The organism is Streptomyces sp. NPDC004031 (assembly GCF_053604375.1).
Window position 1 is genome coordinate 115,203 of the sequence record NZ_JBSGHL010000001.1, and the last position, 112,416, is coordinate 227,618.

The 112,416-nt window shown below is 75.0% G+C and carries 104 protein-coding genes (2 of these 104 running past the window's edge); 57 read left to right on the top strand and 47 right to left on the bottom strand.

What is annotated here, in order from left to right:
• Positions 1-562, top strand: the 3' portion of a protein-coding gene (locus ACWERV_RS00460) for a beta-galactosidase (RefSeq protein ID WP_452926847.1). 1,469 nt of this gene lie to the left of the window's left edge; 562 of the gene's 2,031 nt are visible here — the last part of the coding sequence; the start codon falls outside the window, past its left edge; it ends in the stop codon at positions 560-562.
• 77 nt (positions 563-639) lie between these two features.
• Here the strand turns inward: ACWERV_RS00460 and ACWERV_RS00465 are convergent, their stop codons facing one another.
• The gene (locus ACWERV_RS00465; RefSeq protein WP_452926850.1) at positions 640-2,649 is read right to left on the bottom strand and encodes an alpha-glucuronidase; all 2,010 of its coding nucleotides are present in this window, start codon (positions 2,647-2,649) and stop codon (positions 640-642) included.
• A gap of 304 nt (positions 2,650-2,953) precedes the next feature.
• Here ACWERV_RS00465 and ACWERV_RS00470 point away from each other — a divergent pair, with 304 nt between their 5' ends.
• Positions 2,954-3,484 carry a hypothetical protein gene (locus ACWERV_RS00470; protein WP_452926852.1) on the top strand — a complete coding sequence of 177 codons (531 nt, stop codon included), beginning with the start codon at positions 2,954-2,956 and terminating at the stop codon, positions 3,482-3,484.
• A 37-nt stretch (positions 3,485-3,521) separates the two neighbouring features.
• Here the strand turns inward: ACWERV_RS00470 and ACWERV_RS00475 are convergent, their stop codons facing one another.
• Positions 3,522-4,109 carry a histidine phosphatase family protein gene (locus ACWERV_RS00475; protein WP_452926854.1) on the bottom strand — a complete coding sequence of 196 codons (588 nt, stop codon included), beginning with the start codon at positions 4,107-4,109 and terminating at the stop codon, positions 3,522-3,524.
• A 158-nt stretch (positions 4,110-4,267) separates the two neighbouring features.
• Here ACWERV_RS00475 and ACWERV_RS00480 point away from each other — a divergent pair, with 158 nt between their 5' ends.
• The 5 genes from ACWERV_RS00480 to ACWERV_RS00500 all read left to right on the top strand — a co-directional run bounded on the left by ACWERV_RS00480 (position 4,268) and on the right by ACWERV_RS00500 (position 6,261).
• The gene (locus ACWERV_RS00480; RefSeq protein ID WP_452926856.1) at positions 4,268-4,690 is read left to right on the top strand and encodes a hypothetical protein; all 423 of its coding nucleotides are present in this window, start codon (positions 4,268-4,270) and stop codon (positions 4,688-4,690) included.
• A gap of 76 nt (positions 4,691-4,766) precedes the next feature.
• Positions 4,767-5,195, top strand: a complete 429-nt coding sequence (locus tag ACWERV_RS00485; protein WP_452926858.1) for a MerR family transcriptional regulator — start codon at positions 4,767-4,769, stop codon at positions 5,193-5,195.
• A 19-nt stretch (positions 5,196-5,214) separates the two neighbouring features.
• Entirely contained in the window at positions 5,215-5,724 is a 510-nt protein-coding gene (locus ACWERV_RS00490) for a hypothetical protein (protein ID WP_452926861.1), read from the top strand.
• An 82-nt stretch (positions 5,725-5,806) separates the two neighbouring features.
• A complete protein-coding gene (locus ACWERV_RS00495; RefSeq protein WP_452926863.1) occupies positions 5,807-6,043 on the top strand; it encodes a Scr1 family TA system antitoxin-like transcriptional regulator in 237 nt (78 codons plus the stop codon).
• Complete coding sequence (locus tag ACWERV_RS00500) at positions 6,040-6,261, top strand: DUF397 domain-containing protein (RefSeq protein WP_452926865.1); 222 nt, start codon at positions 6,040-6,042, stop codon at positions 6,259-6,261. Before ACWERV_RS00495 ends, ACWERV_RS00500 begins: the two co-directional genes overlap by 4 nt.
• A 75-nt stretch (positions 6,262-6,336) precedes the next feature.
• Here the strand turns inward: ACWERV_RS00500 and ACWERV_RS00505 are convergent, their stop codons facing one another.
• The 5 genes from ACWERV_RS00505 to ACWERV_RS00525 form a co-directional block, all read right to left on the bottom strand.
• The gene (locus tag ACWERV_RS00505) at positions 6,337-6,747 is read right to left on the bottom strand and encodes a hypothetical protein (RefSeq protein WP_452926868.1); all 411 of its coding nucleotides are present in this window, start codon (positions 6,745-6,747) and stop codon (positions 6,337-6,339) included.
• 46 nt (positions 6,748-6,793) lie between these two features.
• Positions 6,794-8,077 (bottom strand): vWA domain-containing protein, encoded by a 1,284-nt coding sequence (locus ACWERV_RS00510; protein WP_452926870.1) that lies wholly within the window; start codon positions 8,075-8,077, stop codon positions 6,794-6,796.
• A gap of 50 nt (positions 8,078-8,127) precedes the next feature.
• Complete coding sequence (locus ACWERV_RS00515; RefSeq protein ID WP_452926872.1) at positions 8,128-9,366, bottom strand: AAA family ATPase; 1,239 nt, start codon at positions 9,364-9,366, stop codon at positions 8,128-8,130.
• Positions 9,367-9,964: 598 nt separating this feature from the next.
• Complete coding sequence (locus tag ACWERV_RS00520; protein ID WP_452926874.1) at positions 9,965-11,491, bottom strand: hypothetical protein; 1,527 nt, start codon at positions 11,489-11,491, stop codon at positions 9,965-9,967.
• A gap of 114 nt (positions 11,492-11,605) precedes the next feature.
• Complete coding sequence (locus ACWERV_RS00525; protein WP_452926877.1) at positions 11,606-11,929, bottom strand: hypothetical protein; 324 nt, start codon at positions 11,927-11,929, stop codon at positions 11,606-11,608.
• Between the two features lie 331 nt (positions 11,930-12,260).
• Between ACWERV_RS00525 and ACWERV_RS00530 the strand changes: the two genes are divergently transcribed.
• The 3 genes from ACWERV_RS00530 (at position 12,261) to ACWERV_RS00540 (ending at position 14,243) form a co-directional block, all read left to right on the top strand.
• Entirely contained in the window at positions 12,261-13,082 is an 822-nt protein-coding gene (locus ACWERV_RS00530) for a helix-turn-helix domain-containing protein (RefSeq protein WP_452927183.1), read from the top strand.
• A 74-nt stretch (positions 13,083-13,156) separates the two neighbouring features.
• The gene (locus ACWERV_RS00535) at positions 13,157-13,372 is read left to right on the top strand and encodes a DUF397 domain-containing protein (protein ID WP_031515947.1); all 216 of its coding nucleotides are present in this window, start codon (positions 13,157-13,159) and stop codon (positions 13,370-13,372) included.
• A gap of 49 nt (positions 13,373-13,421) precedes the next feature.
• On the top strand, positions 13,422-14,243 hold the full coding sequence (locus tag ACWERV_RS00540) for an SAM-dependent methyltransferase (protein WP_452926880.1): 822 nt from the start codon (positions 13,422-13,424) through the stop codon (positions 14,241-14,243).
• A 30-nt stretch (positions 14,244-14,273) separates the two neighbouring features.
• Here ACWERV_RS00540 and ACWERV_RS00545 read toward each other — a convergent pair whose 3' ends face one another.
• From ACWERV_RS00545 to ACWERV_RS00560, 4 genes are all read right to left on the bottom strand, one after another.
• Positions 14,274-14,831, bottom strand: coding sequence for a CGNR zinc finger domain-containing protein (locus tag ACWERV_RS00545; RefSeq protein WP_398176394.1), 558 nt, complete (start codon positions 14,829-14,831; stop codon positions 14,274-14,276).
• 64 nt (positions 14,832-14,895) lie between these two features.
• Positions 14,896-15,645, bottom strand: a complete 750-nt coding sequence (locus ACWERV_RS00550; protein ID WP_452926883.1) for a class I SAM-dependent methyltransferase — start codon at positions 15,643-15,645, stop codon at positions 14,896-14,898.
• Between the two features lie 104 nt (positions 15,646-15,749).
• Entirely contained in the window at positions 15,750-15,998 is a 249-nt protein-coding gene (locus tag ACWERV_RS00555; protein WP_452926885.1) for a hypothetical protein, read from the bottom strand.
• A 95-nt stretch (positions 15,999-16,093) separates the two neighbouring features.
• On the bottom strand, positions 16,094-16,795 hold the full coding sequence (locus ACWERV_RS00560; protein ID WP_452926887.1) for a TetR-like C-terminal domain-containing protein: 702 nt from the start codon (positions 16,793-16,795) through the stop codon (positions 16,094-16,096).
• 119 nt (positions 16,796-16,914) lie between these two features.
• Between ACWERV_RS00560 and ACWERV_RS00565 the strand changes: the two genes are divergently transcribed.
• The gene (locus ACWERV_RS00565) at positions 16,915-17,691 is read left to right on the top strand and encodes an SDR family oxidoreductase (RefSeq protein WP_452926890.1); all 777 of its coding nucleotides are present in this window, start codon (positions 16,915-16,917) and stop codon (positions 17,689-17,691) included.
• A gap of 412 nt (positions 17,692-18,103) precedes the next feature.
• Positions 18,104-19,330, top strand: a complete 1,227-nt coding sequence (locus tag ACWERV_RS00570; RefSeq protein ID WP_452926892.1) for an arylsulfotransferase family protein — start codon at positions 18,104-18,106, stop codon at positions 19,328-19,330.
• A 66-nt stretch (positions 19,331-19,396) separates the two neighbouring features.
• Here ACWERV_RS00570 and ACWERV_RS00575 read toward each other — a convergent pair whose 3' ends face one another.
• From ACWERV_RS00575 to ACWERV_RS00605, 7 genes are all read right to left on the bottom strand, one after another.
• On the bottom strand, positions 19,397-20,491 hold the full coding sequence (locus tag ACWERV_RS00575) for an LLM class flavin-dependent oxidoreductase (protein WP_398176406.1): 1,095 nt from the start codon (positions 20,489-20,491) through the stop codon (positions 19,397-19,399).
• Between the two features lie 235 nt (positions 20,492-20,726).
• Positions 20,727-20,792: a putative leader peptide gene (locus ACWERV_RS00580; protein WP_324607789.1), complete on the bottom strand. Its 66-nt coding sequence runs from the start codon at positions 20,790-20,792 to the stop codon at positions 20,727-20,729.
• Positions 20,793-20,911: 119 nt separating this feature from the next.
• Positions 20,912-22,549, bottom strand: a complete 1,638-nt coding sequence (locus ACWERV_RS00585) for a mucoidy inhibitor MuiA family protein (RefSeq protein ID WP_452926895.1) — start codon at positions 22,547-22,549, stop codon at positions 20,912-20,914.
• Positions 22,550-22,551: 2 nt separating this feature from the next.
• Positions 22,552-24,756 (bottom strand): DUF4139 domain-containing protein, encoded by a 2,205-nt coding sequence (locus ACWERV_RS00590; RefSeq protein ID WP_452926897.1) that lies wholly within the window; start codon positions 24,754-24,756, stop codon positions 22,552-22,554.
• Positions 24,757-24,893: 137 nt separating this feature from the next.
• Positions 24,894-26,471, bottom strand: coding sequence for an ABC transporter substrate-binding protein (locus ACWERV_RS00595; protein ID WP_452926900.1), 1,578 nt, complete (start codon positions 26,469-26,471; stop codon positions 24,894-24,896).
• A gap of 5 nt (positions 26,472-26,476) precedes the next feature.
• On the bottom strand, positions 26,477-28,483 hold the full coding sequence (locus tag ACWERV_RS00600) for an ATP-binding protein (protein WP_452926903.1): 2,007 nt from the start codon (positions 28,481-28,483) through the stop codon (positions 26,477-26,479).
• Between the two features lie 234 nt (positions 28,484-28,717).
• Complete coding sequence (locus tag ACWERV_RS00605; RefSeq protein WP_452926906.1) at positions 28,718-30,022, bottom strand: extracellular solute-binding protein; 1,305 nt, start codon at positions 30,020-30,022, stop codon at positions 28,718-28,720.
• Between the two features lie 571 nt (positions 30,023-30,593).
• Here ACWERV_RS00605 and ACWERV_RS00610 point away from each other — a divergent pair.
• The gene (locus ACWERV_RS00610) at positions 30,594-31,727 is read left to right on the top strand and encodes a hypothetical protein (RefSeq protein ID WP_452926909.1); all 1,134 of its coding nucleotides are present in this window, start codon (positions 30,594-30,596) and stop codon (positions 31,725-31,727) included.
• Here the strand turns inward: ACWERV_RS00610 and ACWERV_RS00615 are convergent.
• Positions 31,696-33,165, bottom strand: coding sequence for a sensor histidine kinase (locus ACWERV_RS00615; RefSeq protein ID WP_452926911.1), 1,470 nt, complete (start codon positions 33,163-33,165; stop codon positions 31,696-31,698). The genes ACWERV_RS00610 and ACWERV_RS00615 overlap by 32 nt on opposite strands.
• Positions 33,162-33,905 carry a response regulator transcription factor gene (locus ACWERV_RS00620; protein WP_398176424.1) on the bottom strand — a complete coding sequence of 248 codons (744 nt, stop codon included), beginning with the start codon at positions 33,903-33,905 and terminating at the stop codon, positions 33,162-33,164. The genes ACWERV_RS00615 and ACWERV_RS00620 overlap by 4 nt, the downstream gene beginning before the upstream one ends.
• 197 nt (positions 33,906-34,102) lie before the next feature.
• Between ACWERV_RS00620 and ACWERV_RS00625 the strand changes: the two genes are divergently transcribed.
• The 5 genes from ACWERV_RS00625 to ACWERV_RS00645 all read left to right on the top strand — a co-directional run bounded on the left by ACWERV_RS00625 (position 34,103) and on the right by ACWERV_RS00645 (position 40,681).
• On the top strand, positions 34,103-35,482 hold the full coding sequence (locus ACWERV_RS00625; protein WP_452926914.1) for a ferredoxin reductase family protein: 1,380 nt from the start codon (positions 34,103-34,105) through the stop codon (positions 35,480-35,482).
• 64 nt (positions 35,483-35,546) lie between these two features.
• Positions 35,547-36,029: an FMN-binding protein gene (locus ACWERV_RS00630; protein ID WP_452926917.1), complete on the top strand. Its 483-nt coding sequence runs from the start codon at positions 35,547-35,549 to the stop codon at positions 36,027-36,029.
• Positions 36,019-36,786, top strand: a complete 768-nt coding sequence (locus ACWERV_RS00635; RefSeq protein WP_452926920.1) for an FAD:protein FMN transferase — start codon at positions 36,019-36,021, stop codon at positions 36,784-36,786. Before ACWERV_RS00630 ends, ACWERV_RS00635 begins: the two co-directional genes overlap by 11 nt.
• 119 nt (positions 36,787-36,905) lie before the next feature.
• On the top strand, positions 36,906-37,391 hold the full coding sequence (locus tag ACWERV_RS00640) for a hypothetical protein (RefSeq protein ID WP_398176432.1): 486 nt from the start codon (positions 36,906-36,908) through the stop codon (positions 37,389-37,391).
• A gap of 158 nt (positions 37,392-37,549) precedes the next feature.
• Complete coding sequence (locus ACWERV_RS00645; protein WP_452926924.1) at positions 37,550-40,681, top strand: tetratricopeptide repeat protein; 3,132 nt, start codon at positions 37,550-37,552, stop codon at positions 40,679-40,681.
• Between the two features lie 10 nt (positions 40,682-40,691).
• Here the strand turns inward: ACWERV_RS00645 and ACWERV_RS00650 are convergent, their stop codons facing one another.
• Positions 40,692-41,618 carry an SDR family oxidoreductase gene (locus tag ACWERV_RS00650; protein WP_452926927.1) on the bottom strand — a complete coding sequence of 309 codons (927 nt, stop codon included), beginning with the start codon at positions 41,616-41,618 and terminating at the stop codon, positions 40,692-40,694.
• The gene (locus ACWERV_RS00655; RefSeq protein WP_452926929.1) at positions 41,615-42,220 is read right to left on the bottom strand and encodes a TetR/AcrR family transcriptional regulator; all 606 of its coding nucleotides are present in this window, start codon (positions 42,218-42,220) and stop codon (positions 41,615-41,617) included. The genes ACWERV_RS00650 and ACWERV_RS00655 overlap by 4 nt, the downstream gene beginning before the upstream one ends.
• Positions 42,221-42,512: 292 nt before the next feature.
• Here ACWERV_RS00655 and ACWERV_RS00660 point away from each other — a divergent pair, with 292 nt between their 5' ends.
• Both ACWERV_RS00660 and ACWERV_RS00665 read left to right on the top strand, forming a co-directional pair.
• On the top strand, positions 42,513-43,775 hold the full coding sequence (locus tag ACWERV_RS00660; protein WP_452926932.1) for a chitinase: 1,263 nt from the start codon (positions 42,513-42,515) through the stop codon (positions 43,773-43,775).
• Positions 43,776-43,911: 136 nt separating this feature from the next.
• Complete coding sequence (locus ACWERV_RS00665) at positions 43,912-44,343, top strand: hypothetical protein (RefSeq protein ID WP_452926935.1); 432 nt, start codon at positions 43,912-43,914, stop codon at positions 44,341-44,343.
• A 50-nt stretch (positions 44,344-44,393) separates the two neighbouring features.
• On the opposite strand, the gene ACWERV_RS00670 is transcribed toward ACWERV_RS00665, so the two are convergent.
• Positions 44,394-44,972 carry a TetR family transcriptional regulator gene (locus ACWERV_RS00670; protein WP_398176450.1) on the bottom strand — a complete coding sequence of 193 codons (579 nt, stop codon included), beginning with the start codon at positions 44,970-44,972 and terminating at the stop codon, positions 44,394-44,396.
• A 437-nt stretch (positions 44,973-45,409) separates the two neighbouring features.
• On the opposite strand from ACWERV_RS00670, the gene ACWERV_RS00675 reads away from it, so the two are divergent.
• The 5 genes from ACWERV_RS00675 to ACWERV_RS00695 all read left to right on the top strand — a co-directional run bounded on the left by ACWERV_RS00675 (position 45,410) and on the right by ACWERV_RS00695 (position 50,334).
• Positions 45,410-46,729, top strand: a complete 1,320-nt coding sequence (locus ACWERV_RS00675) for a carboxylesterase family protein (protein ID WP_452926938.1) — start codon at positions 45,410-45,412, stop codon at positions 46,727-46,729.
• Positions 46,730-46,814: 85 nt separating this feature from the next.
• The gene (locus ACWERV_RS00680; protein ID WP_452926940.1) at positions 46,815-47,174 is read left to right on the top strand and encodes a hypothetical protein; all 360 of its coding nucleotides are present in this window, start codon (positions 46,815-46,817) and stop codon (positions 47,172-47,174) included.
• Between the two features lie 195 nt (positions 47,175-47,369).
• Positions 47,370-48,269 (top strand): SDR family NAD(P)-dependent oxidoreductase, encoded by a 900-nt coding sequence (locus ACWERV_RS00685; RefSeq protein ID WP_452926942.1) that lies wholly within the window; start codon positions 47,370-47,372, stop codon positions 48,267-48,269.
• A 200-nt stretch (positions 48,270-48,469) separates the two neighbouring features.
• Positions 48,470-49,351, top strand: a complete 882-nt coding sequence (locus ACWERV_RS00690) for an ATP-grasp domain-containing protein (RefSeq protein WP_452926945.1) — start codon at positions 48,470-48,472, stop codon at positions 49,349-49,351.
• 155 nt (positions 49,352-49,506) lie between these two features.
• Positions 49,507-50,334 carry an ATP-grasp domain-containing protein gene (locus ACWERV_RS00695; protein ID WP_452926948.1) on the top strand — a complete coding sequence of 276 codons (828 nt, stop codon included), beginning with the start codon at positions 49,507-49,509 and terminating at the stop codon, positions 50,332-50,334.
• A 36-nt stretch (positions 50,335-50,370) separates the two neighbouring features.
• Here the strand turns inward: ACWERV_RS00695 and ACWERV_RS00700 are convergent, their stop codons facing one another.
• Entirely contained in the window at positions 50,371-50,820 is a 450-nt protein-coding gene (locus tag ACWERV_RS00700; RefSeq protein WP_452926950.1) for a winged helix-turn-helix transcriptional regulator, read from the bottom strand.
• A gap of 228 nt (positions 50,821-51,048) precedes the next feature.
• On the opposite strand from ACWERV_RS00700, the gene ACWERV_RS00705 reads away from it, so the two are divergent.
• Complete coding sequence (locus ACWERV_RS00705) at positions 51,049-51,747, top strand: NADPH-dependent F420 reductase (RefSeq protein ID WP_452926951.1); 699 nt, start codon at positions 51,049-51,051, stop codon at positions 51,745-51,747.
• Positions 51,748-51,806: 59 nt separating this feature from the next.
• Here ACWERV_RS00705 and ACWERV_RS00710 read toward each other — a convergent pair whose 3' ends face one another.
• The 5 genes from ACWERV_RS00710 to ACWERV_RS00730 all read right to left on the bottom strand — a co-directional run bounded on the left by ACWERV_RS00710 (position 51,807) and on the right by ACWERV_RS00730 (position 58,683).
• Positions 51,807-52,970 carry a hypothetical protein gene (locus tag ACWERV_RS00710; protein ID WP_452927185.1) on the bottom strand — a complete coding sequence of 388 codons (1,164 nt, stop codon included), beginning with the start codon at positions 52,968-52,970 and terminating at the stop codon, positions 51,807-51,809.
• 500 nt (positions 52,971-53,470) lie between these two features.
• Positions 53,471-55,822: an SCO7613 C-terminal domain-containing membrane protein gene (locus ACWERV_RS00715; RefSeq protein ID WP_452926954.1), complete on the bottom strand. Its 2,352-nt coding sequence runs from the start codon at positions 55,820-55,822 to the stop codon at positions 53,471-53,473.
• 577 nt (positions 55,823-56,399) lie between these two features.
• Complete coding sequence (locus ACWERV_RS00720) at positions 56,400-57,209, bottom strand: SAM-dependent methyltransferase (protein WP_452926956.1); 810 nt, start codon at positions 57,207-57,209, stop codon at positions 56,400-56,402.
• A gap of 37 nt (positions 57,210-57,246) precedes the next feature.
• Positions 57,247-57,723, bottom strand: coding sequence for a nuclear transport factor 2 family protein (locus ACWERV_RS00725; protein ID WP_452926958.1), 477 nt, complete (start codon positions 57,721-57,723; stop codon positions 57,247-57,249).
• A gap of 39 nt (positions 57,724-57,762) precedes the next feature.
• Positions 57,763-58,683 (bottom strand): zinc-binding dehydrogenase, encoded by a 921-nt coding sequence (locus tag ACWERV_RS00730; protein WP_452926960.1) that lies wholly within the window; start codon positions 58,681-58,683, stop codon positions 57,763-57,765.
• A 134-nt stretch (positions 58,684-58,817) separates the two neighbouring features.
• Here ACWERV_RS00730 and ACWERV_RS00735 point away from each other — a divergent pair, with 134 nt between their 5' ends.
• From ACWERV_RS00735 to ACWERV_RS00755, 5 genes are all read left to right on the top strand, one after another.
• Positions 58,818-59,927 (top strand): LysR family transcriptional regulator, encoded by a 1,110-nt coding sequence (locus ACWERV_RS00735; protein ID WP_452926963.1) that lies wholly within the window; start codon positions 58,818-58,820, stop codon positions 59,925-59,927.
• A 40-nt stretch (positions 59,928-59,967) separates the two neighbouring features.
• Complete coding sequence (locus ACWERV_RS00740) at positions 59,968-60,378, top strand: YciI family protein (protein ID WP_452926966.1); 411 nt, start codon at positions 59,968-59,970, stop codon at positions 60,376-60,378.
• 98 nt (positions 60,379-60,476) lie between these two features.
• Positions 60,477-61,616 (top strand): RNA polymerase sigma factor, encoded by a 1,140-nt coding sequence (locus ACWERV_RS00745; protein ID WP_452927187.1) that lies wholly within the window; start codon positions 60,477-60,479, stop codon positions 61,614-61,616.
• Between the two features lie 19 nt (positions 61,617-61,635).
• Positions 61,636-62,277, top strand: a complete 642-nt coding sequence (locus ACWERV_RS00750) for a TetR/AcrR family transcriptional regulator (protein ID WP_452926968.1) — start codon at positions 61,636-61,638, stop codon at positions 62,275-62,277.
• A 190-nt stretch (positions 62,278-62,467) separates the two neighbouring features.
• Complete coding sequence (locus ACWERV_RS00755) at positions 62,468-62,968, top strand: SPW repeat protein (protein WP_452926970.1); 501 nt, start codon at positions 62,468-62,470, stop codon at positions 62,966-62,968.
• Positions 62,969-63,069: 101 nt separating this feature from the next.
• Here ACWERV_RS00755 and ACWERV_RS00760 read toward each other — a convergent pair whose 3' ends face one another.
• Both ACWERV_RS00760 and ACWERV_RS00765 read right to left on the bottom strand, forming a co-directional pair.
• Entirely contained in the window at positions 63,070-63,339 is a 270-nt protein-coding gene (locus ACWERV_RS00760) for a DUF6295 family protein (RefSeq protein WP_398176482.1), read from the bottom strand.
• A gap of 5 nt (positions 63,340-63,344) precedes the next feature.
• Positions 63,345-64,160, bottom strand: a complete 816-nt coding sequence (locus ACWERV_RS00765) for a dienelactone hydrolase family protein (protein ID WP_452926973.1) — start codon at positions 64,158-64,160, stop codon at positions 63,345-63,347.
• 49 nt (positions 64,161-64,209) lie between these two features.
• Here ACWERV_RS00765 and ACWERV_RS00770 point away from each other — a divergent pair, with 49 nt between their 5' ends.
• From ACWERV_RS00770 to ACWERV_RS00795, 6 genes are all read left to right on the top strand, one after another.
• Positions 64,210-64,695, top strand: a complete 486-nt coding sequence (locus ACWERV_RS00770; protein WP_452926976.1) for a MarR family winged helix-turn-helix transcriptional regulator — start codon at positions 64,210-64,212, stop codon at positions 64,693-64,695.
• A gap of 115 nt (positions 64,696-64,810) precedes the next feature.
• Positions 64,811-66,415 carry an MFS transporter gene (locus ACWERV_RS00775; protein ID WP_452927189.1) on the top strand — a complete coding sequence of 535 codons (1,605 nt, stop codon included), beginning with the start codon at positions 64,811-64,813 and terminating at the stop codon, positions 66,413-66,415.
• A gap of 85 nt (positions 66,416-66,500) precedes the next feature.
• On the top strand, positions 66,501-67,019 hold the full coding sequence (locus ACWERV_RS00780; RefSeq protein ID WP_452926979.1) for a SigE family RNA polymerase sigma factor: 519 nt from the start codon (positions 66,501-66,503) through the stop codon (positions 67,017-67,019).
• A gap of 39 nt (positions 67,020-67,058) precedes the next feature.
• Complete coding sequence (locus tag ACWERV_RS00785) at positions 67,059-67,877, top strand: hypothetical protein (protein WP_452926981.1); 819 nt, start codon at positions 67,059-67,061, stop codon at positions 67,875-67,877.
• Between the two features lie 164 nt (positions 67,878-68,041).
• Positions 68,042-68,332 (top strand): Sec-independent protein translocase subunit TatA, encoded by a 291-nt coding sequence (tatA, locus tag ACWERV_RS00790; RefSeq protein WP_398176492.1) that lies wholly within the window; start codon positions 68,042-68,044, stop codon positions 68,330-68,332.
• Between the two features lie 183 nt (positions 68,333-68,515).
• On the top strand, positions 68,516-69,652 hold the full coding sequence (locus ACWERV_RS00795; protein ID WP_452926985.1) for a PucR family transcriptional regulator: 1,137 nt from the start codon (positions 68,516-68,518) through the stop codon (positions 69,650-69,652).
• 45 nt (positions 69,653-69,697) lie between these two features.
• Here the strand turns inward: ACWERV_RS00795 and ACWERV_RS00800 are convergent, their stop codons facing one another.
• Positions 69,698-70,210, bottom strand: a complete 513-nt coding sequence (locus ACWERV_RS00800; RefSeq protein ID WP_398176496.1) for a MarR family winged helix-turn-helix transcriptional regulator — start codon at positions 70,208-70,210, stop codon at positions 69,698-69,700.
• A gap of 101 nt (positions 70,211-70,311) precedes the next feature.
• Between ACWERV_RS00800 and ACWERV_RS00805 the strand changes: the two genes are divergently transcribed.
• The 5 genes from ACWERV_RS00805 (at position 70,312) to ACWERV_RS00825 (ending at position 80,448) form a co-directional block, all read left to right on the top strand.
• Positions 70,312-70,866: a YceI family protein gene (locus ACWERV_RS00805; protein WP_398176498.1), complete on the top strand. Its 555-nt coding sequence runs from the start codon at positions 70,312-70,314 to the stop codon at positions 70,864-70,866.
• Positions 70,867-71,074: 208 nt separating this feature from the next.
• Entirely contained in the window at positions 71,075-71,863 is a 789-nt protein-coding gene (locus tag ACWERV_RS00810; RefSeq protein WP_452926988.1) for a hypothetical protein, read from the top strand.
• A 19-nt stretch (positions 71,864-71,882) separates the two neighbouring features.
• Entirely contained in the window at positions 71,883-73,928 is a 2,046-nt protein-coding gene (locus tag ACWERV_RS00815) for a flotillin family protein (protein ID WP_452926991.1), read from the top strand.
• Between the two features lie 15 nt (positions 73,929-73,943).
• Entirely contained in the window at positions 73,944-79,112 is a 5,169-nt protein-coding gene (locus tag ACWERV_RS00820) for a DNA repair ATPase (protein WP_452926993.1), read from the top strand.
• A gap of 472 nt (positions 79,113-79,584) precedes the next feature.
• Entirely contained in the window at positions 79,585-80,448 is an 864-nt protein-coding gene (locus ACWERV_RS00825; protein ID WP_452926996.1) for a hypothetical protein, read from the top strand.
• A gap of 86 nt (positions 80,449-80,534) precedes the next feature.
• Here ACWERV_RS00825 and ACWERV_RS00830 read toward each other — a convergent pair whose 3' ends face one another.
• A complete protein-coding gene (locus ACWERV_RS00830; protein WP_398176508.1) occupies positions 80,535-81,128 on the bottom strand; it encodes a phosphatase PAP2 family protein in 594 nt (197 codons plus the stop codon).
• Positions 81,125-81,865 carry a DedA family protein gene (locus ACWERV_RS00835; RefSeq protein WP_452926999.1) on the bottom strand — a complete coding sequence of 247 codons (741 nt, stop codon included), beginning with the start codon at positions 81,863-81,865 and terminating at the stop codon, positions 81,125-81,127. Before ACWERV_RS00835 ends, ACWERV_RS00830 begins: the two co-directional genes overlap by 4 nt.
• A gap of 114 nt (positions 81,866-81,979) precedes the next feature.
• Here ACWERV_RS00835 and ACWERV_RS00840 point away from each other — a divergent pair, with 114 nt between their 5' ends.
• On the top strand, positions 81,980-82,429 hold the full coding sequence (locus tag ACWERV_RS00840; protein WP_398176512.1) for a BlaI/MecI/CopY family transcriptional regulator: 450 nt from the start codon (positions 81,980-81,982) through the stop codon (positions 82,427-82,429).
• 37 nt (positions 82,430-82,466) lie between these two features.
• Positions 82,467-83,387 carry a M56 family metallopeptidase gene (locus ACWERV_RS00845; protein WP_452927003.1) on the top strand — a complete coding sequence of 307 codons (921 nt, stop codon included), beginning with the start codon at positions 82,467-82,469 and terminating at the stop codon, positions 83,385-83,387.
• Positions 83,388-83,488: 101 nt separating this feature from the next.
• On the opposite strand, the gene ACWERV_RS00850 is transcribed toward ACWERV_RS00845, so the two are convergent.
• Positions 83,489-83,860: a hypothetical protein gene (locus ACWERV_RS00850; RefSeq protein ID WP_452927006.1), complete on the bottom strand. Its 372-nt coding sequence runs from the start codon at positions 83,858-83,860 to the stop codon at positions 83,489-83,491.
• Between the two features lie 293 nt (positions 83,861-84,153).
• Between ACWERV_RS00850 and ACWERV_RS00855 the strand changes: the two genes are divergently transcribed.
• Positions 84,154-85,203, top strand: a complete 1,050-nt coding sequence (locus ACWERV_RS00855) for a DUF2786 domain-containing protein (protein ID WP_398176516.1) — start codon at positions 84,154-84,156, stop codon at positions 85,201-85,203.
• Positions 85,204-85,226: 23 nt separating this feature from the next.
• Here ACWERV_RS00855 and ACWERV_RS00860 read toward each other — a convergent pair whose 3' ends face one another.
• Both ACWERV_RS00860 and ACWERV_RS00865 read right to left on the bottom strand, forming a co-directional pair.
• Positions 85,227-85,664 (bottom strand): YdeI/OmpD-associated family protein, encoded by a 438-nt coding sequence (locus ACWERV_RS00860; protein WP_398176518.1) that lies wholly within the window; start codon positions 85,662-85,664, stop codon positions 85,227-85,229.
• A gap of 127 nt (positions 85,665-85,791) precedes the next feature.
• The gene (locus tag ACWERV_RS00865; protein ID WP_398176520.1) at positions 85,792-86,184 is read right to left on the bottom strand and encodes a VOC family protein; all 393 of its coding nucleotides are present in this window, start codon (positions 86,182-86,184) and stop codon (positions 85,792-85,794) included.
• A 116-nt stretch (positions 86,185-86,300) separates the two neighbouring features.
• On the opposite strand from ACWERV_RS00865, the gene ACWERV_RS00870 reads away from it, so the two are divergent.
• Both ACWERV_RS00870 and ACWERV_RS00875 read left to right on the top strand, forming a co-directional pair.
• Positions 86,301-87,173 carry a sigma-70 family RNA polymerase sigma factor gene (locus ACWERV_RS00870; RefSeq protein ID WP_452927011.1) on the top strand — a complete coding sequence of 291 codons (873 nt, stop codon included), beginning with the start codon at positions 86,301-86,303 and terminating at the stop codon, positions 87,171-87,173.
• Positions 87,170-87,583, top strand: a complete 414-nt coding sequence (locus tag ACWERV_RS00875; RefSeq protein ID WP_452927014.1) for a VOC family protein — start codon at positions 87,170-87,172, stop codon at positions 87,581-87,583. Before ACWERV_RS00870 ends, ACWERV_RS00875 begins: the two co-directional genes overlap by 4 nt.
• A 113-nt stretch (positions 87,584-87,696) precedes the next feature.
• Here the strand turns inward: ACWERV_RS00875 and ACWERV_RS00880 are convergent, their stop codons facing one another.
• Positions 87,697-88,152 carry a pyridoxamine 5'-phosphate oxidase family protein gene (locus tag ACWERV_RS00880; protein ID WP_452927017.1) on the bottom strand — a complete coding sequence of 152 codons (456 nt, stop codon included), beginning with the start codon at positions 88,150-88,152 and terminating at the stop codon, positions 87,697-87,699.
• A gap of 319 nt (positions 88,153-88,471) precedes the next feature.
• Between ACWERV_RS00880 and ACWERV_RS00885 the strand changes: the two genes are divergently transcribed.
• Positions 88,472-89,242 carry a GNAT family N-acetyltransferase gene (locus tag ACWERV_RS00885; protein WP_452927020.1) on the top strand — a complete coding sequence of 257 codons (771 nt, stop codon included), beginning with the start codon at positions 88,472-88,474 and terminating at the stop codon, positions 89,240-89,242.
• 10 nt (positions 89,243-89,252) lie between these two features.
• Positions 89,253-89,918, top strand: a complete 666-nt coding sequence (locus tag ACWERV_RS00890; RefSeq protein ID WP_452927023.1) for a DUF4253 domain-containing protein — start codon at positions 89,253-89,255, stop codon at positions 89,916-89,918.
• A gap of 7 nt (positions 89,919-89,925) precedes the next feature.
• On the opposite strand, the gene ACWERV_RS00895 is transcribed toward ACWERV_RS00890, so the two are convergent.
• The 3 genes from ACWERV_RS00895 to ACWERV_RS00905 all read right to left on the bottom strand — a co-directional run bounded on the left by ACWERV_RS00895 (position 89,926) and on the right by ACWERV_RS00905 (position 91,880).
• The gene (locus tag ACWERV_RS00895; RefSeq protein WP_452927027.1) at positions 89,926-90,378 is read right to left on the bottom strand and encodes an N-acetyltransferase family protein; all 453 of its coding nucleotides are present in this window, start codon (positions 90,376-90,378) and stop codon (positions 89,926-89,928) included.
• 9 nt (positions 90,379-90,387) lie between these two features.
• Positions 90,388-91,326, bottom strand: a complete 939-nt coding sequence (locus ACWERV_RS00900; RefSeq protein ID WP_452927030.1) for a class I SAM-dependent methyltransferase — start codon at positions 91,324-91,326, stop codon at positions 90,388-90,390.
• Between the two features lie 74 nt (positions 91,327-91,400).
• Positions 91,401-91,880 (bottom strand): DinB family protein, encoded by a 480-nt coding sequence (locus tag ACWERV_RS00905; protein WP_452927033.1) that lies wholly within the window; start codon positions 91,878-91,880, stop codon positions 91,401-91,403.
• A 172-nt stretch (positions 91,881-92,052) separates the two neighbouring features.
• On the opposite strand from ACWERV_RS00905, the gene ACWERV_RS00910 reads away from it, so the two are divergent.
• The gene (locus tag ACWERV_RS00910) at positions 92,053-92,616 is read left to right on the top strand and encodes a hypothetical protein (protein ID WP_452927036.1); all 564 of its coding nucleotides are present in this window, start codon (positions 92,053-92,055) and stop codon (positions 92,614-92,616) included.
• 82 nt (positions 92,617-92,698) lie between these two features.
• Here the strand turns inward: ACWERV_RS00910 and ACWERV_RS00915 are convergent, their stop codons facing one another.
• On the bottom strand, positions 92,699-93,412 hold the full coding sequence (locus ACWERV_RS00915) for an N-acyl homoserine lactonase family protein (RefSeq protein ID WP_452927039.1): 714 nt from the start codon (positions 93,410-93,412) through the stop codon (positions 92,699-92,701).
• A 208-nt stretch (positions 93,413-93,620) separates the two neighbouring features.
• Here ACWERV_RS00915 and ACWERV_RS00920 point away from each other — a divergent pair, with 208 nt between their 5' ends.
• Positions 93,621-94,403 carry a hypothetical protein gene (locus tag ACWERV_RS00920; RefSeq protein ID WP_452927042.1) on the top strand — a complete coding sequence of 261 codons (783 nt, stop codon included), beginning with the start codon at positions 93,621-93,623 and terminating at the stop codon, positions 94,401-94,403.
• A 46-nt stretch (positions 94,404-94,449) separates the two neighbouring features.
• Here the strand turns inward: ACWERV_RS00920 and ACWERV_RS00925 are convergent, their stop codons facing one another.
• The gene (locus ACWERV_RS00925) at positions 94,450-94,872 is read right to left on the bottom strand and encodes an ATP-binding protein (protein WP_452927045.1); all 423 of its coding nucleotides are present in this window, start codon (positions 94,870-94,872) and stop codon (positions 94,450-94,452) included.
• A gap of 225 nt (positions 94,873-95,097) precedes the next feature.
• Between ACWERV_RS00925 and ACWERV_RS00930 the strand changes: the two genes are divergently transcribed.
• A complete protein-coding gene (locus ACWERV_RS00930; protein WP_452927048.1) occupies positions 95,098-95,913 on the top strand; it encodes a DUF5753 domain-containing protein in 816 nt (271 codons plus the stop codon).
• Positions 95,913-96,131, top strand: a complete 219-nt coding sequence (locus ACWERV_RS00935) for a DUF397 domain-containing protein (protein WP_452927051.1) — start codon at positions 95,913-95,915, stop codon at positions 96,129-96,131. Before ACWERV_RS00930 ends, ACWERV_RS00935 begins: the two co-directional genes overlap by 1 nt.
• An 18-nt stretch (positions 96,132-96,149) precedes the next feature.
• Here ACWERV_RS00935 and ACWERV_RS00940 read toward each other — a convergent pair whose 3' ends face one another.
• Entirely contained in the window at positions 96,150-96,737 is a 588-nt protein-coding gene (locus ACWERV_RS00940; protein WP_452927054.1) for a hypothetical protein, read from the bottom strand.
• 215 nt (positions 96,738-96,952) lie between these two features.
• Here ACWERV_RS00940 and ACWERV_RS00945 point away from each other — a divergent pair, with 215 nt between their 5' ends.
• On the top strand, positions 96,953-98,155 hold the full coding sequence (locus ACWERV_RS00945) for an enoyl-[acyl-carrier-protein] reductase FabV (protein ID WP_452927056.1): 1,203 nt from the start codon (positions 96,953-96,955) through the stop codon (positions 98,153-98,155).
• A 5-nt stretch (positions 98,156-98,160) separates the two neighbouring features.
• Here the strand turns inward: ACWERV_RS00945 and ACWERV_RS00950 are convergent, their stop codons facing one another.
• Positions 98,161-98,778 (bottom strand): TOPRIM nucleotidyl transferase/hydrolase domain-containing protein, encoded by a 618-nt coding sequence (locus ACWERV_RS00950; RefSeq protein ID WP_398176560.1) that lies wholly within the window; start codon positions 98,776-98,778, stop codon positions 98,161-98,163.
• A 367-nt stretch (positions 98,779-99,145) separates the two neighbouring features.
• Positions 99,146-99,535 carry a winged helix-turn-helix transcriptional regulator gene (locus tag ACWERV_RS00955; protein ID WP_398176562.1) on the bottom strand — a complete coding sequence of 130 codons (390 nt, stop codon included), beginning with the start codon at positions 99,533-99,535 and terminating at the stop codon, positions 99,146-99,148.
• Positions 99,536-99,636: 101 nt separating this feature from the next.
• On the opposite strand from ACWERV_RS00955, the gene ACWERV_RS00960 reads away from it, so the two are divergent.
• Entirely contained in the window at positions 99,637-100,479 is an 843-nt protein-coding gene (locus tag ACWERV_RS00960; RefSeq protein ID WP_452927060.1) for an alpha/beta fold hydrolase, read from the top strand.
• Between the two features lie 98 nt (positions 100,480-100,577).
• On the opposite strand, the gene ACWERV_RS00965 is transcribed toward ACWERV_RS00960, so the two are convergent.
• A complete protein-coding gene (locus ACWERV_RS00965; protein WP_452927065.1) occupies positions 100,578-101,876 on the bottom strand; it encodes an APC family permease in 1,299 nt (432 codons plus the stop codon).
• Between the two features lie 1,039 nt (positions 101,877-102,915).
• Here ACWERV_RS00965 and ACWERV_RS00970 point away from each other — a divergent pair.
• Together ACWERV_RS00970 and ACWERV_RS00975 are read left to right on the top strand one after the other, a co-directional pair.
• Positions 102,916-104,607, top strand: a complete 1,692-nt coding sequence (locus tag ACWERV_RS00970) for an acyltransferase domain-containing protein (RefSeq protein WP_452927067.1) — start codon at positions 102,916-102,918, stop codon at positions 104,605-104,607.
• 14 nt (positions 104,608-104,621) lie between these two features.
• Positions 104,622-112,416: the 5' portion of a cytochrome P450 gene (locus ACWERV_RS00975; protein ID WP_452927069.1), read on the top strand. It continues 173 nt past the right edge of the window; only the first 7,795 of its 7,968 coding nucleotides appear in the window; its start codon is at positions 104,622-104,624; the stop codon falls past the right edge of the window.

The window sequence follows — 112,416 nt, forward strand, 5'->3', positions numbered from 1 at the left end:
CCGGGTCGACGAGAGCGACAACGCCTTCCTCGCCGACGTGCCCGGCCCGCTCGCCCCGCTCATGGGCATCCGCATCGACGAATGGGACGCCCGCGAGCCGGAGTTCAGCAACCCGGTGCTGCTCGGCTCGGGCCCGGACGCCGTGGAGTCCGCGGCCCGGCTGGTCTTCGAACTGGTCATCCCGCAGGGCGCCGAGCCGGTCGGCAGCTACCGGGCCGACTTCTACGCGGGCACCCCCGCCGTGACCCGCAACTCCCACGGCACCGGCTGGGGTTGGTACGTCGCCGCCGGGCTCGACCAGACCGGTGTCGACTGGGTCGTCCGCCAGGTGCTGGACACCGCCGGGGTCGCCACCCGCCACCCCGGGCTGCCGCACCTGGAGACCGCCGTCCGCGTCGCCCCCGACGGCACCCGGCTGCTCTTCCTGCTCAACCACAGCGACCAGCCGGTCACCGCACCGGCCACGACCGGCGGCACCGACCTGCTCACCGGCGACACCTTCGCCACCGGCGAGCAGATCCCCCTCGACGGCCACGGAGTGCGGGTGCTGCGCGAGCACTGACTCCCCGCGCTCCACGGCCCGTTGACGCCGCCGCCCCTTCCTGCCGGGGACGGCGGCGTCGTGCTCCGTCCTCCCGGCTACGGGATGAGCCGGCCGTGCGCGTCGGGCACCCCCGACTTGCGCAGGAAGTACGCGTTCACCTGGTCGCGCCACTCCCCGGCGCACCGCACCTGCTCGTGCAGCCGCTCCAGCACTCGGGCGTACAGGGCGGCGTCCACAAGTCCCGTACCCGCCAGCTCCGTCCACCGCTCGCGCATCGCCGCCGCCTCGTCGGCGCCCGCGAAGTGCGTGTCGTAGATGTGCTGGACGACGGTCACCCCGCTGTGCAGCACATGCCCGTACGGCACGTGGTGGAAGAACAGCAGCAGCTCGTCCGGGCAGGTCGCCAGGTCCTCGTAGACGTCCGACCAGGGCCGCGGGTACTGCCCGGTGTAGCCGGTGCCGGTCGCGCGGGTGCGGTCCACGCCGATGCCGTCGCGGTCGGCGAAGTGGTAGGTGCCCCACGGCTGGTACTCGTAGCCGTCGACGTCCGGCCCGTAGTGGTTGCCCGGCCGGACCATGAAACCGACGCCGAGCGGCGCGGTGTAGCGCTCGTACGTCCGCCACGAACCGTCCATCAGCGAGTGGAGGGTGCGGCGCAGCGGCTCCGGGTCACGCTCGCGCGACAGCAGGGAGACGAACGTCAGACCGATCCACTCGTCCAGCAGCGCCAGCGGGTCCGCCGCCGGATCCCACGCGAGGCGGCCGAACGCGTAGAGGTTGGCCTGCGCGAGCGGGTGCCCCGTCCAGTACGGGTCGTCGCCCACGTTGGAGACGGCCACCAGGCCGCCGCCGGTCACCGGGTCCGCGGCCAGGTCCGCCACCGACCGGCCCGCCTCGCCCCACGGCCGGAAGCCCAGCACCTCGCTCCACATCGGGCCGAGATAGCACACGTGCCGCTGCTGCCCGGTGTACTCCTGCGTGACCTGCAGCTCCACCGCGAGCTTCGTGCGCGGCATCGCCGCGACGACCGGCGAGACCGGCTCGCGGGTCTGGAAGTCGATCGGCCCGTACTTGACCTGGAGCACCACGTTGTCCGCGAACTCCCCGTCCTGCGGGGCGAAATGGTCGTACGCGGCGCGCGCCCGGTCCGTCGAACGGTCCCGCCAGTCCTGCTGGTGGTTGTAGACGAACGCCCGCCAGTGCACCTCGCCGCCGTGCGGTGCGAGGGCCGCGCCCAGCATGTTCGCGCCGTCCGCGTGCGTGCGGCCGTACGCGAACGGGCCCGGCTGGCCCTCGGAATCGGCCTTCACGACGAAGCCGCCGAAGTCCGGGACGGCGTCGTAGACGCGCGCGGCCGCGGCGGCCCACCAGTCCCTGACCGTCCCGTCCAGCGGATCGGCGGTGCTGAGATCGCCGAGGACGACGGGCGCGGCGAAGTTCACCGACAGGTGCAGCCGGATCCCGTACGGCCGGAAGACGTCTGCCAACTCGGCGACGTCACCGAGCCGTTCGGTGAGCAGCCGGGTCTCGGCGGCGTGCACGTTGACGTTGTTGACGGCGACCGCGTTGATCCCGCTCGCCGCCAGCAGCCGCGCGTACGCCCGCACCCGCGGGAAGTCCCGCAGCGGCTCGCCGTCCCGCCAGAAGATCGACCCCCCGGAATACCCGCGCTCCACCGCGCCCATGACCGGGTGGACGGTCAGGTTGTCCCAGTGGTCCAGCATGCGGGTACGCAGCGCGGGCCGGTGCGTCGTCGCCCCGAAGTCGTCACCGAACGCGTCCTCCCCGAGCCGGACGACATGGAAGAACCCGTACAGCAGCCCCGCCGCATCCTCGGCCACGACCCGGGTGACCCTGTCCCGCCGCTCCAGCACATAGCCCTCCGCCCCGGCGTCACCGCCGAGCGCCAGCACCAGGTCGCACCCGTCACCGCCGTCGGCGCTCCCCCCGTACTCCCCGCACGCCCGCTCCACCTCCGCCCGCACGGTGTCCGCCACCCCACCGGCCACCCCACCGGCCGCGTCCACCCGCACCCGCCGTGTCCCGACCGCCCGAAAAGCCTCCGGCGGAAGCCAGGCCGCATGCACATCGGTCGTCGTGTCCATCGTCACGGAATTTCCCGTCTCGTCGCGTACGCGCGTGCCGCGCCGTGCTCTCCCGACGAATCTACTCACTGCGATTTACCGGGTAAATGCCCTGGTGGGAGTGTGTGCGAGATATTCGGTGGACCGAAATGTTTCGAAGCGGAGAGTAAGCGGGCGGGCGTCTTGCGAATACCCCCGCTCATATGACGGCGGGCGTATTCGGATGATCTCCGCCGCGGAATTCGACCGCGTCTCCGGGCGAAGCGCCCTATCCTGCTCCTCCGGCGCCGCCGCGACCGTCGGCGGCGGAGAAGGGGGAGGCGCTGTGCCGGATCTCGCGGCAGCCCGTGCGGCGCTGCGCACGCTGGAGGGGCGCCCTCTGACCGCCGTAGGCCGCGCCGCGACCCTCGTGTGGTTCACCTTCGGTGACGAAGTGCCGTGGGCCGACCCGCGGGGCGGCCCGTCGGTGCGCGAACTGGCCCTCCACCTGCAATGCCGGTGGCGGCTCACCCGCGGTGCCGCGGTGATGGCCGAGGAGGGCGACCTCTTCCGTCCGGGAACCCGCGCGGGGGCTCGGACGGGGGCCCGCGCCGGGTTCACCGCCGGAGGTGAGATCGGCACGTCCCGGTTCGACGACCGCGCCGAGGCCGTCACGCGGCTCGTCGCCCGGGAGGGGCCGGTGGTCGACGCGGTGAGCATCGGCGAGGAGTTCGACCTCCGGCTGACGCTGTCCACGGGCATGGCCCTGGAGGTCTTCCCTGCCGCACGCGCGGGACGGGAGGACTGGCGCTTCCTCGGCTCGGCGGAGGGCGGGCGGCACTACGTGGTGGAGAACGGCGCCGTGTACACGGTCTGACCGTCCGGCGCCCCGGGCAGGAGGGCGGCGGCTCCGGCTACGGGACGTTCCAGGCGGACAGGACCGGCTGCCCGTCCTCCGTGGCGAGGAAGCTCAGGGTGCCCGGGTGCGGGTGGGCGAGCAGGCGGCTCGCGGACGGGTCCAGGCCGAGCCAGCGGACGGTGAGGACGCGGGCGAGGTGGCCGTGCGCGACGACGGCGACGTCCCCCTCGTCCAGCAGCGGACGGACCCGGTCCAGCACCGCGTCCGTGCGCGCGGCCACCTCCGCGAGGCGCTCCCCGGGGTGCTCGGCGTCGCCCGGCACCACACCGTCGCGCCACAGGTCCCAGCCGGGGCGGGCCGCGCGGATCTGCTCGGCGGTCAGGCCCTCGTAGCCGCCGTAGTCCCACTCCAGCAGGTCGGGATCGGGCTCGGCGCCGGTCAGCCCGGCCAGCTCGGCCGTGCGCACCGCGCGGCTCAGCGGGCTGGTGAACACCGCGACCAGGCTGCGGCTGGCCAGCCGCGGCGCGAGCGCACCGGCCGCGGCCTCACCCGCCGCGGTCAGCGCGACATCGGTCCGTCCGGCGTGCCGGCCCGACAGGCTCCACTCGGTCTGGCCGTGCCGGATCACCATCAGCTCACCCATGGCCGCGCACGCTACCCGATCGCGCGGCCCCCCGGCATGCGCCCGCCGCCGCCCCGGCGCATGCTGGGAAGCGGTGGCGGACGCCCCGCCCGCGGTGCCGTGCGGCCCAGGACCGGCGGATCGCGGAAACCGGGGCCTCCCGCGGAAGGGAGCAGGCCGTGCCCGCTCTGCATCTCCAGCTGACATCGTCCATGAGCCCCTCCGAGGTGATGGGGGTACTGACCGACTTCAGCCCCGCCCGGGTCGACGAGTGGCCCTCGATCGACGCGGACCACTTCGAGGTCCACGAACGCGGCGACACCTGGGCCGAGGTGACCGAGGGCAACGAGAAGTCGTTCGAACGCGCCCGCTACGAATGGGACCCGGCCGCGCACAAGGTCACCGTCACCACCCGCGAGTCCAAGCCCTTCGGGCCGGGCGGCTGGGTCTTCGACCTCACCCCGGACGGCGACGGCACCCGCATCGACATCGAACTCCAGCGCCACCCGACGACGCTGACGGCGAAGGTGCTGTCCACGATCATCCCCTTCGCGGGCCCGGTCTTCCGCAAGTCGTTCCGGGAGCCCCTGAAGACGACTTAGGCGTTTCCGGCCACGAGGCGGGTGACGCCCACGTCGATGTTGACCTTCGAGTTGGTCGAAGCTCGATGATGGCGAGGTGCCGCATTCCGAGTTGATGCCTATCGGGGTCTTCGCCCAGCACACCGGTCTGACCGCCAGCGCGTTGCGGTTCTACGCCGACTCCGGGCTGCTACCCCCTGCCGAAGTGGACCCGGTCTCCGGTTACCGCTACTACGGCGCTGAACAGGGAGCACGGGCGACCGCGCTGCGTCAGCTCCGCGAGATCGCCATGCCCCTGGCTGCGGTGGAGGAGGACCCCGGCGTTCGGCTCCCCGCCACCGTGACGGGCCCGGCCCTGGAGATCCGGTTCGAGATGACCACGCTCTATCCCGCCGTGAGCACGGCCATCGGCCCCGACGTGATGCTCGACCTGAGGGGACACGACCGACCCGTCACGGTCCGCTCCGCCGACCGCGGCGATCTCATCACCCTGGCCATGCCCGTCCCGTCCGACCACCCGGCCTGAGAACGACGAGGAACACGTCATGCCTACCGCCCCCGCCGGCCCTGACCCGACCATGGAGGCCATCGGCCGGGCCGTCGCCGAAGGCCGAACGGGCAGCACTCTCACCGCCCGCCGCAAGCTCCTGGACCTGTGGTCGACGATCGGCGTCACCGGCGACCCGCTGCACCGTTGCTCACTCGCCCACTACCTGGCAGATCTCTACGAAGATCCCGCGCAGGCCCTCGCCTGGGACGTGCGGGCCCTGGACGCCGCCGACGCCGTGACCGAACAGCGTCTCCAGGACCACCACGCCGGCCTCCACATCGCCGGGTTCTACCCCTCCCTCCACCTCAACCTGGCCGACAACTACCGGCGACTGGGGTCCTTCGACGCAGCCACGGAACACATCGACGCGGCCAACCAGCGCGCCCCCCACCTCCCCCAGCAGGCATACGGTGCCCTCGTGCGCACCGCCCTCGACGAGGTGGCGGAGGCCATCTCCCGGCGGGACACCACCAAACGCCCCTCCGCACCCGGCCCCACCGCATGACGCGCGGGAACGCTCCCGATGCGGGCGCAGTTGCGGCCACCTGCTGGACATGGCCGACCTCCCCAATGTCACGATCCAGGTGATGGACCTGCGTGCGACCCCGCACCCCGGGCTGCTCGGTCTGTTCGAGGTCGTTCGCTTCCCTGGCCCGTGGCCGACCGTGGTCAGCCAGGAGAATCTGCGGGGCGGGTACTTCGCGGAGGGAGCGGACGACGTGAAGGTCTTCGAGAACGCCTTCGAGCGGGTGGTCGCCACGGCACTCTCCGTGGACGACTCACTGGTGAAGATCAAGAAAATAATGGAAGGAAGCGGGACGTGACTCCCAACAAGGAAGAGCTGTACGCCGTCGATCTGTCCGCCGCAGCCTGGCGGAAGTCGTCCTTCAGCAACGGCGGTGAGCACTGCGTCGAGATCACCGACCTCCCCGGCGGAGGCGTCGCCCTGCGGGACTCGAAGAACCCGTCCTTCCCGGCGCTGCGGTACACCGCCGAGGAGTGGGACGCCTTCCGGAAGGGCGTGGCCGCCGGGGAGCTGTGAAGGTCGGCCCCCACGGCGTGGCATCGCAGAACGGCCCTCCCCGGATCCGGGGAGGGCCGTGTGGGTGCGGGGGGCCTACCCGGCGCGCGGTGGGGTGGTTGCGGGGACCTCGGGGAGGGACAGGAGGCCCGCGAGGAGGGTGAACAGGGTGAGGAGGAGGACGGTGGCCGCGGGGCCGGGGGAGTTCCCGACGGCGCGCGCGCCGATCAGCCACCAGAGGGGGGTGCCGGCCAGGATCAGGAGGTGGTTGCCTCTTTCGCCGAGCAGGCGCATGCCCGCCCACAGCAGGACGGGCATCGACGTCAGGCCGACGGCCAGGGCGAGCAGGGCCTCGGACCAGCCCGCGCCCATCGCGCCCGAGGCGGCCGCGGACACGTCGTCCGACCACTCCACCAGGCGGTGCCACACCGTGTAGTCGGCCGTCGCCGCCGCCGCGGACACGAGCGTTCCCTTGGTCCCGCGGACGACCACCGTACGTCTCGTCATCCGCCCATCCTCGCGCCCGCGCGCGGCGCCGTGGGACGGACCGGCGTCAGCCGATCGTCACCACGCGGGCCCAGTCCGGTGGGGGAGTGGGGTGGTAGTGGTCGGGGGTGTCCTCGGTGATGCGGGGTGGGCGGGGGAAGAGGCCGATCACCGTGCGGCAGGGCGGGGCGTGGGCGGGCCAGGGGGTCTGGCCGTCGGTGAGGGCCACGATCACGTCGGGGGAGGGGTGGGCGCGCAGGGCGCGGGTGAAGCCCTCGCGCAGGTCCGTGCCGCCGCCGCCGATCAGCGGGATGGCGTGGGTGGTGGTGAGGGGGCGGACGGCGGCGGCCGCCGCGTCGCACGCGAGGACGCCGACGAGGTCGCGGCGGCCGCCCACCGCCGCGGAGATCGCCGCGATCTCCAGCAGGGCGCTGCCCAGTTCGGCGTCGCTCACCGACCCCGAGGTGTCCACGATCACGCGCACCCGCGGCGGCGTACGGCGCAGGCTCGGCAGCACCGCGCCCGGCACGCTCGCCGAGCGCCGGCCGGGGCGGCCGTACGTGTAGTCCCCGCCCGTGCCGCCGCTCGCCGCCGCGGCCCGCACCGCCGCGCCGAGCAACTGCCGCCAGGGCTGCGGTGGATGGAAGGCCTCCTCCGCCCACCGCTGCCAGCCCTCCGGTACGTCACCGGGGCGGCCCTTGATGCCCTCGGCGACGCGGAAGCGCACCGCGTCCCGCTCGTGCGGCTGCAACTTCCAGGAGCCGCCCGGCCCGAGGTCCCACGCCCGGCCGTGGCCGTCCACGCCGCTGCCGCAGTCCAGCCACTTCAGGCCGCCGGTACGCGGGCCGAGACGGATCTTCTCCAGGTACTCCTCCATCAGCAGACCGGGCTGGAGCCCGAACCACCCCGGGGTGACCGCCCCTTCGGGGAAGGGGAGGCCGTCGCCGAACGCGTCGTCGTTGATCTCGCAGTCCGCGGCGATGTTGCGGCGCAGCCGCTCGGCCGGGCCGTGCTCGTCGTGCTCGCGCGCGTACCGGTCACCGCGGCCCTGGTGGTCGCGCAGCAGGTGCGACACCTCGTGCACCCACACCGACGCCAGCTCCTCGACGGGCGTCGCGGCGACGAAGGCGGGGGCCGCGTAGCAGCGCCAGTACGGGTCCACCGCCATCGTCGGCACCCGCCGGGACGGCACGATGTGCAGCGCGAAGAGCGCGCTCGCGAGGTACGGGCGGGCGCGGGCGGCCAGCAGACGGGCCGCGTAGAGCTTGTCGAGGTCGAGTGCGGGCGGCGGCTCGTCCGCGGGGGCGGGCGGCGCGGGCAGCTCGGTCCGCCCCGGCGTACGGTGCGGCATGAGACGGGGCGTGGGGCGCGGCTCCCCCGCAGACGGGCGCGGGTCCGTGCTCATCGGGCGGCACCCGCCCTCGCCGCCGTACGGGCCGCGGCCGCCGAGGCCTGGCGGGAGATCGTGAACGCCCCGCTCAGCCGGTCGATCGCAGCGGGGACGTCCCAGTCCTCGCGGCGCAGCGCCGCCAGCGTCTTCGCGGGCACCACCACCAGGTCGGGCGCGCCCGTTTCCAGGGCCCGCACCAGCAGTGCCCACGCCGCGTCCCAGCGCGCCCGGGTCGGACGGGAGTGCACGGCGGTCACCACCGCCTCCAGCGCCGCCTGCCGCAGGTCACCCCGCTCCGGCAGCTCCGCGGTGGCCGGGTCGGCGAGCAGCGTCTCGGGGTCGGGCAGCTCCATCCGGTCGATGGCGGCGAGGAGTTCCAGCCCGGGACCGTCGCCGACCGCGCCGCGCGCCAGCAGCGCGAGCACCTCGCGCGGCGAGTCCGCGGCCGTCGCGAACGCCACCAGCCGCAGTGTCATCTCCCAACTCCGGGGCGAGGGCCACGCACCGCCCCTGCGCGTCTCCGACGCCGGGAGCTGGTGAACGAGTTTGGGCCGCGCCCGCAGGAAGCCCGTCACCGCCCGGCGGGCGAACTCGACCGCCTCCGCGAGGCGTTGCGGATCCAGCTCCGGCAGGGCGGCGCGCGGCCACACCCCGCCCAGGCCGCGCACGACGACCTCGTGCTCGTGCGTCCACTGCAGATGCACGAAACGGTTCGCCAGCGGCGGGCTCAGCTCCCAGCCGTCCGCCGCCGACGAACGCGGGTTGGCCGCCGCCACGATCCGTACGCCGGGCGGGAGTTGGAGCGCGCCGATGCGGCGCTCCAGCACCAGCCGCAGCAGAGCCGCCTGCACGGCGGGCGGCGCGGTGGACAGCTCGTCCAGGAAGAGCAGGCCGCGTCCCGCGCGGACCAGCCGCACCGCCCAGTCGGGCGGGGCCATCGGCACACCCTGCACGGCCGGGTCGTCCCCGACGACGGGCAGCCCGGCGAAGTCCGACGGCTCGTGGACGCTCGCGATCACCGTCGTGAGCGGCAGATCCAGCGCGGCGGCGAGCTGCGTCAGCGCGGCGGTCTTCCCGATGCCGGGGGCTCCCCACAGCAGGACGGGGAGGTCGGCGGCGACGGCGAGGGTCAGGGCGGACAACTGGTCGTTGGGACGGTGCTCGGTGCGGGTCGCGCTGAGCAGCGCGAGGAGTTCCCCGGCGACGCCGAGCTGGTCCCTGGCGGGGGCGGTGGGGCTTTCAACGGTCATAGGTCACCTTTGCGTTCGAGGTCGAGGTGTTCGGCCTGGTCGGCCGGACACGAGGGAGCTTGCGGTCGCCCTGCCGGGCGGGCTTCCCGGTGCGGCGGGGGGAACCCGTTTTTCCGGCCGCGCGGAGGGTGCGCATGCCGCGCCGGGCACCCGTTTTCCGGCCGCGCGGGGAGTGCGCATGCCGCGCCGGGCACCCCCAGGGGCTGCGTGGGGGTACCTCCCAGGCGAAGCTCTGGGGGAGAACTGCGCGCTCAGCCCACCACCGGCCGGTGGTCCGGAGCGGACCGAACTGCCCCTTCGGGTCGGTTGCCTACCCGCGCCCCGGTGGGGGCTTGTCGCGCAGTTCCCCGCGCCCCTAAAAACGGGTGCCCCGCGCAGCCCGAAAACGGGTGCCCCGCGCGGCACGCGCAGCCTGAAAACGGGTGCCCCGCGCGGCAGCGCGAGCCCGCCCACCCGCGCGGCGGCGGAAACGGTCACCCCCCCCGCGAGGCCGCGGAAACCGCCACCTGCGCGCCGGCGGGAAAACGGTCACCCCTCGTGGCAGCGAAGAGCTTGCGGGCCCCGCGGGGCAGAGGTGCGGGTCCAGCCGGGGGGCGGGTCAGTGGGTGGCGGCGTGGCGGGGGTGGGAGGTGAAGTCGGTGCGGCGGCGCCGCTCCTCGCGGGTGAAGGGGGCGAACGCCCGCCGTCCGGGCGCGGGCCCGGGTGTGGCGAGGCCCGAGCGGTAGAGCCCGTGGTCGATCCGACCACGGGCCGCCGCTTCGAGCGCGTCCCGCAACCCCCCTTCGCCGAGCCGCGCCGAAGGCCCGAGCAGCGCTTCGACCTCGGCGAGCGCGCCGCGGACGTCGCCGTGCGCGAGGCGGGCGCGGACGTCCGGGAGGCTCTCCGGATGGCGGTGGGCGAGCGCGATGGCCTGGAAGCACGGCAGCGGGGGGCCGTTGAGTTCGGCGAGCAGCGTCTCCCTGCGGACCTCCTCGCCGTCGTGGTCCAGCGCGGTGAGGACACCGCCGACGAGGCCGATGCGGTGCCGCGCCCCCCGGCAGTCGACGTACCGGGGTCCGGCCGCGCCCGGCGGGCCGCCCGGAGGTCCCGCCGCCCGCGCGCGGCCGGGCGCGAGGGCGGCGGCGACCAGCGGGTGCAGCTCTTCCGGTGCGATCAGGCCTGCGGCGAGGAGCGCGAGGTCGGGCGGGATCCAGGTCGCCGCGTCGGGCAGCACGGGCAGTGCGCGCGGCTCACCGTGTGCGGCGGCGGGGCCGAGGCAGCCCCCGCATCCGGCGCGGCAACCCCCCTCCCCGGCAGGGGTGTCGCATCGGTACGCCCCCTCCGCGTACCGTGCGGCGATCCGGGGCGGTGCGCCCGGCGGGGTGTGGATCTCCAGGACGAGCCGTCGCCCGCGCCCGAGCCGTACGGCGACGGTCCCGCCGTGCGGGGAGCCTTCGGCGTGCAGCAGCCGGGCGGCCTCGTCGGCCCACCGCGGTACGGCGGCCCAGGTGTCGGGGCTGTCCGGGGCGGGGTGGGCGCGGGGGTCCCACCCGCGGGTCACGCCGGAGCGTTCGCGCAGCTCGTGTGCCCTTTCCGCGTCCCATACGTGGCGGTGCAGGTCGAGCCGGAAGCGGCGGTCGGGGCGGGCGTGCGGGTGGGTGCCGCAGGAGGGGGCGGGGGTGCGGGTCAGGTCGCGGGTGCCGTCGTGGAGCGCGAGCTGGACGCGCTGGCGGCCGGCCGCCGGTGCGGGCGGTGTGCGGGCGACGAGGTGGAGTGCTCCCTCCGCGGTGGGGTAGCGCGCGAGGGCGAGGGTCACGCCGGGGCGGAGCAGCCCGTCCGGGGCGGTCCTGGGCATGTGCCAGCGCAGCAGGTCGGGCGCCAGCCGCCGCAGGTCCAGGCGGACGCGGGCGGCGAGTTCGCTGCCGTGCGTACGGGCGAGGGAGCGGGGGGTGAAGTCGACGTCGAAGCCCGCGGCGGCGCAGGCTCCCGCCCAGTCGCCGGCGTGGCGGCGGGCGGTCGCGGTGTCGATCATCGGGAGCGGCACGGCGTAACGCCGCACGTGCAGCCACACGGAAAGCCGGGTCTCCGGATTCGCGGATCGAGCCGTGCCCTCGAAGGCGGCGGGCTCGAAGGTCTGAGTGCCCATCAGCACTCACCTTGCGCGAATCGGGCCCCCGTTCTGAAAACAGAAGGAGTAGTCATCGCGCTCACCATAAGCGACCGTGCCGCGCGATGTCACCCCCTCACGGGGGTGCGCGGGTCAGGCGATGCGGGCCCGTACCGCCCGCCGGATGCTCCAGCTGACCCGCCCCTGGTCCAGCTCGAAGGCGAGGTCGGCGGCGCCGGTGAGGAGTAACTGCCGTTCGGTGGCGCGGTGCAGGGTGTCGATCCAGCCCCAGATGGGGTGGTCCTCGGGTGCGCTCGCGCCGTACGTGCGGGCCTGGATGCGTATCCAGGACACCGCGCGGTCCGCGCACTCCACGGGCAGCTGGACGCGGCGGTGCTGGTGGTCCGCGCCGCTGAAGACGTGGTCGATGACGTAGGCCGGCGGTGGTACCGGGTACGCGAACATGCCGTCTTCCACCGTCACCACTCCTGTCCCGGCCAGGGCGCGGCGGTCGGCCCGAGGGTCGCCGCCGTGCCCGCGGCGCCCCCGTGCGCCCGGCGTTGCGTGAGTCACATACGTCACTATCGTGCCGCGGAGCGCATCGCGCAATGCGCTTCCTGATAATTTCATCCTGCGTCCGATCGACCTGGTGTTCTCATCAACTGTGTGTGACACTCGGCTTGTTGACGGATGGTCAGCAAGCTGTGAGCAACCAGGACAACCAGCCCTCGGGGCCCGGTCAGGGGGACGTGTGAGCGAGGAGCGGCCGGCCGCCGCGGGTGGGCCCAGTGCCCCCACCGTGCTGCGCATGATCCTCAGCCGCCGGTTGCAGGAGCGCCGCCAGGAGGCGGGCCTGTCGCTGGAGCAGGCCGCCCGGTCGCTGCGCGTGACCCCGCTCACCATCCGCCGCCTGGAGAAGGCGGAGGTCGCCCTCAAGCCGCTCTACGTCGAGAAGCTGCTCCAGACGTACGGGGCCGGGCCGCGCGAGATCGAGGAGTTCTGCGCGCTCGCCGAGCAGGCCAACGAGCCCGGCTGGTGGTATCCGTACCGCGATGTGCTGCCCGGCTGGTTCAAGGCGTACGTGAGCCTGGAGACCGGCGCGCGGGCGCTGCGCACGTACGAGCCGCACTACGTCACCGGACTGCTCCAGACGCCCGACTACGTGCAGGCGTGCCTGCGCGGCGGATTCCCCCACGAGTCCGAGGAGGCGCTCGCCCAGCGCGTCGAACTCCGGCTGCGCCGGCAGAGTCTGCTGGAGCGGGAGGACGCGCCCACGCTGTGGGTCGTCATGGAGGAGGCGGTGCTGCACCGCCAGGTCGGCGGCGCCGCGATCATGCGCGCGCAGATCGAACGGCTGCTGGAGGCCAACGAACTCCCGCACGTCAGCGTCGACATCGTGCCCTTCAGCGCGGGCGCGCACGTCGGCGCCTGCGCGCCCTTCACGTACTTCCGGTTCGCCGAGCCCGAACTCCCCGACATCGTCTACAGCGAGATCCTGTCGGCCGCCGTCTACCTCGACCAGCGCGCCGACGTCTCGACGCATCTCGAAGCGCACAACCGGCTCTCCCTGCTCACCTCCACCCGGGAGAGCACCGCGCTGCTCAACCGCATGCGGAAGGAGTACTCATGACCCCCACCGACTCCCGCGGCCCCGCCTCGGAGGACCGCCCGGAGATCACCGACCTCGCCGTCATCCGGAGCGGCATGCCCGCCCGGGAACTCGGCGACCACGGCTGGGAGTGCCCGTGGAGCGGCCCGAACGGCGGGCAGTGCGTGGAGCTCAAGCAACTCCCCGACGGGCGTGTCGCGTTGCGCCAGTCCACCGACCCGGCGGGCCCCGCGCTCGTCTACACCCCGGACGAGATCCGCGCGTTCGTGCGCGGCGTCAAGGACGGGCTCGCCGACCACTTCGCCGCGTGACGGCTCCCTCCGGCAGGAGGACCGCGGACGCCTGACCGAAAGGACCACCATGAGCACGCCCGGGGCCGAACCGGTGATCGACACCAGCCGCCCGCACTCCGCCCGCATGTACGACCACTACCTGGGCGGCAAGGACCACTTCGAGGCCGACCGGCAGGCCGCCGAGGCCATCGCCGGGGTCTTCCCCGGCATCGGCACCTGCGCGCGCGAGCTGCGGTTCTTCATGCACCGGGCCACCCGGGTGCTCGCCCGTGAGCACGGCATCCGCCAGTGGCTCGACGTCGGCACGGGCATACCCACCGAGCCCAACCTGCACCAGATCGCGCAGTCCGTCGCCCCCGAGGCCCGCGTCGTCTACGCCGACAACGACCCGCTCGTCCTGAAGTACGCCGAGCGGCTGATGCGTACGGCGCCGGGCGGCCGCACCGCGTACGTCCACGCGGATCTGCGCGACCCGAGCGCGCTGCTCAAGTCCCCCGAGGTGACCGACGTCCTGGACCTCGGCCAGCCGGTGGCGCTGTCGCTCAACGCGATCCTGCACTTCGTGCCCGACGACCAGGACCCGTACGGCCTCGTCTCCCGCTTCGTCGACGCGCTCCCCTCCGGCAGCGCGCTCGCCCTCAGCCACAGCACGCCGGAGTTCGCCCCCGAGGCATGGGCGCGCATCGAGGAGATCTACCTCCAGGGCGGCACCCCCGGCCAGGTCCGCACCCTGGAGGAGGGGCAGCGCTTCTTCGAGGGCCTGGACCTCATCGAGCCGGGCATCGCCATGGTCCACACCTGGCGCCCCGACCCCGAGGACGGTCCGCGCGTCGCCGCGCTCACGAACACCGAGGTCTCCGCGTGGGGCGGCGTCGCGATCAAGCCGTGAGCGTACGGGGGCGGTCGGCGCCCCCGCAGCTCAACCCGCCTGCGCTGCGGACTTCTTACGGGCCCGGTACGCGGCGGCCTTCACGCGGTTGCCGCACGACTCCATGCCGCACCAGTGCCGCCGCATGCCGTGCGAGCGGTCCACGTAGATCCGTGTGCACTCCGGGTTGCCGCACTCCTTCAGCAGCGGCACGTCCGGTCCGCTGAGCAGCTCGACCGCCTGCCGGGCCACGGTCGACAGCGCCTCGGCGGGCGCCGCCGCCGTCCACCGGCCCGCGGGCGTCAGCTGCGGCGCGGCGGCGGCTTCGCGGGCCGCCGCGTTCAGCGTCGCGAGGGCGTCCGCGCCGTACGGCTCGTCCCGGCGCCGGGCGCCCACCAGCGCGTAGATCGCCTCGCGGACCTCGCGGGCGCGGACCAGGTCCGCGGGCCCGCTCGGTGTGACGGCGTCCACGACACCCGACTCCACGTACCAGGCGTCGAGGCGGTCGGGCGAGACCAGCGCCTCGAACCGCAGGGTGCGGCGGGCGCGGAGGGTGGCGGCGAAGTCCAGGGCGGGGCTGCCGCAGACGAAGACATGGGTGAGGTCCACGTCACCAGTCTGGGGGGTGAGCCGCCGCGCCGCAACCATGCACGCGCCTGGGGGCGGCCCGGGGTCAGTCGCCGGCCACCACCAGGCGGTAGCCGTAGTCCATGGCGGGGCGGTCCAGGAGATCGGCGTGGCGGCGGTGCCACGCGCCGGAGTCGAGGTCGTCCTGGAGGCGGGACATCGCCGGCTCCACGACCGCGGGCGACATCGTCGCGAACGTCGAGTTCGCGCGGCGCACCGCGGGGTCGAGGTAGCGCTCGGGGCGGCGCCAGTACGCCGCCTGGAAGCCGTCCGTGAAGTCGTGGGGGACGGGGAAGGGCAGGACGGTGTGCGCGCCGAGCGCGGCGGCGACCTCCGCGACGGGCGTGAAGCGGGCGAACTCCATCGCGCGGATCTCGGGGACGTACTCGTCGATGAGCCACAGCCGCGGCTCGTGCGCGGGGTCCCACGTGAAGACGACCTGGCGGCGGGAGACGCGCCGCAGTTCGGCGAGTCCGCGGGCGAGGTCGGGCCAGTGGTGGACCGTCATGACGGCCATCGCCGCGTCGAACGCGCCGTCCGCGAAAGGCAGTTCGGTCGCGCCCGCCCTGACCTTGCGGCGGCCGGGGTGCTGGTCGAGCATCACCTGCGAGGGCTCGACGGCGGTCACCGCCGCGTGCTGCGGCTCGTAGGAGCCCGCGCCCGCACCGACGTTGACGACCGTCTCCGCGCCCTTGAGGGCCGTGCTGATCAGGGCGTGCAGCCGGGGGTCGGGGCGGCGGACGTCGCGGTAGCCGACGCCGATGCTGTCGTAGACCGGGGGAGTCGCAGGTGTCATCCCCCGAGTCCATCAGGACCCGGGGGCCGCGGCCAGAGTTTCACGGTGGGCCGAATGTTGCCCGCCGTGCCGCCCTGCCGCCGTGTCGTCGTGTGCGGCGGGGGTCAGAGGCCCAGGTCGAGGGCGAGGCAGTTGTAGGAGATGAGGGAGCCCGCCGCGTTGTACGCGTCGCGCGCCGGATCCCGCGGCTCGACCTGCTCCTGGACCATGTCCGCGAACCGTACGCGCTCGGGCAGGTGGCCGAACCGCGCCTGCCGGGCCGCCGCCGCGGCCTGCTCCCCCTGTGCTCCCTCCCCGTCGTGGGCCTGCCGTACGACCTTCACGCTCACCGCAGTGCTCGTCACCGTGCTCATCACGGGCCTCCGCTCAGTGGTCCTGGCTGTGCCGTACCTCACGTTCCCATCGTCTGCGTCACCTGTCAAGCCGGTGACGCGAATCGGCGGGTGGATCAGGACGGGTTCGCGACGCCGCCGAGCAGATTGCGGACGAGCGTGTCGGCGAAGGCGCGGTCCAGCGGGCGGGCGGGCAGCAGCAGACGGTGGTAGCAGGCGCCCCACAGCTGGTCGACGAGGCTCTCCAGATCGGTGCCGGGCCGCAGCTGCCCGGCCCGCAGCGCGCCGCCCAGCCGCTCGACGGCGAGGGCGCGGCGCGGCCGCGTGTAGTGCTCGTCGAGGGCGGCGGCGAGGTCCGGGTCGGTCTGCGCGGCGCCGACGAGCTGGGCGATGACGGGGCCGCTGCCCTCCCGGGTGAGCAGGTCGACGAAGGCGTGCAGCTGGGCGGTGAGGTCGGCGGCGAGGTCGCCGGTGTCGGCGAAGGCCAGGGTCTCCTCGGTCGCGGCGAAATAGGCGTCGAGGGCGAGCGCGCCGGGGGAGGGCCACCACTTGTACAGCGTCATCTTGCTGGCCCCGGCGCGCGCGGCCACCTTCTCGAAGGTGATGTCGCGCAGGCCGCTCTCGCGCAGCATCGCGGCCGTCGCGGTGAGCACGGCGGCGCGGACCTCGGCGGCGGGCCGGCGCCCGCGTCCGGGTCGCGCGGCACGCCCGGCGGCGTGCGGGGCGGCGGCGCTGTCGGACGGGCCGCCGGACGGTCGGTCGGGGTGGCCGCCGGACGGGCCGTCGTCGGGGTGGTCGTCGTGCGGACGGTCGGGCATGGCGGGCCTCCCGGTGACTGCTCCTGGTTGCATTATATGGACGACCAGTCTACATTTCTTGATGTGGACGGACAGTCCACAAAAGCAGTGGACCACCGTGCGAGCCAGAGGAGACCGCCATGACCACCACACCCGAGGGCAACGCCACCGGCAGCCGGGTCGCGCTCGTCACCGGAGGCTCGGGCGGTATCGGCCGGGCCGTCGCCGAGCGGCTGGCCGCCGAGGGGCAGTCCGTCGTCCTGCTCTACGGCGGCGGCACGCGGCGCGCCGCCGAGGCGCTCGCCGCCGTCGAGAAGGCCGCGGCCGCCGCGGGCCGCGGCGGGAAGGCGCTCGCGCTGGCCGCCGACATCGCCGACGAGACGGAGATGGCCGCCGTCTTCGACCGCGTCGAGCAGGAGCTGGGCGGGATCGACGTCGTCGTGAACACCGCGGGCGTCATGCTCCTCGCGCCCGTCGCGGAGCTGGACCTCGCCGACCTGGACCGTATGCACCGGGTCAACATCCGCGGCACCTTCGTCGTCTCCCAGCTCGCGGCGCGGCGGCTGCGGGCGGGCGGCGCGCTCGTCAACTTCTCGACCTCCGTGACGCGGCTCCAGCAGCCCGGATACGCCGCCTACGCCGCGTCCAAGGGTGCGGTCGAGGCGATGACGCTGATCCTTGCGCGCGAACTGCGCGGGCGGGACGTCACCGTCAACACCGTCGCCCCCGGCCCCACCGCGACCCCGCTCTTCCTGGAGGGCAAGCCGCAGGAGCTGGTCGACCACATCGCGGGCCTCAACCCGATGCAGCGGCTGGGCAGCCCCGAGGACATCGCCGACTCCGTGTCCTTCCTCGCCGGCCCGCACGGACGCTGGACCAACGGGCAGACGCTGTACGTCAACGGCGGCGCCGCGTAGAGGCGTTCGCGGTCCGCCGAACGGGCGGGGCACCCCACGGACGGGTGCCCCGCCCGACCCCGTGCGCCCGGCCGCCACGATGCGGACGGGCGTTGACGGTGTACAGGACAAGCAGTTAGCTTGCTCGGCATGCAGCGGCCCTACCTGCGCACCCTCACGACCCGCGGTCACGTCGACCTCATGCGGGTCTGCTCTGCTGCCTGTCGTCCCTGCTGAGCGCTTCCGCTCGCGTCGAGGACGCCTGAACCACGCCGCTCCTTCCCTGCGATGACGCACGGCCGCCCGCGGGGCGCCGTGCGGTGACGGCGCGCGTCCCGACGCATTCGTCGACCGCGTAAGTCCCCCCTTCCGTCCGGGTGTTCGCCGCCCAGCGCGCGCCGCCCGGCGGATCCGCCATGCCCGGAGGAGTCCCATGTCCGTGAAGTCCTGGTCCCGTCACGCCGTTTCCGCCGCCGCCCTGGCCGCGCTCGCCGCCGTGCTGCCGGTGAACGGCGCCGCCGCCGCGTCCGGTACGACGGCGGGCGCGCTGCCGCTGCCACCGCTCGACGTCCTGACCGCGAAGCCCGGCACCGCGAGCGGCGACCTGTTCGTGGCCCCCTACGGAGGCGACGGCACGTACGCGAGCGGCGTGGAGATCCTCAGCCACGACGGGCGGCACACCGTGTGGTCGCACGCGGTGCCCGCGGGGCAGACCGCCGCCGACTTCCGCAAGCAAACCTACCACGGCAAGCCCGTCCTGACCTGGTGGCAGGGCACCGGCCTCGGCGGTGTCGCGCAGGGCGTCGACTACGTCTACGACGACCACTACCGCAAGATCGCCGAGGTCCGCGCGGGCAACGGCTACTCCGCCGACGGGCACGAATTCCTCATCACGCGGCGCAACACCGCGCTGATCCTCGCCTACGGCGTCGCGACCGCCGACCTCACCTCGCTCGGCGGCTCCGACCACCAGAAGGTCATCGACGGCGTCGTGCAGGAGGTCGACATCCGCACCGGCAAGGTGCTCTTCGAGTGGAACAGCGCCGACCACGTGCCGTACTCCGAGAGCCGCCAGCCGCTGCCCGCCTCCCCCGACACCCCGTGGGACTGGTTCCACATCAACGCCGTCAAGCCCGACACGGGCGGCAACCTGATCGTCGACTCCCGCAACACCTGGGCCGCGTACGAGATCTCCGGCCGCACCGGCGCGGTGCAGTGGCAACTGGGCGGCAAGAGCAGCGACTTCGCCCTCAAGGCCGCCCCCGGTCAGGTGCTGAACACCAAGGGCGCGATCGTCGCCTGGCAGCACGACCCGGAGCCGCTGGGCGGCGGCCGCTACAGCTTCTTCGACAACGAGTCCGCGGGCATCGCCAACACCGGCACGGGCGCGGTCGACGAACTGCCCTACAGCCGCGCGGTCACCGTCCAGCTCGACTTCCGCAGGCACACCGCCACCCTCGTCGCCTCCGACGACCAGCCCTCCGGCCTCATCGCCTCCTCGCAGGGCAACGCCCAGCCCCTGCCGACCGGCGGCCGCCTCGTCGGCTGGGGCGCCCAGCCGTACGTCTCGGAGTTCGGCCGCACCGGCGACTTGCGCTTCAACGCCCAGTGGCCGAACGGCGTGATCAGCTACCGGGCGTACCGCTTCGACTGGAAGTGACCCGCGCGGCACACACCGGCGCCCGCCCCCGACCGCACGTCCGGGGGCGGGCGCCTCGCCGCCTTCCTAGACCGCGGGCGCGGGTTCGCGCAGCCGGTCCCGGAGCAGGGGCAGCAGGGCGTCGCCCACGCGGGCGATCTCGGAGCGGTAGGGGGTGTCGGACAGGACGAAGTGCGTGACGCCCAGGTCCGCGTAGGCGCGCAGGGCCGAGGCGACCTCGTCGGCGGAGCCGACGAGCCAGGTGGTGCCCGCGCCGCCGCCGCCGAAGCGGCCCGGGGCGGTGTACAGGCAGGTGTCCAGCACCTCGCCGCGCTCGGCCAGGTCGTGCAGGCGCTGCTGGCCGACCGCGCGGCGGCGCTGGGCGGTGAACGTCGCGTCGTCGCCCTGCTTCTCGGCCATCGCCGCGACCTTCGCCTCCGCCTCGCGCCAGGCCTCCTCGGAGGTGTCACGCACGAGCGTGGTGATGCGCAGCCCGAACTCCAGCGGGGCGTGCCGCCGTTCCACCTCGGACGTCAACTCGCGCAGCCGGGCGATGCGTTCGGCGACGCCGTCCAGCGGCTCGCCCCAGAAGAGCTGGACGTCCGCCTCGGCGGCCGACACCCGTTCGGCGGCGGCGGAGGCTCCGCCGAAGTAGAGCCGGGGGGTGCGGCCCCGGTCGGCGCCGTGCGGGCGCGGGCGGACGGTGGAGCCCTCGACGCGGAAGAAGTCGCCGGTGAAGGTGACGTCCTCCTCCGTCCACAACCGCCGGACGAGCTGGAGGAATTCGCGGGTGCGGTCGTAGCGGCGGGCCTGGTCGGTCTGGCCGTCGCCGTACGCCGCCGCGTTGTCGAGGCCGCTGACGATGTTGACCAGCAGCCGTCCGCCGCTGAGCCGGTCCAGGGTCGCGGCGGCGCTCGCGAAGTGCGCGGGCTGCCAGTAGCCGGGCCGGATCGCCACGAGGGGCTGGAAGGTGGTGGTGCGGGCGGCGAGCGCGGTCGCGACGGTGAAGGTGTCCGGCCGCCCCCACCCCGTGCCGAGCAGCGCGCCGCCCCACCCGTGCGCCTCGGCGGCGAGCGCCAGCTCGGTGGAGTAGTCCAGGGTGCCCCACCCGGTCGTCGTGTCGTCGCCGCGGTGGCCCGGCTCGACGGTGTTGGGGATGTACCAGAGGAATTCGTGAGCCATTTCCGGGACTCCGATACGTAAAAGGGCGGCGGGCATTCGCGTACGCCGCCGGGATTCGTCCGTGCGGGAATTGCGCCCAGTGCGGGACCGGCCGTCGATCCGGCGGCACGCCGAAGCCGCGTCCTCGGTGAAGACGCAGGTGGGGCCCGGTGGGCGGGGGAGAGGACGCGACGCGCTCGGCGGGTGGCGGGGAATCAGCGCGTGGCGGGGAAAAGAAGAAGGGGCGCTGTGCGCGTCAGCGCGGACACAGCGCGCTCGCCGACCGCAGAAGGTCGACGTGGCGGCGGGAAACCAGCCTCATGCCTGTGTGCACACCGGAAATGTAATCGACGGGCCGGATGTCTGGCAATGCTCCCCGCGCCTTTCCGGATTCCGCCGCTCCGCCCGGCCCGGGACGGAACCCCCGTTCACCGCCCCCGTTCACAGCCCGGTGACCGAACTCGCCGCCGTGATGTCGTAGGCGAGGGCGATCTCCTCCCGGGCGCCCGGCGGGAGGGTCAGGGTCCAGCGGGCGACGCCCTCGGCGTCCAGGGTGTCGGGGGCGGGGGTGGTGTCGGCGGAGCGCAGCGCGACCTCGACCGCGGAGACCTCGGAGACCGGGACGCGCTCGCGCAGGGTGATGGTGCGGTCGGGGGTGCCGGGGGCCGCGTCGAGACGGGAGACGAAGAGGCGGACGCGCCGGGTCACCACGGTGCGCTGGTTGATCGCGGCCAGGCCCGTGGTGTCGCGGCTCTCCTCGGTGTGCCGGACCACCCGGAAGGTGTCCTCGCTGCCGAAGGCGATCGTGAACTCCTCCCCCGCGGCGGTGAATTCGAGCGTGCCGCGGCCCGTGAAGCCGCTGCCGCGCACCAGGTCGACGGGACCGGCGAGCAGCACGTGTCCGGCCTGGTTGACGAGCCGGGCGACCGTCACGACGAGCGGGGACAGCTCCGGCGCGCAGGTGTGCTCGACCTCGCAGGGGGCCGTGAAGGACGTCAGGTGCACGCGGTGTGGGCGGCCGTCGGACGGGACGGTCACCGGGTGCGGGGCGTGCAGCACCCGCACGTCGCCGCCGTCGTTCAGGCCGGGCAGGGCGGCGGGCCCGGCGGGGGCGCCGACCCGGCGGATCTCCTCCTCGCGCAGATCCACCTCGACCGTGCGCCGTTCCTCGGCCGAGCGGTCCCGCAACGTCAGGACGTCGTCGGCGAGTTCGGGCGGGCTCGCGGCGAGGGTGGGGCGCGCGGTGGACAGTGTGAGCCGTACGCCGGACCAGTCCTCGCCGGTGTCCTGCCACACGAAGGCGTCGGTCTCCAGCCGTACGGTGTGCGGCTGCGGCCCCGGCTGCGAGGTGAGCGTCGCCCGGTAGCCGGGCCGCCACAGCGCGCACGGCACCAGCGCGGACACCCGCAGCTCCGCGGCGCCGGGCGCGTCCGCCTCGACGACCAGCTCCAGGTGCGCCGCGAGGGTGTCCTGCGTGCTCTCGTACACGCTCAACGCAAGGCGTGCCTCGCGCAGTTCGGACTCGATGTCGTGCCGGCGGCGGCGCAGCTTGTGCAGTTCGGCGAGCCGCGGCTCGGCCTCGCTCTCGACGCGGTCCAGCCGGTCCGCCCAGCGCTCGGGGTCGGCGTCGCCGCCGCCCGCGCCCTGCGTGATGTCCCGGTAGAGGTCCGTCCTGGCCTGGGCGACGACCGCGAGGGCGCTCTCCAGCCGCTGCCCCAGCAGCTTGGCGTCGGCCAGTTCCTCCTCCAGGGCGTGCACCTCGCGGCGCAGCGCGGAGGCGTCCGGGCCGGGCTCACCGGGCGGGAGGGGCGCGTAGCGGCGTACGACCCGGGCGTCCACGACGCGCGCGCCGACGCCTTCGTCCGTCGCGGTGACGTCGGCGCGCAGCGAGCGGTCGACGGTCAGCGGGGTGACCGGGCCGATCCGCAACCGGCTGACGCCCGCGGGCAGTTCGACGCGTCCGGTGCGCTGGACCTGCGCGCGGTCCTCCATGCACGTGACGGCCGTGATGGGCAGCGCGGTCAGGCCGGGACCGGATGCGGCGGGCGTGGTCCCGGGCCGGGACGGGTCCTCGTGCACGGTCAGTTCCTCCTGTTGCCGCCGACGACGGCCTTGCCCGCGGGCAGGCGTATCGCGTAACCGCCGCTGAGAGTCGTGGTGCCGCCCGGCTCCAGCTCGACGCGCCAGGTGCGCACACCGGCCGCCCAGCTCTCCTCCTGGCCCTCCACCGGGGCGGTGGCCGCCTGCCACGGCGGGACGGCCTTGTGCTCGTCGATCCGCACGTCCTTGTCGGCGGACACCGGCACGCGCTCGCGCACCCGGACGGCGACCGGGTACGGCAGCCGGTTGGCGACGTCGATCTCCACGGTGTGGTCCAGCACCGTCGTGCCGCCGCGCAGCCCCGCCGTCGACTCGCGCATGTGCGTGCGGCGCGCGACCTTCACGCTCTCCGCGACGCCCAGCCCCACCGACTGCCGCTGCCCCGGCGCGAGCGTCGGCAGCGGCGCGGTCAGCACGAAGTCGCCGTCCACCAGGACGTCCACCGGCCCGGCGAGCAGCGCGTGCGCCGAGGTGTTCGTCAGCCACACCGTGCTGAAGACCGCGGGGTCCTCGGACGGCACCGACACGTACACGAACTCGGCGGTCACCGGGATCTCGTTGACCGGCACGGTGTGCCAGCGGCCGTCCGCGGCGACGTCGGCGGGCGCGGCGGTGTCGAAGCGGTAGTCGAACGAGCCCGCCGACGTGCGCACGTCCACCGCGTGGGCCGGGCGGGCGAGCCCGGCGACCCGGTCCGCGCGGCCGCGGTACTCGCTGCCGACCGCGCCGAGCGCGGGGGACGGCGGCTGGAGCGTGCCGCGCTGCTCCTCGGCAGACTCCGGGCCCGCGAGGGTCAGCCGGGCGTAGTCGAGCAGGTCCGCACCGGGCGCGGCCGGGCCGGTCGGCGGCGCTACGGGCTCCGCCTGCGGGGCCCCGTAGCCGTCCGCGGCGCCGGCCCCGGCGGGCGCGAAGCCGCGGCTCACCCGGGAGCGGGCCATGGGCGCCGCCGCCGGGGCCATCGGGCGCGGGGGTCCGCCGGGCGCGGGCGGGGGCGGCGGGGGCAGGGGCGCCGCGGACACGGCGATCGGCGCGCCGAAGGCGAGGTCGTCGTCGGTCTCCTCCTCCGCGTAGCCGTACCCGCCCACCTCGGCGGCCGCGGCCCCGATCGTCGCGGGCGGCGCACCAGCGGTACGGGGGCGGCGGGCCGCGTCGTAGCCCGCGAACAACTCGCCGAGCCCGGGGGGCGGTTCGCGCCAGCTCAGCCCGGCGGGGGCCGCCTGCCGCCGGCCGATCCGCAGCGAGCGCAGCTCGGGCAGGTCGGTGCGGCGCAGCAGGTCCGCGGTGGACAGCGCGAGCCGCACGCCGGTCCAGTCCTCGCCGGTCCGCTGCGCGACCATCGCCCGCAGCACGAGTCCGCCCGCACCGCTGCGCCCGTCCAGCCGCAGCTGGTAGACGGGCACCCAGCAGGCGCCGGGCACCTGGTACTCGACGTCCAGCTCGACCTCCAGCCCGTCGCCGGGGCCGCCCGCGTCCGGTTCGGCGCCGTCGCCGGGAGCGGAGACCGCGGCGTCGTCGCCGGGGGAGCCGTCGTCCGACGACGGGCCCGCCTCGCCGCCGCCCCGGGTCAGCGTCACGTACGCCGTCGCCGTGGGGGTGGTACGGGACTGGTCCTCGGCGGTGGAGGTCTCCGCGAGGCGGTGCAGGAGGACGTCCACCGCGTGGTCGGCGTCCCGTTCCTCCTGCTCGGCGGCGCGCAGCCGCCGGTGGAGGGTGGTGAGGCGGGCGTCGACGAAGCTCGCGAGGGCGAGGATGGACTCGACGGGGGCCCAGCGGGGCGGGTCGCCGCGGCGCGGGGCCGGGGGCTCGGCGCGCAGCGCGGCGGTCTCGGCGATCTCGGTGCGCAGGCGCGCGGTGCGCTCCCGCAGCCTGCTCTGCCGGTCCTCCGCGTCCTCCAGGTCCAGCCGCAGCCGGGGGAGTTCGTCGCCGCGGCGCAGCGTCGCGCCGTGGCCGACGCGGATGTCGGCGACGCGTATCTCCTCGTCCGCACTGACGCGGCACCGCAGGGACTGCTCCAGCAGGGCGGGGGAGAAGCCGGTGACGCGTACGGTCACGGGCCCGTCGCCGGGCGGCAGCGTGAGACGGGCGCGGCGCGTGCAGACGGCGCCCGCCGCGTACACCACGACCGATGTGAGGGCGGACGGGACCGCGGGTCCGTCCGCCTGCCGCTCGCGCGTGCCGGCGCCCACCGTGCCTCCCCTTCCGGCCGGTGCGCCGCCCGGTGCCACCGGGTCGGGTCCGGGCCGACTCCCGCTCTCGGGTGTGCCCCCGGCCGTACCCTAGCCGACGCCGCCGCGCCGCAGCAGCGGAACGGCGGCCGCACGGCTCAGCCCACCGGCGGTGCCTGCCCCGGCCACTTGACGGTCAGCACCCGCGGGGTGCCCTGCGCGGTGAGCCGGATGATCGGGATGGGCTTGCCCACCGGGTTCGAACCGGTATGGCTCGTCTGGTAATTGGCGGTGAACTGGATCGGCCCGCTGGCCCCTTCGACGGCGTACTCGCCCTGGAGCGCGCCCAGTTCGTTGAGCACCGCGTCGGGCAGCGGCTGCGTCTGCTGGGTGAGGCGGATCGCGGCGGTCGCGGTCAGGGTCGCGTCGTGGGCCATCATCGCATTGCCGTCGCCGAGGTAGCCCTTGGGGAAGAGCTGCTGGTAGGTGCGCTGGAAGCGCGCGTAGCCGCGTGCGCCGGTGGCCTGCTCCCGCTCGTGGCCGGGGTCGTGCCCGGCGTCGGCGGCCCACTCGCCCGGGTGCGCGACCCCGGCGTAGTCGACGGTGACGTGGCCGGAGGCGAGGTCGGCCCGCAGTTGCGTGCTGTCGGGCAGGTTGGTGGTGTCGTCGCCGCTGACGATCCTGATCTTCTTGTCCAGGCAGGTGTCGGAGAAGGCGTGCACGAGCACGCCGAGGTCCTGCCCGCGCCCGGCGAAGAGCACCACCGCGGGCTGCGCCGCGCAGATGTTGGTGGTCATCTGGCTGATACGGGTGGCCACTTCGCCCTGGTGGCGGCGCCGCTCCTCCGCGGACTGCCCGTCGCGGTCGCGCTCGGTGGTGTCGTACGGCTCGACCCCGACGATGCGGTGGCCCTTGATGGCCGAGAACTTCTTGAAGCCGGTGACGAGCGTGACGTCGTAGCTGTCGTCGGCGTTGCCGTCCTCGACGAGCACCGCCCGGGTGAAGTCCTTCTGCACGTACGACAGCGCGGCCGCCATGTTGTCGACGTTGCTCGGCGAGACCCGCACGAAGCCCTTGATGTTCGAGTACGCGTCCGAGGTGAGCGTCGCGCCGAAGGACGCGATGTCGTGCGCGGTCAGGTCGCGGATCGCGCTCTCCGTCCCGGCCAGGCTCAGGCCGAAGCCGGTGACGGCGGCGATGTGCCGGCCGCGGTCCTTCTCGATCTCCGCGACCGCGGGCTGCCAGGCGTTGGCCTGGTAGCCGTCGCTGCCGATGAGCAGCTGGACGTAGGGGCTGTTGCCCTCCACGTTGTTGCGGTTGGCGTAGAACTGCGCGGTGTAGGCGCCCTGGAGCTGCTCCACGGCGTTGGGCATCGACAGGATGCTGCCCTTGTCGGCGGATATCGGCAGCAGCAGCACCACGCTCACGTAACTTGTCGGATACGCCTTCCGCACCCGCTCGTTCTCCTTGCGGATGGCGTCCTCGGCGGCCTTCAGCGACGGGTCGAAGACGTAGGCGCCGTCGGTGACGCCGACGCACTCGCCGCCCGAGCCGTGGTGCGTCACGGCGGTGGCGCCCTTGCGCATGCAGGGCTTGTTGAGCAGGTGGTCGACGGGCACGTACACGCCGTACGCGACGGCCGCGAGCGCGAGGACGCTCAGCACAGCGAGGAAGCGCCGTGCGGCGACCGGCAGATGCGCGAGGTAACGGCGGACGAACGCGATCGGGCGAGGCACGTCCTTCAGTCCTTCCAGGAGTTCTCGATCCGGCGGAACTTGCCTGCCTGCCGGTACAGCTCCTCGTTGTCGTCGGTGATGTCGGCCAGGTGCTCGTACTCGCCCGCGACGGTGTGGGCGAGCTGGTGGGCCGGGTCGAAGGCGCGGTCGGCGTGCAGCCAGCGGGCCACCGCGAGACGGGTGACCGCGCGGCGCCGGTTGCGGGCCTCGGCGGGACCGGCGAGCGAGGTGACGAAGGTGCGCGGATCCAGCGGTGTGGCAAGGCGGTTGGGGGCGGACGTGACGCGCTCCAGCACGTCGAGCCAGTCGGCGGCGCTCGCGGCCCGGTCGAACTCCTCGTCCAGGTAGGCGGCGACGGCGCCGAGCGGTTCGCGGCGCGCGGGTTCGACCTGGGCCAGGGTGTGGTGGTGGCGCAGCGGCGCGTCGGCCCGCCCGGAGTAGTGGGCGGCGTAACCCGTGTGCGTACCGCGCCAGACGGCCGGGTCGCGGGCGAGCCAGCGGCGCAGCAGCAGCGCGGCCAGCGGGTGCAGCCGCAGCGCCTCGCCGTCGGCGGTCTCCTCCAGCCACATCCCGGCGGTCAGGGCGAGCTGGGCGGTGTCGGCGTCGGTGTCGGTCCAGTCCAGGTAGTGCAGCGTGGCGTTGCAGGCGCCGCGGCGCAGCCCGGGGGTCGCGGCGAGCACCGCCATGACGTTGAGGAGCGTGTTGTCGGCCGGGCGCAGGGTGCCGTCGGCGGCGACGGTGAGGTGGTCGGCCAGCGCCCGGCGCAGCAGGTAGTCCTCGACGGTGGTGTCCGGGCGCGGCGGCGCGGGCCAGGACGCGGGCAGCGGTCGGGTGTCGTCGGTGAGCCGCGCGCCGAGCAGCCGCCGCGGGTCGAAGGGCTCGGGCAGTTCGGCGGGGGTCCGGCGTGGGTCGGCGGGGGGTGTGCGGCCGAAACGGGCGAGCAGGTGGGCGAGCCGGTCGGTGGCCTCGGGGTGGCCGCCGGCGAGGGCGTGCAGGAAGTCGGCGTCGCGGTTGTGGCGGCCCAGCACGCTGCTGGTGCACAGCGCGAGCACCTGCTCGCCGGTGAGGTCGGCGAGGGCGACGGGGTACCACCACACCGGGTGCCCGGCGGCGCCGGGGGCGTACGGGTGGCGGGTGCCGAAGGCGAGGGCGGGGTCGGTCGGGTCGAGCAGCCGGGCGGCCTCGGGGCGGACCCGGCCGCGCTGCACGGCCACCACCACGGCGGGGTCGGGGCGTTCGTCGCGGGCGGCGTCCTCGCGGCGGCACTCGGCGAGGAGTTCGAGGAAGAGGTCGGCGGTGCGGCCGCCCGCGTTGTCCAGCAACAGCAGGCAGTTGCGGGGGCGTTGCAGCCGCGGCCAGGAGTCGTTGAAGTCGTGCCGCAGGTCCGCGAGGAAGGCCGCGCACAGGGTGCGGGCGACGATCCGCGGGGTGCCGGTCGGGTCGTCCTGCGCCTGGTGGCGCCGGTAGAGCTCCCACAGCGAGTCGTACTCGCGCCCGCCGCCGCCGCGTTCGGCGAGCCAGCGCAGCGCCCGGGTGTCCTTGTGCCGGCCGACGGCGGAGTGCAGGGCGCCCAGCAGGCCGGTCAGCACGTCCAGCAGGCCGCGGTGCTCGGGGCTGAGCAGCGGGGCGGCCCGGTTGCTCCAGTCGGTGAGCGCGGACTGCACGGCGGCGTCCTGCGCGCGGGCCCGTAAGTAGGCCTCGAAGGCGGTGCGGCCGCCGCCGGTGTCGACGAAGCTGAGCGCCTTGAGCAGCATCGCGGTGCGCGGGAAGTCGACCGGCCGGATGCCGGGGATGCGGCGGCCCAGCCCGCGGACGGCCGCCAGCGCGATGTCCTCGACGCCCTGTGCGGAGCGCAGGTCGAGCCGCACGCTCAGGCAGTCGTCGGCGAACTCCTGCCACATCGCGTCCAGCAGCACGGTGCCGCCCGAGCCGCGCGGCCCGGCGAGCAGCACGACCGGGCTCGGCTCGGCGGGCACACCGCGGCGTACGAGCGCGCCGCGGACGTAACCCACGACTCTTTCCCGCCCGTGCAGCCTCAGCCCGCCGCCTTCTGCCACCTGTCCACGACCCCCGTCGTCCTCCCCGCGGACCCGTCCGCCGGGGCACCGCTCGGAAGGGGGATCGTAGACCGGCCCGCGGGGGCCGGTCCCGGAAACGGCGAACCTCGCGGGCGCGTCCGGCGGAAACCGGACGCGAAGGAGGCGGAAAGGGGGCGGGGAGCGGGCGGGGAGCGGGCGCGGGGGAACTCAGCGGGCGGAGTCCATCGACTGCACGAATTCCTTGGGCGTCATCTGCTTGTTGAAGACCTTCTGCAGATTGGCCAGCATCAGCACCGAGGTGTCCGGATCGAGCGCCTGGTCCCAGGACTGGGTGAAGGTCGGGGCGTCGGCGACCATGTCGTAGATGAATCCGGTGTATTCGGGGTTGAGCGCGCCCATCAGCTGGCCCTTGATACCGGCGATGGCCGGGACGTGGCCGATGGAGAGCAGGTCGGCGATGTAGGACGGCTGGTCGAGGGTCTTGGTCATGAAATCGACCGCACCCGACTTGTTCTTCGAGCTGTCCGTCACCGAGAAGTAGTTGGACGGGTTGCCGACGACGTTCTTCGGGTCGCCGACACCGCCCGCGACGGTCGGGAAGGGCGCGAACCCGAGCTTGCCCGCGTTCACGAACTTCGGGGCGGCGGCGAGCATGTCGGCGTATTCCCACGAGCCCATCAGCAGCATGCCGGCCTTGCCCTGCGAGACCAGCGCGTTGGTGCCGCCCGCGTCCTGGTTGACCTTGCCGTACTTCGTGCCGAAGGCGCCCCGGTCGACCAGGTCGCGGATCATGCCGAGGGACGTCTCGACCGCCGGGTCGTCCCACGCGCCCGCCTTGCCCGACTCGATGGCGGCGAAGGACTGCGGGCCGCCGACGCGGTCCAGCAGGTATTCCAGCCACATCAGTTCGGTCCAGGCCTGCGAACCGGCCAGCGCGATCGGGGTGACGCCCTGCGCCTTGATCTTGTCGACGTCCTTGAGGAGGTCCTTCCAGGTGGCCGGCGGCGCGTCGATGCCGGCGTCCTTGAAGACGTCCTTGTTGTAGAAGAGCGCGACGGGCTGCACACCCTCCATCGGCACGGCGTAGACCTTGCCGTCGACCGTTCCGCCGGCCAGCACGCTGGGCAGGAACTCGTTCTTGAAGTCGGTGCTCAGCATGTCCGTCAGGTCGGCGACATGGCCCTGCTTGACGTACTGGCTCAGGTTGCCGCCGCCCCAGTTGAGGAAGATGTCGGGGGAGTCGGACGAGCCGAGCGAGGTCTTGAGCTTTTCCTTGTACGGGTCGTTCTCGAAGGTCTTGAGGCTGACCTTCGCCTTCTGCGAGGTGTTGTAGGACGTGATCGACTGCCTCTGGAGCGGGTTGAGCGCGTCGTTCGACAGCGTCCACACGGTCACCGGGCTGTCGGTCCCCGAGGCACCGTTGCCGATGCCGCCGCACGCGGATGCGGTCAGGGCGAGCACGGTCACGGTGGCCACCGCGGCCGTCGCCCGCAGGGACACGAGGCGCTTCATGGTGCGTACACACTCCTTCGGGACCCGGACTTTTCCGACCCCGATCGGGGAAACTAGCGAAAGTTTACGTGCCGAGGAACGTACGATTTCGGTGACGTGCAGTCAATGGCCGACGGGGTAAAACCGCCGCCACATTGCCCCGCGGTATCCCGTTCGGCGACCACGTCGCGAGACCGGTCGGGCACGCGGCGGCGTCAGTTGGGTCGAGATGCGCATGAGGTGTACGGGGCGCCCGCGGTGTGCCGCCGTGAACGGCCGCACTACGGAAACGTCTCGAAACTTTCGGCTCCTGCGCGCCATCGTACGGGCCCTCTCCGGGGCCGCGGCGGGCGGGGCGGCGCAACCCTTCGTCCAACTCCTCGAAAAAGGCCGCGACCTGCTGTTCTTCCGCTCCCCGGGTCGGATACGATGCCGCTCCGCTGGGGGACGGATGTTCGGATCGGCCGACGCTTCTGCGGTGATTTCCCCCAAAGTCCGCCCAATGCCGCCGTTTACGCCGATTCCCTCCCCTCGTCACCGGTTCCGCCCGTGCGCGGCAGCACGCCGCCACCAGGCCCACCCGAAGGTCCCGATGCTCCCCTTCACCCCGCTCGTCACCGTCGTCGTCCTCTCCGTGCTCCTGCGCAACCGCCACAAGATCCCCGTCTCCCGCGACCCCGCCCGGAAGTTCGGCCTCACGCCCGCCCGGCGGACCGACCCCGAACGGGCCGCCCCCGACCCGGCGGGCGACGCCGCCCTCAAGGCCGTCCGCGCCGGTGACTGGCAGCACGCCGCGGACTTCCTCGCGCACGCCGACGGCAGCGGCGCCCCCGGCACCGACACCTCCTGGGACGAGCGCGGCCGCCGCGCGGGCGTGCTCGGCGAGGAGGCCGCACGGGGCGGTGCCTGGCTCACCGCGTGGCTCACCGCGCGCCCCGACGACGCGGGCGCGGCCCTGGTACGCGGCAGCTCCCTCATCCACAAGGCGTGGGCGGCGCGCGGCGACGGCTTCGCGAAGAACACCTCCCGCGAGCAGTTCGAGAACTTCGCCGTCCAGCTCGACCGCGCCCTCCCCGCCCTCCAGGAGGCCGCCCGCCGCGCGCCCGGCGACCCGTCCCCGCTCGTCGCGCAGATCCCGCTCGCCTACGGTCAGGGCTGGCCGCACGAGCGCTTCCGCGAACTGTGGGCGGAGATCACCGCGCGCGACCCGCACACCTTCCTCGGGCACGCCGGCGCGCTCCAGTACTGGTGCGCGAAGTGGCGCGGCTCCGACCAGCTCGCCCGCGAGTTCGCCGAGCAGGCGATCGCCGGCGCGCCCGCCGGAAGCCTGCTCGCGGTGCTGCGCCTGCACGAGCTGTACGAGCGCCGCACGGACGACGCCGACCCCGACCGCCGCTGGGGCACGAAGCGCGGGCGGGCCGCGATCGACGCGACGATGGACGCGGTCGAGGCGGCCCCGGACGGGCACCTGCTGCTGCCCCGCGTCCACCTCACCCTCGCGTACGCGCTCGCCCACGCGGGCCGCCACGCCGAGGCCGTCGTGCACTTCCGCGCGGCCGACGGCTACGCCGGGGCCCTGCCCTGGACCTACTTCCGCGTTCCGCGCATCTACTACGGCCACATCCGCGCGCGCTCCCTGCGCGCCTGGGCCGCCGCGGGCCGCCCGGCCCCGCCCCGGCGCGCGGCCGCGCCCGTCACGAAGGGGCCCCGCGCGACGGCAGGGTGACGGTGAAGGCCGTCGCGCCCGGACGCGACGCCAGCGTCAGCGTGCCGCCGTGCGCGGCGGTCACGGCCGCGACGATCGCGAGGCCGAGCCCGGCGCCGCCGGAGGGGGCGCCCTCCGCCCGCGCCCCGCGGGTGAAGCGCTCGAAGACCGTGTCGCGGACGGCCTCCGGCACACCGGGCCCGTCGTCCGAGACGACCAGCCGCGCGCCGCCCGACGCGGTCCGGCGCAGGCGCACGGTGACGTGTGTGCCCGGCGGGGTGTGGACGCGGGCGTTGGCCAGCAGGTTGGCGAGCACCTGGTGCAGCCGCGCCCCGTCGCCCGTCACCGTGACCGGCGACTCGGGCAGGTCCAGCAGCCAGCGGTGGCCGGGACCCGCGGCCCGCGCGTCCTCGACGGCGGCCAGGACCAGCAGGGTGAGGTCCACCGGCTCGCTGGCCTGCGGCACCCCCTCGTCGAGCCGGGCGAGCAGCAGCAGGTCGTCCACCATGCCGCCCATCCGCGCGGACTCCGCCCCGATGCGCTCCAGCGCCCGTCGCACCCCGGGCGGTACGGGTTCGGTCCGGCGGAGCGCCAGTTCGGCGTGCCCCCGGATCGACGCGACGGGGGTGCGCAGCTCGTGGCTGGCGTCGGCGGCGAAACGGCGCAGCCGCTCCTCGCTGCTGTGCCGCCGGGCGAGCGCGTCCTCGACGTGCCCGAGCATGAGGTTGAGCGCGGCCCCGACCTGCCCGACCTCGGTGCGCGGGTCGGTGTCGGCCTCCGGTACCCGGTCCGGCAGCTCCACCGCGCCGCTGGCCAGCGGGGTCGCGGTGACGGCGGCGGCGGTCGCGGCCACCCGGCGCAGCGGCCGCAGCGACCAGCGCACCCAGAACGCGCCCGCGGTCCCCGCCCCGGCGAGCGCGACCCCGAAGACGACCGCCTCGACGATCACCAGCCGCCGCGCGGCGGCCTCCACCCGTTCCAGCGGCAGCCCGGTGACGAGCACGTCGCCGTCGTCGCCCGTCACGGCCACGACCCGGTAGTCGCCGAGCGCGGAGAGGTCCAGGCCGTGCGGGCGCCCGTCGGGGTGCAGCCCGGCGAGGGCGGCGCGGTCGCCCGCCGACAGCGTCACGGAGGTGTCCGTCCCGGAGCGGACGACGGCGGCGTCGGTGACCTTGCCGCCGAGCAGCCGGGCGCCGAAGGTGCCGGGGGCCTGGCGGCGGGTGTCGGCGTGGGCGTTGTCGCCGTCCGGTTCGCCGCGCCCGGGGTGCTCCAGGCTCGCGGGGAAGCGCCCGCCCGCGGCGGCGAGCTGCTGGTCGAGCTGCCCGGTGAGGTAGGAGCGCAGCGTCAGCACGGCGGCGATCCCGACGGCGGCGCAGCTGAGCGCGAGCAGCACGACCAGCCCGCAGATCAGCCGCCCGCGCAGCGTCCGCGGTGCCCACCGCGGGGAGCGTCCGCTCACACCGCGGCCCGGATCACGTAGCCCGCGCCGCGGACGGTGTGGATCATCGGCGGGCGGCCGGTGTCGATCTTGCGCCGCAGGTAGGAGATGTACAGCTCCACCACATGCGCCTGGCCGCCGAAGTCGTACGACCACACGTGGTCGAGGATCTGGCCCTTGCTGAGCACCCTGCGCGGGTTGCGCATCAGGTAGCGCAGCAGCTCGAACTCCGTCGGCGACAGCTCCACCGGCTCGCCGCCCCGGCTGACCTCGCGCGCGTCCTCGTCCATCAGCAGGTCGCCGACCACCAGGAGCGCCGCGTCGCCGCGCGCCCGGGTCATCCCCGCGCGGCGCAGCAGGCCGCGCAGCCGGGCGAGCACCTCCTCCAGCGAGAAGGGCTTGGTCACGTAGTCGTCGCCGCCCGCGGTGATCCCGGCGATACGGTCCTCGACGGTGTCGCGCGCGGTGAGGAAGAGCACGCACACGTCCGGCTGTGCCGCCCGCAGCCTGCGCAGCACCGCGAGACCGTCCCCGTCCGGCAGCACCACGTCCAGCACGACGGCGTCCGGCCGGAAGGCCGCGGCCTCGGCGACCGCACCGGCCGCGTCGCCCGCCGTCCGCACCTGCCAGCCCTCGTACGCCAGCGCCCCGGACAGCACCTCGGCGAGGTCGGGCTCGTCGTCGACGACCAGCACCCGCACGGGGGTGCCGTCGGGGTGCGCCAGGGGCGGCGGGGCGGAAGCGGAGGGCGTGGATCTCATCGTCCCCCCAGCATCGCGCGCCGGTCCGTCCGCGGCGCGCCCGGCCGCCTCTGCGTTTGCTGTGGATCGGGGGCGGGCGCCCGCGCGCCGTGGACCGGCGGCAGCGGGCCCGTACCGGGGCGGGCCGGTCGTACTCAGAGGTCATTCAGAGGTTCGGGCCCGACAGTGGCAGGCGTACACGTACGAGAGGAACCCCGATGACCAGCGCCTCCCGCGCCGCGCCGCCCCGTCACCAGGCCGCCGCGCCCCCCGCCACCCCCGTGGACGGCGTCTCCGCCGCCGCGGTCGTGCTCGTGCTCGGCTGGGCGGGGGCCGCGGCGGTGCTCGCCCTGTGGTGGCAGGACACCGGCTCGGTCGTCGGCGCCGACGGCTGGCTGCTCGGCGCCGGGCGCATCGCGGGCCTGCTGTGCGGGTACGGCTGCGCGCTGCTCGTCCTGCTCATGGCGCGCGTGCCCGCGCTGGAGAACGCCGTCGGCAGCGACCGCGTCGCCCGCTGGCACGCCATGGCCGGCCGCTACGTCGTGTGCCTGCTGCTGGTGCACGTCACCTGCGTGCTCGCGGGCTACAGCGCGCAGGCGCACACGGACATCGCGTACGAGACGTGGACCGTCGTCACGACCTACCCCGACATGCTCAAGGGCGCGGCCGGCGGCCTCCTGCTGCTGGCCGTGGGCGCGCTGTCGGTACGGGCCGCGCGCCGCCGGATGCGCTACGAGACGTGGTACCACCTGCACCTGCTCACCTACCTCGCCCTTTACCTCGCCTTCTGGCACCAGCTCGCGCTCGGCGCGGACCTCCCCGGCGGCTCCGGCGCCCGCACCGGCTGGTACGTCCTCTACGGCGCCGCCGCCGCAGCCGTCCTCCGGTACCGGCTGCTCGTCCCGCTGCGGCTCAACCTGCGGCACCGGCTGCGGGTGTCCTCCGTCGTGCGCGAGGCGCCCGGCGTGGTGTCCGTCTTCGTCCAGGGGCGGCGCCTCGGCGAACTGCGCGCCCGCCCCGGCCAGTTCCTGCGGTGGCGCTTCCTCGCGCCCGGCCTGCGCTGGACCTCCGGCCCGTACTCGCTGTCCGCGCCGCCGCGCGGCGACGTCCTGCGCATCACCGTCAAGGCGGTCGGCGGCCACAGCGCCGCCCTCGCCCGGCTCCGCCCCGGCACCCGCGTGTGGGCCGAGGGCCCCTACGGCGCCCTCACCGCCGACCGCCGCCGGAGGCAGAAGGTGCTGCTGCTCGCCGGGGGCGTGGGCGTCACACCGCTGCGGGCGCTCTTCGAGGCGCTGCCCGGCCGCCCCGGCGACCTCTCCCTCATCTACCGCGCCCGCACCCCGGCCGACCTGGCGCTGCGCTCCGAGCTGGAGGCGATCGCCCACGCCCGCGGCGCCCGCCTCTTCCTCGCCGTCAACGCCCCGGACGGCCGCCGCCCCGACCTCACCGCGGCAGGCCTGCGGGCCGCGCTGCCCGACATCGCGGCGCACGACGTGTACCTGTGCGGGCCGCCCGCCCTGACCCGGGCGGCGTACACGCAGCTGCGGGCCGCGGGCGTGCCCGCGCGCCGTATCCACCACGAGTCCTTCGCGCTGTGACCGCCGACGACCGCGGCCCCGGCCCCACCATCGACCCCGCCGTCGACCGGAGAAAGGCCCGCCCATGAGTGGCATGCCCCTGCTCGCGCCCGGCGCGCGGATCACGCTGGCCACCGCCGCCACGGCGTCCGGCGTGCTCGCGCTGCTGGCGCTCAAACCGCACACCAACGCCCCCGCGGTGACGGCGGCCCCCGCCCCCCAGGGCGCGCCGCAGACCCCGGCGGCGGGCACCGGCCCGCAGCCCACGGCCACCGGCGGGGCGAAGGGGACGCAGAAGATCGACGGCGACACCGTCCAGACCCGCTACGGTCCCGTCCAGGTGCGGATCACCCTCACCGGCGGCCGGCTCACCGGCGTGGACGTCCTCCGGGCCCCGCAGGGCAACGGCCGCGACCAGGAGATCACCTCCTTCTCCGTCCCCCAGCTCACCCAGGAGGCGCTGGCGGCGCAGAGCGCGCGGATCGACGCGGTGTCGGGGGCCACCTACACGAGCGACGGCTACGTGCGGTCCCTGCAGAGCGCGCTGGACAAGGCCCATGGCGGCTGAACCCGCGCGCACGGTGCGCGTCGTCCGCACCATGGGGACGGTCTTCTCGCTCGACGTCCGCGGTGCCGGTGACCCGCCGCGGACCCGGGCCGCGCTGGACGCCGCCGGGGCGTGGCTGGAGCACGTCGACGAGGTCTTCTCGACCTACCGCCCGCAGAGCCAGATCAGCCGCCTCGCAGCGGGCACCCTCGCGCTGTCGGCGTGCTCGCCCGAGGTGTGGGAGGTGATGCGGCTGTGCGACGCGGCGGAGCGCCGCACCCGCGGCTACTTCAGCGCGCGGTACGCCGGCGGCCCCGGCTTCGACCCGACGGGCCTCGTCAAGGGCTGGGCGGTGGAGCGGGCGGCGGCGATGATCGCCGCGTCCGGCGCGGAGGCGGTGTGCGTCAACGGCGGCGGCGACCTCCAGACGCACGGCGGCCCCTGGCGCATCGGCCTGGCCCACCCGCTGCTGCGCGGCGCCCTCGCCGGTGTCGTCCTCGCCCCGCCGGGCGGGTCGCTGGCCGTCGCCACCTCGGGTCCCGCCGAACGCGGCCCGCACATCCTCGACCCCCACACCGGCCGCCCCCCGTGCGGCGCGGCCGCCTCGCTGACCGTCGTCACCGCCGCCCTGACCGACGCGGACGTGTGCGCGACGGCGGGCTACGCGATGGGCCCGGCCGCGCGCCGCTGGCTGGAGTCGCTTCCCGGCACGCAGGCGCACTGCGTGACGCCGTCCGGCGAGATGTGGGCCACTCCCGGCTTCCCGTCGCCCGCGTAGCCGGGCGGACGGGCCGGGGCCGTACGGAAGTTACGCGTCCGGCGTTTCGCAAGGCGCTCCCCGGGCCGCCCGGAAAGAGCTACCTTCGGGGGAAAGGGCCGCCGCACACAGGGGTGTTCATGCTGGAGCAAGCACTTGCCGCGCTCGCGGCATCGGGGGGAGCCGCGGTCGTGACCGCGGCGGGCACGGACGCCTGGACGCAGCTGCGGACCCGGATGGCCGGCTGGTTCGGCCGGGGGAGCGAACGCCGGGAGAGGGCGACGCTCGAACGTCTCGACACCACCGCCGCCGAGCTGGAGGCCGCGCCCGGCACGGAGCTGGCGGCCGTACGGGAACGCGCGGGCGTGGTGTGGACGAACCGCATCCGGGATCTGCTCGAAGACCTCGACACCGACGAACAGACCACGGCGGCAACGGAGTTGCGCACCCTGCTCGCCGAACTCCCCGCCCGCACCGAGGTGCACGCGTCGGACGGCGGGCTCGCGGTGGGCGGCGACCTGCACGTCCGCGCCACGGCCCCCAACTCCGTTGCCGCCGGTGTCATCCGCGGCGACGTCCACGTGGGCGCCACCCGCCCTCCGACGCCGGACGCATCCCAGGGCTGAGCGCTCCGGCACCCACGAGCCCGACCTCTCCGGCGGACGCCGCCGAGGCCCTGCCTCGCGAGGCGCCCGCCGCGCACGAGCCCACGGCGCAGGCCGTGCGCGAGGCTGCGGCCGCGGCGGAACCCGCGCGTCAGCGGCGCGGGAAGGCCGCGGCTGCCATGCGCGACCTGGCCCTCGCGACCGCCCTCGGCCCGATGGCCGTCGCCGGGGTGCTCGCCACCCGTCGCGTCCTGTCGGCGGAGGAGTCCGCGCGGTCCGGCGACGACGGCACGGGCGTCCGGCCCGTGGACGCCGTCGCCGACGAGGCGGTGCCCGAGCAGTCCGGCCACCGCCATGTCGGCGAGACCGAACCCCCCTCCCCGGGCGGCGGTGTGCGCGCCGGGCGGGACATCCACGTCGAGAACCAGGGCAGCGGCGCCGCGGTGGGCCAGGCGCACATCGTCAACAACTACCAGGTCACGCAGACCGCGGTCCGCCTGCCGTACCGCATCGGCCGGGTGCCCGCCCTCGCCTCGCCCTTCCAGGAGCGGGACGTCCCCGAGCCGGTGGGCGGCCGGCCCCTCGTCCTCGCGGGCATGTTCGGCACGGGCAAGTCCCAACTGGCCGCGTGTTATGCGGAATCCGCGTGGGACAGCGGCGACCTGCACCTGCTGCTGTGGGTCGACGCGTCCTCGCGCGAGGCGGTCCTGTCCGCGTACGCCCGCGCGGGCCAGGACGTCCTCGGCCGTACGTACGCCGACGCGGCGGACGGCGCGCAGGCCTTCCTCAACTGGCTGCGCCCGGCGGGCGGCACGCAGCCGCACCCGTGGCTCGTCGTCCTGGACGGCGTGACCGACCCCGCTCACCTGACGGGCCTGTGGCCGCCCGCGAGTCCGGTCGGGCGCGTGCTCGTGACCAGCAACCGGGCCGACTTCGAGGGCCCGGGGAACCCGCAGGTCGTCCGCGTCCGGCCGTTCACCTTCGAGGAGGCCCACGCCTACCTGGAACTCGCCCTGGAGCTGAACCCGGCCGCCCGCCAAGCGATCGGCAACGACGTGCGGGCCTTCGTCGCCCGTGCGGCGGGCGAGATCGAGTCCGGCGGGCTCGCCCTGGACACGTACCTCGACACGCACCTGGCGTCCCGCGGCGCCGCCCCCGGCAGGGACGATGCCCGGCCGACGCCCCTCCAGCGCTCCATCGACGCCGCCGCGGCCATGGCACCGGACGGTGTGGTGCGCGCGGTGTTCGCCACGATCACGCAACTGGACGGGGAGCGTGTCCCGGAGGACATCCTCGTCACGGAGGCAGCCCTGCGGCACATCGCCCTGCTCGGCGACCGCCTGCGGGCCGCCGGGGCGCAGCGGCAGGGCGCGGACGCTCCCGCACCCGCCGCCCCGGAGCGCACCGTCCCGCGCGAGTGGCAGGGCGCGGATGCTCCCGCACCCGCCACCCCGGAGCGCACCGTCCCGCGCGAGTGGCAGGGCGCGGACGCTCCCGCACCCGCCGCCCCGGAGCGCTCCGTCCCGCGGATCGTGCCGGTGGTGGCGGACCCCGTCCTTGCCGCCCGCCTGGAGCGCTACGTCTCCCTCGTGGCGGCGGCGCGGATCGTGCCGGTCGACGCGGACGCCGTACGTGCCGCGTTGCGCGCCCTGCATGCCACGAGCATGGTCGACCGGGAGGAGGTCGGCGGCTTCCGATCCGTGAGCACCGCCTCGTACGCGCGGCGGGCGAGCCTGGCCGGTGTGACGTCGCTGTACGACGAGGAGCCGGTGCGCCAGGGCCTGCTGGACGCCGTGGCCGCGGCCTGGCCGGACGTCGAACGCAGCCTGCTGCACGCCCGGTCGCTGTGGGACACGGCCGAGGCCCTGGGAGCCTGCGACGCCGAGATCGACGGCAGATCCGTCGCCGGTCTGGGCCGCGGTGCCGGCCTGCACCCCGTCGCCTTCCGCTACGGACGCAGCCTCGGCGCCTGGGGCCGGTACGGGAGGGCCGAGGAGTACTTCCGCGACCTGGTCCGGCTCGACTCCGAGAGACTGGGCACCGAGCACCCCGACATGCTCAAGGGGCTCGCACGGGCGGCCCGTTGGCGCGGCGCCCGCGGCGACGAGTTCGGCGCGGCGTCCGAGCTGGACGGCGTCCTGGCCCGGCAGCGCGCGGTGCTGGGCGCCGAGGATCCCGAACTGCTCACGATCCGGTGCGATCTCGCGACGGTCCGGCTGTCCGCGGTCGGCTGGGACGCGCCCGCTCCGCGCGCGGAACTCGCCGCGGTGCTGGCGGACCGGATCCGGCTGCTGGGACCCGACCACATCGGCACCCTGCACACGGCGAGCGAGATCGTCGCGGCGATGCTCGGCCGGGAGACCACCGAGCCCCTGGCACCCGATGTCGACGCGGCCGCCGGGCTGCTGCTCGACGGCGACGACAGGCGGCGGTTCAGCGAATCGACCCTGGCGAGCGCCCTGCACGATCGACTGCTGCGGACAGCCGGGGCCGATCATCCGTTCACCATCGCGGCCATGCGGCTGCACGTGACCGCGTGCGCCCGCGGCGGTGACCACGCCCAGGCGCGGGCGCTGGTGGAACGCGCTCTCGCCGACGCGCGGCGGGCGCTGGGACCGGATCACCCCGAGACGCTCAAATGCCGGATCGCGGCGGCTGCCGCCGGTGTCACGAACTCTGGATGGGCGGTCTTCGAACGCACCCTCCGCGAGGTGCACGACCGGTGGGAGGAGCTGGAGCGCGGCCACCCCTGGGCGGTGATCATCCGCCGCCAACTGCTCAGGTTCGCCTCCCCGGACCCGGACCCCGCCGCGTTCGCGGAGACGTCCGCGGAACTCCTCGCCGACACCGAGCGGGTCTTCGGCGCGTGCCACCGGCTCACGCGGCAGCTCCTCGCGGACATGGCCGAGAAGAACGAGCGCGCCGGCCGCCCCGTCGCCGCCCTCGTGGCTCTCGCCGACCTGGCCGCCCGGTGTGCCCGGGTGCCGGGGCCCGAGCATCCGGGCACCCTGCGCGTCCGGCTCCGTCTGGCGTCCGTGCGCGGCAGTCAGGGCGACACCCTCGGCGCGCTCACCGCCCTCGTGGAGCTGCACGTCGACTGCGTGCGGGTGCTCGGCCCCGAGCACCCGGTGACCCTCGACACCCGCCACCAGCTCGCCCTCAACCGCTATGTCGCGGGCGACACCCCCGGCGCGCTGAGCGACCTGGCCCGGCTGCTGGCCGTCCGGGAACGCCTCGACGGGCCCGGCGCCGCCTCGACCCGCGAGGTCCGCGACGACCTGGAGCGCATGCGGGCGGACGAGGAGGGGTGACCGCCGGACCTCACAACGCCGCCCCCAGCGGCCCGTGTTCGGCCTCCATGTCGGCGGCCCAGTGCGCGGCCCAGTCCGGCTGCGTGCCGTCCGCATCGGTGAAGCCGTACTCCCCGTAGAGCTCCCATGTGGCCAGCGCGCGGCCCGACTTGGTCATGACGTGCGGGTCCGCGGCGAGCGCGGCGACGGCGCGGCCGAGGTAGGCGGGGCTCTCGGAGTGCGCGAAGTGCGGGTCCTTCGCGGCGCCGTCGCGCCAGTTGGCCTCGGTCACGCCGAATCCTTCGAGCATCGCCTCCGAGCGGAGGAAGCCCGGGGTGATGGCGAGCGCCGTGACGCCGTGCGGGCGCAGTTCGGCGGCCTGGGCGACGGCGAGGCGGATGACGGCGGACTTGGCGAGGTCGTAGAAGAACGAGCCGCGGTAGCGGGCGGTGTTGCCGTCGGTGACCTCGACCACGAGGCCGCTGCCGCGGGCGACGAGCATGGGGAGGGCGTAGCGGCTGGTGATCACATGGGTCTCCACCGCCTGCCGCAGCAGCCGCAGCCCGGTGTCGAGGTCCTGCTGCCACAGCGGGCGGTCCCAGTCGGTCAACGGGTCGCCGCCCCATATGCAGTTGACCAGGACGTCGAGGCGTCCGTGCTGCTCGACGGCGATCCGGCCGACGAGCGCGCGCACGTCGTCCGGGCTGCTGTGGTCGGTGCGGACGGCGATGCCCGTGCCGCCCGCGGCGGTGACCAGCTCGGCGGTCTCCTCGACGGTCTCGGGGCGGTCCAGCGGGGAGCGCCCGGCGGTGGCGCTGCTGCGGCCGGTGACGTACACGGTGGCGCCCGCGGCGCCGAGCTGGACCGCGATGCCGCGCCCGCCGCCGCGGGTCGCGCCCGCGACCAGGGCCACCCGGCCGGTCAGCGGGGCTGCGGGCGGGCCTGCGTGCGTCGTCATGATGCCTCCGTGTCGCGTGTCGGGAGATGCGGGGCGAGCAGGGTGCCGAGGTCCCGGCGGAGCCGGTCGGCGAGGATGCCGCGGCGTTCGAGGGCCCAGTTCAGGCCCGCGCCCGCGGTGACCGCGCGGACGGCGTCGGCGAGCGCGGGCACGTCCGTGCCGGGCCGCAGCTCGCCCGACTCGGCGGCCCGCGCGAGCAGTTCGGCGACGGCCAGGCCGTACGCCTCGTGGACGGCCAGCGCGCGGGCGTACAGCTCGGGGTCGGTGAGGTCCGCGCACAGGAAGGCCAGGTGGTGCGCGTAGCGCTCGGGGGTGGCCATCGCGGCGGCCGACTCGACGGTCAGTGCCCGCAGGGCGTCGAGCGCGCCGCGGTGCTCGCGCCGTACCCGGTCGGCGACGTCGGCGGCCTCCGCCGCCGAGCGGTCGGCGAGGGCGAGCAGCAGGCCGTGCTTGGAGCCGAAGCGCTGCACGAGCGTGCCGGGGACGAGGCCGACCTCGCGGGCGACGGCGGCGAGGGTGAGCCCGGCGGGGCCGAGCCGTCCCATGACGTCGGCGGTCGCGCGCAGGATCACCGCGTCCTCGACAGCGCGCGGGCGTGCCACGGGGAACCTCCCTGGACGAGTAAATGAACGTCCATTTATTAATAGCCGACGGCCCCGGCCAGGGCAACCCCCGCCCGTCCACGCACGGCCCTCGGGCGGGCCGCCGCAGCCCCGCGACCGATCGGGCCGGGCGACGGGGATCGCCGTCCGAGGGTGGCCGAGGGGGCGTGACACGGGGGGAGTTGGTCTAGTCCTCTTGACGCGGTACACCTGCGCGCGCTTTGGTATGTACCAACTCAGGCCTGAGATGAACTCCTCCTCCCCCCCACCACTTCACGCCCGAGGGGCTTTCATGCACCTTGCCAAATGGGTGGCTTCCGCCTCCGCGCTCACCCTCGCGACCGCCGGCGCCGTCCTCGCCCTGGCCCCCGCCGGCAACGCCGCGGCGACCAGCACCTACGCCGTCGCCCCCTACGTCGACATGAGCAACAGCCAGGAGGGCCTGCTCGACCAGGCCATCACCGGCCACGGGCTCAAGGCCTACACCGCGGCCTTCGTGCTCGGCTCCGGCTGCAACCAGATCTGGGGCGACACCCTCCCGATCGGCAACGACTCCTTCACCGACCCGCTGATCGCCAAGGCGAAGTCCGAAGGCGCGTCCGTCATCATCTCCTCGGGCGGCGCCAGCGGCCTGCCGCTCGCCTGGACCTGCTCCACGCAGAGCTCGATCGTCTCCGGCTACCAGGCCCTCATCAACGACTACGGCGTCACGCAGCTCGACTTCGACATCGAGGGCGCCGCGGTCGCCGACACGGCGGCCGCGGCCCGCCAGATGCAGGCGATGAAGACGCTCAAGGCGTCCAACCCGAACCTGCAGTTCTCGGTCACGCTGCCGGTGCTGGCGAGCGGACTGACCGCCGACGGCGTCAACATCGTCAAGGCCGCGAAGACCGCGGGCGTGAAGATCGACGTCGTCAACATCATGACGATGGACTACTACACGGGCACCGGCACCGAGATGGGCCAGGGCTCGGTCGCCGCGGCCCAGGCCACGCTGTCCCAGATACAGTCCGTCGACTCCAGCTACACCTACGCCAACCTCGGCATCACGCCGATGATCGGCAAGAACGACGACGGCTCCACCTTCACCCTCGCCGACGCCCAGACCGTCGAGACCTTCGCCGAGCAGCACGGTGTCGGCCGCCTCGCCTTCTGGGCCGTGACCCGCGACCAGGCGTGCGGCGGCGGCGCCAACTCGCTGTCCACGTGCAGCCAGATCAGCCAGAGCCCGCTCCAGTTCACCGACACCTTCCTGAAGTACGCGGGAGGGTCCGGCGGCACGAGCGGCGGCACCACCAACGGCGGCACGTCCTCCGGAACCACCGGCTCGACCACCAACGGCGGCGCCACGACCGGCGGTTCGACCACGGGCGGCGCCACGACCGGCGGCACCGGCAACTGCCACGTCGCGTCCTGGAGTTCGTCCGCGATCTACACCGGCGGCAACCAGGTCTCCTGGAAGGGCCACACCTGGCAGGCCAAGTGGTGGACGCAGGGCGAGGAGCCCGGCACCACCGGCGAATGGGGTGTCTGGCAGGACCTCGGGGCCTGCTGAGCCCACGGCCTGCCGCCCGTCACCGACCCGTCCCGCCCGTCGGCCCGACCCCGCTCCCGGGGCCGGGCCGACGCCCGTTCTCGGACCGGCGGACGAGGTCCATGATGGTGCCGGGACGCGAACGAGGGGGGACGCGATGCTCGCGCAACTGGCAGTGAACTGCCACCAGACGAACTGCACGGGTCATGTGGACAACACGCCCGCCTACTACATCTTCGGCGCCATCGGCGCGGCCATGATCCTCGCGCTCGTCGCGGCGGCGGCCGACAGCGCGAACCGGAGGCGGATCCTGGAGCGCGGGATCGCCGCGACCGCGGAGATCCTGAAACTCTCCCCGCGCAAGGTGCTGAACGACGGCATGGTCGTGCTCGACATGACCCTCGCCGTGACCCCGCCGGACGGCGAGCGCTTCGAGACCGAGACCGACCACAAGTTCCCCATCACCGCGCTGCCCCAGGTGGGCTGGACCCTGCCGGTGCGCTACCGGGAGAACAGCTACTACCGCGTCCTCGTCTCGGGCGACGCCGTCCCGCCCACGAGCCCGCCCGCGAGCCCGCCCGCCGGGTGAGCCGCCGAAAGACGGCGCCCGTCGGGCGTAGGCCCGGGGGCCGGGCCGCGTCAGGCCAGCAGTGCCGCCACCGCCGCGACGACGACCTCGCGGCGCCGGGCCGCGGACGTCGGGGCGGACACCGCGTCGTACTCGGGCACGTTGCTGCTCCAGAAACCGGACAGGTGCAGGACCAGGCCGAGCAGCTCGGAGGGGGAGTAGCGGGCGGGCAGGACGCCCGCGTGCTGGGCCTCCTCGATCGCGCGGACCTTCGCGCGGGTGCTCTCGGCGACGACCGGCAGCTCCACGCCGCTGCCCGCGCGCTCCAGCCGGTACCAGGTCGCGAGGCGCTGCACCCAGGGGCGTTCGACGTAGGAGTCGTGCAGGCGCCCGGCGTACTCGGGGAGGTTCGCGGGGTCGATCGGGACGGCGTCGAGGGTCTGCCGGCACATCTCGTCGAAGACGGCGTCGAACAGGCCGTCCTTGCTGCCGTAGTAGTGGTAGATCTGCGCCTTGTTGCTGCGGGCCTCCGCAGCGATGCGGTCGACGCGGGCGCCCGCGATGCCGTACGCGGCGAATTCGGCGGTCGCCGCGTCGAGCAGGCGGCGCCGGGTCGCGTCCGCGTCGCGGGCGGGGACGTCCTTGGTCATACCGTCCACCGTATCAACTAACCGGACAGTTGACACAGGGGTGTCCGGAGGCCGGATACGGGGTTGTCCACAGGCCGCGGGGTGAGCGGATGCCGCCGCGCCGCCGGGACAGAACAATAGAGGGAGGGAGGGGCCGGGCGCCCGCGCCGAGCCTGCTTCCGGCCCCGCGCCGAGCTGTCCCGGGCTCGTGCCGGTCCTGCCTCGGCCTCGCGCCGCGCCCGCCCCGGCCCCGCGTCCGGCCCGTCCCGTCCCCCAGCCGTGGGGTGCCCGGCCCGATCGGCGCCGGGCGCGTGCCCCGCGGGGGTGCCGTACCCGGGCGGTGCGGTACGCCGTCCCGCCGGGCGCCGCGTCCGAGCGGGGCCCGGGGCGGTGGCGGCCCGGCCGCCGCCCGCCCGGCGCGCTGCCCGCCCGCGCCCGCTGCACCGGAGGTGCGCACGATGACCGACCGTCCCGCCGTCCGTACACCGCAGGGGGTGCTGCGGGGGACGGTCGCGGGCGGGGCCGCCGCCTACCGCGGGGTGCCGTACGCCGTCGCCGGGCGGTTCTCGGCGCCGCGGGACGCGCCCGGCTGGACGGGGGTACGGGACGCCGCCGCGCCCGGCCCCGCCGCGCCCCAGCCGCCCTCGCGGCTCGCCCCCGTCATGGGGCCCGGCGGCGGGCTCCCGCAGAGCGAGGACTGCCTCGCGGTGCACGTGTGGACGCCCGACCTGCACGGCGAGGGCGGCACCGGCCTGCCCGTCCTGGTCTGGCTGCACGGCGGCGGCTTCTCCAGCGGCTCCGGCGGCGAGGACTTCTACGACGGCACGCAGCTCGCCGCGCGCGGACACATGGTCGTGGTGACGGTCAACTACCGCCTCGGCGCCTTCGGTTACGCCCACCTCGGGCCGCAGGCGGCGGCCGTCAACCCGGGCCTGCTCGACCAGGTCGCCGCCCTGCGCTGGGTGCGGGCGTCGGCGCCCGCGTTCGGCGGTGACCCGGGCCGCGTCACGCTCGCCGGGCAGTCGGCGGGTGCCCTCTCCGTCCTCGCGCTGCTCGCCCACCCCGCCGGACGCGGCCTGTTCGCGCGGGCCGTCCTCCAGAGCGCCCCGGCAGGCGTCGCGCCCGACGCCCGGGAGCGGGCCGTCGCCCGCGCGCGGCGCCTGGCGCGGCTCGCGGGCGTGCCGCCCGGCCCCGACACGGGCGGGGAGGCGGACCCCGAGCCGGGTGGGCCCGCGCCGCCGTGGGCCGCCGGGCTGCGCTCCCTCGGCGTCAGCGCGCTGCTCGGCGCCCAGCAGGCCCTGGCCCGCGAGGCGGCCGAGCCGCTGTCCGTGACGCCGCCGCTGCAACTGGTCGCGGCGGGCGGGCTGCCCGCCGATCCCGTCGGCGCCGCGCGCACCGGCGTACCGCTCCTGGTCGGCACCGCGCGGGACGAGGCGCGGGCCTTCTTCCCCGACGAGCCCGCGGCCGTCCTCGCCGACGTCACCGCCCGGCGCTTCACCGACGGGACGCTCCGCCTCGCGGCCCGCGCCGCCACCGCGCACGCCTACCGGTTCGACTGGGCCCCGCCCGGCAGCCCGCTCGGGCCCTGCCACTGCGTCGAGCTGCCCTTCCTCTTCGGCGCCGACCGCCCCGCCTGGCGCCCGGCCCCGATGCTCGCGGGCGCCGACCCGGCGGACCTGCGCCGGCTGACCGCCGAGGTCCAGACCGCGTGGGCGGCCTTCGCGCACACCGGCGATCCGGGATGGGCCGCGTACCCGTACGTCAGGACCTTCGGGTAGCCGCGGCCCCCCGGCCCCGGCCCCGGCCTCGGCCCCCCTCGGAACGCGGTCGACACCTTCCGGCGGCGGCGCCGACAATCGCGCCATGAGCCTTTCCGTGCACACCTTCGGCTACGACGCCGACGGCGGCCACGACTTCCTCGACGACCCGGACGGCGGCCGCGACCTGGCCGGGTTCGAGAGCACCCGGAAGCGGCTGTGGGGCGGCGAGGCGGTCGTGGCCCTGGGGGCGCGCTTCCTGCCGCGGCTCGCGCGCGAGGATCTCTACGTGGAGCGGGACGACATCGCGGACTTCCTCGCCGAGTGCGCCCTGCTGCGGCCGCACCTGGACGACCTGGCCGAACGCGGCGGCTACCTCCCGGACTACGTGCGTGAGCGCTTCGCCAACATCGTCGCGGCCGCCGAACGGGCCCGGGGCGTGGGCGGCGGCATCGTCATCTGGTGACGCGACCGGAGGGGGCCTTCCGTGCCTCCCGGGCCCTCCCGTCCCTCCCGGGCCCGCGTCCGGGGGCCGCGCGGGGCGACACGCGCTTATCAACTAACCGATCAGTTGACAACGCTCCTCGGGCGAGGTTCCATGGGAGACGTTGCTAATCAACCGGTTAGTAAGAAGTGTCGGCCGGTGCGCAAGGAGACAGTCATGCCGGAGCAGATGCCTGAGCAGAACACCACCACACCCCTCGTCCTCCTGGTCAGCGGCGCCTCGCGCGGCCTCGGGCGGGAGATCGCGGCGGCCGCGCTGGCCGCCGGGCACCGGGTCGTCGCCGGGGTCCGCAAGGCCGGAGCGCTCGACGACCTCGCGGACGCGTACGGGGAGCGGCTCGCCGTGACCGAGCTGGACGTCACCGACGGCGAGGCGGCGCGCGCCGCGGTCCGTACCGCGGTCGACCGCTTCGGACGGCTCGACGTCCTGGTCAACAACGCGGGGTACGCGAACGTCGGCTCCGTCGAGGACGTCGACTTCGAGGACTTCCGCGCCCAGGTCGACACCAACCTCTTCGGCGTCGTCCGCCTCACGCAGGCCGCGCTGCCGGTCATGCGCGAGCAGCGCGCCGGGCACATCGTGCAGATCTCGTCGGTCGGCGGGCGGCTCGCGACCCCCGGGCTCGGGGCGTACCAGTCCGCGAAGTGGGCGGTCGGCGGCTTCTCGTCGGTGCTGGCCGCCGAGGTCGGCCCGCTCGGCATCAAGGTCACCGTCATCGAGCCGGGCGGCATGAGCACCGACTGGGCCGGGTCCTCGATGCGGATCGACCCCATCCGGCCGGAGTACGAGGAGACGGTCGGCGCGATGGCGCGCGTCCACTCCCCGCAGGCCCTCGCGGCGAGCGACCCGGTGAAGGTCGCCCGGCTGGTCCTGGACGTCGTCGGCCTCGACGAGCCGCCGCTGCGGCTGCTCGCCGGTCCCGACGCGTACGCCTACGCCACGGCGGCGGGCCGCGCGCTGCTCGCGTCCGACGAGCGGTGGCAGCAGCTGAGCGAGTCCACGGCCGTAGACGGCGTCACGGCCGAACAGCTCGACCCGCTGCGGCAGTCGCGCTGACCGAGCCGCAGTCCGCCTCGGGGCCGACCCCGGCCCGCGCCCCGCGCAGCCGTACGCCCAACCGTCAACCACCGCTCATGTGCGTGTAGTTGACGGTGGCCGTTCGGCTCGGGGGAACGCGTGGCATCCTGTGACCTTCACGCCCCGCCGGTCACCGTCGGAAGGACGACCCGGGGGAGGGGCTGGGGGGAGTGGGGCGCATGAAGCTGTGCTTTCTGGTGGAGGAGAACTACCGCCACGACGGCATGCCGGTGGAGGTGATCCGGCAACTCACCGCGTGGGGCCACCAGGTGGACGTCGTACGGCCCGGCGGCTCGCTGCTGCGGATGACCGACCTGCTGCGTACGGCCGCGCACGACGCGTGGGTGCTCAAGACCGTCTCCGGCGGGCCCGGCCTCACCCTGCTGGAGGCCGCCGCGGCAGCCGGGCTCACGACCGTCAACGACGCGCGGGCCATCCGCGGGGTGCGGGACAAGGCGCTCGCCGCCGCGATCGGCCGGGCCGGCGGGGTGCCGATGCCGACGACCTACGCGGCCGCCCGGCCCGAACTCCTCGCCGAGATACCGGAGTCGGACTACCCGCTGGTCGTCAAGCCCGCCGACGGCAGTTCGGGACGGGCCGTGCACCTGGTCGCCACGCCCGCCGCCCTCACCGCCCTCACCCCGGAACTGCGCGGCGAGGGCCTGCTCGTCGCGCAGCCGTACGTGCCCAACTCCGGTGTGGACCTCAAGGTCTACTGCGTCCGCGACGACTTCTACGCCACCGAGCGCCGCTCCCCGCTGCACCCCGACCTGCCGCAGCCCGAACGCCGGGTGCCGCTGCCGCGCGAGGTCGCCGCGATCGCCGCGCGCGTCGGCGCGATCTACGGGCTCGACCTCTACGGCCTGGACGTGCTGCTCGCCCCGGACGGCCCGGTCGTCGTGGACGTCAACGACTTTCCGAGCTTCCGGCAGGTCCCCGACGCGGCCGCGCGCGTCGCCGCCGCCGTCCTCGGCCTGGCCCGCGACCGCCGCCCGGCACCCCCGGCCCCGCGCCCCGCCCCCGTCCCGACCCCGGCCCCCACGGCCGTCCCGGTCCCATGAGCACCCCCGGCGGTGCGGGTGAGCCGTTCGGGACGGACCCGGGCCGTGGTTCCGGTGGCGCGGGTGAGCTGTTCGGTGCGGACCCGGGCTCGCGGGCCGCGCGGTCCCGGAGCCGCAGTCCGCTCGGGGCCGCTCCTCCGGGGGCGCCGCCGCGGGTGCGGCGGCCGCTGCGGGTCGGGCTCGTCACGGCCGACCCCGGCCACCCGCTGCTCGCCGCGGCGGCGGCCCTGCTGGCGGGCGGCGGCGCGAGCGTCGAGGTGCTCGATCCGGCGGGCCCTCGCCCACCGGGTGAGCCCGCCGACGTCTACCTGCTCAAGGCCCGTACGCCGCAGGCGCTGGAGCTGGCCCGCGCGCTGGAGGACGCGGGGGCGCGGGTCGTCAACTCCGCAGCCGCGACCGCCCGTTGCCAGGACCGCCAGGCGATGGCCGCCGACGCCCTGGGCGCGGGGCTGCCCTTCGCGCCGACCCGCTGCTATCCCTCGCCCGCCGAACTCGCCGCCGGGGAGGCGCAGTCCGGGCCGGTCGTGGTGAAGAGCAGGCACAGCCGCAAGTCCGACACCGTCGTACGGCTCGACGGCCCTTCGGCCGTACGGGACTTCGCCGCCACCGCGCCCGAAGAGCCGTACGTCGTGCAGGACTTCGTGCCCAACTCCGGCTGGGACCACAAGCTCTACGCCGTCGGCCCGCACGTCTTCACCGCCCGCCGCCGGTCCGAACTCGCCGCCCCCACCGCCGACACCGGGCCCGTGCCCGCAGCGCTCCCGCCCGCGTGGCGGGACCTGGTCCGCCGCACCGGTGCCGCCTTCGGCCTGGACGTCTACGGCGTGGACGTCGTCACCACCCCGGCGGGGCCCGTCGTCGTGGACGTCAACGCCTTCCCCGGCCTGCGCGGCCGCCCCGGCGCCCCCGAGGCGCTCGCCGCGCTCGTGCTGCGCGGCGCGGGCGGCTGGACGGCCGCGGCCTGCGGCGGCCCCTGGGCCTGAGCCCCGGCTGAGCCCCGGCGGACCCGGACCGTACGGTCAGGAGGCCGCCCTCGCGCGCGCCGCCTCGATGTCGGCGTGGTGCGCCTCCGCCCACCGGCACAGCCCGTGCAGCAGCGGGGACAGCGACTCCCCGAGCGGCGTCAGCGAATACTCGACGTGCGGCGGCACCACCGGGAAGGCCTCCCGGTGGACCAGCCCGTCCGCCTCCAGCGAGCGCAGCGTCTGCGTGAGCATCTTCTGGCTGATCCCGCCCACCGTGCGCATCAACTCGGCGTGCCGGTGCGGGCGGTGCCCCAGCAGGAAGAGGATGAGCGCGCTCCACTTGTCGGAGACCAGCTCCAGCACCTGGCGCGACCCGCAGTGCGGGTTGAGGACGTCGGGGACGGCGATCCCGGGCGGCCCGGCGGCGTCGAAGCGGGTGCCGGTGCCGGTGCTGCTGTCGGGGCCGGTGCCGGGGTCGCTGCCGGGTCCGGTCTCGTCGGGCATGGGGTGACTCCTTCGTGCCGGGCCGGCCGGCGGTGGGCGACAGGCACCCGAAAGTGCGTACTGGTCAGCGGAATCGAGTGGAGCTTACGGTCCCGGTGTGGCCAGGTGCCGCCCGCCGCAAGGGAGTCGGCCTCCCCGGCGCGGCAGCGCCCGCCCGTGCCCCGGGCCCGGGGCACGGCGCCGTACGCCACCACCCACCCTTACGACAGGACAGGAAGCGGATACGTCATGCGCTACGCAGTGCTCGGCACCGGCATCGTCGGCCGGACCCTCGCCGGCAAGCTCGCCACGCTCGGCCACGAGGTCGTCGTCGGCACCCGCGACCCGGGCGCGACGCTCGCCCGCACCGAGCCCGACGCCTACGGCAACGCCCCCTTCGCCGCGTGGCTCGCCGCCCACCCGGCCGTCGCGCTCGCGACCTTCGCCGAGGCGGCCGCGGACGCGCAGACCGTCGTCAACGCCAGCTCCGGCGCCGCCACTCTCGACGTGCTGGCCGCGGCCGGTGCCGCGAACCTCGCCGGGAAGCCGCTCGTGGACGTCGCCAACCCGCTGGACTTCTCGCGGGGCGCGCCGCCCTCGCTCGACCCCGTCAACACCGACAGCCTCGCCGAGCAGATCCAGCGGGCCTTCCCCGCCGCGAAGGTCGTCAAGACGCTGAACACGATGAACGTCGCCGTCATGGTCGATCCGGCCCGGGTGCCGGGCGAGCACACCGTCTTCGTCTGCGGCGCCGACGCGGACGCGAAGAAGGAGGTCACCGCGCTGCTGGAGTCCTTCGGCTGGCCGCCCGCGAGCGTCATCGACCTCGGCGGCGTCGCGAGCGCCCGCGGCACGGAGATGCTGCTGCCCGTGTGGCTGCGGCTGTTCGGCGTGATCGGCCACCCGGACTTCAACTTCCACATCGCGGGAGCGGGCACCCCGGCCTGAGCCCCCCCGCGTCCTCGGCCCGCGCGGGCCGTACGAAGGGGGCGGCGCCGCCCGCGCGGTCAGGGCGGCCCCGACCCGTTCAGCCAGAACGCCCCGTACACCGCGGCCCCCAGCGCGCACACCGCCAGCACCGCCGCCCGCCACCGCACCCGCAGCCGCCCCAGCGCCGCCGCCACCGGCACCAGCACGCCGAACGCGGGCATCAGCAGCCGCGGCTTCGAGCCGAAGTAGCCCGACGAGCACAGCGCCAGCGCGAGCACGATCCCCGTGTAGACCTGCACGGGCAGCGGCAGCCGCGGCCCGCCCTCCCGGAAGCCCCGCACATACCCCCACAGCAGCACCCCGACACCGGCCGCGAGCAGCACCCCGCCCACGTACGGCGGGCGCGTGGCGAGCCCGCCGGTGAAGCGGACGAAGGCCGCCCCGCCGTCGAAGCCGTTGCCCCACCCGCGCTGCACGTCCAGGTAGCCGAACAGGCTGCCGCGCCGGGCGCCCACCCACAGCACGTACCCGGCGGCCCCCGCCGGGGCCAGCAGCGCACCGGCCACCAGCCGCGGCGAGACCCCGGCCCGCCGCGCGTGCGTCCCCGCGGCCACCAGCACCGCGCACGCCACCGCGAGCCCGATCGGCCGGGTCAGCCCGGCGGCCGACGCGAGCAGGCCCGCGGCGATCCACCGCCGGTCCAGCGCGCAGCACAGCGACCACGCGGCCAGCGCGGTGAACAGCGACTCGCTGTACGCCATCGACTGCACGATCCCCACCGGCAGCGCGGCCCACAGCACGACGGCCGTGATCGCGACGTCCGGCCGCTCCGGGACGGATCGCCGCACCACCGCATGGATGCCCGCGGCCGCGGCGAGCGAGGCCACCGCCGAGACCAGCAGCCCGGCGTCCGGCTCCGCCAGCCCCGTCAGCCACGACACCGACCGCTCCAGCCACGGCAGCAGCGGGAAGAACGCCAGGTCGGACAGCCGCCGGCCGTCCGGCGCAGTCAGGACGTAGTCGTAGCCCCGGTCGACGACCCGCACGTACCAGAGCGAGTCCCAGCGGCGGGAGAGCAGCGTCACCGCGCTCTTGCCGTTCGCCGCCGACCAGATCGCGAGCACGACGAGCCCGGCGGCGCGCACCGCCACGTAGCCGCACAGCGCGACCACCAGCCCGCGCCGGGCACCCCCGGCGCTGGACCCGGGCAGCGGCCGCCGCGTCGGAAGACCTGCCGTCAGCACGGCACCGGCTCTCGCTCTCGTCGGGGACGGTCGACGGGAGCCCGGCTCCGCCGCCGTACGCGTACGCGTACGCGCTGCCGTGCCCCCCGCCGCATCCTACGGGGACGACACGAGGGTGCCCGGAACCCGGCCGCTGGGTGGGTGGTTGCTCGCGCAGTTCCTCGCGCCCCTGGGTGGTACCCGGCGGGGCATCGCGCTTTCCCTCCGGGGGTGGGTCGGGGGCCGCCACGGGGCACCTCCTCGGAATGCGCGTTCGGCCTCTTACCTGGTTGGTGAGGGACTGGGAGCGCATTCCTGCGGGGGCACCCCGCACCGTCCCCCTCCGGCCGGACTGGCGGCTGCCTGCCGGTGGGGGGTGAGCGTTTTCAGGGGGCGCGTGGGGGCACCTCCCAGGCGAAGCTCTGGGGGAGAGCTGCGCGGCAAGCCCCCACCGGCGGAAGGTCGCGGCGACCGCCGCAAGAGGCACCGCGGAGCGCGGAGGGCTCAAGGGGAGGGGCTCAGTGGAGGGAGTGGAAGGTGGAGCGGAGGCGGCGCGCCTCGGCGAGGCGGCGTTCGTAGGTGGCACCTACGTAGACGAGGAGGCCGCCCGCCAGGGCGACGGGTGCCCAGTGGGGGACGTGCGCGAGGGAGTGGAGGACGGCCGGGGCGAGCTCGTGCGCCGCGTCGGCGAGCAGGACGAGGCCGCCCGCGACGAGCGGGGCCCGGAGGCGGTGCCGGGCGCCGAGCAGGGTCAACGTCAGCGCCGCGGCGCCCAGCAGCAGGGGCCGGGGCCCGTGCGGCTGGGCCCATACCGCGACCAGGCTGGGCAGCAGCGTCGCGCAGAGGCCCGGCCCGTAGGCGGGCCATGAGCCGAGCGCGGGTGTGCGGCGGCGCCGCAGGTGCCCCAGGGCGAGGAGTACGGCGGAGGGCCCGGCGGTGTACGGCTCGGGGGCGTGCACCTCCGCGAGGGCGAGCTGCACCCACAGGGACGCGCTGAGCAGGAGCGCGGCCGCGGTCGCGGCGGCCCGGCGGCGTTCGGCGCGGAGCGCGGTTCCGGCGGCGCCCGCTCCGGCGAGGGCCAGCGCGAGGCTGAGTTCCTGCGGGTGCCCGGCGGTCGCGGTGACCGCCACCGCGCCGAGCACGTATCCGGCGTATTCCGCCCCCGCCCCGGCGGCCCCCGCCACGGATACGGTCGCGAGCGCGACCCCCAGGACGGCGAACGCGGCGAGGTGCGACGGCAGCCCGGCGGCGTGCGCGGCCCGCGCGGCCTCGTACCCGAGTGCGGCGACGGCCACCGTGCCCGCCGGGAGGACGAAGCGCCGCGCCGTGGCGGCGCCGCCCGCGACGACGGCCGCGATCCCCCACACGGTGAGCGCGGCGCCGTCCCGCGCGAGGGACCAGCCGAGGGCGACCGCCCCCGCGGCGAGCAGGACGCAGAGCGCGGCGGCGGGCCCGGCCCCCCACGGCGACGGGAGGTGGGGGCCCGCAGGCCCCGCGGGTCCGGTCCGGGCCAGGGCCGCGGTCGCGGCGAGCGCGAGGGCCGTCGGGACCGCGACCGCCACCGCGTACGGGGCGCCCGCCGCGACGGGCGCGGTCACGGCCGCCGCCACCGCGGCCACCGCCGCCCCGCACCACAGCGGCAGCGCCACCGCCCGGAAACGTACGGCCGCTCCCGCCGCGACAGCCGCCACCAGGGCGGCGACTGTCGCGACGGTTCCGGTGACATGCCACGTCCCGGGGAAGTCCGGTGCCCCGCGCAGGGGTTCGGTGAGTGCGCGGAGCAGGTCCGGAAGGACGGACACGCCTGCGGCGGCCAGCGCGAACGCGCCGGCCGCCGACAGTCCGAGGGCCACGGGGCCGTGGCCGCGGCGGGGCGGCAGGGCGAAGGCCACCGCCGCCAGCAGCGCCGCCGGGCCCGCCCACGCCAGGGGGAGCCAGGTGTGCGGCAGCGCGAGGTGCGGTGCGACCGCGGCGGCGGCGAGCAGGGCCAGGCCCGCGAGCGCCGCCGTGGCCGTACGGACGGGCGGGGCGGCGGCGCGCAGGCCCGCCGCCCCCAGGCCCAGCGCGGCGGCGAGCAGCAGCGGGACGCAGGCGCGCAGCGCCGGGCCGTAGGAGTCGAAGGAGTACGCGGCCGCGCCCGCGAGCAGGCCCCCCGCGGCCGCCCCCACCGCCGCGGCGCCGACCGCGAAGGGCCCCGGCACGCGCGCCCGCAGCCGCGCCGCCACGGCGAGGTCCGCGCCCGCGCTCACGAGCAGGGCGTACGCCAGCCCCGTGGCGTGGGCGTGCGCGTACCCCGCGGTGAGCGGGGCGGGCAGTTGCAGCAGGAGCAGGGCGGCATACGGCAGCAGCTCCGAGCGGCTGAGCCGCGCGTACGCCGCCGCGCCCGCCGCGGCGAGCCCCGTGACCGCGGCCCAGTAGCCGTACGCCCGTACGCCGTCGAGCCCGGCGAGTCCCGCGGCCCGTGCGGCGTACGCGTCGAGCAGCACCAGCGCGAGGCCCACCGCCGAGGCGGTCTCCGCGGTGGCGGCCAGGGCACGGCGCCGCAGCGGGAAGGGCGCGGCCAGTACGGCGAGCGTCAGCACCGCCAGGACGGCGGTGCGGGCGCCGATCCCGAAACGCCCCCAGCTCACGAGCGTGAACACCAGCCCGGCGAGGGTGAGCAGCGAGCCGCCGAGCGTGAGCAGCAGCGTCTGCGCGGACCGCGCCCCGACCTCCGTCACCGGCACCCCCGCGACGTCGGCGCGCCGCCCCCGCAACGCCGCGAGCAGCACCGCCCGCCGCTGCACCAGCACCGCCTGCCGCGCCGCGATCCCCCGCAACTCCGCGGCGATGAGCCCCAGTTCCACCACCTCGCCCCCGACGAGCGGCAACCCGCACCGCCCACACCCGGCGTCAGCCGGACCAAGCGGCCACCCACAGTCGGGACACCGGTCGAATTCCATCCCCCGAGTCTGCGATCCCCCCCGCCGAGCGGCATGAGTACGCATACTCAATCCCACCCGCCCCCCCGTGCCCCCTCCGCACCGCCGCCGCCCACCCCGCAGACCCGCGCCCCCGCAGGGGCGCGGGGAACCGCGCGCCCAGCCCCCACGGCCCGGTGGCCGGGAACGGTGGTCGCCCCGCAGGGGCGCGGGGAACTGCGCGCTCAGCCCCCACGGCCCGGTGGCCGGAGACGGCGGTCGCCCCCCCAGGGGCGCGGGGAACTGCGCGCTCAGCCCCCACCGCCCGGTGGCCGGAGACGGTGGTCGCCCCCCCAGGGGCGCGAGGAACTGCGCGCCCAGCCCCCACCGGCCGATGGTCCGGCGCGAACCGGATCGCCCCTCCGGGTCGGCAACCCCCCACCGCCCGGCAGCGGCCCCGCAGGGGCGCGGGGAACTGCGCGCTCAGCCCCCACCGCCCGGTGGCCCGGCGCGGACCGGACCCCCGGAGCCCGCGGCAGCGGGGAGGTCAGGGTGTCGGGACGAGCGTGAGGTACGCGATGCCCAGAGTCGCCCGGTACCCGCGGAGCCACGCGCAGCGGTGAGCGTCGAGGCGTTCGCGGGTCGCTCGGGCCGCCGGGTGGGCGGGGTGGGCGGCGAGCCATAGTTCGGCGTCGGCGAGGTAGCCGGATTCGAAGTCGTCCCATTCCGCGCGGTCCGCGGATTCGATCCACACGGGGCGCAGTCCCGCGGCGGCCGCGGTGTCGACGAGGGTCGCGAGGTCGGTGTGGTCGGTGGCGGCGGCGTCCGGCCAGGACGCCGCCAGCTCCGCGGGGGTGGGCTCGCGTTCCCAGTAGCCCTCGCCGAGGAGCACGCGGCCGCCGGGCCGGACGCGGGCGCGCAGGGCGGCGAGCGCGTCGGGGAGGTTGTCGGCGAGGGCCTGGCTCGCGCCGAGGCAGAGGACGATGTCGGCGGGCTCGGTGTCGGCGGTGGCCGCGTCCGTTTCGACGAAGTCGGTCCGCGGGGTGAGTCCGCGGGCGGCCGCGTGGGCGCGGCCGCGTGCGAGGTCGTCGGGGGCGAGGTCGAGGCCGGTGCCGTGCGCCGCGGGGGCCGCGGTGAGGAGGCGCAGCATGAGTTCGCCCCAGCCGCAGCCGATGTCGAGGACGCGTCCGCCGTCGGGTGCGGCGGCCAGTACCGGGGCGAGGCGCTGCACCCAGCGTGCGGCGCGTGCCTCGCCGATGGGTCCGTGGAAGACCAGGGAGGTGAGCCGCGGCGGCCCGTCGTCTGCGGGTTCAGGCGTGGGGGCCGGGTCCGGCGGGAGGTGTGCGGATCGCGTCATCCGGCGAACCTACGCACCGCCCGCCGCGGCGGGCACCTCAATTACCGGCGGCGGTCTCGGCAGGGAAGAGCGTCGCGGCGACGTGGTGCGTGTCGGCGTACTCGATCACCGAGGTGATGCGCCCCTCCCGTACCGTGAAGATCCCGATGCACCGGTTGTCGTACGCGGCCCCGTGCACCGTCCGCGCCTTCGACGTCCATTCGGCGACGACGCGTTCGCCTTCCGCGACGGTGCTCACCAGCTCGATGCGCATGGTGCCGGGCACGAACACCGTGCCCATGGCGCCGAGGAAGTCGTTGACGATCGCGTCCCGGCCCTGCCAGATCTTCGAGGTGGGGAGCGAGCCGGGGTAGTGCCAGGTGACGTCGGGCGCGAAGCTCTCGCGGATGAGGTCGATGTCGCCGTCGCGGACGGCCTCCACGTAGCGGACGACGACGGCGCGCGGGTCGGTGAGGCGGGTCTGCGGGGTGGCCTGCGGGGCGGCCTGCGGGGCGGTCTGCAGGGTCTCGTTCATGGCGGGGAGCCTTTCTGTGGGAAGAGGAAGAGAGGATGGTCAGGCGAGGGTCAGCACGGCCTTGCCGCGGATGCGGCGTTCTCGCAGGTCGGTGAGGGTCGCGGCGGTGTCCGCCCAGTCGGCGACCCGGCCGATCTCCGGGTGGAGGCGGCCGCCTGCGGTGAGGCGGACGAGCGCGGCGAGGTCCGTGTCGAGCGGGGTGTCCGCGTCGAGGTAGTGGAAGTGGCGGATGACCGCCGATTCGGGGCCTGCGAAGAAGTCGAAGAAGTCGAGGGTGACGGGGGTGCGGCTGGCCTGGCCGAACCAGATGAGGGTGCCGCGGCGGGCGAGCCGGGCGAGGGCGGCGGGGAGTGCGGCGCCGCCGGTGGATTCGAGGACGACGTCGTACGGGCCGCGGGCGGCGGTGACGTCGTGGACGACCTCGGCGGCGCCCAGTTCGCGCAGCCGTGCGCCGCGTTCGGCGTCCCGGGTGACGGCGGTGACCTCGGCCCCGGCGGCGGCCGCCAGTTCGGTGACGTAGTGGCCGACGCCGCCGGAGGCGCCGGTGAGCAGCATGCGGCGGCCGGGGACGGGGCCCGCGGCGCGCAGCAGGCGCAGCGCGGTGAGGCCCGCGAGGGGGAGGGCGGCGGCCTGGAGGGTGGTGACGGTGTCGGGGAGGACGGCGAGCGCGGTGGTGGGGACGGCGGCGAACTCCGCCCATCCGCCGCTCATCGGGTGGCCGACGACCCGGGCGAAGCCCGCGGGGCCGGTGCCGTCGGCGGCGGGCTGGACGACGAGTCCGGCGATGTCCTTGCCGGGGCGGTCGCCGGGCGCGGGCGCCTCCAGCTTGAAGGTCTCGCCGCGGTTGACGGAGAAGGCCTCGACCTTCACGAGCGCCTCCCCGGGCCCCGGTACGGGCTCGGGCACCTCGGCCAGTGCGACGGGTTCGGCGGCGTCCCCGGTGGGTATGTAGGCCTTCATCTCTTCCTGCCCCCTTCTGGTGTGTTCTGCGGCGCCCTCGGCGTCTGACGTCATCCCACCGCGACCGCCCCCGCCCCGGCCAACAACCTTGCGGCCCCTTCGACAACCGGACGTTGTCGGCTATGGTCAGGCCCATGGACGAGGCCCTGGATTCCGGTTCCACCCCAGTCGCTCCCGGTCCCGCTCCCGGTCCTGATCTCGATCTCGACCTCGGCCATGTCCGGGCCTTCGCCGTCACCGCCGAGACGCTGCACTTCGGGCAGGCCGCCGCCCGGCTCGGGATCTCCCAGCAGGCGCTGTCCAAGCGGGTCGCCCGGCTGGAGGCGCTGCTCGGCGCCCGCCTCCTCGACCGTGACGGCGGCGCGCGGGGCACCCGGCTGACCGACGCCGGGGAGCGGTTCGTGCCCGCGGCGCGGGAGGCGCTGGCGGCGGGGGAGCGGGCGGTGGCCGCGGTGCGCGGCGGGCGGCAGGCGCTGCGGCTGGACGTGTGGGGGCATCTGTACGCCCCGATGCGCACCGTCGCGCACGCCGCCGACGCGGCCGCGGCGGCCGACCCGGCGCTGCGGCTGGAGCCGGGTCCGGGGCGGGACTGGCCGTCGGTCGCGGAGGCGCTGCTGAGCGGGGCGGCGGACGCGGGGTTCGGGCGGGTGCACCCGCTGCCGGACGGGCGGGACCGGGGGCTGGCGCACCGGCTGGTGCGGCTGGAGCCGGTCGACGCGGTGGTCAGCGCCGCGCACCCGCTCGCCGGGGCGGCCGAGCTGCGCCCGTCCGACCTGCGCGACAGCGTGCTGTGGGCCCCGGCGGAGCTGCCGCGGCTGGACTTCCTGCGCCGCTTCGCCGACGACTTCGGCATCGCCGGGCGCCAGAGCGGCCCGAACCTCGGCCCCGACCACCTCGTCCAGCACATCCGCGACGACCCGCGGTTCTTCACGCTGGTGCCCGCGGACGCGCCGCTGCCGTCGTCCGCGGGCCTGCGGTCGATCCCGCTGACCGGCCCGACACCGCTCTACGCCTGGTCCCTGGCCTGGCGCGACACCCCGCGGCATCCGCTGCTGGACGCCCTGCTGGGCGCGTTCACCGCGGCGGCCCGAGCCCGCCGCTGGCTCGACTACGTGCCCGGCCGCGACTGGCTCCCGGACGCCGACCACGCGCAGCTCGCGCCGTCCGCGGGCGGCGGAAAAGAAAATCCGGGAAATCTCACGGGGGATGTCGAGAACCGCGGTGCGGCTCCGTCCTCGGAGTGAAGGCGGCCAGAATGGGCCGCACCGCACGGAGGAGACCACCATGGCCAAGTACCTGCTGCTCAAGCACTACCGGGGTGCTCCGGCGCCGGTCAACGACGTCCGCATGGACCGGTGGACGCCCGAGGAGGTCACCGCGCACATCCAGTTCATGCGGGACTTCGCGGCGAAGCTGGAGGAGACGGGCGAGTTCGTGGACGCGCAGGCGCTCGCGCCCGAGGGCACCTGGGTGCAGTACGGCGGCGAGGGCCGCCCGCCGGTCACCGACGGGCCGTTCGCCGAGACGAAGGACCTCATCGCGGGCTGGATGGTGATCGACGTCGACAGCTACGAGCGCGCCGTCGAGCTGGCGGGCGAGCTGTCCGCGGCGCCGGGCGCGGGCGGCCGGCCCATCCACGAGTGGCTGGAGCTGCGCCCGTTCATGACCGAAGAGCCCCCGACGATCACGGAGTGACGGTGCGCGACAGGCGTACGCCGCCGGATCCCGCGGGCCCCACCCGGCCCGCGGGCCCGGCGTCCTGCGACGAGGCGCCCGCGCCCCTCGACGAGGCCCTGCTGCGCGGCCTCACCCCGTACGTCCTGACCGTCCTCGTCCGCCGCGGGGCGGACTTCGCGACGGCCGAGGACGCGGTGCAGGACGCGCTCGTGGAGGCCGTGCGCGTCTGGCCGGGCGAGCCGCCGCGCGATCCGCGCGGCTGGCTGGTGGCCGTCGCGTGGCGGCGCTTCCTGGACGTGGCCCGCGCGGAGAGCGCGCGCCGCCGCCGGGAGGACCGGGTCGACCGGGAGCCGGCGCCGGGGCCCGCGCCCGGCGCGGACGACACGCTGCGGCTCTACTTCCTGTGCGCCCACCCGGCGCTGAGCCCCTCCTCGGCGGTGGCGCTGACGCTGCGCGCGGTCGGCGGGCTCACGACCCGGCAGATCGCGGGCGCCTACCTCGTGCCCGAGGCGACGATGGCGCAGCGCATCAGCCGCGCCAAGCGCACCGTCTCGGGCGAGCGGCTGGACCGGCCCGGTGACGTCGGCACCGTGCTGCGCACGCTCTACCTGGTCTTCAACGAGGGCTACTCCGGTGACGTCGACCTCGCCGCCGAAGCGATCCGGCTCACCCGGCAGCTGGCCGCCGCGTTCGACCACCCCGAGGTCGCGGGCCTGCTCGCGCTGATGCTGCTGCACCACGCCCGGCGCGCGTCCCGTACCGGGCCGGACGGCGCGCTCGTGCCGCTCGCCGAGCAGGACCGCGGCCGCTGGGACACCGCCGCGATCGCCGAGGGCGTGGCGATCCTGCAGGGGGCGCTGTCGCGCGACCGGCTCGGCGAGTTCCAGGCGCAGGCGGCGATCGCGGCCCTGCACGCGGATGCGCCGACCGCCCGGGAGACGGACTGGGTGCAGATCGTCGAGTGGTACGACGAGCTGGAGCGGCTGACCGGCAGCCCGGTCGTCCGCCTCAACCGCGCGGTCGCGGTCGGCGAGGCGGACGGCCCGCGCGCGGGGCTGGCCGCGCTCGCCGCCCTCGACCCCGCCCTGCCCCGCTACACCGCCGCGTCCGCGTACCTCCACGAGCGGGCCGGTGACCTGCGTGCCGCGGCCCGGCTCTACGCCGAGGCCGCCGGGCAGGCCGCCGCCGTCCCGGAGCGCACGCACCTGACGCGGCGGGCCGCCCGTCTCAACACGGAGCTGAACACGGCCCGTTGAGGTGGCATCCTCGGGTGGCGTGGAGAACGTACGGGTGCGGCGGACGCGCAAGCTGCTGCGGGACGCGCTCATCGAGCTGATCGAGGAGCGCGGCTTCGACCGCGTCACGGTCGGCGAGATCTGCGCGCGGGCGATGGTCAGCCGGGCCGCCTTCTACCGCAGCCACCGGGACAAGTACCAGCTCGTCGAGACGATCTTCGACGAGGCCGTCGAGGAGATGCTCGGCGCGATGGCGGGGGAGGGCGGGGAGGACGGGAAGGACGGCGAGGGCGGGGAGCACGGGGAGGACGGCACGGACGGGGCCGAACGCTCGCCGCTGGAGCGCTGGATCGGCTTCTACCAGCACATCGACACCTACCACCGCTTCTACGGCGCCCTGCTCGGCCGCGGCGGCAGCCCGTGGTTCGCCGACCGCATGCGCGCGACGCTCGCCGGAATGGTCGCCGAGCACCTGCCCGCTCCGCCGGGCCGGGCCCCCGACGCGGGCGGCGGCCTCGTGCCGACGGTGCTCGCCGCGTTGTCCGTGCAGTCCATCACGTGGTGGCTGGAGCAGGGGCGGCCGTACCCGCCGCGGGGGATCGCGGTGCGGTCGGCGCGGCTGGCGTCGGCGGTGATCGCGGAGGCGCAGTCGTGGGAGGGCGCGGGGGGACGAAACGGGTAGCCGCGCGTCGCCTGGGACACACCGTGCGTGACCAGGACAAAACATTCTGAATGTATGCGCCGTATAAGTGGCCACCCCGCTCTTCCCAGACCTACGCTGAGTTATGGATGCGGCACTTCGGGGCGGAGACCCGGAGACATCCGTCGGCAGAAACGAACTGCACCCGCACACTGCGAAGGAGGTGGCTGGAATGGCCACCGATTCGACTCACTCGACATCGCAGATCGACACCCATCCCGACCTGATGGCCCTGCGCGGCCGTTACGCCGAGGCGTCTGCGAAGCCGATCTCGGGGCTGATCGAGGGCCTGTGCCTGTTGACCGGTCTCTACCTCGCGATCTCGCCGTGGGTGGTGAACTTCACCGGGTTCACCGGCCTGCGCGTGAGCAACCTGATCACCGGCATCGCGCTCGCCGTCCTGGCCATGGGCTTCGGCTCCGTGCTGGAGCGGACCGTGGGTCTTGGCTGGTGCGCCATCGCGATCGGCGTGTGGACGATCATCGCGCCCTGGGCGATCGCCGGACCCAACGCGGCCACCACCCACACGATCGTCAACAACGCGATCGTCGGCGGCGTCGCCTGTGCGCTCGGGCTGGCCACGATGGGGCTCGGCATGATGGGCGGCAGCAGGCGCGGATCCCGCGCGGCGGCACGCGGCACGACCGCCGCCGAGCACAGCGCCCGCCGCTGAGGCGGCAGCGCAAGCGCCCCCAAGGGGCGCGGGGAGATCTCCCCGCGCCCCTTCGTGCTGCCCGGGACCGCGCGGGGCGGACCCGCAGCCCCGGGGCCGGGCTAGACCCGCATCTCCGCCGGGACGGCCGCCAGCGCGGCCTGGATCGCCTCGACCAGGCGCACCGCGGACTCCGCGGTGAGTTCGAGCGCGACGCGCGCGGCCGGGCCGCGCGAGGGGTCGGTGAAGTCGATGTTGAGCGTGTGCTCGGCCATCGCGTGCACGGGGTGGTCGAAGTAGACCGTCACGTCCGAGACGTGGAACCACCCGCCGTCGGGACCGGGCTTGGCGCTCCCGTCGACGACGTCCTTGATCGTCGTGTACGTGCACATGCCGCTCAGCCCTCCGCCGACGCGAGGTGCTTGCCGTAGAAGGCCTCGATGCGCTCCCAGCCGTCGTTGGCGGCGGCCACGTCGTAGCTCGGGCGGTGGGTCGCGAAGAACGCGTGGCCCGCGCCCTCGTAGGAGTGGAACTCGAAGTCCTTGCCGTGCTCGGTGAGGATCCGGCCGAGTTCGGCGACCTGTTCCGGGCTCGGGTACTTGTCCTCGCCGCCGAACAGGCCGAGCAGCGGGGCGCCGAGCCGCGGCAGGTCCGCGACGAGCGGGGTGACCTTCATGTTCATGCCCTCGGGCACCTCGCCGACGACGAAGGCGCCGTAGCAGTCCACGGCCGCGTCGACGTCGTCCAGCCGGCAGGCGGCGAGCACCGCCTGGCGGCCGCCGGAGCAGTGGCCGATGACACCGATCCGGCCGTTGGCGTACGGCAGCGCGCGCAGGTACGCGGCCGCGCCGGCCACGTCGCCGACCAGCCGCTCGTCCGGCACCCCGCCCGCCGCGCGGCCCACCGCGGCCGCGTCGTCGGGGGCCGCGCCCGGGGCCTCGCGGTGGAAGAGGTTGGGGCAGATCGCGTCGTAGCCCATCTCGGCGAAGCGGCGCACGAATTCCTTGGTGCCGCGGTCGTAGCCGGGAAGGTGGTGGATGACGACGACGCCGCCGCGGCTGCGGGTGCCGGCGGGGCGCGCGAGGTACGCCTCGATCGCGTCGCCGCCGTGGCCGGTGACCGTGATCGTGGTGGCGAAGAGGGACCCGGCGGAGGTGTCCGGGAAGTCGGCTGGGTAGGCCGGACGAGCGGAGGAAGCAGAGGCTTCAGTCATGCGGCCATCTTTACCATAAGGCCGGACTGAACAGTTTATACTGAGAACCATGGAGCCCAGCGGCAGCTCGGACACACACCCGGCCGAACCGGACGTCCCCGGCGAGCCCGGCAGCCCCGCCCGGCTCGCCGCCGACCTGCGGGCCGCGCTCGGCCCCCTGGTCCGGCGGCTGCGGCAGTTCAAGCCCGGCGACGAACTGACCCTCTCGCAGACCTCCGCCCTCGTCCGGCTGGACCGCGAGGGCGCCGCGACCGCCTCCGAACTGGCCACCGCCGAAGGCATCCGCCCGCAGTCGATGGCCACGATCGTCGCCCGGCTGCACGAGCGCGGCCTCGTCACCCGCGAGCCCGACCCCCGCGACGGCCGGCGCATCGTCGTCACCGTCTCCGAGGCCGGACGCGCGGGCCTGCGCGGCTCCCGGCAGGAGAAGGCGCGCCGCCTCACCCGGGCCATCGCCGACGAACTCACCCCCGAGGAGCAGGCCACCCTCGCGGCGGCCCTCCCCCTGCTGGAGAGGATCACCCGGCGTGTCTGAGCCCGCGCACATACACCTGGCCGAGGACGGCGAGGGCGGCAGCGGCGGCGCCACGGCCAGTGGGCAGCGGCCCGACCGCTACAAGTGGATCGCGCTGTCCAACACCAGCCTCGGGATGTTCATGGCCACGGTGGACTCCTCCATCGTGATCATCTCCATGCCGGCGATCTTCCGCGGCATCCACCTCGACCCCTTCGCGGCCGGCAACATCAGCTACCTGCTGTGGATGATCATGGGCTACCTGCTGGTCACCGCGGTGCTGGTGGTCACCCTCGGGCGGCTCGGCGACATCGTCGGCCGGGTACGGATGTACAACCTCGGCTTCGTCGTCTTCACCCTCGCCTCCGTCGCGCTGTCCTTCGACCCCTTCCTCGGGCCGTCCGGCGCCCTGTGGCTCATCGGCTGGCGCGTGGTGCAGGCCCTCGGCGGCTCCATGCTCATGGCCAACTCCGCCGCGATCATCACCGACGCCTTCCCCTCCCACCAGCGCGGCATGGCCCTCGGCATCAACCAGATCTCCGCGCTGTCCGGCCAGTTCATCGGCCTCGTCCTCGGCGGCCTGCTGTCCGCGTGGGACTGGCGCGCGGTCTTCTGGGTCAACGTCCCCGTCGGCATCGTCGGCACCGTCTGGGCCTACCGCTCGCTGCGCGAGACCTCCGCCCGGACCAGGTCGCGTATCGACTGGTGGGGCAACCTCACCTTCGCCGCCGGACTCGGCGCGATCCTCGTCTCCATCACCTACGGCATCCAGCCCTACGCCGGCCACACCATGGGCTGGACCAGCCCCAAGGTCCTCGCCGGGCTCATCGGCGGCAGCGTGCTGCTGCTCGCCTTCTGCGTCATCGAGTCCCGCGTCACGGACCCGATGTTCAACCTCGGCCTCTTCCGCAACCGCGCCTTCACCGCGGGCAACGCCGCCTCGCTGCTGGCCTCCGTCGCCCGCGGCGGCCTGCAGTTCATGCTCATCATCTGGCTCCAGGGCATCTGGCTGCCGCTGCACGGCTACGACTACGCCGACGCCCCGCTGTGGGCGGGCATCTTCCTGCTCCCCCTCACCGCCGGGTTCCTCATCGCCGGCCCCCTGTGCGGCTGGCTGTCCGACCGCTACGGCGTACGCCTGTTCACCACCGGCGGCCTCGTCCTGTTCAGCAGCAGCTTCGTGGGCCTGCTGCTGCTCCCGATCACCTTCCCGTACTGGGCGTTCGCGCTGCTCATCATGTGCAACGGGATGGGCTCGGGGATGTTCTCCGCGCCGAACACCTCGGCGATCATGAGCAGCGTCCCGAACACGCACCGCGGGGCCGCGTCCGGGATGCGGTCCACCTTCCAGAACAGCGGCATGTCGCTGTCCATCGGGATCTTCTTCTCCCTGCTCATCGTCGGCCTCGCCGACCGCCTCCCCGCCGCCCTCTCCTCCGGCCTCCAGGCCCAGGGCGTCCCCGCCGCCACCGCCGCCCAGGCCGCGGCCCTCCCGCCCGTCTCGACGGTCTTCTCCGCCTTCCTCGGCATCAACCCCGTCCAGACCCTCCTCGGGCCCAGCGGCGTCCTCCCCACCCTCCCGGCCCACAACCGCGCCGTCCTCACCGGCAAGGAGTTCTTCCCGAACCTCATCTCCGCCCCCTTCCACCACGGCCTGGTCATCGTCTTCACCGCCGCCGCGGCGATGGGCCTGCTGGCGGCGACGGCGAGTCTGCTGCGGGGCAGCGGCAAGCGGGCCTGAGAGCTTCACGCCGGGGCTGTAACGCGCGGACCCGCACGACGCGTCGTAAGGACGTGAGCGCGTCGTCCGGAGGGAGCCGCACACAGTGCGTCCAGCACAGACCCAGGAGTACCTCGATTTCGCCCGGACCCGCATGGGTCCGCTCTACCGGTCGGCGTGCCTGCTGACCGGCGGCGACACCCATCTCGCCGAGGACCTCGTCCAGGAGACCCTCGGCCGGATGTACGTCGTCTGGGGCGGCCGCCGCGCCAAGCTCGGCAACCCGGCCGCGTACGCCCAGACCGTCCTCGTCCGCGCCTTCCTGTCGCACCAGCGCCGCCGCAGCGCGACCGAACGCCCGACGGCGGAGCCGCCGGAGCCGCCGCCCGTCGCCGACCCGCGCGACGACGCCACGCTGCGCCTGACCCTGCTCACGGCGCTCCAGCGGCTCAGCCCGCAGGACCGGGCCGTCCTGGTGCTGCGCTACTGGGAGGACCGCAGCATCGACGAGACCGCCACCGTGCTGGGCGCCAGCGCGGGCGCGATACGTACCCGGTCCTCCCGTGCGCTGGACCGCCTGCGCGCCGAGCTCGGTGACGAACTGCCCGACCTCGTCGACCACTGAGCATCCCGAAATCCTCCTCCGCACCTTGTGAGGGCACCCATGCACGTGGACTTCGAAGAGCGTCTCAGCACGATGCTGCGGCGCACCGCCGACACCTTCGCCCCCGACGACCCGCTGCTGCTGGTCGCCACCGGTCACGCCAGGGGCCGCAGGATGCGCCGCCGCCGCACGGCGGGCGTCGCCGCGGGGGCCGTCGCCCTGGTCGTCCTCGCGGCCGGCGGGGTGGCCGCCGGGACCGCACTGTCGCGCGACGGCTCAGGCGTGGCGGCCACCCCGTCCGGGGCGTCGCCCACGGTCACCGAGCCGGACTTCGCGACGGTCAACACCATGACACAGCGGCTCGTCCGGCTCCTGCCGCCCACCGCCCGGACCACGGGCAGCGGGGGCCGCGAACCCGGGGACGGCGTGGGCCCGGACGTCACGGTCGGGCTGGACATGGACAACGGCACGCTGGAGGTCGAGCTCGCCATCGGCAAGGAGCCCCGGGAAGCCTTCGCCTGTACGCCCGGAACCCCGTCCGACCGGTGCAGGATCCGGAACGTGAACGGCGGTCGGCTGCTGCTCACCAAGGACGACGCGTCGGTGATCGGCCACCGGGCGCCGGGCCAGGGCTGGGTCCTGGCCCTCTACAAGAAGGGTGACCACATCGTGGCTCTGGGGCAGTACCACGTCACCGCGAGCGGCTTCCCGGACACCGAGACGCCCTTCGGGGCTCCCATGCTCGACGAGGCGCAGATCACGCGCATCGTCACCGACCAGGCCTGGAGCCAGGTGGCCGACACGCTGCCCTCGCCGTCCCGGCTCTCCTACAACACCCCGCCCGGCGGGGCCGCGGCCAGGGGATCCGCCCCCCGCTGACACATCCCCGCGGCACACGCCAGACCTGGAGGGTCTTCCCGTTCACGCGCTTTTTGCGCATGCTTTGAGTACCCGGGTGCCGTTCAGCGCGGCTTCCGGGTGACAATGCGAAGTCGAGGCGCCGACGTCAGAGGTAGTCGGACCCTGAGCGAAACGAGGATCCCATGTTGCGAAACGGGCTGGAGCCGTGGCACCTGATCGTGGTGGCGATCGTCGTCATCGTGCTGTTCGGGTCCAAGAAGCTTCCCGAGGCCGCGCGCGGTCTCGGCAAGTCGATGCGCATCCTGAAGTCCGAGGCCAAGGCCATGAAGACGGATGACGGGGGCGCCGCCGCGAGCGCCGCGCCGACGTCCACCGCGACGCCTGCGCCCGAGGCCATCACCCCGAGCGACGTCGTGACGGCGCAGGAGGCCGCCCCGGCGTCCTCCCCGCAGGCCTCGACGACGGCGAAGTAACGCCCCGCGTCACCCCGAGCAGCACCCCGGAACCCCGGACGGCCGCGGCCGTCCGGGGTTCCGTGCTGTCGGTGCGCCGAACCCGCGAGCGCCCCGGCGTTTCCGGGATCCGGCAGCGTTGGTAGGTTCTCCGTGTCCGGCTTACGGCAACCGGCGGTCATGGGACGGGCAGGGGTGGGGGACGTGGGGACGGGCACGGGCACGACGACGGGTGCCGGCGCGCCCACGCACGGGCACGGGCACGGCGTCCCCGCGGAATTCCTCGCGGGCTTCCCCGAGGCCCTCGCCGACATCTCCCTCAGCTGCCGCACCCTGACCCGCGCCGAGCGCGAGAGCCGCCGGGTGCTCGGGGAGCAGGCCGCCGACGCCGGGATAGGGCTGCGCGAGCTGACCGCCGGGCACCTGGCCGCCGCCCGCCGGGCCTGGTCCACGCTGCCGGGCGTCACCGGCGCCCGCGACCCCGGTGACCTGCGCCGTACCGGCGCCGCCGTGCTGGCCGCGCTGGAGGCGGGGGTGAACGCCCTCGCCGAGGGCCACGCGCGGGCCCAGCGGCACGCGGTGCGCCGCGCCGAGGCCGAACGGCGGGCTTTCGTCGACGACCTGCTGTACGGCCGCAGCGACCCGGGCCGGATCGCCGAGCAGGCCGAACGCTTCGGGCTGCGGCTCGCCGAACGCCACGTCGTGGTCGTGGCCGCACCCCCGTCCGGCGAGGCGTACGACGAGCGGCACACGCTGCTGCGGCGGATCGAACGCGAGCTGGCGGGCCGCTTCGGCGACCACGACGCGCTCGTCGCGCCCAAGGACGGGCGGCTCGTGTGCGTCGCCCCCACCGAGCAGCAGCCGGTGCTGGACGCGTTCGTGAAACTCGCCACGGCGGAGGAGGGCGGCGGCCGGATCGCGGTGAGCCGCCCGCACAGCGGGGCGGCGGGCGTGGTGCGCTCCTACGAGGAGGCGCTCAGCGCGCTGGACCTCGCGGAGCGGCTGGCGCTCGACCTGCGCGTGCTCATGGCCGCGGATCTGCTGGTCTTCCCGGTCCTCATGCGGGACCGGGCCGCGATGTCCGACCTCGTGCACTCGGTGCTCGGGCCGCTGCGGGACGCGCGCGGCGGGGCCGTGCCGCTGCTGGAGACCATCTCCGCGTATGCCGCCTCCGGCTATGTGAACGCGGAGGCCGCGCGCCGCCTCGACCTCAGCGTGCGCGCGCTCGCGTACCGGCTGGAGCGCATCGCCGCGCTCACCGGCTTCGACCCGGACGACCCGCTCCAGCGCTACACCCTCGAAACCGCGGCCCTCGGCGCCCGCCTCCTCGGCTGGCCCTGACGCCCCGCCCCGCGCTTCGCGTGGAACAGGCGAAGGGGCGGGGCCTTACGCGTCGCAAGGCCCCGACGCGTCGTCGGAGTCGTCCGCGCGAGCCGCTTCGCAGGCGGGTTGCAGGCCCGCCGTGATGGCCTGCCCGATCTCGCGGAGGGCGGCGAGCTGCTCCGGCGTCAGGACGTCGAAAAGGTGCTCGCGCACGGTCGTGACATGCCCCGGCGCCGCAGCGGCGAGCGCCTCGTACCCGGCGGACGTGAGCGCGCAGACCCATCCGCGGCGGTCGCCGTCCGCGGGGCGCCGTTCGACCCATCCGTTGCGTTCGAGCGCGGCCACCGCGTGGGAGAGGCGGCTGCGGGAAGAGAGGGACGCGTCGGCGAGTTCACTCATGCGCAGGCGGCGGTGGGGCGCCTCCGAGAGGCGTACCAGGATCTCGTAGTACGCCATGGGCATACCCGCCTCCTGCCGCATCTGCCGGTCCAGGTGCGCGGCGAAGGTGACGCTGGCGGACAGGTAGGCCCGCCAGATGTCCTGCTCGTCCGCGCTCAGCCATCGCACATCGTCCATAGCTCCACTATAAAGGTGGTTGAACTCTCAACACCACCGAGTTATGGTTACTGAGTCTTCAATCACCGCCCGCTCCGATGATCCGCCCGAGGAGTTCCGCCATGAGCACGCAGACCGAAGTGATCGACGGCTATGTCGCCGGGACGTGGACGATCGACACCGTGCACTCCGACGTGTCCTTCTACGTCCGGCACCTCGGTGTCTCCAAGGTCCGCGGCCACTTCGCGGCCTTCGAGGGCACCATCGTCACCGCCGAGGACCCGCTGGAGTCCACCGTCAACGCGGTGATCAAGACCAACTCGGTCTCGACCAACAACGAGACCCGCGACACCCACGTGCGCAGCGCGGACTTCCTCGACGTCGAGACGTACCCGGAGCTGACCTTCACCTCCACCGGCATCCGCCCGCAGACCTCCGAGCTGTTCGAGGTGGACGGCGAGCTGACGCTGCACGGCGTGACCAAGGCCGTGACCCTCACCCTGGAGCTCAACGGCTTCGGCAAGGGCTTCGACGGCAACCCGGTGGCCGGTTTCTCCGCGGCGACCGAGATCAGCCGCGGTGAGTTCGGCGTGACGGGCGGGGCCGCGGGGGCCGCCGTCAGCGACAAGATCAAGATCGCGCTGGAGATCGAGGCGGGTCTCGCCACCCAGGGCTGAGCCGCACCGGGCCTTCAGGGCCTTCCGGCACACCAGGCCGCCGTCCGCGTCGTCACGCGGACGGCGGCCTTTCGCGTTCGGTTCCCACACGTTCCGGACGTGATCGCCCGGTGAAGTCTGCCGGGAAGCGGAAATGCCCGCGCCGTCCCCGTCCTGCCACGATCTCCGCGGGGATCGGAAGCACCGCACGGGGGAGGCGGAGGGGGACATGGGAGAGTTCACCGACGTCGTCCTGGGGTTTCCGACCGTGGTGTTCACGGGCGCTCTGGTGGCCGTGGTGGCGTTCTGGGGGCTGGTCGTGGTCGGCGGTGCCGACGCGCACGGGCCCTGGCACCACCACGGCACGGCCGGTGGACACGGGGGAACCGGGGGGTACGGGGAGCACGGGGCCTTGGGGGAGGCCCATGGGGGTATCGGGGGGCACGGAGGTCATGGCGTCGGGGGGCGCCATGACCTCACCGACCACGCATCCGAGCACACATCCGGCCACGGCGGAGGCGCCGGGCTGCTGGCCGCCGCCGGGCTGGGCGGTGTGCCCGTCACCGTCGTGCTGTCGCTGCTCGTCGCCGTCGCGTGGTTCCTGAGCCTGGCCGGGTCCGCGGCCGTCCGCTCCGCCGACGTCCCGACCGCGCCCGTCCGCGCGCTGCTGTACGCAGCCGTGGTCGGCGCCGCGCTGGTCGGCTCGTGGTGTGCGACCTGGCTGCTGGTACGGCCGCTGCGCCGCCTCTTCCCCGACGTACGGCCGCCGTCCCGCGCCGACTTCACCGGCCGGGTGTGCGTCATCCGCACCGGCCGCGTCACCGCGCACTTCGGGCAGGCCGAGGTCGCCGCGCCCGACGGCTCGACCGCCGTCGTCCAGGTGCGCCAGCACGGCGACGACACCTTCACCGCCGGCAGCACCGCGCTGCTCTACGACTACGACCCCGAGGGCGAGTTCTTCTGGGTCGCACCTTTCGACGTGCCGGGTGGCGCGTCATCCGACCCGTTGACCGTCTGAGGGAACCGAAGGATCCACCATGGATGCCACTGCCATCGGGATCGGCGTGCTCGTCGCCGTTCTCGCGCTCATCGCCGTCGGCGTGCTCTTCACCATCAGCAAGCTCTTCCGGAAGGTCGAGCAGGGGCGCGCGCTGATCATCTCCCGGACCCGGCAGGTGGACGTCACCTTCACCGGCGCCGTGGTCCTCCCGGTGCTGCACAACGCCGAGTTGATGGACATCTCCGTCAAGACCATCGAGATCCAGCGCACCGGCCGCGAGGGGCTGATCTGCCAGGACAACATCCGCGCGGACATCCACCTCACCTTCTTCGTCCGGGTCAACAAGACGAAGGAGGACGTCATCAAGGTCGCGCAGGCGATCGGCACCGAACGCGCCAGCCACCAGCAGACGTTGCAGGCACTCTTCAGCGCGAAGTTCTCCGAGGCGCTCAAGACCGTCGGCAAGCAGCTGGACTTCGTCGACCTCTACACCCACCGCGAGCACTTCCGCGACCAGATCATCCAGGTCATCGGTACCGACCTCAACGGCTACCACCTGGAGGACTGCGCGATCGACTACCTGGAGCAGACGCCCGTCACCCAGCTCGACCCCGCCAACATCCTGGACGCACAGGGCATCCGCAAGATCACCGAGCTGACCGCGATCGAGCACGTCCGCACCAACGAGTACGAGCGCACCGAGCAGAAGGAGATCACCCGGCAGAACGTCGACGCCCGGGAGACCATCCTGGAGCTGGAGCGGCGGCAGGCCGAGGCGGAGATCCGGCAGCGCCGCGAGGTCGAGACGCTGCGCGCGAAGGAGGAGGCCGCCACCGCGAAGGTCGCGGAGGAGGAACGGCTGGGCGCCCAGGGCGCGTTCCTGCGCACCGAGGAGCAGCTCGGGGTGCAGCGGGAGAACCAGGCGCGGGAGATCGCGGTCGCGCAGAAGAACCGCGAGCGGGTCATCGCCGTCGAGAACGAGCGCATCGAGAAGGACCGCGTCCTGGAGGTCATCGCGCGCGAGCGGGAGACCGAACTCGCCCGTATCTCCAAGGAGAAGGAGGTCGAGGGCGAGCGCCGGGAGGTCGCCGACGTGGTGCGCGAGCGGATCGCCGTCGAGCGGACCGTCGCCGAGCAGGAGGAGTCCATCAAGGGGCTGCGGCTGGTCCAGGAGGCCGAGCGGGAGCGGCAGGCGCTCGTCATCACCGCGGAGGCGCAGGCGCAGGAGCAGCTCGTCAAGGACATCAAGGCGGCCGAGGCCGCCGAGCAGGCCGCCCAGCACAAGGCCCGCGAGGCGCTCACCATGGCCGAGGCGCGCAAGGCCGCGTCCGAGCTGGACGCCTCCGCGAAGATCCGGCTCGCCGAGGGCGTGCGCGCCGAGGCGGCCGCGGCCGGGCTCGCCGAGGTCGAGGTGCAGGAGCGCAGCGCGGCCGCGATCAGCAAGGTCGGCGCCGCGGAGGCGCAGGGTGTCGCCGCCCGGCTCAAGGCCGAGGCGGAGGGCGCCCGCGCGAAGGCCCTCGCGGAGGCCGAGGGCGTCACCGCGCAGGCCGCCGCCGAGGCCGCGCTCATCGGCGGCCGCCTCAAGGCGGAGGCCGCGGGCCTGACCGAGAAGGCCGCGGCGATGGCCGCACTGGACGACGCCTCGCGCGGCCACGAGGAGTACCGGCTGCGGCTGGCCGCCGAGAAGGACGTCCGCCTCGCGGGCCTGGAGACGCAGCGGCAGATCGCCGAGGCGCAGGCCACCGTGCTGGCGACCGGCCTGGAGAAGGCCGACATCCAGATCGTCGGCGGCGACAGCGTCTTCTTCGACCGCCTGCTGGGCGCGGTCTCCGCGGGACGCAGCGTGGACAGCTTCGTCGCCAACTCCGAGACGGTACGCACCCTGGGCGCGGGCTGGCTCGACGAGTCCGGCAGCTTCACCGACGACGCGACCAAGGTCCTGACCGCCCTGGCGGCGGGCAACGGCACGAACACGGGCAACGGCAACGCGGCCACCGTGCTGGCCCACCTCCTCGCCCAACTCCAGGAGCCCAAGCTCCCGCTGACCAAGGGCGCGGCCAACGGAACCGCGGCGACGAAGTAAGGCGGACGGCGGACGATGAGCGGGCAAGAGCGGGGCGCCCTGGCGGACGACGGCACGGGCGCCCGTGCGGACGGCGGTACGGGGGCCCGTGCGGGCGGCGGTACGGGTGCGGGTGCGGCCGGGGGCGGTACGGGTGCGGGCGCCGGGGTGTCCGGCGGTGCCGCCGCCACCGGTGGGACGTCCGGCGCCGGTGGCGCCGCCTCCCGCCGTACGGGCGCCGCGCAGGCGCCCGGCTCCGGCAGTGCGCGTACGGCGGGGGCGCCCGCCTCCGGCGGGGCCGGTGGGGACGGGCTGGACGCGGACGCGTACGAGGTGCTGCGCGAGCGGCTGGGCGGCGCCGCGCGGGAACTGGCCGCGCGGGCCGGGGCGCTGAACGGCGCGCGGCAGGCGGTGTTCGGCGGCGGCGAGGTGCGGCTCGCGGGCAGCGAGCGGGTCGCGACCGCGCAGCCCGCGCTCCCCGCGGACATCGCCCCCGTCGCCGGGCGGCTGCTCTTCGCGGCGAACCCCGCGCAGGTCACCGACGTCGGTGACGTCCTGCGGCTGCGCGACGGCGACGCGCCCGTCCCCGGCCTGCTCGACGACCCGCAGTTCGTCCGGGACTTCCGCGAGCTCTACCGCTACTACCGGCAGACCCGGCTGCTGCGGCTGCGCGCCGCCGAGGGGCGGCTGCTCGCCGTCTTCCGCACGGGCCCCTCCGCGACCGACGTCAAGGCGCTCGCCTGGCGCACCGACGAGCGCGCGGGCACCTGCACGTACGAGGGCACCACACGCGACACGCCCACCGACGACGGCGGCCACACCGTCGTCTGGACGCCCGCCGGGCGCGAGACGCACGTGCCCGGCCGGCACCCGCACCTCGCGATCGGCGGGGTCACCGTCGACCCCACCGGCGGCACCCTCACCATCGGCGTCGGCGACACGGCGTACGAGGAGCCCGTCGAGGACGCCCTCCAGTCGCTCGCCGACGCCGAGATCCACTACGCCGCCGCCGAGCCGCTGTTGCTGCTGCGCGTGCGCCCCTACCACGAGGACACCGCACGGCACTTCGCCGTCAACACCCGCACCGAGCAGGTCGATCGCATCGACGCGCTCGGCCAGGCGTGCCTGCGGCTTCCCGAGGAGCAGGGCGTCGTCTTCCCCGGCGGCTACGCCCTCGCGACCGGCGGCACCCGCACGTTCGACCTCGAAACGGCGGGCGAGCAACTGGAGTTCGAGCGGCTCGTGCGCGCCGCGAACGGCGAGGACGTGCTCTACGTCTTCCACGCCGAGGGCCGCCGGCTGCTGCTCCCGTACAACCTCATCCGCAAGGAGGTCGCCGCCCCGCTCACCGCGCGCGGCTGGGCCCTCCACGACGACGGCACCCTCCTGACGCTGCGCCCCGCCGACGGCGACGAGCCCGCGCGCGTCCACACCCTCCAGCGCTGGACCACGCCCTTCGTCAGCGACATGTACGCGGCGTCCCGCCCCGCCGCCGACGGCCCGCTGGCCCGCATCGGCAACCCCGACCTCGTCCGTGCGGTCTCCGACGCCCTGTCGGTGGCCCGCGCCGCCCTGGAGACCGCACCGGGCGCGGCCGTCTACGAGGCGCTGGCCGCCTCCTGCGACCGCGTCCTCGACCGCCACCACTGGCTCGCGGCGATCGACGTGGACACGGGCCTGGAGCAGGTGCCCGCGGGCGGGGTCTCCGCCCCCGCGCCGGGCGGCGGGACGGGCGCGGGACCCTCCGCGGGCTCCGGCGCCGCCCGCACCGCCGTCCGCGACCTCGCCGGGCCGCTGCTCGCCGTACGGGACACCGCGCGGGCCGTGCTCGCCGAGTACGCCCGGGTACGGGAGGCCACCGCGCGGGCCGCGGCGGCGGTCGAGGAGGCCGCCGCGCACGTCGCCGGACTCGTCCGCCGCGTGCGGGGCGAGACCGCGGACGCGACCGCCGCCGACTGGGTCGACAGGCTCGGCGAACTGCGCGCCGCGCAGGGCCGGTTGGTGACCCTGCGCGAGACGCGGTACGCCGACCTCGGCCGCCTCGACGAGCTGGCCGCGTCCCTGACCGCCCAACTCGCGGAAGCCGCGTCCCGCGCCGCCGACCGTTTCGCCGACGAGCACGCCTTCGACTCCTTCCGCGACCGGGCCGCCGATCTGGCCCTCCGCGCCGCCGAGTTGGAAACGGCCGCGGGCGGCGACGCGCTCGCCACCGAACTCGACGCGCTCGCCGCCGGATTGGCGACCGTCACGGAGACCGCGGGCGGTCTGGAGATCTCCGACGCGACCGTCCGCACCCGCATCCTCGCCTCCGCCGCGGACGTCCTCGGCGCGGTCAACCGCGCCCGCGCCGTCCTCGACACCCGCCGCCGCGACCTGCTCGGCGCGGAGAGCGCCGCGGAATTCGCCGCGGAGAACGCGCTGCTGGCCCAGAGCGTGAGCGGCGCGCTCGCCGCCGCCGACACCCCCGAGGCGTGCGACCTGCACCTCGGGCGGCTGCTCGTCCAGGTCGAAAGCCTCACGACCCGGTTCGCCGCCGAACCCGACCGCATCGCCGCGCTCGCCGAACGCCGGGACGAGATCCAGCAGACCCTCACCGCCCGCCGGCAGGCCCTCGCCGACGAACGGGCCCAGCGCGTGGCCCGGCTCGCCGCCTCCGCGGACCGCATCCTCGACACGATCCGCCGCCGCGCGGCCACGCTGGACTCGGCCGACGCGGTCAACACGCTGTTCGCGGCCGACCCGCTGGCCGCCGAACACCGCCGCATCGGCGAGGAGTTGCGGTCGCTGGGCGACCCGGCGAAGGCGGCGGAGCTGGCGGAGTCGTTCGCCGCCGCCCGCCAGGACACCGCCCGCACCCTGCGCGACCGCGCCGACCTCTACGAGGACGGCGGCGCCACCATCCGGCTCGGCCGCCACCGCTTCGCCGTCAACACCCAGCCCCTCGACCTCGCCCTCGTCCCGCACGCCGACGCCCTCGCCTTCACGGTCACCGGCACCGACTACCTCTCCCCGGTCACCGACCCCGCCTTCGCCGAGACCCGCCGCTTCTGGACCCGCCCCCTCGTCTCCGAGACCCCCGCCCTCTACCGCGCGGAATACCTGGCGGCGAGCCTCCTGCTGCGAGCCCTGCCGAACGCCTCCGGCGCGGCGGGAACGGCCACCGCCCCCACTGCCCCGGACGGCGGCGCTTTCGGCGGAGCGGCCGCCGGACCGCGAGGCGCGGGTGCGCCAGCCGGGACGACGGCCGGGGCCGTGCGGGCGGTCGGGGGCGGCCTCGGCGCCCTCGCGCCTGCGCCGGGAGCCGGGGCGGCGGCCGGTACGGGCGGTCCGGGCGGAGGGGACGCGCTCGCCGAGGCCGAGGCCGCTGTGCGGGACGCCGTTGCCGCGCGGGTGGACGAGGGGTATCAGCGCGGGGTGCACGATCACGACGCGGCGCTGCTGCTCGCGGCGCTCGGCGCGCTCGCGCGCGGGGCCGGGCTGCTGCGGTATCCGCCGGGGGTGCGGGCGGCCGCGCGGCTCTACTGGGGGTACGGGACCACCCCGGTGTCGCGGGCCGCGTGGACGACGCGGGCGCGTTCGCTCACCCGGGCGGCGGCCTTCGGGGCGGGCGTGTCCGGCGCGGACGGGGTGGCCGCGCTGTCCGCCCTCGGCGCCGAAGTCGCCTCCGCCGCCGGGGAGTTCCTCGGCGCCACCGGACTGGCGCTCCCCGACGCCGGCCTCCTCGGCGAATACCTCGTCGCCGAACTCGCCGCCGAGCAGCCCGGCTTCGTCGCCGGGCCCGGCGCGGACGAGGTCGCCCGGCGGTTCTCGGACGCGCTCGGCGGCACCGACGCCGTCCCGTACAAGGACGTCCTCGGCGACCTCGACGCGCTCGGCGGCGACCTCGCCGCCCGCTGGCAGCTCGCCCTCGGCTGGCTCGCCCCCTTCGCCGGGCCCTACGGCGACCACCTCGAAGCCGCGGCGGCGCTCCTGTGCCCCGGCGACAGCTACCCGGCGGGCGGCCCCGTCGAGACCACCGTCGAGGGCCTGCTCGGCTCCCACCCCCGCGTCCGGCAGGGCGCGTTGACGCTGCGCCTGGACGAACTCCTCACCCGCGTACGCCGCTTCGAGGCCGACGACGTCCCGGCGTACCGCACGTACCAGCGGCACCGGACCGCCGTCGTCGCCGCCGAACGCGAGCGGCTCGGACTCGCCGCGTACCGGCCGCGCCCGCTCACCGACTTCGTCCGCAACCGGCTCATCGACGAGGTCTACCTCCCCCTCGTCGGGGACAGCCTCGCCAAGCAGTTCGGCTCCGCGGGCGGCCTGCTCATGCTGCTGTCGCCGCCCGGCTACGGGAAGACCACCCTCGTCGAATACGTCGCCTCCCGCCTCGGGCTCGCGCTCGTCACCGTCTCCGGCCCCGCGCTCGGCACCGGCGTGACCTCCCTCGACCCCGAGCGCGCCCCCGACGCGACCGCCCGCCGCGAGGTCGACAAGCTCGTCCTCGCGCTCTCCCTCGGCACGAACGTGCTGCTGCACCTCGACGACATCCAGCACACCTCGCCCGAACTCCTCCAGAAGTTCATCCCGCTGTGCGACGCGACCCGGCGCATCGAAGGCCCCGGCGGCACGTACGAGCTGCGCGGCAAACGCTTCGCCGTCTGCATGTCCGGCAACCCCTACACCGAGTCCGGCACGCTCTTCCGGGTGCCCGACATGCTCGCGAACCGGGCGGACGTCTGGAACCTCGGGGACGTCCTCAGCGGGCGCGAGGAGGTCTTCGCGCTGAGCTACGTCGAGAACGCGCTCACCGCCAACCCCGTCCTCGCGCCCCTCGCCGGGCGCGACCGCGGCGACCTCGCGGTGCTGCTGCGGCTCGCCGCGAACGACCCGCTGGCGCGGGCCGACACGCTCGCGTACCCGTACCAGCCGGACGAACTCGCCGCCGTCACCGCCGTGTTGGGGCAGGCGCTGCACGTACGGGACGTGCTGCTCGCGGTCAACGCGGAGTACATCGGGGCGGTGGCCCGCGGGGCGGGCGGTGAGCCCTTCCAACTCCAGGGCTCCTACCGGGACATGAACCGGCTCACGGCCCGGCTGCATCCGTCCCTCACGGACGCGGACGTCGACGCGCTCGTCACCGACCACTACCGGGCCGAGGCCCACGCGCTCGCCTCCGGCGCGGGCCCCGCACTCCGCCGCCTTGCCGCTCTCCGCGGCTGACCCCCCCCGCCGGTTGCCCTTGCGGTGGAGCGTGCGGCTTCCCCGCCGCGGGGGGTTCGCCCCGGGGGTGCTTGTTGCGGTTCGCCGCGCGACCTCCTGCCGGTGGGGGGCTTGTCGCGCAGTTCCCCGCGCCCCTTACGCGGCGCCGCCGCTGGGTCGGGGGCCGCCACGGGGCACCTCCTCGGAATGCGCCTTCGCCCTCTTGCCGTGTTGGTGAGCCACCGACAGCGCATTCCTGCGGGGGCACCCCGCACCGTCCCCCTCCAGGACGGTGGGGCGGCTGCCTGCCAGTGGGGGTACGCGTTTTTAGGGGCGCGGGGAACTGCGCGACAAGCCACGGCGGCGGGACGATCGCGGACGCCACCGCAAGAGGCAACCCGAGGCGCGAAGCCCACCGTCGTGACGGGAAGCGTTCATACGGGGGGTGCCCGGCGTGAACCCCCTGCTCGCCGCCAGGCGACACCGTGCGGGCATGGCCACTTCCTCCCACGCCCGCCGCAGGCGCCTGCTCGTGACGTTGCTCGCCCTCAGCGGCGCAGCCGCCATCGTTCCCGCCGCCCCGGCAACCGCCGCGTCGAACGCGAAGCCGACCTACGAGGTCAAGATCGACCTCACCGCGTCCGCCCTGGACTCCTCCCACGCCCCGACCTCGGCGGTGAAGTCCGCGTTCGGGATCTCGGGTTCGTCCAAGGCCCGTTCCTACGAGTATTTCGACACCTCCGGGCTGGCCCTGAACGCCGAGGGCTGGGACGTACGGCTGCGTCACAAGTCCGGCAAGGACTTCGAGGAGTCGTACAAGAAGCGCTTCCCGGTGACGGGCGGCGACATCGACGCGGCGCTCGACACGGCGAACGCCGCCGGGTTCGACAGCAGCGACGACAACTACGACGCCGAGGTCGACTGGGGCTACTCCAAGCAGACGCTGAGCTTCAGCGACGAGAAGAGCCACAGCGGCAGCGGTTACTCGGGTACGTCGATGCCCGCCGCGAGCACGGGTCTGTCGTGGCTGGTGAACGAGGTCCCGGGCAAGCTGGAGGACTGGAAGTCGTCGAACTGGGGCAAGAACACGCTCCAGTCGTCGGTGGTGCACGGCCCGGTCACCTCGCAGGTGTGGGAGGGGGCCTGGGAGTCCTCGGACGACGCGAGCATCGAGGTGCTGCCGGTGCGGAACGCGGCGGGTACGGGCACGGAGTACGTCGTCGAGGTGTCCTTCAAGGTGGACGACTACGCGGACGCCGCCCAACTGCACGCCGACGCCGTCTCCGTGGCGGACGCGCACGGCTGGCTCTACCACGGCGACATCCTCAAGACGCAGACGATCCTGGACCGTTACTGAGAAGTGAGGCGGTCCCGTCCCAGGCCCCGCCGACACGGGTCCGGGACGGGACCGCCGTCCGTGAGCCCCCTGCGCGGGGGCGGCCGCTACGCGGGGGCGCCCACGAGGGCGCGCCACCGGGTGGATCGCAGCCGGGCGACGAGCGGGGCGGCGCGGCGTGAGGCGAGGGCGAGCGGCCAGGCGACGAGTGCGCCGAGGACGAGTGCGGCGAGCACGTCGTGCGGGTAGTGGACGCCGATCCACACCCGGGAGGCGGCCATGAGCAGCGCGACGGGCACGGCCACGATCCCGGCCCGCCGCCAGGCGAGCAGCAGGGCGACGGCGCAGGCCGCGGCGATGGCGGAGTGGTTGCTGGGGAAGGCGTAGTCGCCGATCCCGGGGCAGGTCTCGACGGTCGAGGTGACGTGCAGCGTCTGGCAGGGCCGCTGCTCGGCGACGAGCGACTTGACGCCGTCGTTGACGAGGAAGACGGCGACGACGACGAGCGGTACGCACAGGGCCGCGGCCATGCGCCGGTCGTCGGCGGCCCGTGCCCGCCACCACACGGTGAGCATGAGCGCGGCGAAGATGCCGAGCCCGTAGTCGCTGAAGAGGCGGACGAGGTCGTCGAGCGGGGCGGGGGTGCGGTGGGCGAGGCCGACGACCCAGCGGTAGAGCCCTGCGTCGAAGGTGGCGGTCATGCGTCCTCCCTGGACGGCGGGGCGGCGGGGGTCTCGGCGCGGGTGCCCGCGGCGGAGGTGGATGCGGCGCGGCGCCCGCGCAGCACCTCGCGGGCGAGCGGTGCGAGCGAGACGACGACGATCAGGGCGACGATCGGCAGCAGGTAGGTGTCGACGTGCGGTACGGACGAGCCGAGCGCGTAGCCGCCGAGGACGAGTCCGGCGCTCCACACCGCGCCGCCGACGACCTGCCACAGCGCGAACGTGCGGGCGGGCACGCCGAGCGCGCCCGCGAGCGGGTTGAGCACGGTGCGGACGACGGGGACGAAGCGGGCCAGGACGACGGCCTTGGCGTGGCCGTAGCGGTCGAGCAGTTCGGCGGCGCGGGCGGCGCCTTCGTGCAGCCGGGCGTTCTTCATTCTCGCGAGCAGCGCGGGGCCGCCGCGGCGGCCGAGGACGTATCCGGTCTGGGCGCCGAGCAGCGCGCCCGCGACGGACGCGAGGAGCACCTGCCACAGGGTGAGGTGCACGCTGCCGGAGGTGCTGGAGGCGCACAGCAGGCCCGCGGTGAAGAGCAGCGAGTCGCCGGGCAGGAAGAAGCCGACGAGCAGGCCGGTCTCGGCGAAGAGGACGACGGCGATGCCGAGGGCGCCGAACGAGGACAGCAGGGAGGTCGCGTCGAGGACGTTGACGGCGAGTGTGGCGCCGGCCTCGTGCGGCACCGGCAGGGGACCTGACGCGGTGATCGGCAGGAGCATGACGGGGGAGCCCTCCCATAATGGGTTCCGGGGCGCGGTGCCGCGCCCCAACCGTCTACAGTCGTGTAGTCGGTCTACAGAACTGTAGACGAACGAGCGGGAAGGAGCGATTCCATGCCGGAGGCGTATGGGGTCCGCGGGTCGCGGGACGATTCCCCCGACTCCCGGGCGGCCGCGGCCCGCCGCCCGTCGGGCGAACTGGAGGCGAGCGTGCTCGCCGCGCTGTGGGCGGCCGACGGCCGCCCGCTGACCCCCGCCGACGTACAGCGCGACCTCGGCGCCGACCTCGCCCGGACGACCGTCACGACGATCCTCGCCCGCCTCCACGAGAAGGGCGCCGTCAGCCGCACCCGCGCGGGCCGCGGCTACGCCTACCTGCCCGCCCAGGACCCGCCGGGCCTGGCCGCCCGGCGGATGCGCTCCGAGCTGGACAAGTCCGCGGAGGGCCAGCGCGGTACCGTCCTGGCCCGCTTCGTCTCCGAACTCGACCCGGCGGACGAACGCCTGCTGCGCGAGCTGCTGGCGCAGGCCACCCCGCCCGACACGCCGGACGGCACCGCATGACCCCGGGGCACGCCGGCGCAGCCGGAGGTGGGGTCCGGTGAACTACGCCGTCTGGCTGCCGCTCGTCCTGCCGCTGCTCGCCGCGCCCGCCGCCCGGCGGCTCGCCGAGGCGATGGCGCCGCGCGCCGCCGCCTGGCTGCTCGCCGGGTCGGCCGTCGCGCTCGCCGCGTGCAGCACCGCCGCCCTCGCGCTGCTCGCCGGGGCGGGGGCGCTGCGGCTGCCGCCGGTCGCGGCGCTCGGCCACCTCGTGCTGCCCGTCGTCGGGGGCGAGGTGACGGTGCCCGCCGCGTGCGTGGCCGCCGGGCTGCTCGGCGCGGTCGGCGCCGCGCTGACCCGCACCTACCGGCAGCGCGTACGGACCACCCTGCGCGCCCGGCGCGCCGCCGACGCCGCCGGGCCCGCGGGCGGCGACCTCACCGTCCTCGACGACGACGGGCCCGACGCGTACGCGCTGCCCGGCCGCCCCGGGCGGATCGTCGTCACGACCGGCATGCTGCGCGCGCTCGACCCCGCCGAACGCGAGGTGCTGCTCGCCCACGAGCGGGCCCACCTCACCGGGCGCCACCACCACTTCCTGACCGCCCTCGCGTTCGCCGCCGCCTGCCACCCGGCGCTGCGGACGCTGCGCGCGCCGCTGTCGTACGCCCTCGAACGCTGGGCCGACGAGTCCGCGGCCGCCGCCGTGGGCGACCGCCGGGTCGCCGCCCGCGCCATCGGCCGCGCCGCCCTCGCCGCCCGCCCCACCGCGGCCCGCCCCCGTACCGCCCTCCCGGTGGCCGCGGGCCCCGTCCCCCGCCGCGTCGCCGCCCTCCTGTCCCACCCCCGTGCCCCCCGCGCCCCCAAGACCGTCGCGACCGCCCTCGCCGCCTGCCTCGCCCTGTCCGCGGCCTGCGCCCTGGAGGCCGCCCACGACCTCCACGGCACGATCGAGGTCGCCCAGGGGGAGCACGCGGACTGAGCCGCCCGCGCGCGAAATGCACAGAGCACCGGAACGGCGGATTCCTTTCGGATTCCGCCGTTCCGGCTTTCACGGGAAATCGTGCCCGGCCTCCGGGGGGTTTAGAAGACGTCGTCCCAGCACGTCTCGTAGGAATACCCGCGCTGGCCGCTGTTGAAATAGATGACGAGCCATCCGTTGGCGTTGCTGTGGCCGCAGGCGGTGTAGCGGTCGCCCGTCGTGTAGGTGAGGCAGTTGAACTGGTCACCCACCTGCGCGGTCGTGATGGTGCCCGCCGTCAGCGTGGGCGACGACTTGATCGGGAGGTTCGCCGCGGTCGACACGACGCGCCCGGTCAGGCAGCCGTCCGTGTAGGCCGGCGACACCGACGACGCCGTCGGCGTGGCGGCCTCCGCCGTCGAGGCCGTGAAGGCTCCGGTGGCGGCGAGGAGCAGGCTGCCTGCGGCCAGGGCGCTGAATCGCTTCGTTCGCATTTTTCCCTCTCTTTTCGGGCGCCTCCCTGATGGGTGCGCCGTCAATCCCGGGACACAGGAAATTCACCCGTGGAATGCGGGTGATTCTGAGGTGTCGGGATCGTGAATTCATCGTTTCGTCGCTGTCGCGCACGGTGCAAGAGAGGGTGGTGGGGCTGGCGGATAGTCGGCCGTTCTTGGCCGGGGCGGGATGGTTGACGAAAGGGTGAGCAATCCGTTATCACGTATATGCGGAACGTGACGATCCGGTGGGGTGTGCGCGGCACCGACCGGCAGCCGGGGACAATGGCCAGGTGGAGGACGTATTCGCGGCGGCGTACGCGCGGGCGCTCGGGGGCGGCGAGGACGAGGTGGACGCGGCCGCGTCCGTGCTGGCGGCCGAGGGCGACTGGGACGCCGCCGCCGGGCGCCGCGCCGCCGACGTCGTGGGCGGCTGCGCCCGGCGCGGGTGGGAGCCGCAGGATCTGCTGCGGATGGTCGCGCGCGAGCTGGGCGCCCGGCACGAACGGCTGGCGGCGGCGCTGAACGCCGGCTCGGACGCCGCCCCCGGCGTCATGACCGGCTTCGCCCGGGACGAGAGGCTCGACCGGTTCTCCGCCGCCACCGTGTGCGTCGAGGTCCTCCGGCTGTACGGGCGGCTGCCGCGGCTGCCCGCGCTGCGGCCGCCGGGCGCCGAGGCGCCCCCGGGGACGGGGAAGATGCTCGCCCGCATCCGGGCGCTGCTCGCGAAGGCGGAGTCGACCGGCTTCCCGGAGGAGGCCGAGGCGCTGTCGGCGAAGGCGCAGCACCTCATGGCCCGGCACAGCATCGACGCGGCGCTGCTCGGCGCGGCGGCCGGGGAGGGCCCGGGGGCGCGCCGGATCGGGGTGGACCGGCCGTACGAGGGGGCGAAGGCGCTGCTGCTGGACGCCGTCGCGGAGGCGAACCGCTGCCAGTCGGTGTGGTCGTCGGACTACGGCTTCGCGACGGTCGTCGGCCACAGCGCCGACCTCGACGCCGCCGAGATCCTCTACACCTCGCTGCTCGTCCAGGCCGACCGCGCCCTGCACGCGGGCCGGGTGTCCCGCTCCCGCGACTTCCGCGAGTCCTTCCTCATCGCGTACGCCTCCCGCGTCCGCGCCCGTCTGACGGAGGCGACCGCCGCGGAGGAGTCCGCCTCCGCGGCGTCCGCCCCCGGTCTGCTCCCGGCGCTGGCGTCCCGCGCCCTCGCGGTGGAGGACACCACCCGCCGCCTCTTCCCGTCCACCACCACCTCCCGGCTGCGCGCCCGCGACGCGGCGGGCTGGTCGGAGGGCGAGTCGGCGGCCGACCGCGCGAACCTCCGCGCAGGCGGCGGACGCTGACCCGTCCCCGGAGGGGCTGGGCGTCAGCCGTCCCGCAGCGCGGCCAGCACCTGGGCGACGCGCCGCTCCCGCGTCTCCGGTTTCTTCGCGCCCTCCACCGCCAGCACGTGGCGTCGGCGGGCGCTGGGGGAGAGGCGGTCGTACGCGGCGCGTGCCGCCGGGTCCGCGTCCAGGGCGCGGGCGAGGTCGGGGGGCTCGGTCACCGGCGGCGGGTCGGCGGCCAGGGCCACGGACACCTCGACCTCGTCGCCGGTGGCCGCGCCCGCGGCCTCACGGTTGGCCCGGCTGAAGCCGAGCAGGTTGCGGCCGCGCATGACCGCGACCCGGGTCGTCCAGGTGTGGCCGCCCACGGTGACGGCGACCCGCGGCCGTCTGCCCGCGCCGAGCGCGGTCACGACGTCCTCGGGAACCTCCAGCCCCCGCATGGGCTCCGGTGGTTCCACGAGCGCCCGGAAGCGCATGGCCTCTCCCTTCCCTTCCCCCCGCCGAACACGCTGAGCCGCCCCCTCGCGGCCCAGCGTGCCGCCCGCGCCCGGGGCGCGGCCGCGCGTCGGCGGGCGGGTCCGCGCCCCGGCGGCGGAAATACGCTCAGGAGGCGTACGTCGTGACCTTCCACAGGTAGCCGTCCGGGTCGCTGAAGTACCCGAAGTAGCCGCCCCACTGCGCCTCCGCGGGCTCCCGCACCACCGCGCCGCCCGCGTCGGCCGCGGCCCGGACCAGGTCGTCCACCGCCGCCCTGGTGTCGGGGTTGACGTGGAAGGACGCGCCGCGGAAGCCGGACCCCTCGGCGGGCACCCCCGCGTCCGCCGCCGCGGCCTCCCACGCGTAGAGGGCCAGCTGCGGGCCGCCCTCGCCGAGGTGGAGGGAGACGAAGTGGCGGGTGTCCTTGTCGACGGAGCAGCCGAGGCCCTCGGCGTAGAACTTCTTCGCACGGTCCAGATCCTGGACGCCCAGCATGATGGCGTTCACCTGCAATGACACGGTTCTCTCCTGGTGATGGTCGCGGTGGTGGGCGCGGGCTCGGGCCCGCCCCGTCACGTCGGCGCCGCCGCGCCGGTCAAACGGATATGACAGGCGCGGTCGGAAGGATGTGACAGATGGCGGAGCAGAGCTGGCTGGACGAGCGGTTCGCCGAGCACCAGGCACGGTTGCGGGCGATGGCCTACCGGATGCTCGGCTCGGCGGGCGAGGCCGAGGACGCGGTGCAGGAGGCGTGGCTGCGGGTGAGCCGGGCCGACACCGACGCGGTGGAGAACCCGGGCGGCTGGCTGACCACGATCGTCGCCCGGGTGTGCCTGAACATGCTCGAAGCCCGCCGCGCCCGGCCCGAGGACGCGGTGGGGGCGCTGCCGCCCGAGCCCGCGCAGCCGCCGCCCGGGAGGGGCGGCGGGGCGGGGCCGGAGGACGAGGCGCTGCTCGCCGACTCCGTCGGTGCCGCGCTGATGGTGGTGCTGGACACGCTGAGCCCGGTCGAACGGCTGGCGTTCGTCCTGCACGACGTCTTCGCCGTGCCCTTCGACGAGATCGGCGCCGTCATCGACCGCTCCCCGGCGGCGGCCCGCCAGCTCGCCAGCCGGGCGCGGCGCCGGGTGCGCGGGGCCGCGGCGGACGGCCCCGCGCGGCCCGCCCGCCAGGAGGTCGTCGCGGCTTTCCTGGCCGCCGCCCGCGGAGGGGACTTCGACGCGCTGCTCGACGTCCTCGACCCGGACGTGGTGGTGGGCGAACTGCGCGGCGCGGACGCGGTCGCGGCCTTCTTCACCGGCCGCGCGGAGGCCGCCCGCCCGGCCCTGGTCGACGGTGTCGCGGCCGCCGTCTGGTCCCACCGCGGCCGCCCGCGGGCCGTCTTCGACTTCACCATCGACGACAGCGGCGCCATCACCCGCATCGCCATCGACACCGACGAGCACCGCCTCGCCACGGCGGAGGTCGTCTTCACCCCGGCCCCCCGCCCGGGAGGCGGGGGCGCGTGAACCTCCGGGTCGCGGGGACCGACCTCGCCGTGCGCGACGTGTGCGAGGCGCTGGCGTTCTACCACGGGGTGCTCGGCTTCGACGTGCGTGCGAACGCCGGGCCCGGCGGGGCGGTGAGCGTCGCGCCGCCGTCCCAGCCGGACGTGCGGATACGGCTCGTCCCGCCCGCCGCGGAGCCCGGGACCGCCGGACCGGACCGGCGGGCGCTGGACGAGCTGACGGCGAAGGGCCTGCTGGCCCGGATCGCCTTCCGGACCGGCGACTGCGACGCTCTCTTCGAGCACCTGGCCGCCGCGGGCGCCGACGTGATGCGCGAGCCCGCCGACCGGCACGCGGGCCTGCGCGACTGCGCTTTCCTCGACCCGTCGGGCAACATGCTCCGCTTCGTCCAGGACGCCCGGGACAGCTAGACCTGGTGGACCGCCACACCCCCGCCGGCCTCCCGCTCCATGTCCACCGAGCCCCGGCGACGCCACGCAATCCCCCCGGCCCGTCCTCCTGACTCCCGCGCGCCGGGGACGGGCTATGCCCGGCGGTGCGTCGCCACGCCGCGGCCCGGCCGCCACACGCTGATGACCAGTTCCTCGCCCACCACCCGGGTGAGGACGGCCTCGTGGAGGTCGAGCCGGAAGGCGTGGAAGCCGCCGGGGGGTTCGGAGCCGGTCGTGTACGCGGCCCGGTCCGCACCGGTGACCTCCACCGCGACACCGGCGACCTTCGCGTCCCCGTCCCCGTCCCCGTACGGGTGGGCGTGTATCGCGCACCTCCCGTCGCGCAGCAGATCGCGGGCCTTGACCGCGCCCAGCATCGAGCCGAACGACAGGTCGGGCCCGCGGAAGTCGATCTCCGTGCCGCTCACCCGCGGTGACCCGTCCCGCCGCAGGGTGGCCAGGACATGGGTCTGCCCCGCACCGAACCGGGCGCGGACGGCTGCCGCCAGCTCGCCCGCCTCCTCCTCGAACCGCTCCCAGGTCGTCATGCCCGCAGTCTGGCAGGGGGCACTGACAACGCCGTTTTTCCGTTGACGGCCGCGGGCCCCCGTGCGAGGGTGAGCGGCGCACGTCCCCCGACCTCACTCACGGCAAGGACCGAACGCCCATGGACCCGGCGAGCCGCACCGGCCGCCGCGCGCGCTGAGCAGTTCCGGCGCAGCACCCCGCGACGGCGGCAGCACACCCCCACGCGTCCCGCGTACCCCCGGACCACCGTGTCCGGGCGGCGTACGGCGACGCGTCCTTGCCCTGCCTTCCCGTGCGCGCGCACGTCCGCGCGCAGAATCCGTGAGGTCACCCGTCACCATGGACGACACCCTTGTCCAGCAGTTCGCCGTCACCCACCTGCGCCGCAGGCCCGCCGCCACCGAAGTCGGCGGTTTCGTCGCGGGGTTCGACCCGGGCACCGACAGCCCCGCCGTCAACTACGCCACCCCGCTGCCCGGCGCGGAGCCGTCCGCGCACGACGTCGCCGCACTGGTCGCCGCCTTCCGGGAGCGCGGGCTGCTGCCCCGGCTGGAGTTCGCGCCGGAGGCGGCGCCCGCCGTGGCGCCCGCCCTGCGCGCGGCGGGCTTCCGCACGGAGGCGGTGCACGACTACCTCGTGTGCACGCCGGCCACGCTGACGGCGCCGGCCGCGTCCGTACGCGTCGAAACCCCCTGCGCCGAGGCGGACTTCGCCGCGCTCGACGCGGCCCTCGGGGAGGCGTTCGGCGGCCCGCCCGTGTCCTCCGCCGAAGGGGTGGAGCGGCTGCGCCGCATCCAGGAGTCGGGCGGCGCGGTGCGCTTCGTGCGGCTGCCCGACGGTACGGGCTGCGCGGGCGGCGGCTCCTGCTCGGCGCCCGCCGTGGGCACCGCCGAACTCGCGGGCCTGGGCACCCGCCCCGCCCACCGGGGCCGCGGCATCGCCGCCGCGGTCACCGCCGACCTGACCTCGGCGCTGTTCGCGTCCGGCGCGTCCTCGGTGTGGCTGGAGTCCTCCGGCCCGGACGCCGCACGCGTCTACGCCCGTATCGGTTTCCGCCGCACGGGCACCCGCCTGTACCTGTCCCTGCCGGATGTCAGTGGGGTCGGATAGCTTCCTGCGTGTGAGCGAGACGACAGCGGAGCAGGTGCTGGCCCGGCAGTGGGCGGCCTACGCGGCGCAGTCCGCCGCGTCGGCGGAGGGGGACGGGACGGACCCGGAGGTACGGGCCCGGCTCGTCGCGCTGTACGGCGAACCGGACTCCTACGAGGAGATCGTGGCCCCCTTCGCCGACGGCTGGCCGGGCCTGGCACCGGCCCGCGCGCGGCCGTGGGACGCCGATCCGGACGAGCTGGCGGCGCATGTCCTCGCCGACGTGCGGGAGGCGCAGAAGCGCCGTACGAAGGAGTACGAGCGCGACCTGAAGCACGGGATCGTCGGGGCGCGTCCGGCCTTCGCGCTGGACCGCCCCCACCGCGCGGCCGAGGCCGCCGCGCTGCTGGACCGCCCCGACGTGGCCGGTCTCTTCCCGTACGACGGGCCGGAGTTGACCGCCGTCCTGGCCTCCTGGGAGGAGCGCTTCGGCACCCGCCTGGTGGGCCTGGACCACGAGACGGTGATCCTCTCCGTCGCCGCCCCGCCCCGCACCACGGAGGAGGCGGAGCGCGTCGCGGCCGAGCACTTCGCCTTCTCCTCCGACACGATCGTCCAGGAGGAGGACGAGATCCTCACCGAGTACGCGGCCAACCAGCTGGTCGCCGACCCGGTGTGGCGCTTCTGGTGGGACTGAGCGGCCGCTACGGGCGTGCGGGGAGGGGGAGTTCGCGCCGGAAGACGACGCGGTCCACGCCCGGCCCGTCGTAGTCGGCGACGGTCTCCGTGGTGAAGCCGAGGCTGCGGTGGAAGGCGATCGAGCCGGTGTTGCCCGGCGAGGTGATCGCCTTCAGCCGCACTGCGCCGCGGGCCTGCGCGGCGCGCGCGAAGGCGGTCCACAGGGTGCGGCCGAGGCCCGTGCCGCGGGTGTCGTCGCGGGTGGCGATGAGGTGGACGTAGCCGGTGGCGTCCGGGGTGACGAAGCCGACGAGGTAGCCGCGGATGCCGTCCGCTGCGCGGGCGGTGAGGCAGGTGTCGCCGAACTCCTGCACCAGGGCGGTGAGATGGAGGGCGCGCAGGTCGCGTTCGCCCCAGTAGCGGTGGTGGTCGGCGAGCACCTGCCGCAGGTCCGCGACCGTCGCGGGAACGATCTCCATGCGCTTCCCCTATCCGTTCGGGCTGTTCGTATCGCTCGGGCCGCTCGGGCCGCTCGGGCCGTTCGCGCCGTCGAGCCGGAGGTGCCACACCACCGCGACCGGCGAGCCGTCCAGCGCCGCGGCCGCCGCCTCCGGGCAGCGGTGCAGCAGACCCCACGAGACGTGGCCGGGAAGCTCCTGCGGGGCCGGGCCGAGGGACGGCCGCGGCCGCCGCGGCTCCTCGCAGGCCAGCACGCGGAAGCCGAGCGGGAGCGCGGCCGCGAGGTAGGCGCTGAGCGGCCGGTGGTGCTCGGTGAGCAGGGACGCGCCGCCGTCCGGCCCGGGACGGCGGAGCGGTGTCGGCCGCAGGTAGGCCGACAGCTGGTGGGCGTCGGAGATCACCAGATGCCCGCCGGGCCGCAGCACCCGCGCGAACTCGGCTAGCACGGGGGCGAGTTCGGCCACGTGCGTGAGGGCGAGCGCGCATACCACCGTGTCCGCGCAGGCGTCCGGCACGGGCAGCGCGCGCAGCTCGCCCTCCCGGAAGTCCCCCTCGGGCACCCGCGTGCGGGCGTGCGCGAGCATCTCCGGCGAGGCGTCCACGCCGATCACGTCGTGCCCCAGCTCCCGCAGGTACGCGGTGTGCCGCCCGGTGCCGCAGGCCGCGTCGAGCGCGGTGCCGACCGGCAGCCCGTCCAGGATCCGCCGGACGACGGGCTGTTCGACGTCGATCATCTGGTTGCCGGGGCAGTCGTAGTGCGCGGCCCACTCCCGGTAGACCTCGCCCACCCCGATCCCGCCCTCGGCCGCCTCGACGCCGCCGCCCAGCGCCGGGTCGTCCAGCAGCGCCCGCACCTCCGCGACGCGCGCCTCGACGAACGCCCGGTCGGCGCTCCCCTCCCGCAGCCCGCGCAGCAGCGCGGCGCCCTCGACGCCCAGCAGATACCCCAGGGGGCTCACATAGGTCATCCCGGTGACGGTACGGACCCGCGCCGGTGACCTCCACCGGTTTGCCGCCCGCCCCGCCCCTCCCCGCCCGGACCTCAGCCCGCGAGCACCTGCTCGCGCAGGATGTCGGCGTGCCCGCAGTGCTGCGCCAGCTCCCGCAGCACTTGCAGGTACACCCAGCGCAGCGTGCGCGGTCCGATCCGGTGCCCGGTCACGACGGTGTCCAGCGGCATGCCCGCGACCAGCGCGCGGGCCGTCGCGCAGGCCTCGCGGTGGGCGGCCGTGACGGACGCGACCGTGTCGCCGTCGCCGAGCCGGAAGGACTCGTCAGGCCCCAGCACCACCCCCATCTCCCCGCGTGGCCGCCCGCCCACGCACTCCTCGAACCACACCCGCTGCATCCACGTCACGTGCTTGACCAGCCCGAGCAGCGTCGTCGCCGACGGCACGAGACGGCGCCGCGCCTGCTCCTCCGTCAGCCCGTCGAGAGCCGCCTCGACGGCGCTCCGGTAGTCCTCGACGAAGGCGTCGAGCTGCGTCCGCTCGTCCTCCAGCGGCACGTCGAACGCGCCCATGACCCTGTCTCCTCCCCGGCCGCGACCCCGCGGCGCCGCCGCCGATCCTAGGACGCGAGGCCGGTGTCCGAGGCAGCCTCTAGGCTCGTGGCGCATTCGGGGAACACGAGGGGGGCGGTCGGCGATGGGTGCTGCGGGCGGCGGGGAGGGCGCGGGAGCGGGGGTTTCCCTGGTGACCGTGCGGGAAGCGGCGGAGGCGTTCGTCGCGCGCGAGGTGGCGGCGATGCGGGGCGCGGGGTGCCAGGTGTGGGTGAGCCGCTGCCCGGAGCAGGACGTGCACCGGGACGGGCGCTCCACCTTCGCGTACTGGATCGCGGTGGACGACGGCCAGGGCGCGATGTTCGAGCCCCTCCACCGGGGGTCGCCGGAGGACCTGCTGCCCGCCGGATACGACGACTTCGGCCTGTACGTCGGCGGGGGCAAGGCCGACACCTACCCCTCGGACCACCCGGGCAGCCACGCGAACCACCGGCCGCTGGCCGTGACCGCGGAGGACGGGACACCGCTGCGGTTCGCCGGCCGGATCGACTCCCCGCGGACCGCCGAGGCGTGGCTCTCCCGGCCCGACGCCTACGTGCGGTGCGACTACTGCATGTTCCACCCGCCGACCGCCTTCCGCGTCGGCGACCCGGAGCGGGAGTGCGACTGCGGAGCCCTCGCACGAGGCGAGGACGGCCGCCTGACGTGGGACGAGGAGTACCGGTACACGTTTCCCACGGTGTTCCTCCGCGCCTGATCCGCGCGAGCGGTGGGCCTCGTCCGGTCCGGCGCCGGGAGGCGGCCGCTCGCCCCGGGCCCGGGGCGAGCGGGCGGGCCCCTCAGCGCACCGCCACGTGCGACGGCTCCCACACCGAGCAGTCGTGCGCGAAGAGCACCCGGCGCGGGTCGAAGTCCGCGAGGCGGTCCAGCCAGGGGGCGTAGCCGGGCAGCGGTGGCGGCACACCGTCGCGGGCGGCCTCGCGGGCCAGCTGGTCGGAGGCGAAGTCCGAGGCGAAGTCGTGGGCCTGGCCCGCGAGGACGACCGTGCCGTCGTCCTGCCGGAGGGCCAGCGACTGGTGGCCCGCGGTGTGCCCGGGTGTCGGCACGACCCACACCCCGGGGCGGATCTCCGCCTCGCCCTCCAGCTCCTCGTACGTCACGCCGGGGAAGTCCACCAGCGCGTCCACGGTGTGGCCGCCGCGCCGGGCGGTCGCCAGCTCGACGTCCTGCACCAGGATCGGCCGCCCGGCCAGCAGCGGGTTGCCGCCGCAGTGGTCGAAGTGCAGATGGCAGTTGACGACCAGCGAGATGTCGTCGAGGCCGACCCCGGCCGCCGCGAGCGCCTCCGGCAGCGCCCGCCGCCGAGGCCGGTAGTGCGCCTCGGTCTCCGGGCCCGCGTCCCCGATGCCGGTGTCGAAGAGGATGAGCCCCTCCTCGTGCCGCACGAGGTACCCGAGCACGGGCTCGACGCGCGGCCGCGCCCCGCCCACCTCCTCGGCGGGCCGCACGAAGTACCCCAGGTCGAGCCGCCGCACCGCCATGTGCTTCCCCATCCGGCCATCCTGGCACGGCCCCCGCCGCCCGGACGGGCGTCCTTCTGCCACGCTGCTCGCGCAGGGACCGAGCGCCGGATCCGCTCGCGCGGGCGGCGCGGCGTCTGCCAGGGTGGCCCGCATGGCGGACGGAGCAGGCGGATCAGGCGGAGCAGGCCGGTCGGAGAACCCCCGGCCGGACCGTGGGCGGCGCGGGCGCAGGCGGGACGTGGTCGCCGCCGTCGTCACCTGCGCGGCCGTGGCCGCCGCGCTCGTGCACATGGTCAGGCCCGGCATCAGCATCGACGGCATCACCGTCGTGCTCCTCGCCGTGGCCGTCGTCCCGTGGCTGGGCGACCTGTTCGACAGCATCGAGCTGCCCGGCGGCACCAAGCTCCAGTACCGGCAGCTCGCCGAACGCGTGGAGGCCGCCGAGGAACGCTCCGCCCAGGCCGGCCGCACGGCGGACGACGCGTCACGCACCGCGCGCATCGCCTTCGTCACGAGGTCCGGCGAGGACACCGGCACGCCGAGCGCCTACGCGGACACCTCCGCCTGGCCCGCCGCCGGAAGCGTCGAGCGCCTGGCGGACGCGTACACGCGCGAGCGCGCCACCCCGCGCGGCCCCGACCGCACCGACCGCATGGAGCAGATCTTCGCCGACCTCGTCACCGCGACCCGGCAGCGCGAGGACTTCGACGTCCGCGCCGCCCTCACGTCCCCCGACCCCGGCACCCGGCTGGCCGGTTACGCCCGCCTCTACGCCCGCCCCGACGGGACCTACCTGGACGACCTCGTCCCGGCGGTGCTCGGCGACGAGGAGATCGCCTTCAGCATGTACTGGGGCCTCCACGCGATCATCGCCGTCGTCGACACGGTGGGGGTCGGCAGGCTGCGGGTGGAGCACGTCACCGGCCTGGAGGCCCGCGTCGGCCGACTCCCCGCCGACAGCGACCGCAACGACGTCCTGTGGCGGCTGCTCGCCAAGATCCGGGCGCAGCCGCCGCGCTGACGCCCACGCGCGGGTGTGCGCACTGCGCACGCCTGGGCGTACGCCGTCACGTGCCGGGACGCACGCACTCCGCCCACACGACCTTGCCGGGACCGACACGGTCCGTGACCCCCCACCGGTGCCCGGTGACCCGGTCCACGACCGTCATCCCCCGCCCGTTCTCCGCCTCCGGCGCCGCCTCCCGCACCACCGGCACACCCTCGGCCCGCCCCCGCGCGTCATGCACCTCGATCCGCACCCCACCCGGTACGCGCAGCACGCTGACCCCCGTTTTCCGCCCGGCCACCGCCGCGTGCCGCAGCACGTTCGTCATCAACTCGGTGAGGACGAGCCCGGCCTCCGGGACCAGATCCTCCATGTCCCACCGGGTGAGCTGCCGGTCGAGCGAGTGCCGCGCCTGATGCACGCCGCGGGGTGTGGCGGGCCACAGGATCTGCGCGGGGGTGAAGGGGTTCGATGCCGTAGCCATCGGTGGGGGCCGCCTCTGCGTGATGGGAATCTGACGATCTGTAGGCAGAGTGGCGTGAAGTGACCTAGTGTCGGTAGGGCTGGTGCATTGCCCCTTTGAACCGGCACAAAGCTGCTTTGTCCCGCGCGCCCGTCACCCTTAGCGCGCAGGTGGGAACCCCGAGGTCGGGACGCCGGTGGGCATTTGCCTGGGCGTGAGGCAAAGAGAGTGGGTGCGAATATACGCATGCGGGAGAAGAATACTGACGGGCTGTCGGCTCGTGTGGTCTACCGCCGGGAGCTTCGCCGACTCCGAGAGCGACGGGGGTGGACCCTGGCGTTGCTCTCCGAGAAGACGCGGTACGACACGTCCTACCTCCAGCGGCTCGAAAAGGGCGCCCGGCTGGGCACAGCCGAAGCTGCTGCCCTGCTGGACAAGGCGTACGAGACGGGCGACTTGCTGGTCGATCTCTTTCGCCTGGCCAAGCGGGAGGCGGAGACCAACCGCTTCGCGGGCTTCAGCGACGTGGAGGCCGAGGCAACCAGCATCCATGAGTTCAGCGTGAGCACGGTGCCCGGCCTGCTGCAAACACCCGCGTACGCGGAAACACTGCTGCGGCTCAACGGGCCGATGAGCGAGGACGTACTCGCCGATCAGGTGCAGGCACGGATAGCGCGACAGGATCGCCTCACCGGTCCCAAGCCGCTCCAGTACCGAGCCCTGCTGGACGAGTCGGCGATCCGTCGCCCCACCGCAGACCGGCGAGTGTGGGCCGGACAGTTGGAGCGACTGATCGAGGCGGCCCAGCAGCCGAACATCGCGATCCAGATCGTGCCGCTCGGAGTCGGGCCACACCTCTTGGTCTTCAACTCCGTGCAGTTGCTGTGGATGCCCAGCGGGCGGCTGGTGGCCTACTTCGAGAGCATCTGGAGCGGCCAGTTGGTGCAGGAAAGTGAGGAGGTGGAGCGGCTCCGCTTGGCCTACGATCTGCTCAGGGACTCTGCGCTCACCACTACCGATTCCCTCGCACTGCTGCGAACCGTGCTGGAGGACTACAAGTGATGTCCGGCTCCACACCAGATCTGACCGCCGCCACGTGGCGCAAGTCGTCGTTCAGCGGAAACTCGAACCCCGACAGTTGCGTCGAGGTCGCGGACGGCTTCACCGGCGTGGTTCCGGTGCGGGACTCCAAGGATCCCCAGGGTCCCGCCCTGGTCTTCCCGGTCGGAGCCTGGGCCGCGTTCGTCGCGGATGTGAAGGCGGGGCGTTTTCCGGTCTGACCGGCGGGGCCGACCGGCTCAGTCGCGGGGTGTCCAGACGGGCGCGTCCGCGTCGTAGAAGAGGGCCCGCAGGAAGTCGTCGGCGCCGGACGCGGCGAGGCGCATCAGCGTGACCATGCCCGGCGGGTACTCGCGCCACTGCGCCTTGTCCCACACCACCACCGGCCACTCCTCCGGGGCGGTGCCGGGGCGGCGCAGCCAGAAGAGCTGCTCGCCGCTGATGCCGCCGCCCCAGGGCAGCAGGCCGCCCGGCTCGGGGTGGAAGGGGTAGGGGAAGGCGTCGGGGTATTCGAGCCGCAGGCCGCGCAGCGCGTCGCACAGCGTCGTCGCGTCCGCGAGGTACGCGCGCAGGGCGGCGGTGCCGTCCGAGCCGTCCCGCAGCGGGCCCGGTGTGCCCACTGCGAGCCGCCCGTACAGCTCGCCGGGGCCGAAGGCGTCGACGAAGGCCCGGTAGTCGGCGGGCAGTGTGACGTCCACCGCCGCCGAGGCCGGGCCCCAGGGCAGCGCCTCGCCGGCCAGCGGCCGTACCCCGGCCACCCGCGCGAAGTCCTCGATGTCGTCCCGCATCGCCCGCACCACCCTTCGGTGCCCGCCCCGCGCGGACACGATCGGCCATCGTAGCGACGCCGCATGTGCGGGTACCGCGCCCGACACGGTCGCGGCAAGGACGGGCGCCGACAAGGACACCACCTCGCTTCCGTGCCGCGGGCGCACCGGCCGGGCGGACGGACCCGGATACGATCTCGGAAAACGGACAAACGGACACACGGACACCGGGGGCACCGGCCCCCACCCGCCCGCGATCTCCGGAGGACACCGCCATGGGCCCGCAGCAGATCACGCCGAAGCAGCGCGGTTATCTGATCGTCAACTCGCATCCCGCCGGGTGCGCCGCGAGCGTGCGGCAGGTGTGGGAGTCGATCCCGCCCGCACCGCACGAGGGGCGCGCGCCCGTCGTGCTGGTGCTCGGGTCGAGCGCCGGGTACGGGATGGCCGTGCTGCTCGCGGGCCTGCGGCGGCACGGGGTGCGCGGCATCGGCGTCGCGTTCGAGAACGGCGGCACCGAGCGGCGTACCGCCACAGCCGGGTGGTACCGCACCGCCGAGATGGCGGAACTGGCCAGCGCGTCCGGCGGCGACCTGACGTTCCTCAACGCCGACGCGTACGCCGACGGCACCCGCGCGGAGGTCCTCAAGCTGCTCACCGAGCGGTACGGGCCCGTCGACCACCTGGTCTACTCGCTCGCCTCACCGCGCCGCACCGACCCGGCGACCGGCGAGGTCCACCACTCGGTCATCAAGCCGATCGGCGCCGACTACACCTCGCCCTCGCTGCTCTTCGAGGACGGCGTCCCGCAGGTCGGCAGCGTCCACCTGACGGCGGCGACGGACGCCGAACGGGCCGCGACCGTCAAGGTGATGGGCGGCGAGGACTGGGAACTGTGGGTGCGGGCGCTCGCCGACGAGAACCTGCTCGGCGAGGGCTTCACCACCGTCGCCCTGTCCTACGTCGGCTCCGAGATCACCGCGCCCGTCTACCGGCAGGGCACGATCGGCGCCGCGAAGGAGGATCTGGAGCGGACCGCGCGGCGGCTCCAGGCGGAGGTCCTCGCCGGGCGCGGGCGGGCCTTCACCGTCGTCGCGGGCGCCGCCGTCACCCAGGCCTCGACCGCGATCCCCTCGATCGCCCTCTACACCTCGCTGCTGCGCGACACCCTCGGCGCGGACGGCTGGCGCACCACCGCCGACCAGGCCGTCGATCTGTGGGCCCAGCTCACGGACGAGGCCGCGCTCACCCTCGACGACCAGGACCGTATCCGCCTCGACGGCTGGGAGCTGGACCCCGCGGTGCAGGCTCGCGTCCGCGAGCTGTGGTCCGACCCTGGGGCCGCGCTCGCCGCGGAGCCGGCGGGACCGGCGTGGTTCTACGCCCAGTTCCGCGCCCTGTACGGCTGGGACGTCCCCGGCATCGACTACGCCGCCCCCGTCGAGACCTCCGTGCCCTGGCCGCCGCGCCAGCCGTAGCGCTTCTACAGCGCCGTGAACAGGGCCTCCAGCGGGGCCGGGACACCGTCCTCGGGCAGCGCCTCGACGAGCGCGCGGCCGTAACGGATCTTGCGGCCCTTCTTCGTGCCGAGGAAACGGCGCAACTGCGCCTCGGGCGGACGGGCGCGCTGCGCGGGCTGGCCGCGGAAGGTCTGAAGGGCGCGGAAGTCGCCTTCGGCGCGGACGACTTCGGCGACCCGGTCCGGGCCGAGCGCGCGGATCAGCTCGTCCTCCAGATCGGCGGTGCACACGAAGAAGCCCGGTGCGGGGATGCCCGCGCGCTGCCAGCCACGGGCGTAGTAGCCGGACTCGCGCGCGTCGCACAGCCCCGCCAGGCGCAGGCCCAGACCGGGCGGGCCGAGCCGCAGGGTGAAGCGGGCGATGCTCATGGCGCCGCCGATCGGCAGCACGCACACTCCCTCGGCGGCCAGGTCCCGCCCGCGGCGCTCCGCGAGGGCGTCGACGGCCGCCACGTCGCTGGGTCCTTCGAGCAGGACCGCTGCGCGCACGGGCAGCTCCGCTGCCAACTCCTCCGCGGGGGTGCTGGGGCCGCCCGCGGCCCACGCGGTGGCGGCCGCGCGGAAGCCGTTCATGTCCGCCATGCGATGATTCTGCGCTGCGCCGGCCCTTGGCGGTACGGGTATTTCGGGGGGCGCTTCGTTCTGCGTGGTGCGGTGCGCTGGGCGACCTTCCCCCGGTGGGGGGTTGCTCGCGCCGTTCTCCCCCAGAGCTTCGCCTGGGAGGTACCCCCACGCGCCCCTGGGGGGTACCCGGCGGGGCATCGCGCTTTCCCTCCTGGGGGTGGGTCGGGGGCCGCCACGGGGCACCTCCTCGGAATGCGCGTTCGGCCTCTTGCCGTGTTGGTGAGCCACCGACAGCGCATTCCTGCGGGGGCACCCCGCACCGTCCCCCTCCCAGGTCTCGTCGGCGGCTGCCTGCCGGTGGGGGTTCAGGGGCGCTAGCGGCAGCTCAGGGCGAGGGGGTGTCGGCGGTGTGGTTGTTGTGGGCGATCTGCGGCATGTGGGTCTCGGCCCAGACGCGCAGTGCGGAGAGGGGGACTTCGAGGGAGAGGCCGAGGTCGGTGAGGCGGTAGTGGACGGCCGGGGGGACGGTGGGTTCGACTCGGCGGGCGACCAGGCCGTCGCGGACGAGGCTCTGGAGGGTGACGGACAGCATCTTCTGGGAGATGCCGGGGATGCGGCGGCGCAGTTCGGCGAAGCGCAGCTCGTCCGGGGTCTGCTCGGCCAGCACTTTGACGGTCATCGAGGTCCACTTGGTGCCGATGCGGTCGAGCAACTGGCGGGTGGGGCAGGCCGGGTTGAGCAGGTCGCCCCGTTCGCCGGGGGTGGGTGTGGTCACTCGGGGCTCACCACCTGAGGGGAAAGTGCCGTCTTGGAGGAAGGGGGGCGGTTCCTTAGCGTGACGTGGTCACCATTCCTCACCTTAACTGGAGCCTCCTCATGCCCGAGTTGCGGCGCGTGCGCGTCAACGGTGTCGAACTGAACGTCGCCCTGGCCGGGTCGGGCCCGGCCGTCCTGCTGCTGCACGGGTTCCCGCACACCTGGGAGGTGTGGACGGACGTCATGGCGGACCTGTCCGGCCGCTGCCACGTCATCGCGCCGGACCTGCGCGGGTTCGGCGCGAGCGGCGCGGCCGCCGCCGGGTACGACGCGGGGACGCTGGCCGAGGACGCCGCGGGGCTTCTCACCGCGCTCGGTGTGTCCGCGGCGGCGGTGGTGGGCATCGACGCGGGCGTCGGGCCGGCGTTCCTCCTGGCGCTGCGCAGGCCCGGACGGGTGCGGCGGCTGGTCGTCATGGAGTCCGTGTTGGGCGGGCTGCCCGGCGCGGAGGAGTTCCTCGCGGGCGGGCCGCCGTGGTGGTTCGGCTTCCACGCCGCCGAGCCCGGCCTCGCCGAGACCGTGTTGGAGGGCCACGAGGCGGACTACGTCGACTGGTTCCTGACCGCGGGCACGCTCGGCGACGGGGTGCGCCCCGCGCTCCGGGACGCCTTCGTCCGCGCGTACACCGGCCGCGAGGCGCTGCGCCGCGCGTTCTCGTACTACCGGGCGCTGCCCGAGAGCGCGGAGCAGATCGCGCGGGCGGTCGCCGCCGCCCGCCTGACCGTGCCGACGATGGCGGTGGGCGCCCGGCCCGTCGGGGCGGTGCTGGAACGCCAACTCCGCCCGATCGCCGACGAGCTGACCGGCCACGTCATCGAGGACTGCGGCCACATCGTCCCGCTGCACCGGCCGGACGCCCTGCTCGCGCTGCTGCGTCCGTTCCTTGTCGGTGGGCGGGTGTAACGGAACAGGGGGGCCGGCGCGTCGAACAGGTGACAGGTCCCGCGTACGGCGGGTGCGGGGGCGGTGCCGGAGGGGGGCACCGCGCCCGGCCCCGCGGGTCACGCCCGGCGCGCGCGTACGCCGTAGAGGGCCGCGCCCACCGCCGTGACGACGAGACCCGCGACGACGGACGGCACCGGCATGCTGAACGCGAGGGCGGCGCAGCCCGCGAGCCCCACGACGGGCACGGCGAGCGGCGGCCGGCGCTCGTCCGGGGACAGCCGCAGCGCGCTCGCGTTGGCCACGGCGTAGTACAGCAGCACACCGAAGGACGAGAAGCCGATGACGCCCCGCAAGTCCGTCGTCGCGGCGAGGAGCGTGGCGAGGGCGCCCACGGCGATCTCCGCGCGCAGCGGCGCGTTCGTACGGCTCAACCGCGCGAGCGCGGGCGGGAGATGGCGGTCGCGAGCCATGGCCAGCGTCGTCCGGGACACCCCCAGCAGCAGTGCGAGCAGCGAGCCGAGCGCGGCGACGGCCGCACCCGCGCGGACCACCGGTACGAGGCCGGGCGCGCCCGCCGCCCGTACCGCGTCGGCGAGCGGCGCCGCGGACCGCCCGAGCGCCTGCGGCCCCAGAACGGCGAGCAGCGTCACCGCGACAGCCGCGTACACGACGAGCGTGACCCCCAGCGCGAGCGGGATCGCCCGCGGGATCGTACGCGCCGGGTCGCGGACCTCCTCGCCGAGCGTCGCGATGCGGGCGTAGCCCGCGAAGGCGAAGAACAGCAGCCCCGCCGCCTGGAGCAGCCCGTGCGGTGTGGCCGTGGCGCCCCCCGCGTCCCAGGCGAGCCGCCCCGCGTCGGTGTGCCCGCCGCTCAGCCCCGCGACGACACACGCGGCGAGCACGCCGAGCGTGACCGCCACGATCAGCCGGGTCAGCCAGGCCGCCTTGCGGACGCCCAGGCAGTTGACGGCCGTGAGCGCCACGACCGCCCCCACGCCGGTGGCCCGCGCCTGCCCCGGCCACACGTAATGCCCGACCGTCAGCGCCATCGCCGCGCACGAGGCCGTCTTCCCGGCCACGAAGCTCCACCCCGCGAGGTAGCCCCAGAACGGCCCCAGCCGCTCCCGCCCGTACACATACGTCCCACCCGACTCCGGATGCCGCGCCGCGAGCCGCGCGGACGAGGTGGCGTTGCAGTACGCCACGACCGCGGCGACCGCGAGCGCCCCCGACAGCCCGCTCCCCGCCGCGGCGGCAGCGGGCCCGAACGCGCTGAAGACACCGGCGCCGAGCATGGCCCCGAGCCCCACCACGACCGCGTCCCCCACCCCCAGCCGCCGCCCCAGCCCCCCTTCCCCGCCGTTCCCGCTGCTCCCGGCGTTCCCGCCGGTACGACCTGCTCTTTCGCGTCTCACCGGCGGATGTTCCCACCCGGGGGTGAACGCGAGATTGCGCCTTGCGGCGCGCGGTGGGGTTCGCCCCGGGCTGCCTCCTGCGGTGGACCCGCGACCGTCCGCCGGTGGGGGGTTGAGCGCGCAGTTCCCCGCGCCCCTAGCTGGTTGCCACTTGCGGTGGCAGCTCGCCTTCCCCCCGGTGGGGGCTGAGCGCGCAGTTCCCCGCGCCCCTGAAAGACGGGGACTCTCCCCCGCAGGTGCGCCCCAGAGACGCTCACCCCCACCGGCTGGCAGCCGCTAGTCCGGCCTGGAGGGGGACGGTGCGGGGTGCCCCCGCAGGAATGCGCTGTCGGTGGTTCACCGACCAGGTAGGGGGGTGAAGGCGCATTCCGAGGAGGTGCCCCGTGGCGGCACCCGACCCAGCGGCGGCGGCGCCGCGTCAGGGGCGCGGGGAACTGCGCGACCAGCCCCCACCGCAGGGAAGGTCGTGCGGCGAACCGCAACCACCCACCCCGGAGCGGAGAACCGCAGAGCCCACCGTGGGAGACGGTAAATCGGAAAAGCAGAAAAGCAGCGCGCCGGTAAAACGGAGGAATTTCGGGACCGCCTTGACTTTTTCCGATACGCCTTCCTAGGCTGAACGCGTATGAGCCGTTGTGCCGACCCGGCACACAGCGATACGGGGGAAAGAACGTGAGCGCGGCAACGTATGCCGATTTCAGCACCCGCCCGACGCCTCGTCGTGCCCTCGTGCTGAGCAGAAGAATCCGCAGCGCCCTGCGCCGCCCGCCAAGGGCAACCGCAGGCGCGGGGGCCACCGGCCCACACCCACCGCGCACGCCGGGCGCGTAACCCGGCCCTCGCGGCGCGCCCAAGCGCAAGGCGCCAAGCACCAAGCGCAAGGGGCAAGGCCCATTTAGCGGGCCCGCAACAATATCCCACCCGCGCGTTTCCGCGCAAAAACTCTTCCATTGGCCACGCATTTCCCTGCGTGCGCGCCCGCGCGCAAAAGCGCAACCGCTCCACCACGAATGCACCGAGTACGGGGGACGTCAGAACCATGCCGAAAACATCCATCGCCGCCCTCTTCCCGGGCCAGGGCGCACTGTACGGGCGCGCTCTCGCCGATCTCCGGGAGGCGTTCCCGGCGGTCGTGAATCCGGTCCTCACCGACATCGGGGACGCCGCCCGACCCCTGCTCGGCGGCTCCGCCGCAGACGCGTTGTTCGCGCCGCGTACGCCCGAGCCCGCGCAGTGGCTGGCGGAGGCGCCGGACACGTTGCAGCTCGCGATCTACTCGGCGTCCGTCGCGACGTACGCCGTCCTGCACGCGCGCGGTCTGCGGCCGGACGTGCTCGTGGGGCACAGCCTCGGGGAGATCGCCGCGCTGGTGGCGGCGGGGGCGTTCAGCGTGGCGGAGGGGGCGCAGATCGTCTGTCACCGGGGGCTCGCGCTGCGCGAGGAGGGGCCGGGGGAGGCGGCGTACATGGCGGCGCTGAGCACCGGGCCGGAGCGGGCGCAGCAGCTCGTGGACGTGGTGGGCGACCCGCTGACGGGGGTGGCCGTCGAGAACCACGCGGCGCAGACCGTGCTGTCGGGGCGGGCGGCGACGCTCGACACGGTGGCGCGGCTCGCGGCGGTGCTGCGGATCGACTTCGCGCGGCTGAAGTCGCCGTACGCCTTCCACAGCCCGCTGCTGGGGGCGGCGGCGGAGGCGTTCGCGGCGCGTATCCGGGGCGTGGGGCAGCGCCCGCTTCAGATCGCGGTCCACTCGCCGATCCTCGGGCGGGCGTACGAGGACTCCGACGACCTGACGGAGGTGCTCGCGGGTCACTTCACCCGGCGGGTGCGGTTCGCGGACGCGGTGCGGGAGGTGAGCGGCGGCGGGGTGGGCGTCTTCGTGGAGAGCGGGGCGCTGGACGCGCTGTCGAAGATCGTCGGGCGGGTCGTCGGGCCGCCCGCGGCGACGGTGCCGATGCTGCTGCCGGAAGCGGGCGGCGGGGCGACGCTGCACAGTGCCCTCGACCGCCTCACGGACCTGGGCGCGCTGCCGCCCGCGCGGGGGGCGGGGTCCGCGGATCCGCTGCACGCCGCGCTGCTCGCGGACGTCCCGGCGGCGGATTTCGCCGCGTTCTGGCACGGCCGCGCGGGCGAGGTCCGCGACTTCGTCCGCCGCACGTACGACGACCACACCTCGGCCGCCGCGCCCGCGCAGGCTCCCGACCGGGGGGAGCTGGTGCGGGAGTTGGCGGGGGTGTACGCGGCGGCGCTGGAGTATCCGGCGGAGGTGTTCGAGGAGGGGACGGATCTGGAGGCGGAGTTGGGGGTGGATTCGGTGAAGCAGACGGAGCTGCTGGTGCGGGTGGGGGAGCGGTACGGGCTGCCGCCGCGCCCGTCGGATGTGCGTCCGGCCGCGTTCAACACGCTCGGGAAGATCGCCGATCTGATCCTCGCCTCGGGCGGTACGCCCGCTCCGGCGCCCGCCCCGGCGCCTGCCGAGGCCCCCGACCGGGGGGAGCTGGTGCGGGAGTTGGCGGGGGTGTACGCGGCGGCGCTGGAGTATCCGGCGGAGGTGTTCGAGGAGGGGACGGATCTGGAGGCGGAGTTGGGGGTGGATTCGGTGAAGCAGACGGAGCTGCTGGTGCGGGTCGGCGACCGGTACGGGCTGCCGCCCCGGCCGTCGGATGTGCGTCCGGCCGCGTACAACACGCTCGGCAAGATCGCCGACCTGATCCTCGCCGCGGCGGCGTGAACGGAGCACTGGACGTGTCCACCGGATCCCCCGAGCTGCACGGCAAGGTCGCCCTCGTCACGGGCGGCGCCCGCAACGTCGGCAAGGTCATCGCCAAACGCCTTGCGGCGGGCGGCGCGACGGTCGTCGTCAACCACTTCCACTCGCCCGGCCCCGCGCGCGACACGCTCGCGGAGATCGAGGCGGCGGGCGGGCGCGCGCATGTGATCCGCGCGTCCGTCGCCGTACCCGGGCAGGTCGACCACATGTTCACGGAGATCGAGGAGCGTTTCGGCGGCCTCGACATCCTGGTCAACAACGCGGCCGGCGGGGCGCTCGTGCCCAGCGCGGAGGTCACCGACCGGCTGCTGGACCGCGCCCTGGACACCAACCTCAAGGGCGGTCTGGCGTGCGCCCGGCGTGCCGCCCCGCTCATGGCGCGGCGCGGCGGCGGCAGCATCGTCAACATCTCCACGCTCGGCGGCGGCCAGTTCGTCATGGCCAACTACCTGGCGTGCGGCCCCGCGAAGGCGGCGGTCGAGGCCATGACCCGTTATCTGGCGGTGGATTACGCGCGGGACGGTATCCGCGTCAACACGGCGGCGGCCGGCATGCTCTACTCCGAGGTCGCCGACCTCTTCCCGGACGCCGCCGCCATGCAGGCCGCGACGATCGCCGCGACCCCGCTCGGCCGCCTCGGCCACCCGGAGGAGCTGGCCGAGGTCGTCGTCTTCCTGGCGTCCCCCCGCTCCAGCTGGATCACCGGCCAACTCCTGCTCGCGGACGGTGGTCTGGCCACGGGCCAGGCCCTGCTGTCCCCTCCCGCGGCGGTGCGGCCCGAACCGCTGCCGGAGGCGGTTCCGACCGCGCCCGCCGTCCCCCCGGCGCCGCGCACCCCGGCTGCCGCGACGGCCATACCAGCCGTGACCACCCCGCCCTCGGTGCCCGCACCGCTGCCCGCGGCCGCCGCGCCCGCCCCCGCGCGGCGACCCGCGCCCGCGGCCGTCTTCCCGCGCCCCGCCGACGGCCACCCCGGTGACGAGATCGCCGTCGTCGGCATGGGCATCGTCGTACCCGGGGCCAACGACCCCGACGAGTACTGGCGCGAACTCATGGACGGCGCCGACCGGTTCGTCGAGATCCCCGCCGACCGGTGGGACAACGACAGGTTCTACTCCGCCGACAAGCGGGCCGAGGACAAGACCTACTCCAAGCACTCCGCCTTCATCACCGACTTCGTCCCGCATCCGCGGCTCGCCGCCGAACTGGCCGAAGGGCCGGGGCCGGACGGCGGTGACGTCGAGTCGACGACCCTGTGGCTGCGGCACTCCCTCCTCCAGGCGATGGAGGGCGTCGCGCACGGGCCCGGCGACCGCTGCTCCTTCCTCGTCGGCTACACCGCGGACGGCTCGCAGCATCTGGAGGAGGCGACCGTACGGGCCGGGGTGCTGGCCCGGATGGGGCCGATCCTCGGCGAGTTGGGGCTCGGCGGCGCGGAGAAGGCCGCCGCGCTCGACGGGATCGGGCGGCGGCTCGCGGCCCACTACGGGCGCAGCGGCCCGGATCCGCTGCGCTTCTTCCCGCATCAGGTGGGGCTGGGCGCGATGCGCGGGGTGCTCCCGGAGAGCGCCGAGCTGCTGCTCGTGGACACCGCGTGCTCCTCCTCCCTCTACGCCGTGGACCTCGGCCTCAAGGGGCTGCTGGAGGGGCGGCACGACATCGCCGTGTGCAGCGGCTCGTTCGCGGTCGGGCCGCGCGGCTCGATCCTCTTCGCCAAGCTCAACGGGCTGTCGGTGGGCGGCGAGGTGCGCTCGCTGGACAAGGCGAGCGACGGTGTCCTGTTCTCGGACGGGGCCGCCACCGTCGTGCTGAAGCGGCTGAGCCGGGCCCGCCGGGACGGCGACCGCGTGCTCGCCACGATCCGCGGCTTCGGCTCGTCCTCGGACGGCAAGGGCAAGGCGATCTACGCGCCGAGCGCCGCGGGGCAGAAGCTCGCGATCCGGCGGGCGCTCGCGGCGCCCGGGATGGACAGCGTCCGCCCGGAGTGGGTCGTGGCGCACGCGACCGGCACCCCGGCGGGCGATCTCGCCGAGTTCACCACCCTGCGCGAGACGGTGAGCGAGGTGCTGGCGGGGGACGCGGACGCGGCGTGCGACCGCGGGCCCGTCGTCGTCACGTCCAACAAGTCCGTGATCGGGCACACGGGTTGGGCCGCGGGCGTGGCCTCGCTCATCGAGGTCGTGCTCGGCTTCACGCACGACGTGATCCCGCCGCAGCACCGGTTCACGGAGACGCCCAAGGACTTCGCGATCGACGGCTCGCATCTGACGGTGCCGACCGAGGCCGTGCCGTGGCCGCGCGGTGAGCGCCGCCGTACGGCCGCGGTGTCCGGCTTCGGCTTCGGCGGGACGAACGCGCATCTCGTCGTCCAGGAGCCGCCGTCCGCGGACTCCGGCGCCCCTTCCCCGGTGGAGGAGCCCGTGTCCGGCGGGGAGGCCGCCCCGCAGCGGCAGCGCATCGCGATCGTCGCCCGTACGGCCCACGTCCCGCCGACGGAGGAGGCCGAGGGCACCGAAGGACCCGAAGCCCCCGACGCTCCCGGCGGCGACCTCCCCGGCTGGCTGACCGGCGGCGGCGCCACCGGCCCCGGCGGGCTGTCGTTCGGGGACAGCTACCCGCTGCCGTCCTTCCAGCAGGTCCGCATGCCCCCGGGCATGATGCGCGGGATCGACCGCTGCCAGCTGATGATCCTCAGCTGCGCCCACCGCCTCCGCGACACCCTCGGCGGCTTCTGGGAGGACCACCGCGAGACGACCGGTGTCGTCCTCGGCCACCTCGGCGCGACGCGCAACGCCACGCTCTACGCGACGCGTTGCTACCTCGACGACCTCACGCTCGCGCTGCGCACCGACCCCGCGCTCGCCGCCGCGCCCTGGCTGCCGGACGCGCTGGACCGGCTCAAGGCGGAGGTGCGGCGGCTCGTGCCGCCGTCCAGCGAGGACTCCTTCCCCGGCATGATGCCGAACGTCATCCCGGCCCGGGTCGCGAACTACTTCGACCTCAAGGGCCTCAACATGACCGTCGACACGGGCTTCACGTCGACACTGAGCGCGATCGACGTCGCCATCCGCTACCTGCGGCAGGGTGAGCTGACGATGGCGCTCGTCGGCGGCATCAACGGCAACAGCACCGCCGAGGTACGGCAGTTGCTCGACGACGCCCTCGACGCCGACACCGTGCTGGCCGAAGGCGCCTTCCTGCTCGCCCTCGTGACGGAGGAGACCGCGGCCACGCACGGCCTGGAGGTGCTGGGCTACCTCGACACCCCCGACGTCCCGGACGCCCCGGAGGGTGCCGCTCCCGACGCGGTCGCGTGCGGGGCCCGCCGCACGGACCGGCCCGCGTGCTTCCTGGGCGCGGAGGGTGCCATCGGCGTCCTCCAGGTCCTGGCGCGCGAGCCCGCGGCGCGCAACGCCCTGGTCGTCTGCCACGGCGAGCAGGGCGCGCCCGACCTGGCCGTACGGATCAGCGCCCCGACGCCGCCGCCCGCCGCGCAGGCCCCCGCCGTACCCCCGCGCTTCCTCGACCCGCAGCGGTACGAAGGCCCGGACGGCGCGGCGCACCCGGCGGCGGTGGCCCGCCACGTACCGGCGCTGACGGAGTCGCCCGGCCGGGCGGTACGCGACGAGGTGCCGTTCTGGCCAGCCGAGCCCACCGTCGTCCTGACCGACCGGCCCGGCACGGCAGCCGCGGCGGGCGCGCCGCCCGGCACGCTCGTGCTGTGCACCGCTCCGGCGGACGGCACACCCGGCGTCCACCACGTCGGCGGCGCCGAAGCGGTCGGCCCGCTGCTGGCGGCGGCCGACCCCGACCGCCGCATCCGCCACATCCGCCTGCTCACCGACCTCTCCGCCACCGACCCCGCCGATGCGGCCGATCCGGCTGGCGCGAGCCCGGACACCCTGCACGAGGTGCTCTTCCAGGTCGTCCAGTTGCGCCACGACGCCCTCGCGGCACCGGCCGACTCCGGTGCGGAGAAGGCGAGTTGTGTCGGGCTGCTGCTCGGCGCGCTCACCGGCCGCACCCCGCACCCGTACACCGGGCTCTTCACCGGCCTGTTCAAGGTCGTCCACCTCGAATACCCGGACACCGTCACCTTCGCCCTCGTCACCGACACCCGCGACCCGGCGGCCGGAGCCGCCCGCGCGCAGCGGGAGTCGGCGTACGGGCGCGGGCTGCCCGTCGCGTACGACGACGACAGCGTGCGGCTGGCGGTCACGCTCACGGAGGAACCGGGGGAGCCGGGGGAGCGGGCCGCGCTCGGGCCCGGCAGCGTCGTCGTCGCCGTCGGCGGCGGGCGCGGCATCACCGCCGAGCTGCTGACCGAGCTGGCCCGGCACTTCCGGCCGACCCTCTACGTCCTCGGCTCCAACCCGGTCGATGCGCACCCGGCGGAGTATCTGGCTCTGAGCGACGCCGAGTTCGCCCGCGGCCGGGCCGACTACATCCGGCGCGGCCTCGGTTCCGGCCGCACCCCGGCGCAGCTCAACCGCGCCTACGAGCGCATCGGCCAGGCCCGTGTCATCCGCGGCAACCTCGCGCGGATGGCAGAGCACAGCGGCGCCGCCCACGTCCGCTACCTCACGTGCGACGTGACCGACCCGGCGCAGGTGACCGCGGCCCTGGACCGCGTCGCGGCCGAGACCGGCGGCGCCCGCATCGACCTGCTCGTCAACGCCGCGGGCCTCAACCGCTCGGCCCCGATCGCGACCAAGAGCCTCACCGAATTCCGCCAGGTCCGCGACCTCAAGCTGCGCGGCTACCGCAACCTCAAGGCCGCGCTGCGCGACCGGCCCCCGGCCGCGTGGTGCAACTTCGGCTCCCTGCTCGGCATGACGGGCCAGATCGGCGAGGCCGACTACGCCTCCGGCAACGACCTGCTCGGCACCGCCGCGACGCACGCCCACCGGGTGCTCGGGGCACGGGAGTTCACGATCGGCTGGACGCTGTGGGGCGATGTCGGCCTGGGCGCCGCCGAGTTGACCAAGGCCTATTTCGAGAAGAGCGGCCTGTACTCGGCGATGAGCACCCCGGAGGGCGTGCACCACTTCGTCCGCGAGCTGCACCTCACCGCGCCCGCGCCCTACGCGATCCACCTCGGGGCCGCCGAACGCCAGGCGGTGGAGCGCCTGTTGCCCGGCTTCCTCACGCAGCGGGCCGCCCCCGACGTGCCCCCGGCCCGGGTGACCCTGCCCGCCCCGCGGGCCGCCGCCGACCGCGTCCCGCAGCTCGCCGCCGCACCCCGCACCCCGCGCCCGGCCCAGGGCCCGCCGCCGGAGCCCGCGCCCGCACCCGTGGCCGCACCCGTGGCCACGCCGGCGTCCACCCCCGACTTCTACCTCGGCCGCGAGATCGCCAGGGAGGGCACCGACGCCGTCACCTTCGAGCGCGTCTTCGACCTCACCACCGACGCCTACCTGCGCGGGCACCTGGTCGCGGGCGTCCCCACCCTCCCCGGCACCTTCGTGACCGAGATCGCGTACGAGGTGGCCTCCCGTCTCGTCCCCGGCCTGCGCGTCTACGCCTTCGAGGACGTCCGCTTCCACCACTTCCTCAAGGTCCGCGAGTCCGGTGCGGGCGCCGCGGAGACCAAGCGCATCCGTGCCGACGTCGTCGAACGCCGCCCCGACATCGGCCAGGCGGTGGTGCGCGTCCGCATCACCGGCGACGTCGTCGCCCCGGGCGGCACGGTGCTGGTCCGGGACCGGCTGCACTTCGAGCTGCGTGTCCTCATGGCGGCCCGGCTGCCCGCCGCGCCCCGCTGGGCGCCCTGGCACGAGGCCGCCGAGACGCCGGTACCCGACCCGTACCACAGCCCCGGCTCCCCGGTGCTGCTCACCGACCTGTTCGTCTCGACGTCCCGCACCCGCCTGCACCCCGGTGGCAAGCGCTCCACCTACAGCCTGCAACTCCCGCCCGACCACCCGGTCTTCAGCCGCTTCGGGATGCCCGTGGTGCTGCTCGACGGGCTCGCCCGCACGGGGGTGCTGGCCCTCGTCGAGGGTGATCTGATCCCGCTCGCCGCCCCGCTCGGCATCGGCCGGATCGACGTCTACGAGCACGGCGGAGATCCCGCGGTCGCCGCCCGGCACGGCCGGATCGACCTCTACGCGGTGCTGCCCGAGGCGGCGGCGGACGGGCACGTGCCCGGTGCGGGCAACCGCTTCGTGGCCGTACGTCCGGACGGCCGGATCCTGCTCCAGATGAAGGACCTGGAGTGGACGGTCATGGGTTATCTCAGCCGCGCCACCGGCCGTTTCCTGACCCCGGCGGAGGCCGCGGCCCAGGCACCCCCGCCCCCGCCACCTCCCGGCCCGTCCGGCGAGCCCGACCACCCCGGCAAGGAGGTGGCAGCGATGGGAAAAGCTGACACCGGCGCGGCCCCCGAGCCGACGCCGGTCCCCCCGACGTCCCCGCAGGCCACCCCCGACACCGCCCCTGAACCCGTCCCGGCCCAGCGCACGCCCGTGGAAGCCCCGGAAGCCCCCGCCACCACTGCCGCGGAAACCCCCGCCGCCCCCGCCCCGAAAGCCCCCGCCCCCACCCCCCGGTCACGCCCCCGCCGCCCCGCCTCCGGCGCCCAGCGCCCCGCGGGCCGGCGCGCCCCCGGCCCGACCGGGCCCCGCGCCCTGCGCCGCAGCATCCGCGGCTTCCAGCGCAACGCCCCCGCCCTCTTCCGCGAACTCGCCCGCCACTACGGCGACATGGTGCGCGTCCCGCTCGGCTTCTTCACCGTCCACCTCAACCTCCACCCCGACAACATCCGCTACGTCCTCCAGGACAACAACGCCAACTACGTCCGCGGCAAGGGCTACGACTACTTCAAGATCTTCATGGGGACGGGCCTGCTCACCCTCGACGGCGACGAGTGGAAGCAGCACCGCCGCGTCGTCAACCCGCTCTTCCACAAGACGGCGATCGACGGCATGGCCACCACCATGACCGACTCGACCACCACCGTCCTGGACCGCTGGGAGGCCAGGGCCGCCACCGGCGAGGCCGTCGACGTCGTGCCCGAGATGATGGACCTGACGCTCGGCGCGCTCGGCAAGGCGATGTTCGACACCGACCTGCACCCCGAGAGCGAGCGCGTCGGCCCCGCGATGGTCACCGTCATCGAGGCGATGGTCTTCCGCGGCACCCTCGGCCAGCTCACGCCCAACGCGGTCCCGATCCCGTACAACCTGCGCATCCGCAGGGCGCGTCGGGTGATGTACGAGATCGTCGACCGCATCGTGGCGGCCCACCGGGCGGGCGAGCACGGGCAGTTGACCGACCTCGTCAGCCTGCTGCTCGGCGCGCGCGACGAGAGCGGCGGGGAGTGGACGCGCCAGCAGGTCAGGGACGAGATCATGACCGTCTTCATGGCGGGCCACGAGACCACCGGGACAGGCCTGGCCTGGGCGCTGTACGAACTCGCCCGCGACCCCGAGGCGCAGGAGCGGCTGCACGACGAGGCCGAACGCGTCCTGAACGGCCGCGTCCCCGGTATCGAGGATCTGCCGAAGCTCCCGTACACCCGCATGGTCACCGACGAGACGCTGCGGCTGCACCCGCCGATCTGGCTCTACCCGCGCGACGCGGCGGCCGAGGACGAGGTGGGCGGCTGGCGCATCCCCAAGGGCGGCAGCGTCTTCATGGTCCCCTACGTCACCCACCGCCACCCCGACTTCTGGGTGGATCCGGACCGGTTCGACCCCGAGCGCTTCTCCGACGCCAACCGCGCGGCCCAACCCCGTTACGCCTACTTCCCGTTCGGCGGCGGGCAGC

Bases quoted from the DNA above. Each gene is read 5' to 3' on its own strand.
- ACWERV_RS00465 (WP_452926850.1), bottom strand. From the start codon at position 2,649: ATGGACACGACGACCGATGTGCATGCGGCCTGGCTTCCGCCGGAGGCT.
- ACWERV_RS00475 (WP_452926854.1), bottom strand. From the start codon at position 4,109: ATGGGTGAGCTGATGGTGATCCGGCACGGCCAGACCGAGTGGAGCCTG.
- ACWERV_RS00490 (WP_452926861.1), top strand. From the start codon at position 5,215: ATGCCTACCGCCCCCGCCGGCCCTGACCCGACCATGGAGGCCATCGGC.
- ACWERV_RS00495 (WP_452926863.1), top strand. From the start codon at position 5,807: ATGGACCTGCGTGCGACCCCGCACCCCGGGCTGCTCGGTCTGTTCGAG.
- ACWERV_RS00505 (WP_452926868.1), bottom strand. From the start codon at position 6,747: ATGACGAGACGTACGGTGGTCGTCCGCGGGACCAAGGGAACGCTCGTG.
- ACWERV_RS00510 (WP_452926870.1), bottom strand. From the start codon at position 8,077: ATGCCGCACCGTACGCCGGGGCGGACCGAGCTGCCCGCGCCGCCCGCC.
- ACWERV_RS00515 (WP_452926872.1), bottom strand. From the start codon at position 9,366: ATGACCGTTGAAAGCCCCACCGCCCCCGCCAGGGACCAGCTCGGCGTC.
- ACWERV_RS00520 (WP_452926874.1), bottom strand. From the start codon at position 11,491: ATGGGCACTCAGACCTTCGAGCCCGCCGCCTTCGAGGGCACGGCTCGA.
- ACWERV_RS00530 (WP_452927183.1), top strand. From the start codon at position 12,261: ATGATCCTCAGCCGCCGGTTGCAGGAGCGCCGCCAGGAGGCGGGCCTG.
- ACWERV_RS00535 (WP_031515947.1), top strand. From the start codon at position 13,157: ATGCCCGCCCGGGAACTCGGCGACCACGGCTGGGAGTGCCCGTGGAGC.
- ACWERV_RS00540 (WP_452926880.1), top strand. From the start codon at position 13,422: ATGAGCACGCCCGGGGCCGAACCGGTGATCGACACCAGCCGCCCGCAC.
- ACWERV_RS00550 (WP_452926883.1), bottom strand. From the start codon at position 15,645: ATGACACCTGCGACTCCCCCGGTCTACGACAGCATCGGCGTCGGCTAC.
- ACWERV_RS00555 (WP_452926885.1), bottom strand. From the start codon at position 15,998: ATGAGCACGGTGACGAGCACTGCGGTGAGCGTGAAGGTCGTACGGCAG.
- ACWERV_RS00560 (WP_452926887.1), bottom strand. From the start codon at position 16,795: ATGCCCGACCGTCCGCACGACGACCACCCCGACGACGGCCCGTCCGGC.
- ACWERV_RS00565 (WP_452926890.1), top strand. From the start codon at position 16,915: ATGACCACCACACCCGAGGGCAACGCCACCGGCAGCCGGGTCGCGCTC.
- ACWERV_RS00570 (WP_452926892.1), top strand. From the start codon at position 18,104: ATGTCCGTGAAGTCCTGGTCCCGTCACGCCGTTTCCGCCGCCGCCCTG.
- ACWERV_RS00575 (WP_398176406.1), bottom strand. From the start codon at position 20,491: ATGGCTCACGAATTCCTCTGGTACATCCCCAACACCGTCGAGCCGGGC.
- ACWERV_RS00605 (WP_452926906.1), bottom strand. From the start codon at position 30,022: ATGAAGCGCCTCGTGTCCCTGCGGGCGACGGCCGCGGTGGCCACCGTG.
- ACWERV_RS00610 (WP_452926909.1), top strand. From the start codon at position 30,594: ATGCTCCCCTTCACCCCGCTCGTCACCGTCGTCGTCCTCTCCGTGCTC.
- ACWERV_RS00620 (WP_398176424.1), bottom strand. From the start codon at position 33,905: ATGAGATCCACGCCCTCCGCTTCCGCCCCGCCGCCCCTGGCGCACCCC.
- ACWERV_RS00625 (WP_452926914.1), top strand. From the start codon at position 34,103: ATGACCAGCGCCTCCCGCGCCGCGCCGCCCCGTCACCAGGCCGCCGCG.
- ACWERV_RS00630 (WP_452926917.1), top strand. From the start codon at position 35,547: ATGAGTGGCATGCCCCTGCTCGCGCCCGGCGCGCGGATCACGCTGGCC.
- ACWERV_RS00635 (WP_452926920.1), top strand. From the start codon at position 36,019: ATGGCGGCTGAACCCGCGCGCACGGTGCGCGTCGTCCGCACCATGGGG.
- ACWERV_RS00640 (WP_398176432.1), top strand. From the start codon at position 36,906: ATGCTGGAGCAAGCACTTGCCGCGCTCGCGGCATCGGGGGGAGCCGCG.
- ACWERV_RS00645 (WP_452926924.1), top strand. From the start codon at position 37,550: ATGCGCGACCTGGCCCTCGCGACCGCCCTCGGCCCGATGGCCGTCGCC.
- ACWERV_RS00650 (WP_452926927.1), bottom strand. From the start codon at position 41,618: ATGACGACGCACGCAGGCCCGCCCGCAGCCCCGCTGACCGGCCGGGTG.
- ACWERV_RS00660 (WP_452926932.1), top strand. From the start codon at position 42,513: ATGCACCTTGCCAAATGGGTGGCTTCCGCCTCCGCGCTCACCCTCGCG.
- ACWERV_RS00665 (WP_452926935.1), top strand. From the start codon at position 43,912: ATGCTCGCGCAACTGGCAGTGAACTGCCACCAGACGAACTGCACGGGT.
- ACWERV_RS00670 (WP_398176450.1), bottom strand. From the start codon at position 44,972: ATGACCAAGGACGTCCCCGCCCGCGACGCGGACGCGACCCGGCGCCGC.
- ACWERV_RS00675 (WP_452926938.1), top strand. From the start codon at position 45,410: ATGACCGACCGTCCCGCCGTCCGTACACCGCAGGGGGTGCTGCGGGGG.
- ACWERV_RS00680 (WP_452926940.1), top strand. From the start codon at position 46,815: ATGAGCCTTTCCGTGCACACCTTCGGCTACGACGCCGACGGCGGCCAC.
- ACWERV_RS00685 (WP_452926942.1), top strand. From the start codon at position 47,370: ATGCCGGAGCAGATGCCTGAGCAGAACACCACCACACCCCTCGTCCTC.
- ACWERV_RS00690 (WP_452926945.1), top strand. From the start codon at position 48,470: ATGAAGCTGTGCTTTCTGGTGGAGGAGAACTACCGCCACGACGGCATG.
- ACWERV_RS00700 (WP_452926950.1), bottom strand. From the start codon at position 50,820: ATGCCCGACGAGACCGGACCCGGCAGCGACCCCGGCACCGGCCCCGAC.
- ACWERV_RS00705 (WP_452926951.1), top strand. From the start codon at position 51,049: ATGCGCTACGCAGTGCTCGGCACCGGCATCGTCGGCCGGACCCTCGCC.
- ACWERV_RS00720 (WP_452926956.1), bottom strand. From the start codon at position 57,209: ATGACGCGATCCGCACACCTCCCGCCGGACCCGGCCCCCACGCCTGAA.
- ACWERV_RS00725 (WP_452926958.1), bottom strand. From the start codon at position 57,723: ATGAACGAGACCCTGCAGACCGCCCCGCAGGCCGCCCCGCAGGCCACC.
- ACWERV_RS00730 (WP_452926960.1), bottom strand. From the start codon at position 58,683: ATGAAGGCCTACATACCCACCGGGGACGCCGCCGAACCCGTCGCACTG.
- ACWERV_RS00735 (WP_452926963.1), top strand. From the start codon at position 58,818: ATGGACGAGGCCCTGGATTCCGGTTCCACCCCAGTCGCTCCCGGTCCC.
- ACWERV_RS00740 (WP_452926966.1), top strand. From the start codon at position 59,968: ATGGCCAAGTACCTGCTGCTCAAGCACTACCGGGGTGCTCCGGCGCCG.
- ACWERV_RS00755 (WP_452926970.1), top strand. From the start codon at position 62,468: ATGGCCACCGATTCGACTCACTCGACATCGCAGATCGACACCCATCCC.
- ACWERV_RS00760 (WP_398176482.1), bottom strand. From the start codon at position 63,339: ATGTGCACGTACACGACGATCAAGGACGTCGTCGACGGGAGCGCCAAG.
- ACWERV_RS00765 (WP_452926973.1), bottom strand. From the start codon at position 64,160: ATGACTGAAGCCTCTGCTTCCTCCGCTCGTCCGGCCTACCCAGCCGAC.
- ACWERV_RS00770 (WP_452926976.1), top strand. From the start codon at position 64,210: ATGGAGCCCAGCGGCAGCTCGGACACACACCCGGCCGAACCGGACGTC.
- ACWERV_RS00775 (WP_452927189.1), top strand. From the start codon at position 64,811: ATGTTCATGGCCACGGTGGACTCCTCCATCGTGATCATCTCCATGCCG.
- ACWERV_RS00785 (WP_452926981.1), top strand. From the start codon at position 67,059: ATGCACGTGGACTTCGAAGAGCGTCTCAGCACGATGCTGCGGCGCACC.
- tatA (WP_398176492.1), top strand. From the start codon at position 68,042: ATGTTGCGAAACGGGCTGGAGCCGTGGCACCTGATCGTGGTGGCGATC.
- ACWERV_RS00800 (WP_398176496.1), bottom strand. From the start codon at position 70,210: ATGGACGATGTGCGATGGCTGAGCGCGGACGAGCAGGACATCTGGCGG.
- ACWERV_RS00805 (WP_398176498.1), top strand. From the start codon at position 70,312: ATGAGCACGCAGACCGAAGTGATCGACGGCTATGTCGCCGGGACGTGG.
- ACWERV_RS00810 (WP_452926988.1), top strand. From the start codon at position 71,075: ATGGGAGAGTTCACCGACGTCGTCCTGGGGTTTCCGACCGTGGTGTTC.
- ACWERV_RS00815 (WP_452926991.1), top strand. From the start codon at position 71,883: ATGGATGCCACTGCCATCGGGATCGGCGTGCTCGTCGCCGTTCTCGCG.
- ACWERV_RS00820 (WP_452926993.1), top strand. From the start codon at position 73,944: ATGAGCGGGCAAGAGCGGGGCGCCCTGGCGGACGACGGCACGGGCGCC.
- ACWERV_RS00825 (WP_452926996.1), top strand. From the start codon at position 79,585: ATGGCCACTTCCTCCCACGCCCGCCGCAGGCGCCTGCTCGTGACGTTG.
- ACWERV_RS00830 (WP_398176508.1), bottom strand. From the start codon at position 81,128: ATGACCGCCACCTTCGACGCAGGGCTCTACCGCTGGGTCGTCGGCCTC.
- ACWERV_RS00835 (WP_452926999.1), bottom strand. From the start codon at position 81,865: ATGCTCCTGCCGATCACCGCGTCAGGTCCCCTGCCGGTGCCGCACGAG.
- ACWERV_RS00840 (WP_398176512.1), top strand. From the start codon at position 81,980: ATGCCGGAGGCGTATGGGGTCCGCGGGTCGCGGGACGATTCCCCCGAC.
- ACWERV_RS00850 (WP_452927006.1), bottom strand. From the start codon at position 83,860: ATGCGAACGAAGCGATTCAGCGCCCTGGCCGCAGGCAGCCTGCTCCTC.
- ACWERV_RS00860 (WP_398176518.1), bottom strand. From the start codon at position 85,664: ATGCGCTTCCGGGCGCTCGTGGAACCACCGGAGCCCATGCGGGGGCTG.
- ACWERV_RS00870 (WP_452927011.1), top strand. From the start codon at position 86,301: ATGGCGGAGCAGAGCTGGCTGGACGAGCGGTTCGCCGAGCACCAGGCA.
- ACWERV_RS00880 (WP_452927017.1), bottom strand. From the start codon at position 88,152: ATGACGACCTGGGAGCGGTTCGAGGAGGAGGCGGGCGAGCTGGCGGCA.
- ACWERV_RS00885 (WP_452927020.1), top strand. From the start codon at position 88,472: ATGGACGACACCCTTGTCCAGCAGTTCGCCGTCACCCACCTGCGCCGC.
- ACWERV_RS00895 (WP_452927027.1), bottom strand. From the start codon at position 90,378: ATGGAGATCGTTCCCGCGACGGTCGCGGACCTGCGGCAGGTGCTCGCC.
- ACWERV_RS00900 (WP_452927030.1), bottom strand. From the start codon at position 91,326: ATGACCTATGTGAGCCCCCTGGGGTATCTGCTGGGCGTCGAGGGCGCC.
- ACWERV_RS00905 (WP_452927033.1), bottom strand. From the start codon at position 91,880: ATGGGCGCGTTCGACGTGCCGCTGGAGGACGAGCGGACGCAGCTCGAC.
- ACWERV_RS00915 (WP_452927039.1), bottom strand. From the start codon at position 93,412: ATGGGGAAGCACATGGCGGTGCGGCGGCTCGACCTGGGGTACTTCGTG.
- ACWERV_RS00925 (WP_452927045.1), bottom strand. From the start codon at position 94,872: ATGGCTACGGCATCGAACCCCTTCACCCCCGCGCAGATCCTGTGGCCC.
- ACWERV_RS00930 (WP_452927048.1), top strand. From the start codon at position 95,098: ATGCGGGAGAAGAATACTGACGGGCTGTCGGCTCGTGTGGTCTACCGC.
- ACWERV_RS00935 (WP_452927051.1), top strand. From the start codon at position 95,913: ATGTCCGGCTCCACACCAGATCTGACCGCCGCCACGTGGCGCAAGTCG.
- ACWERV_RS00945 (WP_452927056.1), top strand. From the start codon at position 96,953: ATGGGCCCGCAGCAGATCACGCCGAAGCAGCGCGGTTATCTGATCGTC.
- ACWERV_RS00950 (WP_398176560.1), bottom strand. From the start codon at position 98,778: ATGGCGGACATGAACGGCTTCCGCGCGGCCGCCACCGCGTGGGCCGCG.
- ACWERV_RS00960 (WP_452927060.1), top strand. From the start codon at position 99,637: ATGCCCGAGTTGCGGCGCGTGCGCGTCAACGGTGTCGAACTGAACGTC.
- ACWERV_RS00970 (WP_452927067.1), top strand. From the start codon at position 102,916: ATGCCGAAAACATCCATCGCCGCCCTCTTCCCGGGCCAGGGCGCACTG.